This is a genomic window from Verrucomicrobiia bacterium, assembly GCA_026414565.1.
Classification (GTDB): domain Bacteria; phylum Verrucomicrobiota; class Verrucomicrobiia; order Limisphaerales; family Fontisphaeraceae; genus Fontisphaera.
This window is the reverse complement of record JAOAIT010000044.1, coordinates 1-115,343: the sequence shown is the minus strand read 5'-3', so window position 1 is coordinate 115,343 and position 115,343 is coordinate 1. Positions and strand designations below refer to the sequence as shown.

The window sequence follows — 115,343 nt, the reverse complement described above, 5'->3', positions numbered from 1 at the left end:
AGTCGGGCCGCGTCCCACCGGGATGTTGAGCACCACCGCCGGGCCGTTGGCGGCCAGCGGATTGATCACCGTAACGGTGTTCGTTGAGTTATTGGCCACCCAGACGTAACTGGGCGGGGCCACGGTGGGCTTCTGATCAAACGGCGAGCGTTTGGTCACATACGCCCGTTGCGGATCGCGGCCGCCCTGCCACTGCCACACTTCAAACTTGCGCTCCACCAGGATGGAGTACCGTGCCAGCCCCGGAATGTTGGGCAGGGCCAGGGTGATCGTATTGTCGGTAACCGCCGTCAACTGGCTGCCGTCCACGCGATAGAAGTCACCGGGCAGGTAGCCGCCTGCATCGAAGTTGGCCAGCCGGAAAAGCGAGTCGCGGATGAAGATGATCGTCAGATCATTCTTATTGGTGCCGAAGTTCTGACCCTGGATGGTCACCGTGCCCGTGACCACCCCGCCAGCGTTGGGCACCCACGCAATTTGCGCGCCGTTGATATATGGGATCTGCTCGGTGAAATTCGGATCGGGCACGGCCACGTGCGTTACAAACACACCGCCCACCGGAGGCAGCTCGACCACCGCCGTGCCCACCGTCGCGTTGCCCTGGGCGTCGCGCGCCGAGCCGTCGGCGGCAAACCGCCACACCCGGATGGCCACGGCATTGGCCGGCAGCGGATACAACCCGCCATAGAAGGCATTGGGCCGCACAAAATAAGCCCGCTGCCCCTCGGCGCCGCTGGTGATGACTTCAATGTTGGAGTTGTCGTAGTACTCCGTCAGCCGGAACCAGCGAACCTGGTCGTTTCGCGCAAACAAGAACTGGCTGGAGGCCTGCACGCCCGCATACGGCGGCGAGGTGGTTTGGGCACGGCCATCGGCGCCCACGACTGCCGTATCCACCAATTCCCACGCCGTTTGCGTGGTGCCGTCCGCCATCAACATCGTCCCCAGCCGGAAAACGTACAGGCTCTCGCCCGCTGCCAGGCCGGTGGGCACGCTCAGGCCCAGCGCCTGGCCGGGTGCGCCGGTGGGTAGCCCTAAATTCAGGGCCCGGATGAAATTAAACCCGGCCGGCAGGCCCAACCCCAACTGGCTCTGGTTCAAGGTGGTGACCGAGATGGCACCCGCCACATAAGCCCCCGGCGGCACGGCAACGCTGATTTGATCCGCATTCTGGACTATGCCGCCCGCCGAACCCACCACCGAGCCGCTGGGCACCGTGGTGGCCACAGTGAACGCCAGCTCGCGACGCACGCCCTCATGAATCACCGTGACCGTCGTCGTGCCCAAACCGACAGCGGTCACCAGGCCGTCCGCGCTGACGGTCACCACCGCAGTGTTGCCGCTGGTGTAGGTGGTGCCGGTGGATGCCGGCGACCAATCCACCAGGCTGCCGGACGCAGTTCTGGCATTCACCAGGATGGCACGGGTGCCCCCGGCTGGCAGCACATACGCCCCGGGGTAGATCTCCACCTGGGCCGGCATCTCCACCGCCCCCACCATCACCGCCGCAGCGGCGGCGAGCGTGGTTCCGGCCCGGGTGGCGCGAATAGTCGCGGCGCCCTCCGCGCGGCCCCACACCGCGCCGGTTTGATCCACCATGGCCACCGCCGGATTCAAGGATTCCCACTGCACAAAGCCGGGCGGCGCGGACACCACGTTGCCATCCGAGAAACGGGCATACACCGCCAGCCGCCCCGCGCCGTTGCGGGGCAGGTTGAGCACCCCGTCAACGGCGCGGATCACCAGCGCCTCGAGCGTGGCATTTGATAATTGAATGCTAACCCGGCCCGCCGCCGACCGCGCGGCGCCATCGTCCGCCACAAAGTCAAAGCCCGCCCCCGTGCCGGTATAACCGGCGGCGGGAATGAAATAGACCGTTTGCCCGTCGCCCCCCAGGACGGCCGTGCCATGGGTCACATTGGTCAGGCGGTAATACAACCGGTTGCCATCGGCATCGCTAGAGTAACGGCCCAGGTTCACGCTCACCCCAATGCCGGCGTAGGTGGTGGCCGTTGCTGCCTGGGCGGTGGGTGGACGATTGGCGGCAAAGCCAAAGTTGCGCTCCAAATAATAACGGTCCCAGGCGTCCACCCGTCCATCGCGGTCGGCATCCGCCGCCAGGGTGTAATTGGGCTGTCCGCTCTGCGTTCCAAACGCAGCAGCCAACAACACGCTGTCCGCGCCGTTGACCAATCCGTCAGCATTCAGATCGCCCGGCAGGGTGAAGCCCAGCGTATAAGAACCCGCCGCGCCATTGGCGGCACTGATGGCCACAACGACCGGCCCGGGCTGGCGCACGGTGTACAAGGCACGCGCCAGGCTGGACGTCACCTGTGCCGCCTCCGGCAGACCGGCCGCCACCTGCGGCAGGGCCGGAGCCAGCGGGCCTGCGCCCGCCAGGCTGGCACCCAGCAACAAGGTGCCAGTGGCGGAGGAAGCCAGCTCGGTGGGATTGACCAGCAGGGCAAAATAGCGGGTTTGACCGGCGGCCAGGTTGCCGGTGAACGGCGCCGCCAGCGCCTCGCGCAATGAAGTGGCCACGCCGCTCAAGATCACGGCGCGGTTGATCAGGCCACGCTCCCCATACTCAAACATCAGGCTCGCCTGCCCCGTGGGTGCGATCACAACATTAAGCAAACCGCTGGCCGTCTCGTAACCATACCAGCGTCGCTCACCGCCGGCCAGGCTGTTCACCGTGGCCAGCCGGCCGGCCGTGTCGTAGGTGTAAAGCACCTGCGAGCCATCTGGCAGCGTCAGCGCCGTGATGCGGCCGGCGGCGTCGCGCTGGAAGGCCAGCCGCTCGCCGTTGGGCGCGAAAATGCCCGCCTGAGTCACCTCCAACCGCTGATTGCCGACCACCACACCCCGCAACTGGCCCTGGGCGTTGTACTGATACAGCCGGCCGGCCACGTCGGTGAACTGCCACGCCACCGCGCCCAGCAGCGGATTGGCCGGATGATACGGCAGGCCAGTGCCGCGCTGATAAAATACGCCGCCCGCCAACTCGAGCAGTGCTCCGGGCGTGGTCAACTGCCAGTTCACCCCGGCATCCGGCACCCAGGCCGGTTCATACCACACCACCCCGCCCTGCTGCTGCCGGATGGGGGCAAAGGTAAAGCCGCCCATGCGGCCATCGGGCAGCCGCATGACCACCCGGGTGTCCGGCCGCAAGCCGTTAAACAACCCCTGGCTCTCCGCGCCGGTCGAGGCCACATTGAGCATGACAAAAGTCTCCAGCAACGGCGCGCTCCAGCCCACCCCGAACGATCCACTCCACCCGCCGGCCAGGGAGTTGTAATACCGCTGCAAGACAAAGGTCAGCCCGCCGAGAGACACGGTCACATCGTTCTCAGTGCGAGCCAGGATGTCTTCTTTTTCGGAGCGTATCTCGATCCAGCGGCTGGCTTCCGTGCGCGCCCCGGAGATGTCGCGCACCGTCAGCCTCAACTCATACGCACCATTGAGGAAATGGCCCGGATCCAGCCGCGCCAACCAGCCTTCCTCGACGCCCTGGCGGCCACTGGCCAGCAGCACCGGCGGCAGGTTCAGCCCCGGCAGGAGCAGCTCCAGCGTCCAGCGGTCCAGGTTGGCGTCGCGCACCAACCCGAACAAATCAGTGGGTTCACTGATCACCACCGCCCCCAGCGGAAGCAACAGGCGCGCCACCGGCGCGGTGGTGTCCTGGGGATCGCGCACCTTCAAAAAGGCCGTGGCGGAGGCGGTCTGGCCGTCCACATCCCGCGCCGTGGCGGTGATGGTGTATTGCCCCGGCTGGGCGGGCACAAAACGCGCGCGGCCGAAGGCATCCAGCGCCATGGCCTGGCCGTCCACCGCGATGGTCACCGCCGCAAGGTCGGCAATGCCGCCCGCCAGGGCATGGATGAACACCGCCTGGCCGGGTGTCACCGCAAAGCTGGGCGTCATTTCAATCGTCAGGGCCGGCGGGATGGGGGTCTCCGAAACCACCAGGCGCAGGTTGCCGAAGGCCTCCAGCTCGCCGTCACTCACGCGGACGCGCAAATCATACGCGCCAGCCTGACTGGGCCGCGGCGTCCAGGCAAGCAGGCCGGAAGCCGAGAACGTGGCACCCTCCGGCAATCCCTCAATGGTGTAGGCCAGGACGGTGCCCGTATCCGGGTCGCGCGCCGGCACCTGCATCTGGAAGGGTTGATTGACCCGCACCACGTGGCCGCTCATGCGCTCGACCACCGGCGCCTGATTGACGTTGAGCACCTCAATGCGGGCATCCGCAGTGGCGGCCAACCCGCCAGGATCGCGCGCGCTGAAGCGGAGGACATACACGCCGGCCTGGTCAAAGCCCGGCGTCCAGGTGAGCATCCGCGTGGCCGCATCAAACGTGACCCCGCGCGGCGGGTTGACCACCTGGCCGTTCACCACCGCCCCCACCAGCGAATAGGCCAGCGGATCGCCATCCAGATCACCCGCCAGCACGGCGAACTGCAGGAGGTTGTTTTCCAGCGCCAGCGAATCGTTGATCGGTACAAACTGGGGCGCTCGGTTGGTGTTGGTGACGGTAATCACCATCTGCTCAGCACTCGACGCCGAACCGTCAGTGACCGCAAACCGGAGGGAGTAGGCGCCAGCCTGGTCATAGGACGGCGTCCAGGTGAAGACGCCGGTCACCGGGTTGAACTCCGCCCCGCGCGGCAGCCGGCTGACGCTGTAGGTCAGCAGATCGTTGTCCGCGTCCACGGCGCGCAGGGTGAAGTTCAAGGTCTGCATCTCCGTCACCGTGCGCGCACCGATGGGCAGCAACAGCGGAGCCTGGTTGGCGGCCCGCACGACCACCTGCACCGCGCGCTCGTCCGACAAGGCGCGCGCCGCGTCACCGTTGCCGCTGTCGGTCACCCGCAAGGTCACGGTGTGTGTGCCCATGTTGCCGGCGGCGGGCGTCCAGGTCAGCCGGGCCGTGCCGTACACGGTGAGTCCGGCAAACGTGGCGCCCGGCGGCAGATTGGTGGCGCTCCAGGTCAGCGGGTCTTCGTCGAGGTCACTCACCGTAACCTCCAGCGTCAGGGTCTGCCCCACCACCGCCACCACCTGCGTGGGCACATGCGCAAATTGCGGCCGTGCGTTGGGCGCCACCACCGTGACGATGAATGACTTGACGGCCGTCAGCGCAGCCCGGGGATCACCGTTGCCGTTGTCCATTGCCGAGAGGGTGAAGGTGTGGTCGCCGCGCTGTTGCGTGAGGGTCGGCTCCACAGTCAGCGTGCCCCGGCCATTGCCCAAATCCACAAAGGTGGCCCACGCCGGCAGGCCAAAACCTGGCAACCCGCCCATGCTCAGCGTCAGGCCCGCCACGCCGTCGGCATCCGTCACGCTCACCGGAATGACCAGCCGCTCGCCCACCGCCAGGCGCACATTGGCCAGCGCGGGGATTTGCGGCGGAGCGTTGGCGTCGCGCACGCGGATTTGCAGCGTCACCATGGCGCTGGCCGGCTGGCCCGTGCCGTCGCCGTCATCGGTCACGGTGAAGCGCAGGTTGTACGTCCCCGCCTGTTGATAGCCGGGTTTCCAACGGAACAATCCCGTGTTGGGGTTGAACTCGGCACCCGCCGGTAGCGTGTCATAGCTCCAGGTCAAATCCGGCCGCAGGAAATCATTGTCGGCCGACCCGTCCGCCAGCGGGGCGCCCACGCCCATCGGATGATCCGGATCCACCACCGTCAACACCACGGACATTGCCTGGCCCTCCAGGATGTCCCACCGGTCCACCGGCTCAAAATAGACCGGGCCATTAACGTTCAACACCGTGAGCGTGACGGTGCGGTTGGCCGTCGCCACGCCGTCGCTCACCTGGAAGTTCAGCGCATACACGCCGTGTTGATTGTACGCCGGCCGCCATGTGAACACGCCGGTCACCGGGTTCAATTCGCCGCCCAGCGGTGGATTCAACAGCGTGTAGGTGAGGGCGTCGCCGTCCACGTCGCTGCCCGGCACGGCGAAGCTCACGAGCTGCCCCTCGGCGATGGTGCGATCCATCATTGGGGCGATGACCGGCGGCTGATTCAGATTGGCCACCACGACGGTGAAGCTGCGCGAGACCGTGACCCGGCCATCGCTGACATACACCGTCACCCCCTCGTAGCGGCCGGCCGAGTCCCCGCGCGTCTGCCAGCGGAGGATGTTATTCTGCGCGTCAAACACCGCGCCCGGCGGCAGGTTCCCCGCCCAGAAGGAGAGCGCGTCGTTGTCGGCATCCGTGGCGCCCACGGCCAGCTCGAGCAGCGCCCCCTCAGTCAGGGACACATCCGCGATGGGCAGCATGAAAGGAGCCTGGTTGGCGTTGGCCACCGTGACCGTCCAGCGCTGGACGGCCGCCGCTCCGCGGGCGTCAAAGACACGCACCTCGAAAGTTTCGACGGCGGCGGCGCTGGCACCGGGCGTCCAAGCCAGCAGACCGGTGGCAGGGTGGAGCGAGGCGCCCGCCGGCCCGGCAACCAATAAATAAATCAGGTCGCCACCCTCGGCGTCAGTGGCCGCGACCTGGTAGGTGTAGGGCATGCCCCGCGTGGCGGTGGTGGGCGGCGTGCTGGCAATCACCGGCGCCGCATTGGCGGCAGCCGTGATGGACACCCGCGACAACAACTGGAAGCTCAGTCCATCGGGGTTATACACCCGCACCGTCCGGTACTCGGTGGCCTGGCCGGCCGCCAGGGTGGCCGGGCCGGACAGATTGACATAAGGCACGCCTTCATCCGAAACGCCGTCCGCTCCCACGACCACGGCGGTGGTGCCGGCCAGCCCCGTGAAATAGAGCCGGTAGGGAGCCAGGAGTTCATACCCAAAGGGATTCACCACCCGCACATCAAACAAGACCGTCTGCGTCTGCAGATTGAGCCGGACGTTGGTAATTTCCGGCGGCACCATCAAGGTCAGATCCGGCAGCACCGTGAACTCGGCGGTAACCGGCGCGGTCATGGCCACCCCCAGCGCGCTGCGCACCTCGGCGCTGACGCGGACCCGATACGCCCCCTCGGCCAGCGGCTCGAATTGCACCACCGCCGAGCGCGTCGCCGCGTCATACACCACCCGCGTGATCCGCACCGGCTGGCTGTCGCTCAGCCGTTGCACGGAATAATAGGCCGGATTGGTGACCGATCCTGCCACCGCGCCCGCATCGAGCATTTCGGTGTCAAACCGCAAGGTCACCTGGTTCACCACCGGCAGCACCCGCGACTGATTCACCGGGGTCATGGCCACCACCACCGGCGGCGTGCGCGGGAAGAAGGTCAGCACCTGGTCGCCCTGCGTCACAAACAACCGCCCTTGCGGGCTGACCGCCAGGAAATCCCCGCGCACCCCGCCCTGGGCCACGTCAATCGAGCGGCCATTGACCAGGTCCACCATCGTCAGCGCGCCCGTGCCGCCGTGATTGAGGAACAACAAATTGGCCAGCGGCGTGCCCGGCAGGCCAAAAGCCAGACCGTTGGCGGGCTGCGCCGGAATGAGGAAGATTTCCGCGTTGCCGCGTGCATCAAACCGCACCACCTTGCCGTCGTCCGGCCAGGTGGTGCCGTAGAGCCGGCCGTCCGGCGCAAAAGCCAGATCATAAACGCGCGTGGAGGAGAATCCCGCAAATTGCCGCGTGGCCGGATTGAAGATTAACACGCCGCTGGAAGCCGCCGTGTAGATCAAGCCGCTGGTGGGATGCACCGCCAGTCCCAGCGTGATGCCGTCGCCATACCGGCCCAGAATCGCGCCCGACACCGGGTCAATCTCAATCAACGGCCCGCCGCCAGTGGTGGCCCACAGCCGGCCCGCCGCGTCGAATTGCATATCATACACCGGCACCGGCAAGGTGGCCCACGGCGCAACATTCGCACTGCCGCCGCCCGGGCCGAATTTCCAGATTTGATTGCGGCCCGCGCCGCCACTGATGAAGACCGTCTGGCCATCCGGCGCAAAGGCCATCCCCAGCGGGCCAATATTCGCGCCGGAGCTGGCGAAGTCCCAGGCAAACACCCCGAGCACAAACGGCTCGAACACCGTGGCAAATCGGGCCGGACGCGTGGCCGATTGACCGGCGGGGATTTGCTGCAACGCCTGGAGGAACAACGGATTGGTGCTGGGGGTGGTGACCGGCGTGGCCAGGGGCAACGTCACCGTCGCCCCCAAAGTGGAGGCGGTGGGCAGATTGCCCAGGTTCACCCCTGGATTATAAGCCGGCACCACCTGGCCGCCGGGCGGTTCTTCGACGTTGCCCGCGTTGTCGGCCGCCAGCACGATAAACTGCGCCGTCGCGCCGGCGGGGGTGACATAGAGGAATTCGCGCTGGGTCGTCCGCCGCTGCCAGACCTGCCAGGCGCCCCCGTCCAGTGCCAGGTAGATGGTGTAATCCTTCACCCCCGAGCCACCCGCATCATCCGTGGCATTGAAGCTCAAGCGGTAGGAGCGGCGGTCCTGGGTGTCCACGCCCAGGTCGGTTACCGTGAGGCTCGTGACCGGCGCGCGCACATCCAGCGTGGCGGTGTGGGTGTTGGTGTCCAGCGGCGTGCCGTTGTCGAAGACGACCCGCGCCGCCGCGTCAATGCTCAGGCCCGTTTCATGCACCACGCCCTGCGTGTAGGCCGGCCAGTCTTTGATCAAGTAACTCACCACCCCGCGCTGGCTGCCGTCCACGTCCGGCTTGAGCAACCCCACCGACGGATCCGTGGGCGGCAGACCCGTCATCGGATCCAGTGCCACGATATTCCACAAGGCGATGCGGCTGACCACGTCCACCCCGGCAGTCACCCGCACGACAAAGCCCAGCTCTTTGGTAAAGTCAAAGTCGCCGCTGAAGCTGCCACGCTCGGCCGGGATGTGAATCTGGATGTCGCCCAGCAGGATGTCGCCCAACTGGAAGCTGCGCACGTCCAGATCCTCATCCAACTGCTGCCGGATTTGAATTTGCTTGATGGCCTGGGTGCTGTCGGCCGCGTTGCGGAAGGTGATCTGATACGGCAAATAGGTGGCGGTGGGCACAAAGTTCTCCGCGCCGTATCCCGTCGGCCCCACCATGCGCACCAGGTCCGACACCGTCCCTGTGCCGCCAAAGAACGAGCCGAGATTCGGTGTCTGGATGGCCGGGCCGCCGCCCTCGTCAAAGATGCCGCCATGCACCCAGAAGGCTTCAAAGTGCGTTTCGTGGGTCAGCCCCAGGTCAAATTGCTGGCGTGTGGGCAGCACGTTGGGATCGCCCACCCGGGTGGCATCGTGACCGTACCACTTCCGCACCAGGTTGAAGAACTCCACCAGATTGCCCGCCTGAATGATCCGCCCCTGGGTGTCCACGCCCAGGAGGCCGGCGGTGATGATGCTCATCAAACTCGAAGTGGCCGGCAGCAGGTTCACGGCCGGCGGGGTGTCCTCCGGGCGGAGCTGGCCGGCGTCGCGCAGACCAGCCAGGTACAGGGTGGTCCACTGGCTGGCATTGGCCGCGGCCATGAGCAGGGCCTGCGGCGCGTTGGGGTCGGCCAGGATCGCCTGCCGGTACCGCTCGGCCACGCCGGTCTGGTAGGCGATGTACTCGGTGCTGGTCATCGGCGTGGCGGCGGCCGCAATCCAGAACTTGAAGGTGAGATCTTCGTAGAGGCCCAGCGGATCTTCTTTCAACTCTTTCAACGCTTTGGGATTCACCTTGAGCACATCGCGCATCTCCGGCCGCACATCCGCCGTGAACGTCAGCGCCATGAAACCGCGATTCACGAAATCAAACGTGAAGCCGCTGGCCAGCAGTTGGCCGTTCAAGTTCAAGATTGAATCCAGGCTCGCCCACGGCACACCCGCCACATTGGGCGCGCCGGTTAAATTGGTGCGGAAGATCAGCGGATCGCCCACGGGGAAATTCGGATCGCCCAGCTCAGCTCGCACCCATTCGGCCCAACTCATGTAACCGCCCGCGCCATCCACGACGCGCGGCAGGCCAAACTCGAAGTGGACATACGGCGCGTCCACATTCGTCAGGCTATAAACCCCGAAGCCGTACCAGCCCACCTGGCCGAATTCAATCTCGTTGGGGCCGCCCATGCCCACGGTGAGCGACAACGGCTGCGCGGTTTCGACCAGGTAACGGTACGGCATCACCGCCACCTGCCCGCCGGGGTTGATGACCACCACGTCATACAACCCGTGCGGCGCGTTGCGCAGGTCAAACACGCCGATGATGCGCGTGGCATCCACCACCCGGTAGTTCACCGGCTCATATTCGCCAAACTGCGGCCGCACCAGTTTGAGGATGGCGTTCTCGGCAAAGCGCGCCCCGCGCACCTCCAAGGTCACATACCGGCTGTCGCCGCCGGTGTCCGGCGTCACCGTGCGAATGCCAAACGGCAGCAGGCGCGCTGAAACGGTCACTTCAGTCGGGCCGGCGGCGCTGGCGCAACGCACCAGGATGTAATACTTGCCGGCCTTGGTCAGCGGCACCCGCGCCGTCTGATCGCTCCACAAATGCCCCTCGAAGGCGGCATCGTAACGGATGCTGTTGGGCAAACCTTCATAGAGCACATACAGCTCATTGGCGGCCGTCTTGTCCGCCGCCACCAGGTTGATCTCCATGGTTTCCCCGTAAGGAGCCTCGACTTCAAACAACAGCTCCTGGCCGGCGGCAATCGTGCCGGTGGCCGGCCTCCCGAATTGCAGGCGCGGCACGGTCACCGTCATGGTGTCGCTGCTGGCCCGGCGGTTGTTGGCGTTGTTTTGTGCCTCATAAATGTCATCAAAGATGTCCGTGCGCACGATCACCCGGTACTGCCCCGGCAGCACCGCCGGCAACAGCGCGGTCAGAGTGCCGGTGTAGCTCTGGCCCGGGGCCAGATCGCGGTAAATGGGCCGGAATTTGCCGGGTTGGCCGGGCACCGGCTCCAATTCCACGCGCCCAATCAGCTTGTCGCCCAAATCCCACACCGCGTCGTCGGACAGATAAAGCGCATCGGCCCAATAACCCCTGGCGCGCTCGTTGTTGGTGGTCGCATTGCGCACCGTGTAAGTGAGGGTCACAGGCTGGCTGGCCGCACCGGTGGCCGGCACGGTGACCTCATCCACCACCAGGTCTGTGGGCGGCGCCTGATCAATGATCATGGGCGCCACGCTGGCGCTGCTGTTGTTGCCCTCATTGGCGCCTTCATAAACGATGCCGTAGGGCTTGGAGGTGCTCGTGACATCAGTCAATACCATCACGTAATACGGCCCCAACAGGCCCCGCGGCACAAAGAACGTGGCCGTGACGGTGTACGTGCCGTTGCTGTTCAACACGCCGGTGTGATCCACGCTGCCCAGGAAGTGATCGCTGCGCACATCCAGGAATTTGTCGCGGGACAAATACAGGTGATCCGTCCACTGGCCCTGCCGGTCGGGCACCGCGCCGTTGCCCAGGTTGGTGACGGTGTACGTTACCGTAAATTGACGGCCGGTAATCGCATGGCCCGCCCCGGCGTCCGGCCCGCCGTCAAAGCCCACTTGTGTCACCTGCAAGTCCGGCAGATTCACCAACGTGACCTGCACCGGCGTGGCGGTGATGTTGTTGGCCTCCAGGTGAAATTCCTTCACGTTGGCCATCAAGTTCCATTCCGTGGCCGGCGACGGCCCCTCGATGCGCGCGGCGCCCACGGCCGTGGGATATGGCAGCGCCCACGGGAGATTGCGATCCGGCCCGTACGGCGAGTCTATATAAACCAGGAGGTAGAAACGCCCCTGGATGTCATCCGGCAGGCGCACGGTGGTGTTAACGGTGTAGGTGGCGCCAGCTTCAAGCACCTCGCGGCGGCGATATTCGCCAATCATCAGGTCGTAGCGGTCCAGCGAGGCGTCAGTGGAGATATACACCCGGTCCACCCAGTAGTCCGTCCGGGTGACCCGCGTGCCGGCGTTCTCCACCGTCCACCGAATGTCTATCGTCTGGCCGGAATTGGCCGTGGCCGGAATAACCAGCGAGCCCGGCAGCACCCGCAAATCCGGCTCGCGGAAAGTCACGGTGGTCTGGGCCGAGGCGACATTGTTTCGTTTATTCTCCGGCGGGCCTTCCCAGACGCGATCCTGGATGTACGACGGCCAATCCGGGAATTGCAGATCGCCCGACAGCAAGGCGTCAATCGGCACCGGGCCCCACGGGTAATCCGGGGATTCCTTCCGGGGATCGCGGTCACTGAAGACATAGATAAACTGCCGGCCGCTCACCCCCGGCGGCAGGGTGAAGGTGTGGGTCACCGTGTAGCTCTCGCCCGGCCGCAACAGCCCGGTGGCCGTTTGCGTGTGCACCACGTTGCCTAACGCAGTGGCGCGGTTATAAATAAACGAGGCATCCGGACTCAAATAGACATAATCCCGCCAGCGTTCCGTGCCGCGATACACCGGCACGGCGCCCACGTTGGTCACCGTCCAACTGATCGTCAGGCTCTCGCCGGAGAACGCTCCCGCCGGCACCGTGACGTTGGTCACCGCCAGATCGGCCCAGCCGCCCAGCACCGCGCAGGCGGCCGGGCGCGTATTGTTATTGGTGAACGGCCCTTCCCAGACCTTCTCCACTTTCTTGTCCCCCCAAAGGATGTACTTGATGTCGTTGAGGGTCAGGGCGTCCAGGCGCGCGTTGACCTCGGCCATGCTCATGTTGTTGACATCGCCAATGCGCTCGGCGATGCGCCCGCTCAGTTCTGACATTTCCCGAAGCAGCAGCACCTCCTCGGTTAGGATTTTCTTTGGCTCCACGTTGGTCTCGACGATGACATACGCCGCATCCAGCCCCGGCGGCAGGGTGAAGGTGGCCGTCTGGGTGTAGCTCTGGCCGCGATCAAGCCGTCCCTCGTGCAACAGGCCAAACACCATCCATTGCTGGCCCTGGTTGTCATGCAGCACCGGATCGGTGGACAGATAAATGGCGTCGGCCCAACGGTCCAGGTCGGTCGCGTTGGCGCCGTTGTTCTTGACCGTCCAGGTAACCGTAATCCGCTCGCCCCGCACCGCCGTGGCCGGCACCCGCACGTCCACCACTTCCAGATCCGCCGGCGGCGTGTAAATCACCGTCATCGGCCCGGTGGCTGCCGTCTTGAAGTTGTTATTGTCCAGCGCGTTGGGATCATCCGGGTTCAGATTGACATCGAAGGTCAGTTCATAGACGGCGTTGGAGGAGTCGGTATAGACCATCAGCTCATATACGCCGCTGAAGTGCTCAGGCAGTTTCCCGGTAATCGTGCCCACGTAGCTCTCGCCCACCTGCAAGGCCCCCGTGTGCCAGGCCGTGCCAATCAGGATGTCCTCCGGCCCGCCCGGCCGCCGTTTGTCATTGGTGAGCCACAGGGCATCCATCCACGCCGCAGGGTAGGTCACGCCGGCGCCACGGTTGGTGACGCGGTAGGTCACCGTGATGGTCGTGCCATCAAACGCTTCGGTCGGCCCGGCCACGTCCGACACCACCAAATCCGGCGGCGGCACGGGGGTTACATCCACAAACACCGGACGGGCGAGCACATTGTTGCCCTCATTGGGGAACTCATCCACCGCTCCGCCGGCGTCCGCCACTACCAGGATGTACATCGGCCCGCCCACCGCCGCCGGCAGCCGGTACGCGCCGGTGCTGCGATATTGCTCGCCCGGTCCCAGCGCCGAGCCGTTCTGCACCCATGCCAGCAGCCAGTCGCCGCCGTCCCAGGTGTTGTTGAGCGAAAGGTACACGCCGTCAAACCACCGGCTGCCGCCCGTGGGCGTCGCCACCGTGCCCAGGTTGCTCACCACCCATTCGACATCAATCACCGCGCCCGCCGTCACCGTCTCCGGCACCGTCAGCGTGGTCACCTGCAAGTCCGGCCGCGGGCGCAACTGGACCGTCAACGGCTCCAGGATGGTGGCGTTGTTGTTTTCGTTGGTTTCCAGGAGTTCATTGCGCCCGTCCGTGTGGACAAACACCTGATAAACGCCCGAGATGTGCTGCGGCAGCCGGAAGTTTTCCGTGCGCGTGTAACTGCGCCCCGCCCCCACCCCCTGCGTGAGGGTGAACCGGCCGATTTCAATCTTCTGCGACAAATTGCCATTGGGCGCGATGTAGATGATGTCCGTCCATGTCCCCAAAGCATCGTCCACCTGGTTGTTGCGCACCGTCCAGGTCACGTCAATGGCCGATCCATCGGGCACTGGCAGCGTTGGCACGACGACGTTGGTAACCTCCAAATCCACCGCCGGCGGCGGCACGTAGGTCACGGTGAGGGCGGCGGATACCGCCGTGTTGGCCGCGCCGCCGTAGATGAACTCATACACGTTGTTGTTGGAGTTGGTGCGCAGCACCAGGTAGTACGTGCCCGAGGCGTCGGCCGGCAACGTCACCTCCGCCGTGCGCGTGTAACTGGCGCCCACCGCCAGATGCCCCACGCGGCTGAAACTGCGCAAGCTGATGAGCGGCCCGCTGCCGTCCGCGTTGCGCGCGAGCCAAACCTGGTCATACCACTCCGGCACGCTGGTCTGGCCAATGCTGTTGCCGCCGTCGGCGGGCCCGGCGTTGATGACCGACCACGATATGGTCAGCGTGTCGCCGTTGTTCAACGGCCCGCCGCCAGTGTCAGTGGCGCTGGCGGTGACGCTGGTGACGCGCAAATCCGCATACGGCCGCGGCACAATGTCCACCACATGCCCCGGGCTGGCGCTGTTGGGGCCGGTGTTGGTGTGCTCATAGACCACGTCGGTGGCATCGGTCACCACAAACAGCGTGAACCGCCCTTCGGTCGCCGGCGGCAGAGTCATGATCCGGGTCAGCGTGTACGAAGTCCCCGCCGGCATCAGGCCCGTGTGCGTGAACTCGCCAATCACCAGATCGTCGTTGTCGCCCAAGGTGGCGTTGCGCGACAGCACCACGCGATCCACCCACGTGTCCACCGGCCCCACCTGGCTGCTAACGTTGGTGACCGTCCAGGTCACGCTTAAATCCGCCGGATCGCCCACCACCAGCGGCTGGGTCAGCACGCCGCTGACCGCCAGGTCGGTGAACGGCGCCAGGGTCACCGTTACCGCGTTGCTGGCGCGGGTGTTGTTCGTTTCGTAGGCCGCGCCTTCGGCAATCACGCCGGTGGCATCGGTTTGCACGATCAAGAAATAGGCGCCATTGATGCCGTTGGGCAGGGTCACCGGCAGGCTGGCGTTGTACGAGGCGCCCGCCGCCAGCGCGCCCACGCGTTCGCGGCTGCCCAGCAGCACATCCTCGCCTGAAAGCGTGCCGTCCGTGCTCAGATAAATGCGCTCCACCCACTGGCCGCCGGTTACACCGGTGCCGGAATTGCGCGTGGTCCAGTTCACCGTAATCTGCGTGCCGGACTGCGCCGCCGCCACGGTGGACGCCGTGGTGACCTCCAGGTCGGGATGCAAGAGCGTCACCGCGGCGGAAACGCCCTGGTTGTTATTCTCGCCGCCGCGCTCAAACACCTGGCCGGTGGCATCCGTGACCACGAGCCACTGATAGCTGCCATCCGCCAGCAGCGGCACCGTCACCGTGCGCTCAACGCTGTACACCGCACCCGGCGCCAAATCATTGGGCCTGGTAAACTCGCCCAAATAAGCCGCGCCCTGCACCTGGCCGTTACTCGAGAAATACAGCCGATCCACCCATGCGCGGCCGGTGGCAGCCGCCCCGTCGTTGCGCACCGTCCAGGTCACGGTCGCTGTCTGGCCCGCCACCGCGGTGGCCGTGCTCGTGACCGAAGCCACCACCAGATCCGGCACCGGCGCCAGTGCCACCGTCACCGGCCCGAGACTGCGGGTGGTATTGTTATTTTCCGCCCCCGGCTCGTTCAGCCAGTTGGCCGCGTCGGTCACCACAAAGAGCCAGTACGTGCCCGCGGTCAAATCCTCCGGCAGGATCACCGTGACCTGCTGCCCGTAATTGGCCCCGCTGGCCAGCGCGCCGTTCCGCTCAAACGTCCCCAACAGCCGGTCGTTGCCAAACGTGTCATCGGCCGACAAATAAACCTGGTCCTGCCACCGCGCGGCCGTGGTCGCGGCCGTGCCCTGATTCACCACCCGCCAGCTCACCGCAATGGCCGCGCCGGTCAGCGCCGTCTCCGGCCCCACCACCGTCTCCACCACCAAATCCGCCGGCGGCGTGGCATAGACGATCGTCAGTGGGGCGTCATGGCGGTTGTTGTTCTCGTTCACCTCCGGCTGCTCGTTCCACACATCCACCCGGATCACCAGCGTGTAGGCCCCCTCCACCCCCCACGGCAATTGCACACTGACACTGCGGGAAACCGATGCCCCTGCCGCCAGCGGCGTGTTTTGCGTCACGTGCCCCACCAAAATGTCGTCAAAGTTGCCCAGGAACGCGTCCTTGGTCAGCACCACCCGCTCGCCCCAGACGCGGTCGGCGGGGGCGCTGCCCGTGTTGGTGGTCGTCCATTCCACGGTGAGGGTGTTGCCATTGGCAAACACCTGCGGGTTGGCATTGTCCGAACGGAAAGCCACGTTACTCAAAGCCAGATCTGGAGCGCTCAAGCTTACCGCCCGCGCCAGCACATTGTCGTTCTCATTGCTCTCCGGCTGGTTCTGGTAATGGTCCACCACCAGCAGCAGGTGGCGGCTCCCTGTCAGGCCGCCGGGAATCTGCACCGTTCGCGTGTCGGCCAGCGTCGCCCCCGCGTCCAACACTTCCGTCCGGCTGAACGTGCCCAGGATCAAATCGTCCGCGCTGGGGACGGCATCCGTGGAAAGCAGCACCACCGTCACCCAGCCGGTGGTGGCCCGGCCCGTGCCGGTATTCTGCACCGTCCAGTTCAATGTCGCCGGCTTGCCCGACTCCAGCGTGGCCGGCAGCGTCGTGCCCGCTGCAAACACCAGGTTCGGCGCCCGCACCTCCACCGGCACCACCCGCGTGTTGTTGGCGTTGTCACTCTCCAATTGCGTGTTGCCGGTGTCCGTGTGGAAAATCAAGAATCGCGCCCCCGTCCCGATGGCCGCCGGGATGGCCGCCACACCGCCCGTGCCCAGGTTCACCTCATAACTGGCCCCCGGATTCAACGGCGTGCCGCTGCTGCGCCACACCGAAGCCAGGATGGTGTCCCCGCTGTCCAGCACATTGTCCAGCGAGAGATACACCGCATCCCACCACGAAGCCATCGCCTGGCCTGTGCCGCCATTGGTAACCGTCCAGCTCACCGCGATCCGCTCGCCCCAGGCCAACACCGCCGGCGCGCCGGCCGCGCTCACCACCAAGTCCGCCGCGTTGAAGCTCGTCGCGCCCGGGTGCACCCGGACGTTGTTGTTCTCGTTGGACTCGGCCTGCTCCTGCCGCGCGTCGGTGACAAAGATGAACCGGACCTCGCCGGTCAGGCCGCTGGGCATGGTAACCTCGCGCGACACCTCATAGGCAGCGCCCGCCGCCAGCGCCGCGTTGCCCGCCCAATGTTCCAGCACCAGCAGATCCGTGTTCGGGTCCAGCGTGGCATCCGCCGAGAGGTACACCCGGTCCACCCACGTCCCCATCGCCGCGCCCGTGCCCTGGTTGGTCACCGTCCACCCAATCGTCACCCGCTGCCCCCAACTGGCCGTCGCCGGCGCGGTGGAGGCCGTGATGACCAGATCCGGGTCCGTCACGGTGATCGGCCGCACCACGAAGTTATTCGCGGTTTCCTCCGCCTCCACCTGCTGATTATCGGCGTCCACCCGGATGATGAGGAATTTGGCGCCCACGGCGTTCATGGGCAGGCGCACCTGCGCGCTCAACGAATAATTGGCCCCGCCCGCCAGCGGCGTCTGGGCCGCCACAAGCACCGAGCCAAGCAACAAATCATCCTGGCTCCATTGGTTGTCATTCGAGAGATAAACGCGATCCACCCAGTCCGCAAAGGCGGTGGAACTGGACTGGTTGGTCACCGTCCAGGCCACCTCGATCCATTGCCCCACCGCCGCCGTGGCGGGCGAGGTGGCCCCCGTCAGCCGCAAATCCGGCGGGGGCAAAATGGTGATGGAAATGGCAAAATAATTATTGGTTTCATCGGTTTCGCCCTGCTGCTGCTGGGCGTCCACCACCACCAGCAAATATTGATGCAACGCCGAAGCCGCCGCCGGCAGCGTCACCTGCTCGGTGCGGGTGTAACTGCCGTTCACGGCCACGGGCGACTGGCTGGACATGTCGAACGTGGTCACGAGCAAATCATCGCCCGTCAGCCGGTTGTCGTTCGAGAGATAGATGCCATCGCGCCACGTCGCGCTGGCCACACCCGGCCCGGCGTTGGTCACCGTCCAGCTTACGGTAATGGTCTGCTGCGCCGCCGCCTGGGCCGGCCCCAGGCCATTGGTCACGCGCAAATCCGGCGCTTCCACCCGGATCACGGTGGAAGCCCGCGTATTATTGGCCTCGTTGCTTTCGCCCTGATGACCGGCGTCATCCACCCGGATAATGAGGTAGTAATTGCCCACCGGCAGCGCCGGCAACGTCACCTGCGCCTGGGCGGTGTAGGTGGCCCCCGCCGCCAGTGGCGTCAAGGCCGCCATGTCACGCCGCGCCAGCCGGGTATCGCCCTCGTCCCACACGTCATCGGCGCTCAGATAAATCCCGTCCCACCAATCCGCCGGCGCGGCCACGGTGCCGGTGTTGGCCACCGTCCAGGACACCGTGATGGTCTGGTTGGGCGACGCGCTGGCCGGCACGCTCACGGCGGTCACGGTCAAATCCGGCACGGTAATGATCACCGGATCGCTGGCGCGCGCGTTGTTATCTTCATTGGATTCGCCCTGGGTTGCGGTCGCGTCGGTCACCAGAATAAGATAATAAGTCCCCGCCGTCACCCCGGGCAGCCGCACGGTGCGGATGGCGCTGTAATTGGCCCCGGCCGCCAACGGCACCCGCTCCGCCGCGCTCCACTGCTCAATGAGCACATCGGCGCCCGGCTGGAATATGGCATCGGTGGAGAGGTAGAGGGCATCCAGCCAGCCCGCCAGGGCCGGGGCGCCGCCCACGTTGGCGACGCGATAGGACAACTGAAATTCCTGCCCGCTGATGAGCGTGGCGGGCACCGTGGCGCGCTCAGCCGCCAAGTCCGGCGCCACCAGGGTGATGGGCGCCACCGCCATGTTGTTGTTCTCATTGGTCTCGCCCTGGTGCCGCGAGCCATCCGCCACAAAGAGCAAATAGAACGTGCCGCTCGCCGTGGCGGGCAGGGTCACATTGCGGGTCAGGGTATAACTCTGGCCCGCCGCCAGCGGGGTCTGATCGCCGGTCCACACCGTCAACAGCCGGGTGTCCGCCGCATCCAACTGGTTGTTGACGCTGAAATAAATATGATCATACCAGTCAGCCCGCGCCGCCTCGTTGGCGCTGGTCACCGTCCAGCTCACCTCAATGGTCTGCCCCAGCGCCGCCGTAGCCGGCACATTCAGGTTGCCAATCGTCAAATCGGGTGCGGCAATCTCAATCGCCACCGCCGCCACGTTGTTGTTCTCGTCGGTCTCGCCCTGGTGCCGCCCGCCATCCGCTACAAATAACAGGTATTTGCCCGGCCCAAGAAGCGTGGTCTCCGGCAGGAATACATTGCCGCTGCGCGCCATCTTCTGGCCCGCCGCCAGCACCGCCCCCTGCCAGAAGGAGCCGAGCAACACATCCGCCGCGTCCAGTGCGGCATCCGCCGAGAGATATATCTGGTCGTACCACGCCACCTGCGTGGGATAAGCCCCGGTGTTCTGCACCGTCCACGTCAACGTAAGGGTATCGCCCAACACCGCCCGCGCCGGCGTCACCGGAGCATCCGCCCCCGTGGCGGGGATGACCAAATCCGGCGCGTTCAACACAATCGCTACGGATGCCACGTTGTTGGTTTCATTGGTCTCACCCTGGAAATTGTAAAAATCGGTCACCACCAGCAGGTATTGCGCCCCCGCCGCATTGCCCGGCAGGGTGACGTTGGCGTTGACCGTGTAGGCCGCGCCGGCGCCCAAACCGCCCGCGTTATCCCGGTAATGGGTGTACAGCTCCGTGTCATTGGCATCCCATTGGGTGTCGCTGGATAAAAACACCCGGTCATACCAGGACGTGGCGTTGGCCGCGCCGCTGCCGGAGTTGGTCACCCGCCAGCTCAACGGAATGTTCTGCCCACCGGCCGCTGTGGAGGGGGCGGACAGGATTTGAGGCACCAGATCTGCCGACTCAATCGCCAGCGGACGGCTCGCCAGATTGTTGTTCTCGTTGGTCTCCGGCTGCGCGCCATAAGGGTTCGTCACGAACAACAAATGATAAGCCCCGGCCGCCGCCTCGGTCGGCAGCCGCATGGATCTCGTCACACTGTAACCATCGGCCAGCCCCCGCACCCGCGCCGGCGAGTAACCATATTGCACCACCAACGTCCCGTGATTGCCCTGACCGCTGGCATCCTGCGCCACCTGGCCGCCGCTCTCCTCAAATCGCCAGAACCCCACCAGCCCCGCCTCGCCGCTGCCGAACACCGTGTTCCGGTTGGCCGCAATTTGGGCCGCGCTGCGCACGCCATTCCACACCCGCACCTCATCCACCAGCCCCTCAAAAACCTGGTATCCTCCCTGGTTGGCCCCAATCGTCAGCGCCGCGTCGTCGTTGGTGAAATCAATCTGGGTGGAAACAAACGGCTGCGCCACCGCGCTGTGATACAACTTCACCCCGTTGGCCGGGTCAAACACCGCCGCCAGATGCTGCCACTGGCCCACCTGCACCGGCAAGCCCGTGTCAATCTCTTGGATGCCATTGCAGAGCGACCACGTCGGGCCGTTTTGCATCAGCGCCCAAAAATAGGTCCAATTCCCGCTGTTGGTGCTCAGGAGCGCCCCGCTGCGATAGTTGTTGTAGGGGAAAACCCACAACTCAAAGGTAACCCCACCGCCGGCGGTGGTCTGGTTCAAGTTCAAATTCGTGCTCACGTAGCCTCCATAGGACGGCAACAACAACGCATTTTGGCCCTCCCGCCAGCCGCCCGCCCAAATATCCGTCCAGCCCATGGAAATGTCCCCGCCGCCCGCCGTGGTATCAGTCGAGAGATAGACCAGGTCCTGCCATCGGCCCCCCGCGGCCCCGCCCCGATTGGTCACTGTCCAGCCCACTTCAATGACCCCATCGGGCGAGCCGCTGGCCGGGCCGCTGGTTTGCGTGACGACCAGGTCCGGCCCGGGCAAAATAGTCACCGGCACCGCCACCAGATTGTTGCCCGCGTTGGTTTCACCCTGATCATTATAAAGGTCCGCCATGAACAGCAGGTAATAACTGCCACTTACTTTGCGTGAGAAAACGAACTCGAAGACCGCTTCGTAACTACCCCCCGCCGCCAGGGTCTCTCCCCGCCAGTTCGTGGACAGAGTATAATCTGCCGATTCATAAGTGGCATTTTCTGAGAGGATCAGGCCATCATACCACAAGCTCGATGCCGGATGCACCCCCTGGTTGGTCACCTCCATCGTGATTCGCAGAGACTGCCCCCATGCGATAGTGGCCGGCGCCGCCGTGCGAGTCACCGCCAAATCCGGGGCGACCACCGTGACGGGCCGGACGATGAAGTTATCGGTCATATCACTCTCTAAAACTCCGTAGTAACCCGACTGATTGACCTTCAAGATAAAATAACCCTCTCCCAGCGGCAGGGAGGCACTGGCGAGAAAAGTTTGCGTGAAGGTGTAAGTTCCATTCGGAGCCAGGGGAACCCAGTTCTCCGTGGTGGGCGAGGTCAGGAAGTAATCATTGTAATCCCATTGATTGTCCCTGGAGAAGTAAAGGCCATCGCTCCAATAGCTCCACAGCGGCGCAACCCCCTCGTTGATTACCGTCCAACGGGCCTCCACGGTGGCGCCCAAAACCAGCACCGAGGGCATTTGCAGCTCCGTGGGACGCAAATCCGGCGCAATCGCCTGCACCTGAATGGCCACGCCCGCGTTGTTGCCTTCATTCACTTCCCGGACCTGCTGGCTCCGGTCGGTGACTAATATTAAATAGTAGGTGCCCGCCGCCGGAGCGGTAAAGGTCAGTTGCCCCGACCCATTATAACTGGCGTTAGCCCCCAAACCACCGGTGCGGCTAAACGCCTCCAAATAGGTGTCCCCCGTGTCATACACCGGATCGTTGGACAAATACCAGCCATCCGACCAACTGGTGGTGGTGATCGCGTCCGCCGTGGAGTTGGTGACCGTCCAGGTCACCGATAACCGTTCACCCAGAATGACTTGCAGCGGCGACGTGGTACGGCGGGCCGTGGCAAAAGTCACCAACGCCATGCCCCGGCCGGTATATGGATCAGCCACCCAAGTGGAAGGGTCGCTGTCGTGGAGGGTGTACTCCCCGGCCGCCAGGTTGAAGTTCAAGCCGTCCACCCGCCACAGATTGGGGTTGCTGCCATCCTGGGTGGCCGCCCAAGAGCCTACCACCGCGCCGCTCTGGTTGCGCAGGGTGAGGGTCACGTTGGCCGGTGCAGTCCCCCGATGCAAAGTCGTCAAGGTCTGGAGGACCACCGCCTCCCCCACCTTCAGCGAAAATGGTGACTGGGGATTAACCCCATACCAACTGTACCCTTCCACGCTCCCCACCTGACGGACAGCCAGGGACACATTCGCGGCGGTTACCGCCAAATCGCCCGCGCCAATGGTGGCCGTGGTGCTGCCTGCGTTGTTGCTATCACTGGTCTCCGGCTGCCCATTGTTATAATCCGTCACCACAAAGATATAAACCGGGCCGGAAGGTGCACTCGCCGGCAAAGTAAAGGTGCCTTGCTTGCTGTAGGTGCCATTGGCCGCCACGGGCAGGGAGGTATTCCAAGAGGCTATGTAGATGGTGCTCACCAGCAGATCATTCTGCTGGTCCAGGACGTTGTCCGCACTGATATACACCGCGTCATACCAGTAACTGGCGGAGGTGGCGCCCGTCCCTTGATTTCGCACGGTATAATTAACAGTGAAACTGGTGGTGCTGATCACCACCGGCGTCACACTCACCGATTGCACCACGAGATCAGCCGCCGCCAACTGGATGGGGAGGGCATAAACGTTGTTATTTTCGTTGGTCTCGGGCAAATCATTGTTGCGATCGGTTACCACCAGCAGGTAACTCCCCATGGCATTAGCCGGAAGAAAGAGCGAAGTCTCATACGTGCGGCTCTGGTTGGTGGCCAGCGGTTGCGACTGGAAATAATTGGTCAGAAAAGTATCCGTGTTCGCATCGAAGACCGAGTCGTTGGACAGATAAAAGGCATCATTGAACGTGGAGGCAATGTTGCCGCCCGTGTTGCGCAGGGTCCACGATATTTGAATAGTCTGGCCGGGGCCTACGGTGCCGCCGGTGATCTGGGCGTTGGTGATTTCCAGATCCGGCGGGGTGAAGTTGATCTGCAGCGGCACCGCTAGGGTATTGTTGGCTTCGTTGGTTTCCGGCAGCGCCTCCCAGTCATCGGTCCGGAAAATAAGATATTGCCCGCCACGCGTGGGCAGGATCACCTGGATTTGCACCCGGCTGTATTGCTGGCCCGGCCCCAGGATGTCCCGATAACGCATTACCTCCCACGCTCCCTGCACCTGGGTATCGCCCGAGTCGTACTGGTTATCATCGGAAACATAAATGGCGTCCACCCAGTTTTCCTGCCATTCCATGGTACGCGGCACCCCCGCCCCGGCGGTGCCGATGTTGCGCACGGTGTAAGAGACCGTGATCGTCTGGCCCGCTTGAGCCGAGGTCAGTCCGCCCACATCCGCACTAACCACGGTCAAGTCAGCCTGAGCCGCGCCAAAGCGCATAGTGGCGGAAGAAACGATGGTGTTATTGGCCATTTCGGTCTCCGGCTGGCGGGTGCCATAGGACATCGTCCCGGAACCGTTGACCACGACGATGAGATAATAGTCCGTGTTCAATTGGACATTATCCCAACGGCTAACGCCAAACACCAAGGTGCCCTGGCGCGAGCCCCCGGCAGGAATGGGAGCTAAATTATTAATAGGAAAAGCACCCAACGCCAAATCAGGATTGTTACCCCCCAGCTCCAAGGTGTTGTTCAATGACAAATAGACCTGCCCATACAACACTCCACCCACGCCCGTGGCTTCATCACTCCCCAAGTTTTGCACGGAAATGTTAACATTGACTGGAGACCCGATACTGGCCGTGGCCGGCGGTGACAAGCCGGTGGGATTCAAATCAATCAATGCTTTCCGTAATTGAATGGCCTGCCCCGGATGCTGGTTGTTGGTCTCGTTGGATTCGGCAACAAACCCTTCCGAATCAACCACAATATGCACGTACGCCGTCCCGGCCGCGGTATCCCAGCGCCACTCCTCGGGGTTGACCCACGTTTGCACGGTGAAACTGGCACCGGCCGCCAGCGTTCCACCCGGCAGATCATAGCGCACACTCTTCTGCCCCAGGACATCATCCCAACTGTAATTCGCCGGGTCAAAAACGGCGGTTCGAGCCAGGAAAATCCGGCTGAAGATATTGGTCGCAGCCACCGCGGCGTTGCCCTGATTGGTGACGGTGAACTGCACCGGCACGCTGTGAACATAACCGTTGGCCGGCACCGTGGCAGAAGCCACCACCAAATCAGGCTGTCCCCCATTGGCATCCGGCGAAATCAGCGGCTCCCCTTCCGGCAACAGCGATTCTTGAACCACGGAGGGAGCGGATTCGAAGGTGTAAGCAACCTCCTCTTCACCCGCTGGCTGCAGACCATCCACCCCCACCTCTGGAGGCCACAGCTCTGGCACCACCGCTCCCGGCATGTCCGCCGAAAGTAGCACTCGTGGCTCCAGCAATTCCAAACCCCACCGCATGTGCTCGTCTTGTACTGCCAGCCAGCGACGTCGAGCCGGTTTAGAACGAGCACCCACTCGCACCATAACGGCTTCGACGAGACGTTGCGACCGGATGTCCTTGCATCAGCCCCGCTGCGAGGCGGACAAAAAGGGCATCTAATCCTTATGTAGGCGTATTATTTTTCCCCCAAAAAATCAAGCCAATTCTTGTTCACTTCTGGCGATTTATTGGCCGATGAAAAATTGACTACCACGCGTGGCTGGTGGGCCCAGAGGGATTTGAACCCCCGACCAAGCGATTATGAGTCGCCTGCTCTAACCCCTGAGCTATGGGCCCATCCGATGGCGTCAAACTTAAAGCAACCCAGACTGTAATCAAGCCTTGAACGCCGCCCACGCACCACCAGCCCCTGTTGTAGAAAAGATGGAGCCGCCGTCCCGGTAAATTCAACTCGACAACCGTGCGCGGTGTTTGAAGCATGGCGCCGTGGAAGCGCAAAAACCCATTCTCCTGTTGGGCCTGGGCAATGACATTTTGAGCGATGATGCAATTGGCCTCATCGTGGCGCGGGAATTGCAGCAACGCTTCGCCCATCATCCGCTCATCGAAGTGCAGGCCGTTTGTGAGATGGGTCTGGGGCTGCTCGATTACATCGTCGGCCACCGGGTCATGCTGGTGGTGGACTCCGTGCAAACCGGCAAAATTCCCCCCGGCCAGATTCACGAGGTGGGGGAGAAAGAGCTCCCCACCCTCCCCGGGATGTCCCCCCATTTCCTGGGCGTGGGGGAGATTTTGACTTTGGGCCGGCGTATGGACTATGTCATGCCGGAGGTGGTGGGGATTTTCGCCGTGGAAGTGGCCGATGCCTCCACCATCAGCGAACAACTGACGCCGCCGGTGGCCGCCTGCCTGCCCCAGATTATCGAGCGCGCCGCCGCGTGGTTAACCCACCAGGCTCTCCAATATCCCACGCGCCCGGCTCAGTGACGCAAGTTCCAGGCCGGCGAGGCATATTTGGCCAGATAGGGCTGCAACTCCTCCTCACAATGGGGCGGTGGCGCACTTGCCGCCTGCCAGGCATCGCGCAGGGCGGTTTTGATGATTTCGGCCCTCACCTGCAAATTGGCGACAAAATCCGCATGACGCCGGCCGTGACGATAATCGGGCACACGGGAGGGAAAACGCAAATAGCGCTCCATCAACTCCACCCGCGCATCGAGCAGAAAAACGCCGTGAAACAGCAGCACCTCCTTGTAGCGCCGCTGGGCATTGCCAGAGCATTTCCGGCCCGCCAGCGCCAGGTCCGTGATGCCTTTGACCTCCACAGGCCGGCCCAGCACCCGACTCAGGGCCGCGGCATGACGTTGCATGATGAAATGATTGGCGCCGGTGATGGTGGTTAAAGGCCCCTGCTGGGGTACCCGCAGAATCAAGGAATAATTCAGACAGCCCGGCATTTGCAGGACCGTCCCTCCCCCGCTGACGCGGCGGAAAATGGGCACGCCATCGGCGGCACAGGCCTCCCAATGGACCTCCTGCCGGACACAATTGCCGTAACCCACCACCACAAACAGCGTTTGCGGCTCCCAAAACCACAGCACTTCCGGCGCCCCCCCGGCCACCCGGGTGACCAGCCATTCATCCAGCGCCAGGCAGTGTTCCGGCCTGTGCCAGGTCATTTCAAATACCACCATTTTTAGGACAGAGAGCCAGACAGGGTGGCATCCCCATGAATCGCCGCACCCAGAAGAATTCACCCAATGCGCTCAATTTCCTCCTCCAACACTTTGCTGCACTCGGGGCAAACCCCATGGGTGATGCGGGGCGGGATCGCACAATTGAACAAGCGCATTTGCGCAACCGCCACTTCCGGCTCCTGCCATTGAGCGGTCAGGTCATTTCTAACGCGCTTGCACCAACTGCACATCACCACCAGCCGGGAGGGATCAGGCGCCCGGGCGGCCAACAGTTCCAGAGCGGGGCGAACTTCCTCGCGCAAAATCCAGTTGCGGAATTGAATTCGGCCCCCTCCCAAGGGGTGGATTTCCATCCGCATAAAACGGCGCTTGTCCGGAGAATCACAGCGATAAGGCAGCGTGATGGCGCGGGCCGCCATACGAACCCGACGCACAATAATTTGATAAAACTGCCGTATGGTGGCCTCGTGGATGAAGTCCCACAGGGGCCGGCCCAGGACCGTTTCCAAAGTCAAATGCGGGGCCTGGTTGTCTCGGGCGAACTGGAGCCACGCTTCATTGACCCAGGAGAGGGTATCGTCGGCTTCAATTTGATGCACAAACATAAATACGTTGGCGGGCCGGGTTGGCCGACACCCCGACACCCTGCCCCTGCGTCTGGAGCGTCCGTTTAGGCCCGGCGCAGGGAGGCGAGAATCTGATCCGCTTTTTCCGGGGTAACGCCTTCAAAGAAGTCATCATTGACCATCATGGCCGGGGCGGTGCCGCAACTGGCCAGGCATTCAACAAACTCAATGGAAAAACGGCCGTCCGGTGTGGTTTGCAGACCGTGTTTGTGAGGATCCAAGCCCAGTTTTTCGCACAGATGCCGGTAAAGCTCATGCGAGCCGCCCAAGGCGCAACTCAAAGTGCGGCAGACCTTAAAGACATAGCGGCCCACCGGCTCCTGCCGGAACATGGGATAAAAAGTGACCAGCTCGAAGATGGCGATCGGTTCCACCCCCAGTTTGGCCGCAATCCATTCCAGGGCCGGACGCGAGATGTACCCTTCGCGCTCCTGAAAGGCATGCAACAGCATGAGCGCCGCGCTGCGCCGCTGCGGATAACGGGCGATGATCGCCTCCAACTCGCGCTCAAAATCAGGTTCCACCTTGAAACTCATGCGCCCTCCTCAGCGGTCACATTCCCCCATCACAAAGTCAATGGAGCCCAGAATGGCCACCACATCGCTGATCATGTTGCCCGGCAGCAACTTGGGCAGAATGCTCAGATTCACAAACGAGGGCGAACGTATTTTCAACCGGTAGGGCGTGCCCCCGCCGCGGCTGTTGATATAGAAGCCCAGCTCGCCTTTGGGATTTTCGGCGCCAAAATAAACCTCGCCCGGCGGGGCGTTCACCCCTTGCGTCACCAGCATGAACTGGTGAATCAGCTCCTCCATGCTCGTCAACACCTTCTGTTTCGGCGGCAACACGATCTTCCCGTCCGGCACATTGATCGGCTCGCCGCTCCGGTTGTCCGGCCCGCCGGGCAGGCGATCGAGGCACTGCCGGATGATGCGCACACTCTGGCGCATTTCCTCCATGCGCACCAGGTAGCGGTCATAGCAGTCGCCCACACTGCCCACCGGCACCTCAAACTCCAACTCCGCGTAGCAAAGATATGGATGCGCCTTGCGCACGTCATGCTCCACGCCACTGCCGCGCAAATTGGGGCCGCTCAGGGCGTAACTGATGGCATCTTCCCGGGAGATGATGCCAATGTCCCGCGTGCGCTCCACCCAGATGCGGTTGCGGGTCAGGAGCTGGTCCACCTCGTCAATTTCCACCAGCACTTCGTCACAAAACTTGCGGCACTGATCCACCCAGCCCGGCGGCAGGTCCCGGGACAGCCCCCCAATGCGGGTGTAGCTCGTGGTAAAACGGGCGCCGGTGAGCCATTCACACAGGTTGTAAATTTTTTCGCGCTCCGTGAAGGTGTGCAAAAACACCGTCATCGCCCCGCAATCCATCGCGTAGCAACCAATGCCCAACAAATGCGAGGAGATACGGGCCAGCTCGCAACAAATCACGCGGATGTATTGACAGCGCGGCGGGAGCGCGCGGTCTATGCCCAGCAATTTCTCCACCGCCAGCGCATAGGCCACGTTGTTGGCCAGCGGCGCCAGATAGTCCAGCCGGTCGGTGTACGGAATAAACTGGGTATAGGTCATGTTCTCGGCGATCTTCTCATCGCCGCGATGCAAATAACCGATGTCCGGCGTGGCCCTGACGATGACCTCGCCGTCCAGTTCCAACAGCAGCCGCAACACGCCGTGCGTCGAGGGATGAGACGGCCCCATGTTCAGGAGCAGCTTGTCCCCCTGCAATTCACCCAGCTCGCCGGGGGAAACCTCCTGCAACGCCTGTTGGGCACGGGCGGCCGGCTCCCGGAAGGCAATGTCCTGCGTCTGGCTCATGATCAGGACTCCACCTCCCTCACCCGCGGTTCGCGGTGAATGGCATCTGGCGCGCCGGGCTGGGTGACAAACGGCCCGCCTTCGAGCGGCGCCGGCTGCGTGAACGCCACCTCGGGCAATTCCGTGGATTTGCCGGCCAGCGGAAAATCCTTGCGCAAGGGATGGTAAGGATAGCCCTCCCACATGATGATGCGCCGCAAATCCGGATGGCCGGCAAAACGAATCCCCATCATGTCGTAAATCTCGCGCTCATGCCAGTCGGCCGTGCCCCAGAGGTGGCTGACCGTGGGCAGCTCGGATTTTTCCTCGGACACGGAGGTTTTCAAGCGCAGGTGACAACGATGTTTCAGGCCGTAAAGCTCATAAACCACCGTCCAGCGCGGGTCTTCGCCGTAGTTGTCCACGCTGGAAATGTCCAGCAGATAATCAAATCCCAGCTCGTCCCGGGCAAAACGGCAGACCTCCGCCACCTGGGCGGCATCATGGAGAATCAGTGTCACCTCCCCGCGAAACTCCACCGGTTCTCCCAGCACTTGCGGAAAACGTTCGCGGCAACGGCGCACCAGCTCGGTCAGGGTTTCGTTCATGCGGCTTGCGGACGGAAAATGGGTTCTCTGGCCACTTTATTCTGCAAGCGAATCAAGGCGTCGAGCAGCGCTTCGGGGCGCGGCGGACAGCCGGCCACATATACATCCACCGGGATGATATGGTCCACCCCCTGCAGTACGGCATAACTACGGTACATCCCCCCGGTGGAGGCACAGGCACCCATGGCAATGACCCATTTGGGATCGGGCATCTGCTCGTAAATCCGCTTCACCACCAGCGCCATCTTGTAGGTCACTGTGCCGGCCACAATCATCACATCCGACTGCCGCGGGGAAAAGCGCATCACCTCGGCCCCAAAGCGGGAGATGTCAAACCGGCTGGCGCCGGTGGCCATCAATTCAATCGCGCAACAGGCCAGTCCCATGGGCATGGGCCACAGGCTGTTTTTACGGCACCAGTTCAACGCCGCCTCCAGGCGGGTGTGAATTACCCCGCCTTCGATCTTGGAATTGTAGCCGAATTCCGTGGCGTTGCCCGTGCTCATGCCTTCAGTCCGTTGCTGCGGGGCGGATTTTGAGACGCCTTCCGCGAGCAAAACCTAACCGCCACCCTCCACCCGCGCAAGCGCATTTTGGCTGCCCCGCCGCCGGCACGCCCGCAAAAGAAAGGGAGGCGGGCTGAAGTCCCACCCCGTCGTAGACTTGGCCGGAAAACATCGCCCCGAGGGGCTATTCCCATGGACGCAAACGGACCTCGATGCCCAAATCCCGGCCCACCTGCACTTTGAGCGCCGCGGGATTGGCCTGGTTGTAATGGTACGGGTACACCACCTTGGGCCGGATGGCGCGGACAAACTGCGCTGCCGCCGCCGGACCCATGTTATACTGGCCATCACAACAGACAAAGGCCACCTCTATGTTGGTGATGCGGCTGCGGTCAATGGTTTCGCTGGTGTCGCCACTAATATATATACGCATGCCCCCCAGGGTGACGATGTAGCCATTCCCGGCGCCCAAGGGATGATTGCTGTTGGTGGCCGGAACCGCTTCGACGTGCACCCCTTGCTGCTCGGTGGTTTGGCCATTGAGCAGGCGCACCGACCGATTGGTGAGCGGACTCCCGGCGGAAACCAGCGAAGCAAAAACGTTGGAGGAGACAATCAACACGGTGCCGGCATTGGTCAGGGCATTCAACGCATTACGGTTGTAATGATCACTATGATTATGGGTGACCAGGATTAAATCCGCCCGTGGATAACCCTGGCTGACGTAGTTGGTGGCTGTGGGATCCACATAAATGGCCCGGTTATTCCACCACAGCAGAAACGACGCATGGTTGAAATGCCGCATCACAGCCTCCCCCTGGGCGGTGGGCAGGTGATCGCCGGTGAGCGCATTGGTGGCAGCCTGCACGGCGCGATAAAACCGCAGCGGCAGGTAAGGCGCCGCCGTGTCCACATGCTGCACCAGGCCCGTGCTGGCCGTCGTGGCCAATCCCTGCCAGTCCACCAGGTTGGTGGTCCATTGCAACTGATAACGCTGACCATTGGCCGCTTGCAGCTCCAGTTGCAATTCGGCTTCCGCCGTCCAGCGCGGACGGACAAATTGCGGGGTTTGCGCGGAGAGCAGGCCTGCCAAGAGCAGCAGGCCTGCCAATCCCGCACCCCGCCGGTGGTCAAAGCAGATGCGACGCATACCAATAAACTGTTGGAACAACTTGAGTTCAGCAAAAGCAGAGGTTTTTTAAATCTGATTCGTAGCGCTTATTGCCCCCTCCTCAACAAGGAAAGCCGTCGCAACAACCCATCAACAAGAAGCGGCCGATGAAGAAAAAACTGCCCACGGCAGTCTAAACTTGATAAAGTCTTGTTGAGTCAACCTATGAAAACCATGTCTTTTTCGGCTAAATCGCGCGCCCTGGTAGCAGCCCTGCTGGGGGCTTTTGTTCTGGCAACCCTCTCCGCTCAAGCAGCGGGCGACTGGGTCACCCTCTTCAATGGCAAAGATTTGACCGGCTGGCGTGTCCCGGCCAGCAACGTGTTCTGGAAAGTCGTGGACGGCGTGCTGGTGGGGGAAAATGATGAGACCCTCAAAGGCAGCATGCTCTACACGGAAAAGAGCTACCAGGATTTCATTTTTGAAGCCGACGTCCGCTGGCAGGGCGACATTGATTCCGGCTACATGGTGCGCAAGCCGGAGCTGCAAATGCAGATCGGCATCTCCAGCTCCCTCAAACGCGACATGACCTGCAGCTTCTACACCGGCGGCGCCGAGCGCTATCCTGTGGCGGGGCAAGCCAAAGACGTGGATAAATATCTCAAGCCCGGCCAATGGAACACCATCCGCCTCCAGGCCAAAGGCAATACGTTCACCGTTTGGCTCAATGGCCAGCAGGTCACCGAATATACCAATGAGAAATACGCCGGCGCCGCCCCCATCGGCCTGCAAATCCACCCCAAAGTCAAAATGAAGGTGGAATTCCGGAACATCCGCATCAAAGAGTTGTAATCCGGCAGCCGCAACCTCTCCAGCAGCTCACGGATGGGTTTCGCCCGCCCTGCCGCCCGGGGCATCACCCCAGGTCAGGGGCGGGCGTAATTGTTTCGCCTCCGGCCGGCGCCAAAAATCGCGCACCCGCTGAAAGATCTCGTTGAATTCCATGTCCATCAGGCGCTCCCGCGCCGGCCCGCTGGTGAGGCGCTGACGCGGCAGGTACAACGTCATCGCGCCCGAGTTGGCAGGCGGCATGTGCCCTTGAAACTCCAGGCGCAGCCCGTTGGTTTTCACGATGCCCACGGAGGGGATGTCCAGAAACGCCAGGGGATCAATCTGGCTCCGCTCCGGGCTGTATATCCAACCCCCGCGCAATTCCAGGGGCCACCAGTCGCGCCCGACCTGCACCCTCAGACTGGCGCTGGCGTTGGTATATTCCGGCACCAGACTTTCCCCGGCAATTTGGATGGTGAGGACGGCATCTTCACTGAGACCATCCGGCGGCCCCTCGCCGAGGCGGGTCACCAGCACGCGCTGGGTGTAACGCACGCCCAGATGCTCCCATTCCGTCTGTAAAATGGGCAAATCCTCCACTTGGAAACGACGCCGGGGCGGCACCGGGGGCAGCCCAAAATCCAGCCGGAGCACGGCTGCCGCCCCGGCATGGCCTCTTGCAAAGCTGCCTGCCGGGCACACCACCACGCCATTGGAGAAAACCTGCACCGGTGAATAGGACGGGCCCCGGCCATCGGCGGCCGCCAGGTGGGCATGGCCCCACCACATCAGGGCGGCCCACAAAAGGAGCCTGCAGGGAATGCCCGATTTCATGCAGAGGGAGCGGCCCGTTTGCCTTCTAAATAGCGCTTCACGGCCTTGCGCTGGGCGCGGGTTAATCGCACGCCGTGCCGCCGGCCACGCAACCAGGCCTCCGCCTCCTCCACTGTGGCGCAACGGCCCTCCTGCACCAGATAAGCCGCCAAGATGGCGGCGGCTCGTCCATGCCCCAGCGCGCAATGAACATAGATATTTTGGCGCTTTCGATGATCCCGGATGAACGCCAGTGCGCGCTCAAAATCGCGCGGCCGCGGCGGAGTCATATCCAAAATGGGCAGGCGCAGGTATTCCCCCTGCTCCCGCATGAATTCCGGCTCGGCAAACTCGGCGGTCAAATCCAGCACGGCCAGCGGCTCCATGGCTTCAATGCGATGGCGCTCGTCCCGGCACAGGCGGCGCCCCCAATACAGCCCAGGCTCGACTTCCGCAAAGGCCGGTTCCCGCGACAGGAAACGCCAGGCGAGCAACTGCGCGTAATTGTAAAAGAAATAGGGCCAGAACACCACCCAGGAGAAGAAGGGCAGCCGGCCATCGCTGCCTTTCTGGAAGATGTGGGGCTGGCGCGCATAAAAGGCGTAGAGCAGCGCCATGAGCGTGGCCGCGCCATTGAACGCCAGCAGCAGGAGCAACAGCGGAAGTGCCGCCTCCAGCGACTCGCGCGTAATTTCATTGAACTGCAAATTAAACATGCATTTCCCCCAACTGGCGCGTCAAAGCCACCCATTGCTCCAGCGACAATGCCTCACCCCGCACCGTGGGCGGCAGCCCCAGCCCGGCCAGGGCATGATCCACCTCCGCCTCCGGGCGCAGGGCCTTGAGCAGCTTGCGCAGCATCTTCCGCCGCTGGGAAAATCCTTGTTTCACCAATTGAACGAACGCCGGCCGGAGAGACGCCGCCAGCAGCGGAGCCGGCCGCCGGCACAAGGTGAGGCAACCCGAATCCACCTCCGGCACAGGGAAGAAACAGCCGGCCGGAATCTTGAACCAGTCCTGCACCAGGTAATCCAGTTGGATCAACAAGGTCAGCACGCCGTAATCGGCGCTACCGGGGCGCGCCATCAGACGTTGCACCACTTCCCATTGCAAGGTGACGGTCATTTGTTGCGGCCCCAAGGGATGCAAGGCCAGCTCCACCAAGATGGGGGAGGCCACTGAATAGGGCAAATTGGAAACGACTTTCCAGGCGCGCCAGTCCTGGGGGGTCGTGCGCAGATATTCGAGAGCATCCGCCAGAACCAGCGTCAGATTGTCCGCGGCTGCCAGGCGCTGGCGCAGCAACTCGTGCAGCCGGCGATCCACTTCCACAGCCAGCACGCGCACCGGCTCACGCACCAGCCACTCAGTCAAAGCTCCCAGCCCCGGCCCGATTTCCAACACCTGATCTCCGGGTTGCAGCCGGGCCGCGCCTACAATGCGCTGCAGTTGGTTGGCATCATGCAAAAAATTCTGTCCCAGGGATCGGGTCAAACGAATCCCTTCCCGGTCCAGAATCTGCCGCATTTCGCTTAAATTCACTTTTTTCGGCGATTTTTTACCGTCCCGCCATTGCGCAGACACAATTTAGTGCGATATTAGGGCGTAATGCGAAACCAAAAACCCAGCCTGCAACCGCTGCCCGCTGCCGTGGCCGAATCGGTGGCCCGCCGCCTTTTCCAGGCGCGTCGCGAGTCCCGCCATGGGATGGCCGTGACGGCAGGGTTCGCCGGTCATCGCGCACCCTTCCTGTTTTTGACGTGGCTGCGCGCCGCCCGGCAACATAAAAAGGCCGTGGAATAGCAGTCCTGCTCCATGACGCGCCGGGCCTCAGGCCCGGCGGCGGCGTTAAACCCCTGCATTTTGGCTTTCCCCGTCCATTGGGCGCATTATGCTTCCTTCCATGAAGCATCACGTGCGATGGCTGGTTGTTGTGCTGTGGCTGGCGGCGGCCGCCCACGGGTTTGCCGCGTCAGGCAAATTGCTCAAAATTTTGCCGCATTATCTGGACCAAAAGGGCCGGCATTCGCTCAGCCCCAGCCTCTATGACCGCGATGCTTATCAGGCCTACCTGCGGGACAAACCGGAAGAACGCGCCGGCCTGCGTTTTGATATCCAGTACCGGCTGGCTAAAGCCACCCAGCCCAGGGTGCGCGTGGAATTGCGCGCCATGAAGGCCGGACAGCCCCAGGCCAGGGTGCTGGAAGCAGAAGTCAAAAAGACCACCTTCCTAGGACGATGGGTCTCCCTTTCCATCAGCGGAGAGGATTACAAAAACCTCGGAGAAATCTCCGCCTGGCGGGTGACTTTATGGGACGGTCCTCAATTATTGGGCGAGCGCAAATCCTTCCTCTGGCCCCCGGATTCGGCAGCCCCTTCCGCGCCGCCTACGACAGTCAAACCGTGAGCCGGACCTGCCCGGCGCTTCCAGCAGGACAGCGCGCAGGGTTGGGGTATGTGCCTTGAGCCAACATGACACCGGCGGCCTCCAGCAACTTGCCAGCGCGCTCCTGGCCGGCGGCCATCGGCCATCGGTTGCATGAGGCGCTGCATGCCGTGCAGGGCCTGCTGGCCTTTGGTTTGATTACCCTGGGCGTGCTCGTCTCCAAAGGGGCCGTGGCCTGCCCCCTAATCCGGCCGATGATGCGCCAACATCTTTACCGGGCCGGGTTGCGGCTGCTGCCCATGGCCCTGTTTCTGGCCATGACCCTGGGCTTTGTGGTCATCGGCCAGAGTGTCGTCTTATTGAGCCGGGTGGGAGCCCAAGATTTTGCCGGCACCATCATGGTCAGCGTGGTGGTTCGCGAGCTGGGACCGCTGGCGGCGGCGCTGCTCATCCTCCTGCGGGTGGGCACCGCCACCGTCATCGAGCTGGGCACGGCGCGAGCTTTGGGGGAGGTGGAAGTGCTGGAAGCCCTCAGCATTGACCCGGTGCATTATCTGGTGGCCCCGCGCATGGTGGGCATGGTTCTTGGTGCCTTTACCTTGAGCATCTATCTGACGGTAGCCGCCCTGGCCTTTGGCTACGTCTTCGCTTTTCTTCAGGATGTGCCCGTCACGCCCACAGACTACCTGGCCCAACTGGCCGGGGCGCTGCGTGCATTGGACTTTGTGCTGGTGGGGCTGAAGGCGTTGCTCTTTGGCGTGCTCATCGCCATCACCACGTGCTATCAAGGGCTGGCCCGGCCTTTGACGCTGGAGGACGTTTCCCAGGCCACCGTGCGGGCCACTGTCCAGGGCCTGCTCGGCATCGTGGCCCTGGACGCCCTGTTTATGGTGGTTTTCCTGGCCAGTTAAACGCCCACCATGAGCGCACCCCCTTCATCAGCCAAGGAAGTGCTGTGTGAGTTGCGCCGCGCAGACATCGCCTCCCCGCGCGCCCCCTCCGTGGCCCTGCTGCAACAAGTGGACTGGGCCATCACCAGCGGGGAGCGCTGGCTGATCCTCAGCCCGCCGGGGGCCGGCAAATCGGCTTTGCTGCAAACCGCGGCCGGCATTCAACGCCCCCTGCAGGGCGAGGTCTGGCTGTTTGGCCAATGCCTCCATCACCTGCGCGAGCCTGAGCTGTTGCCGCTTCGTCAAAAAGTGGGCCTGGTTTTCGAGGGTGGCGGACGCTTGTTTCCGGAGCTGACGGTGGCCCAAAACGTGGCGTTGCCGCAGGCCTATCACCACTCCAAGCCCTGGGCCGAGGCGATCGCGCAAATTACCCCCCTCTTGGATTGGCTGGAACTTGGGCCTTACGCCAGCGAAGCCCCCGTCCGACTGCCGCGCGCATGGCTGCCCCGGGCCGGTCTGGCCCGGGCCTTGGCCCTGCAACCGCGACTCTTGTTTCTGGACCATCCCTGGCGGGGGGCGGACCCCCAGGAACGCCAATGGTGGCAGAGCAAATTATCCGCCCTGCCATCACACGTCCCTTCCGTCGCCGCGCTCGTGCTGGCGGTGGATGAACCGGAGCCCTGGCTGTCCGGGTGCTCACGCCTGGCCGTGGTCCATCAACGTCAACTGGCAACCTTCCCCTCGGCAGCCGAGGGACACGCCTGGCTGGCCGCGCATCATTTGCTCGCCTCGCCGCCGTAAAACAGGTAAATCAACGCCTGGCATCCAGCCATGCCCTTGCAGGATCTGACACCGCAGTTGCGCACGCGCCTGAGCCGCCTGGAAAGCGCGGTGGGGTGGTTTGTGCTGCTGGCCGGCGCGCTGCTGCTGACGGGCTTTGTGTACTATGTCTGGCACACCGCCCAGCGCAAGGGATGGTTTCAGGAAAAAGTCCTGTTCTCCACCTTCGTGAACACCGCCGCCGGCCTGAAGCCGGGTGACCCGGTGCGGCTCATGGGCTTTCCCATTGGCGAGGTGACCCGCGTCGTGCCCAACGATCCCAATTTCCAGTACGGCAACATCACCATCTTTTTTGTCGTCCGCCGCGATGCCAACCACTATTGCGGTTACCTCTGGAGCGACTCCCGCGCCAAGGTGGTGCCCACGGACTTTCTCGGCAATCGCGGCTTGGAAATCACCAAAGGCCAGCTCGGCATCCCCCTGCTGCGGCTGGCCAATCCCCAAGACCCCCGCAGCCCGATCGTCGGGCGGCTGGATGTGCAGGCCGTAAAAAAATTCACCGCCAAGGTGGTCGCCTGCCTCGGCGCCACCAATGCCCCCGACCAGGAGGCAAAGGAAATCGCGGCCTTCATCCAAAAGGTGTCGGCCAGTCCCTGGGAGTACAGCGCCAAGGGCTTTGTGGAATCGCCCGAAGAAATGGCCGCGCTGGTGGTCCAGGCCATCCACCGGGAGCAGCCCACCCGCTTTTACCTGCCTTATCAGGAGGAAAAGGACATCTTCATCGAACCCGAAGAATCCCCGGCCCTGACGGAGCGTTTGGAACGCATCATCACCCAGGCAGAACGGGCCTTGCCCAGCTTTTTGACCCTCACCAATCAACTGGCCCAAGCCTTGGATAATGCCGTGCGGGCCACCGCGGAACTGGAACGCCTGCTGACCAACGCGCGCCCCGCGGTCACCCACGCCGGAGAATTGACCGCCGAGCTACAACAATCCGTGCGCGACTTGCGGCCCATGTTCACCAACCTGGCCCGCATTTCGGAAACCCTGGCGCAACCCCAAGGCAGCCTGGGAGAATGGCTCCTGCCCACCAATGTGCATCGGGAATTGTTGACCGTCCTGCGCTCCGCCAGCGCCACCCTCGACACCGCCAACACGGCCATCGGCAACACCGACACCAACCTGGACAACCTGATTGACCATGTGAATCTCACCTTGGAAAACCTGGCCCTCATGACCAGCAATTTGAACCGGCAGGTGGAATCCAACACCAATATTTTAAGCGAGATATCGGACTTGATCCGCAACACAGATCAATTCATTCAGGGCCTGCGCCGGCACTGGCTCCTGCGCTCGGCCTTTCGCACCAATCGGCCGCCGCCCCGCAGCACCGCGCCCGCCCCCGCGCCCCCTCCGGCCGCCGTGCCGCCCCGGCTCAAACCTTGATCCCGCCGGCGTTACCGCTGACAGGCCGGACAATAATACGTGCTGCGGCCGCCCTGGATGATGCGGCGAATCCCGGCCCCACAGCGCAGGCAAGGTTGGCCCGCCCGATCATACACCCGCAAACGCTCATGGTAATAGCCCGGCTTCCCTTCCCGCACGCCAAAGTAAAAGAGTTTTTCACCCTTTTCCCGCCCGGCAAAATCCAGGGGTATCGTGCTGCCCCAGGCAATGGCCTCCCGCAGAACCGCCCGCAACGCCCGCCACAACCGCCCGCACGCTTCCCTGCCCAGGCGCCCCGCGGCCCGGCGCGGAGAAATGGCGGCGCGCCACAGGGCTTCGCTGGCGTAGATGTTGCCCACGCCCGCCACCACCCGCTGATCCATCAGCCGCACTTTGATGGCCTGCCGGCTGCCGGCCAGATGCTCCTGCAACCGCCGGGCCGTAAATTGCCGGTCCAGCGGCTCGGGCCCCAAATGCTGCAGCACGGCAGCCTCCAGGGTCATGCGCCCAAAACGCCGGGGATCCACATAAACCAGCCGGGCGTCCTCCAACTGGAAACATATTCCAACATGCGCCGGCCACGGAGCCGACGGTGAAGTTAAATACATGCGGCCCGTCATGCCCAAATGCCCCACCATAAGGAGCGTCCCACCCCCGAGCTGCTCCAGATCAAAAAGGAGATATTTCCCCCGGCGCCGGACTTGATGAAAGCGCGCCCCGCGGACCGCGCGGGCAAACTCGGTGGGACGATGTGGCCGCACCACCTTGGCGTGGAAAACCCGAACCTCGCTGATGCGGCGGCCCGCCAACTGCGGCCCCAGGTGACGCACCAAAACCTCAACTTCCGGCAGCTCGGGCATGGCAGTGAGCCGGCAAGCCCGGCGGGCCTCAACCCGTGACCAGCGTGCCGACCTTCTCGCCCATGACCACCCGGCGCAGATTGTGCGGTTTGAACAAATCGAACACAATGATCGGCATCCGGTTGTCCATGCACAGGGAGAAGGCCGTGGAATCCATCACCTGCAGACGGCGCTGCAAGGCCTCCAAATACGTGATCTGATCGTACCGTTTGGCCTGCGAATTCTTGCGCGGGTCGCTGTCATAGATGCCATCCACCTTGGTGGCTTTGAGCAAAACTTCGGCCCCAATTTCGTTGGCGCGCAAGGCCGCCGCCGTGTCGGTGGAAAAATAGGGGTTGCCCGTGCCGCCGCTGAAGATGACCACCCGGCCCTTCTCCAGGTGACGCACCGCGCGCCGGCGGATGAACGCCTCGGCCACCTGCATGACGTTCAACGCGCTCTGAACCCGCGTCGGGATGCCCTGTTTCTCCAGCGCATCCTGCAGGGCCAGGGCGTTGATGATGGTGGCCAGCATCCCCATGTAATCGCCCGTGGCCCGTTCAATGCCCTGTTCACTCCCCTGCAGCCCGCGAAAAATGTTGCCGCCGCCAATCACGATCACCACCTGCACGCCAAGCTGGCGCACCTCGCCAATTTGGGCGGCCAGGGCCTGGATGGCCTGCGGATTGATCCCATAACCATCCTTGCCGCCCATGGCTTCGCCGGAGAGCTTGAGCAGGATGCGACGATATCGAGGAGCCTGTGCTTTAGCGCGTTTCATGCATCGCTGGGGAGGTTGTAACGAGCCCGGCGCTTCGCGTCAACGGTTATGCCAGCCCTCCTCAACCCCGCGGCGGGGATGGCGCGAAAGGACACGAATATAACCATCGCCTGCGGTTTCAGGCTTTCAGCGCGGCGGTTTTTGCCGTTTAATGGCGCCATGAGCCGCACCTCGTGGGCCGCTGCCATCAAAAAAGCGCCCGTCCCTGAGCGGGCGCAGCAATATTACCAGGCGCTGTCCCAGACCAGCGCCGGCCCGATGTTGGAAAGCGCCCGTCCAGAGGCGCGCCAGGCACTGTGCGCCCTGTTCAGCGGCTCGCAATACCTCAGCGAATGGCTGCAGGCCCACCCGGAATGCCTCGCTGATTTGCTCGACGTGGAGGCGCTGGCGCAACCGCGGGCCCTCGCCGGATTGCGCCAGGAAGTCCAAGGGTGGCTTCAGCCTGCCCTCGAGGCGCAGGATTACGCCGGCGCCCTCCGCCGGCTGCGCCAGTTCAAACAGCGCCAGATGCTGCGCATCGCCGCCCGCGACCTCGCCCGCCTGGCGCCCGCCACCTCCATTATCAAGGAGCTGTCGGATGTGGCTGATGTCTGTCTCTCAGCCGTGGGGCGCGTGGTGTACGAGCAATTCACCCGCCGTTACGGCCAGCCCTGGCATGCCGTCGCCGAAAACCAGTGGGAAATCACCCCCTGGTGCGTCCTGGGTCTGGGCAAACTGGGCGGGCAGGAACTCAACTACAGCTCGGATGTGGACGTCATTTTCGTGTACGCCGCCGAGGGCATCGTCGCCAAAAATCCCCCGCGCCATGTTGGCCCCGCCGCAACCTCCCTCACCAATCACCAGTTCTTTTGCCGCATGGCGGAAGCCTTCGTGGCCGAGGTGGGGCGGGTCACGACGGAGGGCCAGCTTTACCGCATTGATCTCCGGCTGCGGCCCGAAGGCAAGGCCGGCCCGCTGGCGCGCTCGCTGGAAAGTTATGAGAATTATTACGCCCAGTGGGGCCAAACCTGGGAGCGCATGATGCTCATCAAGGCGCGCCCCGTGGCCGGCGATGCGGGTCTGGCGCATGAATTTGCCGAAACCATCCAGGCTTTCCGCTACCCCCGAATGCTCAGTGAGCGGGTGATCGCCGACGTGGCGGCCATGAAGGCGCGCACCGAGGCCGAGGTGGTGCGCAGCGGAGAGCTGGAGCGGAATGTCAAACTGGGACGCGGCGGCATCCGCGAAATCGAATTCATTGTGCAGGTCACCCAACTGCTCCATGCCGGACGCAACCCCTTTCTGCAAATTCCCCAAACCCTCCCCGCCCTTCAGGCCATGGTCAAGTATGGGCTGTTGCAAGCCGAAGAGGCCCAGGCTTTGACGGAGGCTTATTGTTTCCTGCGCAATGTGGAGCATCGCCTTCAGATGGAGAACAACCGCCAGACCCATACCATCCCCGAAAACCCGGCCGCCCAAAAACGCTTGGCGGCCTTGATGGGCTTCCCTTCCTGGACGGCCTTTGCCAGACAATGGCGGGCCTACCAGGAGCGCGTCCGGGCGGCCTATGAAAACCGGTTTCAAACGCCCCCGCCCACCCCGGCCGGGCCATGGCTGCCACCCCGCATCGCGGGACACGAAGAGATCTGGCTCAGCTTGCTGGCCGAGTGCAGCTTCCGTGATCCGCCCGCGGCCTTGAAATGGATGGCGGAGTTTTTGCACGGCCCGGGCTACGGCCATTTATCCGCCCAGTCTGAAACCTCGGCCCGCGAGCTGGCCGGCCGCCTGCTCACCTGGTGTCCACGCAAGGATGCCCAGGGGCGCATCACCAACCTAGGGCCGCGGACCCTCTCCGACCCCGACCGCGTGCTGGCCCGCCTGGACGCTTTCATTGCGGCCTACGGCTCACGCGCCATGCTCTATGAGGCGTGGACCCGCCAGCCCTCGCTCTTTGAGATGTTGGTGCTGTTGTTTGACCGCTCCGAGTACCTGGCCGAAACCGCCATCCGCACGCCCGATCTGGTGGATGATCTGGTGGCCAGCGGCCAGTTGCGCCGCAGCAAAACCGCCGAGCAAACGCTGGCCGATTTGCGCCACGGCCTTCAGGATGCCGACCAGGCCCAATGGCTCCGGCGCTACTTCGCCACGGAATTCATGCGCATCGGCCTGCGCGAGATCATCGGGCTGGCCGATCCAGAACAGAACCTGGCCGAACTTTCCGCCCTGGCGGATGCCTGCCTGCAATATGCCGTCGAGGTGGTCATGCGCAGGCACCGTCTGAAAAAACCCCCTTTTGCCATCATCGGACTGGGCAAGTTGGGTGGCGCGGAGCTGACTTACGGCAGCGATTTGGATCTCTTGTTCGTGGCCGCCAGAGGCAGCCGCCATCTGCACCGTCTGACTCCCCTGGCTGCGGAAATCATGGCCCTGCTTTCCGAAAAAACCGCCGACGGCAGCGTATTTCACACCGACGCCCGGCTGCGGCCCGATGGGGAAAAAGGATTGCTGGTCAATGCCCTGGAGGCTTACGAGGCCTACTACCGTCAGCGCGCCCAGCTTTGGGAAATCCAGGCCCTCAGCCGGGCCCGCGCCGTGGCCGGGGATGCCGCCGTGGGCCGGGAATTCACGGCGCTGGCGCAAAGATTAACCAATTTCGCCCAGCCAGACCTGCCCCTATCCGCGTATCAACCCGGATGGCGGCAGGACATTGTGCGCATGCGCTGGCGCATTGAAAAAGAGCGCACCCCTCCGGGTAAGGAGGCCCTGGCCATAAAAACCGGCGCGGGGGGCATCATGGACGTTGAATTTATTGCCCAAACCCTGGCGCTTGCGCATGGCCTCTATGCCCCCAACACCCTGCAGGCGCTGCAGGCATTGCAGGCCTCCGGCGCCCTGGACCCCATGGCCGCCGCCACGCTCACCGATAACTTCCGGCAACTGCGCCGCGTGGAAATCATCCTGCGCCGCTGGAGCTACGAGGGGGAATCGGAGCTGCCCGCCGACCCCGCCCCCTTCTACCGTGTCTCCGTCCGCTGCGGTTTTGCCACGCCCGAAGATTTTCGACAGGCCGTTGCCCGATGGCGCAAGGCCATTCGCGAGATTTACCAGCAGATTTTTGCCGCCGAACTGGCGGCGCTCAACCCCACTGTGCCCAAAGCAGCCCGCCATGAGCGACAACGTGATTAAACTCTCTTCCCGTCCCACGCGGGAGTACTGGGAAATCCCCGTGCTTTACGAGGATGAACATTTGCTGGCGCTGGCCAAACCGGCCCGGCTGCTCACCTCGCCGGACCGTTATGACCCGGCGCGGCCCAACCTGATGCGCCTTTTGCACGAGGGCATCCGGGAGGGCAAACCGTGGGCCAAAGACCGCAATCTGACCTATCTCATGAACGCCCACCGGCTGGACTTCGAGACCACCGGCATCCTGCTGCTGGCCAAGAGCAAACCGGTCCTCACCGCCCTGGCCAGCTTATTCGGCTCGGAAAAACCCCTGAAAGTCTATGCCGCCCTCGTCCAGGGCACCCCCCCTGAACCCGCCTGGCAGGTGGATGCCCCCATCGCCATGCATCCCGTCAAAGTCGGCTACTGGCGCGTGGACCGGCAAAAAGGCAAACGCGCACTCACCCAGTTTCGCATCCGGGAAAGTTTTCGCGGTTACACCCTCCTGGAGTGCCGCCCGCTCACCGGCCGCACCCATCAAATTCGCGTCCACCTGCGCTACTGCCACCTGCCTATTTGCGGCGATGCCCTTTACGGCGGCCAGCCGCTGCTGCTCTCCTCACTCAAACCCGGCTACCGGCTCAAGCGCGGCCACACGGAGCGGCCTTTAATTCAAACCGTGGCCCTCCACGCCGAGCGGCTTGCCCTGCCCCACCCCGTGACCGGGCAAATGGTGGAAATAACCGCCGAATGGCCCAAAGACCTGCGCGTGGCTGTGAAGTACCTGCGCCAGTTTGCTGCTGACCGTAAATTGCCCCCAACAGACGGCTGAAAACTGGCGGCTAATTCAATGGGCGTACTCGTGCCCGAGGCGGGGGGTGACAAATTTCGGATTGGTGAGCCGGGCCACGCGCTGCGCGGGTGTTTCTGAGAGCAGTTGCTCGATGGTGCTTAGCAACAGGGGCAAGTCCAAGGGTTTTTCCATCAGCGCATCGGCGCCATAGCCGGTGGCCCGCCCTTGTTGATTGGGTTTGGCCGTGATGATGATGACCGGCACCAGCGGGTAAAGCTTTTCCATCTTTTCAAACAAGTCCCACCCGTTCTTGCCAGGCATGGTGATGTCCAGCAGGACCAAATCCGGTGCCTCCTGCCGCAGGATGTCCATCGCCTGGCGGGCGTCGGCGGCCAACAACGGCTCGTAGTTCTCCATGGCCAGCACCTGCGCAAGCGACTCGCGCACGGCCACATCATCATCCACCACCAGAATGCGTTTGCTCATAACTTTCAACCGGCTCTTCACCGGAGCCTTCAAGGCAGGTCTGGTGGCACGCGGCGGCCGGCCTACTGGTTATACCGGCGCACTTGTGGCGTGCTGATGGGGTTGATAATGACCTTGTTGGCCAGGGGACCCTTCACGCCCGTGCGGCGCGGCTCATCACTGTAGTACACCCGCACCCGCTGTCCCTCCCGCACCCCCGAGATCGAGATACGCTTGTCCGCATCCCGAAACTGGGTGTCCCGATTCCACTGCACGCGGAAGGTCTTTTTCTCCGGCCCCCGATCCACCACCAACACCCTGCGCCGTTCATCCACCCGCAGCAACGTGCCCCAGACTTCTTTGTCCTGGTAATATTCACGTGCCAGCAAGGAAGCGGCGCCCAGCCCCACCCAGATAAGGGCAGCCCAACCCCACCTTTTCCACGAATAATGGCTTGCTTGCATACGCATCACGAGTTGTGCTGCAAATCTATCGCAAGGCGCCGCCACTTGCCAGCCCCTTTCCACCTAGCCAATGCCATGCCAAAAGCAGAGGCGCCGGCTGTTTTGCCATAATTAACTGTTGCGCAATAACTTAAGCACCAGACACTCCCCACCCAAGACGGGATTCATCCCGCAGGCGGGCTGTTTTTTTCACCCCGCTGGTAAATGATTGGCCAAGGATTGCCCCTCAGGATAGAATGCAGCTTCGCAGTCTGTGGCAGGATTGAAAATAAACTGGTACTGGCGTCTGGGCGGATTCATCGTCGGCATCACCGCCATGGTGGTGCTAATCGCTTGGGGCGCCCTGTCCGCCTGGCGCATGATTGGGGTGGTGGAGGAACGTTTCGCCACGGTGGGCCAGCAAAGCTTCTACTTCGCCGAGCGCCTGCAGCAAACGCTGATGCGCCTGAACAATCTCATGCTCCGTTACCTCACCCGCCAGCAAACCGAGGACTGGCGGGAATTTGAGCAGAACAACCTGTTCCTCCAGACCTGGATGTACTCCAAACGACACGAACTGCTTTCCGCCAACGAACGCCGCATTCAAACCGATTTGGAACAGGTTTATACGGAGTACCTGGCCGCGGCCCGCCGAGTGCATGAAATCATGCAGAAATCCGGCCCCCAAGGGCCGGAGCTGGCCGAGGCCATGCGCCATTTCGAGTCCCAGTCCCAGCGCATGGCCGCCAAGGCCTCAGAGCTGGCCAATGCCCACCGTCAGGCGCAACAAGCCGTGCTGGCCGAGCTGAACACCACCTTGTCCAAACTCCATGTAATTGTCATTGCGGCCCTGTTGATGCTCCTCAGCGCCGGCTATTTCCTGGCCCGCTCCGTCTATCGGGACTTGATTGCCCCCCTCCGCCAGGAATTGGTGCAAAGCCGCAACCTCCTGGAACGCCAGCAAAAACTCGCCTCGCTGGGGGTGCTCGCCGCCGGGGTGGCGCATGAAATTCGCAATCCCCTCACCGCCATCAAGGCCCGCATTTTCACGCTGCGCAAAGGATTAAAACCCGGCTCCCGCGAGCTGACGGACACCGAGGTCATTGACCAGGAAATCAACCGCCTGGAGCGCATCGTCAAGGATTTCCTGCTCTTCGCGCGCCCCTCCGACCCGGTGCTGGAGCGCGTGCCCGCCGGCCGGCCCCTGGAAGAAATTGAGCGGTTAATGCGCCCGCAGCTCGAAAAAAATGGGGTCCATTTGGAGGTCGAACCGCCCGCCGAGATGTATGTGCAGGTGGACCTGCAGCAAATTAAACAGGTGCTCATGAATCTGGTGCAAAATGCCGCCGAAGCCGCCCCGGGAGGGCGCATCGTGCTGCGCGCCAGACGGTTGCAGGTCTCCTTGAATGGCCGCCCCCAGCCCGCCGTGAGTTTGGAGGTGCAGGACAACGGCCCGGGCATCCCGGAGGAGGTGCAAAAACACCTGTTTGACCCCTTCTATTCCACCAAGGAAGGCGGTACGGGGCTGGGACTTTCCATTGCCGCCCGCTTGATCGAAAAACACGGCGGCGTGCTGCATTTTGACACCCGCCCGCAACAGGGCACAACCTTCAAGATCATTCTACCGGAAAGCAAAACCGCATGAAACCACCTCGGGTGCTCTTGATTGAAGACGATGCCGGCCTGGCCACCGGCCTGCAATCCGTCCTGGGAGATGAAGGTTATGAAGTGGTCTGGGAAATGCGGGGAGACGCCGGCTTCGAGCGCGCCCGGAGCGGCCAGTTTGACACGGTCATCACCGATTTGCGCCTGCCGGGCCTGGGCGGCCTGGAGCTGGTGCGGCGCCTGCATGAAACCAATCCCCGCCTGCCCATCATCCTGATGACGGCTCACGGCACCGCGGAAACCGCCATCGAGGCCACCAAGGGCGGTGCTTTTGATTACCTGCTGAAACCGTTTGAAATGCCGGAGCTCCTGGCCCTCACCGCCCGCGCCGTTTCCAGCGCCCGCCTCGTCAGCGAGCCGATCGCCCTCGGCCCGGAAGCCCCGCCCGACCGCCTGGCCCTCATCGGCCGCAGCCGCGCCATGCAGGAGATCTACAAGGAAATCGGGCGCGTCGCCGCCAAGCCGGTCAGCGTGCTGATTCGCGGCGAAACCGGCACGGGAAAGGAGCTGATCGCCCGCGCCATTTATCAATATAGCGACCGCGCCAAAGGGCCGTTCATTGCCATCAACTGCGCGGCCATCCCGGAAACCCTCCTGGAAAGCGAACTGTTCGGCCACGAACGGGGCGCCTTCACCGGGGCCGAGGCCCGGCGCATTGGCCGTTTTGAGCAGGCCAATGGCGGCACCATCTTCCTAGATGAAATCGGCGACATGACCCCCGGCACGCAGGTCAAACTGCTGCGGGTGTTGCAGGAAAAGGCCATTCAACGCCTCGGCGGCCGCGAAACCATCCCCGTGGATGTGCGGGTGATTGCCGCCACCAATCGCGATTTGGAGGCCGCCATGCGCGAGCGGCTGTTTCGGGAGGATTTGTTTTACCGCCTCAGCGTGGTGGTGATCTCCCTGCCGCCGCTCCGCGAGCGCCGTGAGGACATCCCGGTCCTGGTGGGCTATTTCCTGCGCCGCCTGGGGCCGGAACTGGGTTGCCCCGAACCACTCATTCAACCCGAAGCCCTGGACTTCCTCCAGGCCCAGCCCTGGCCCGGCAACGTGCGCGAGCTGGAAAACGTGATTCGCAAAGCCCTGCTGCTGGCCTCCGGTTATCCGATCAGTCTGGACCACGTCCGCGCCGTGACAGTGGGCCGGCCCCTGGGCGAAACCAAGGATCCCACCTTGCGCGAATTGTCCATGGAGTTGCTGACCGCCGCCCAACGGGGTGAGCTGACGGACGCCTACGAGCGGCTCATTACCGCCGCCGAAAAGGAACTGCTCGGCCAGGCCATCAAACTGGCGCAGGGCAACCAGGCCAAGGCTGCCCGCTGGCTGGGCATCTCGCGCCTGACCCTCCGCGAGAAGCTCACGCAGTTCGGCCTGCATCCCAGCCAGGAGGGCGGCCCCTCCTGAGCCGCAGGACCGGCGGCGGGCCCGGCCCCTCGCCATCCGCGCGCTGCCCCCCTGAAGCTTCAAATCTGCTCCAGCGTCTCGATCCCCAGCACTTCCAGGCCCTGCTGGAGCACCCGCGCCGTCAAATCACATAGTTTCAAGCGGGAAGCCCGAACGCCCTCCTCGCTTTTCAGCACCGGGCATTGCTCAAAAAACCGCGCAAACAACCCCGCCAGCTCATAGAGGTAGTTGCACAAATAATTCGGCCGGTACTCCTCCGCCGCAATCCGCAACACCAGACCAAAATTCAGCAGATGCCGCGCCAGCGCCCGTTCTTCCACCGTCCCCAGTTGCACCGGCCCCGCCCCCGCTCCGCTGATGCCCTGCTCCAAGCCTTTGCGGAAAATGCTGCGAATGCGGGCATAAGCATAGAGCAGATACACCGCCGAATTCCCCTGCAAGGACAGCATCTTGTCCCAACTGAACACGTAATCGCTCTGCCGGTTGGGCAGCAAATCGGCGTATTTAACCGCGCCAATCCCCACCACCCGCGCAATGCGGCGGCGCTCGTCCTCTGGCAGCTCCGGATTTTTCTGGTTCACCACCGCCAGGGCGCGCTCCTCGGCTTCGTCCAGCAGCTCGCTCAGCCGAATGGTCTCACCACTGCGGGTTTTGAAGGGCTTGCCATCTTCACCCAAGATGGAGCCAAACCAGACATGGGCCAGCCGCATGTGCGCGGCCGCCTCCGGCTGCCAGCGGGCAAACACGGCAAACACCTGCCGGAAGTGCAACTGCTGGCGTCCGTCCGTCACGTAAATGATTTCCTCCGGCTTCCACGTGCGCCACCGGTAATCCAAAGTGGCCAAGTCCGTGGTGGCGTAGTTGGCGGCGCCATCGCTCTTGAGAATCAGGCAGGGATTGGGCACCCATTGGCCCTCCCGCTGGATGAGGAATGGGTCCTCCTTGGGCGGCAGTTTCCCGTCGGAAAACACGCACACCGCCCCGTCACTTTCGCGGGCAATCCCCCGCTCCAGCAATTCCTGGACGATTTGTTTGAGGAAAGGGTTGTAGAAACTTTCGCCCAGGGTGTAATCAAATCGCACCCCCAGCCGTTGATAGATGGCATCAAATTCCGCCCGCGAGAGTGCAATCATCCGCTGCCAGATGGCCAGGTTTTCCGGATCCCCCTGTTGCAATTTGACCAGCTCCTGGCGCGCCGCCTCCAACTGGGCGGCGTCCGCCTCACAGGCGGCGTTGACCTCCTTGTAAAGCCGCTCCAAATCATCAATGGTGGCCCGCTCCCGGGCGGCGGGCGTGAGCCGTTGTTTCCACCCCAAAAGCAGCTTGCCAAATTGCGTCCCCCAGTCCCCAAGGTGATTGTCTGTGATGACCCGATGACCGAGCAGCCGCAAAATCCGCGCCAGACTGTCCCCCAAAATGGTGGAACGGATATGCCCCACATGCATGGGCTTGGCCACATTGGGCGAGCTGAAGTCCACCACCACCGTCCGAGGTTGCTCGGCCGGCGTGAAAAACAGGGGCCCGCCGCCGGCCGCCTGCTCCAGCTCCTGGGCCATGGCCTCCGCCCGCAGGCGAAAATTGAGAAAACCGGCCCCGGCCAGCTCCACCGATTCACACCACGCGCCCACCTGCAGGCGGGCCTTCACTTCCTCGGCCAATGGACGGGGGGGGCGCTGGTGTTGTTTGGCCAGCCCCATCAGGTTGCATTGATAATCGCCAAACTTGGGATCGGCACAGGGGCGCACCTGGAGGGCGGTCAAATCGGCCTCCGGCAGCACGGCACGGACGGCCGTGTGCAATTGTTTTTCCAGCGTTAAGTAAAGCATAACGTCGCGATGAGGCTGGGGCGCCGCCCGCGTTCCCGCGGCCCCCGGCGAGGCCCCGGCGGCCGCGCCGACAGCGGCTGCCGCTACTTGCGGCTCTGCTCCTTGATGATCCGCAGCATCGCCTCGGCATCCGGCGCTTCCACCAGCGCGTTGCGGAATTCCTGAATGTGCAGGAGTTTGGCAATGTTGGCCAGGGTGTGCAGATGCTTCTGAAACTGGCCCTGCGGCACCAAAAACAACATGACCAGATGCACCGGCCGGTTGTCCAGCGCATCAAAATCCACCCCTTTTTTCGAGCGGCCCAAGGCACCCACCACTTCAAACAACAAATCCGTCGAAGCATGGGGGATGCCGATGCCAAACCCGATGCCGGTGCTCATGGAGTTTTCCCGCTTGCGCACCGCCGCGATGATGGCCGCCCGGTCTTTGGCCTGGATTTTGCCGGTGGCGATGAGCACATCCACCAGCTCGTCAATGGCTTCCCAGCGATTGGTCGCCTTGAGGTCTGGCACGATCTGCTCGACACCCAGGATGTCGCCTAATTGCATATTTGCTCAATCTAAGCCTGTTGATTTCGCCGCAAGCGTCCGTCAATTTCAAGGATTAGTTTTGAAAAAAAACATCCCTGCCTGCTCCCGTTTTCGATTTGTGCCACCCGCGGCCGCTCCGCATAATTCCGGCCCATAGAACATCCGATGCCGGAGCGCCTCGCACATGCCGCCCGTGAGATCGTCCGCCGCCTGCAAGCCGCCGGCCACGCCGCCTATTGGGTGGGCGGCTGCGTCCGGGATTTGCAGTTGGGACGGGAACCGCAGGATTACGACATTGCCACCAGCGCCAGGCCGGCGGAGGTGGAAGCCCTGTTTCCCCGCTGTCGGCCGGTGGGCCGCCAGTTCGGTGTCGTGGTGGTGGTATTGCAGGGCCATCCATTCCAGGTGGCCACCTTCCGCGCCGAGGCCGGGTACCCGGATGGCCGCCACCCCGCCCGGGTCACTTTCACCTCCGCGGAGGAGGATGCCCGGCGGCGGGACTTTACCATCAACGGTCTGTTTCTTGATCCTCTCACCGGACAGTTGCACGACTGGGTGGGCGGTGGCCGGGATTTGCAGCTCCGCCTGATTCGCACCATCGGGCCGCCCGAACACCGTTTCGCCGAAGATCACCTCCGCCTGCTCCGGGCCGCGCGATTCGCCGCGCAACTCGATTTTGACCTGGCGCCGGCCACCCTGCAGGCCGTGCGCAAACTGGCGCCCGCCCTCCGCAAGGTCAGCGCGGAGCGCGTGCGGGAGGAATTGACAAAACTCTTTCATCCCGCCTGCGCAGCGCGCGGCCTGGACTGGCTCGAGCGCTGCGCACTCCTCGACGTGGTTCTGCCGGAGGTGGCTGCCCTGGCCGGGTGTGTGCAGGATCCAGCCTACCACCCGGAGGGGGATGTGCTGGAACACGTCCGCCGCATGATGCGCCTGCTGCCGCCGGACGCTGACCCGCTCCTGCCCTGGGCGGTCATGTTGCACGACATCGGCAAACCCGCCTGCCAGAGCCTCGATGAGGCAGGCCGGCGCCATTTTTATCAGCACGAAAAAGTTGGCGCAAAAATCGCCGATGCCCTCTGCCGCCGCCTCCGCTTTCCCAACGCCGAGCGCGAAGCGCTGGTGGAGTGTGTCCGCTCCCACATGAAATACCATCAAGCCCGCCAGATGCGCCGCAGCACGCTCCGCCGCCTTCTGCTCCGGCCCACCGCCGCCCTGGAGGTGGAGCTGCACCGGCTGGACTGCGCCTCTTCCGGGCGGGACCTGGCCAACTACGAGTTTCTCCAGCAGGCCAGGCGCGATTTGGCCGCCCAGCCGGCCCTGACCCGACCCCTGTTGACGGGCAAAGACTTGCTGGCCCTGGGCCTGTCTCCCGGCCCCGCCGTGGGGCAGCTCCTCAAGGAAGCCCGGGAAAAACAGTTGCAGGGAGAACTGCAAACCCCGGAAGACGCCCGGAGCTGGGCCTGCCGAAAACTTTCCCGCCCGCCCGATGATAAAGACAAGCCCCCGCCCGCCTGACGGCAAGGCGCTTGAGCTTTTTGTCAGGCAGGATTATCCTCCCGCCATGCGCAACGTGGACACGCAGCCCAGGCTATGAGCACCCAGCTTTGCCTCATGAGCGGGGAGATCATGCCCAACGTGATTGGCGTGTTGCATGCCCGCAGTGAAGCCGTGCTGCCGGTGGTCACCCGCGAGACCCAGGGCCAGCTCGACAGCTTCGAGCGCGCCCTGCGCGCCGCCGGCTCGTCCGCCCGGCTGCTTCCTGAAATTCACGTCCTGCCCTATGACATGGCCGACTGCATGCGCACCCTGCGCCAGGCCATGGGCAGCCATCCGCACCTCCTGGTCAACTGGACCGGCGGCACCAAAATCATGAGTTATGCCGCCCGCCGTGTGGCCGAGGAGTTGCGCCTGCGGGCCCTCTATGTGAATACGGCCTCCCGCGAAATCCTGATGGAGGAATTGGAGCCGCAAAACCGCTACACCGATTTAATTGATTCCTCGCGCCTGAACCTCAACGTGCTGGTGTATCTGAGCGCCGGCGGCCATCGGGTGGAGGGGGCCAATACCTTCGAGGATTTCCGCCAGCGCTGCTCCCCCCACCCGGCCTTGGTGCGGGCCGCCACGTTCATCCTCGATACCAATTCCATGGAGCGTACCGACCTTTACCGCCTGGCCGAGGCCGAAAATCAGCCCTACCGCCCGCGGGCGCTGGACGGCAATTTCCTCCATGCCCTCACCCAGGCGCGGCTGATTCAGCCCGCCGCCCAACCCCGCGAGTTTTTTCTCTCCCCGGAAACCCTGCTCCACCCCTTTTACCTCCAATCTCCCCAAAAACAAAATGCTGCGTTTCTGCGGGGCACATTCATTGAGGTGTTTCTCTGGGACCAAATCAAATCGCGCAGCGCCGTGGATGATGTGGCCTGGCATGTGGTGCTCAACCCCGGCGAAACCGGCCGCATCGTGGAGCTGGACTTGATGATGGCCTCCGACGGCCGCTTCCTGGTTCTGGAATGCAAAACCCATGTGGAATTGAATGATCTGGCCGATCTCATCGAAGAACAATACGCCCGCACCCGCCAGATCGGACGGCTCTTCGGTCAGTGGGTTTTGTATATCCACCGGCATCGGGACGAGTTCAACCGCCCCAACGCGGCCGAGATCATCCGCAGCCAGGAACAAAAAGCCCGCCATTACGGCGGCCGCTTGATGTGGCAGGACGATCTGCCCGAGCTGCCCATTAAAGTCTCGGAAATGCTGGTCAGCGGCGTGGCGGCTCCCTGAAACGGCGCCCGCCCCACGCGGGCGGAGATCCCCCACCTTGGGGCCCTGCCAACGGACGCCTGCATTTTGCTGCTTCTCCCGCTTGACGCCGGGGCGGACGGCTTATACAAGAGGCGGTGATGGATTAGGTAAATTTGCCTTGTCCAATCTATCAATAAATATCACTTATGAAGATGATTAGCGTATTGTGGGCCAGCCTGGCCCTGGCCCTCCTGCCCCTCCATGCCGCCCCCCGCGATAACGTCATCAAAGTGGGCGCCCTCTTCTCCGTCACCGGCCCCGCGGCCTTCCTCGGCGCCCCGGAGGCCAAAACCGCCCAAATGGTGGCGGACAAAATCAACGCCGCAGGCGGGGTGGACGGCCGTAAAATTCAGCTTCTCGTCAAGGACACCGCCGGCAGCCCGGAGAAAGCCGTGGCCCTGGCCCGGCAGCTCATCGAGGAGGAGCGGGTCCTCGCCATCATCGGCCCCTCCACCAGCGGCGAAACCATGCAAATCAAAAACCTGTGCGAGGAGAACCAAACCCTGCTCATCTCCTGCGCCGCCGCGGAGGTCATCGTGAATCCTGTCGCCAAATATGTGTTCAAAACGGCGCAAAATGACAGTGCGGCCATCGCCTGGATTTATCGTCACATGAAGGAAAAGAACCTCAGCCGCATCGCCATCCTGACCGGCAATGACGGCTTCGGCGTGGCCGGCAAAAAGCAACTGGAGGACGCCGCCAAAGCGGCGGGGCTGCAAATCGTTGCCAACGAGGTGTATGACCGCCAGGCCACGGATTTGACGGACATCCTGACCAAGGTCAAGAGCGTGGCAGGCGTGCAGGCGGTGGTCAACTGGAGCATCGTGCCGGCCCAATCCATCGTGGCCAAAAACATGCGCCAGATCGGTCTTAATGTGCCGCTCTACCAGAGCCACGGCTTCGGCAACCGCAAATATGTGGAACAGGCCGGCGCGGCGGCCGAGGGCATCCTCTTTCCCGCCAGCCGCCTGCTCGTGGCGCATGAGCTGCCGGACAACCATCCCCAAAAAGCCGTGCTGCTGGCGTATCTCAAGGAATACGAAGCCCAATTCAAAGAAGAAGCCAGCGCCTTTGGCGGCTATGCCCATGACGCCCTGATGATCGTCGTGGAAGGTGTGCGGCAGGCCAAAAGCACCGAACCGGCCCGGGTCCGCGAGGCGATTGAAAAGCTGAAAAATTTTGTGGGTGTCACCGGCACCTTCAACTTCTCTCCTGCGGATCATGGCGGGCTGGGACTGGATGCCTTCGAGATGCTGACGGTCAAGGACGGCAAGTTTACCATTTACAAACCGTAAGGGGGCCGGGGCATACTCTGAGCGGCATGGACGCGGACAATCTGGCGCTCCAATACCTGCTCTCGGGCATCACCAAGGGCAGCATCTACGCCGTGGTGGCCATCGGGTTCAACCTGATCTACAGCGCCACCGGCGTGCTCAACTTTGCCCAGGGCGAATTCGTCATGTTGGGGGGCATGATCGCCGTAACCCTGGCCCAATTCGTGCCCCTCCCCGTGGCGGTGACCGGCGCCGTGCTGGCTGTCACCCTGCTGGGCTGCCTGTTGGAGCTGGCCTTTTTTCGCCGGTTGCGCCGTCACTCCGTCCTGCATCTCATCATCATTACCATTGGCCTTTCCATCGTCATCCAGGAGGCCGCGTTGCATCTGTGGGATGAAAAGGTCCGTTCACTGCCCTACTTCACCGGCAATGAAGTCACCTCCGTGCGCTGGTGGGGAGCCTCCATTTCGCCCCAGGTGTTCTGGGTGCTGGGCACGGTGGGCGTGGCCGTGCTGGCCTTGCATCTCTTCCTGCGTCATACCCTGACCGGCCAGGCCATGCGCGCCTGCTCGGCCCAGCCGGAGGCCGCCATGCTGGCCGGCATCAACCTGCAAACCATGCGCACCCTCGCCTTCGGGCTGAGCGCCGGTCTGGGGGCGCTGGCTGGCTGTGTCATTTCCCCAATCACCATGACCCATTACGAAATGGGCGCTCCGCTGGCCATCAAAGGCTTCGCCTCCGCCATCCTGGGCGGGCTGGGGAATCCCACCGCCGCCCTGGTGGGCGGCCTGCTGGTGGGCATTCTCGAGGCGGCCAGCGTGAGCGTGCTGCCGGCCGCCTACAACGACGTGGCCGCCTTTGCCGTGCTGCTGCTGGTCCTTTTCCTCCGCCCGCATGGCCTGTGGGGCAAACCCGCCGGCCAGGGGGTGCGTGAACATTAAATGAGCTGGCTCAAAAAAATCCTGCCTTATCTGACCCTGGCCGCCACGCTGGCCGGCTTGCAAATCCTGTTGAAGCTGGCGGGACGCGAATTTTGGCTCACGCAGTTGACCATGGCGTTGTATTGCACCATCGTCGTGCTGGGACTTTGCCTGTTGATGGGATTTGCCGGGCAGGTCTCGCTGGGACATGCGGCCTTTTTTGCCATGGGCGGCTACACGGCCGCCTGGTTCACCACCCACAATTTTGCCCCACTGCAAGACACCCTCTGGGTCAAGACCCTGCAGGCCCTGGGTTTACTGCATCAAAGAATGGATTTGTACAACAACCCCATCCTCACCGGCCAGCCTTGGGCTGGTTGTGTGCTGGCTCTGGGATTGACAGCGCTGGTGGCCCTGATCATTGGTTATCCGGCGCTGCGGCTGCGGGGCCATTACCTGGCCATGGCCACCCTGGGCTTCGGGTTGATCGTCAGCAAAATCATCATCGGCAGCTCCGCCCTGGGCGCCTCCGACGGCCTGACCAATGTGCCCCCCTGGACCATGCCCGGCGGACTTACCCTGGGCCGGCGGCCCGAGCTTCGTGTGCAAAATTACTACCTGGCCGGGGGAGTGCTTTTGCTGGCCCTGCTGGTGCTCCGCAACTGGGTCCATTCCCGTGTGGGCCGCGCCCTGCAGGCCATTCATGACCGGGAAACCGCCGCCAATGCCGCTGGCATTGACACGGCCCAATACAAACTCAAGACCTTCGTCGCCAGTGCGCTGCTGGCGGCCCTGGCCGGGGTGTTCTACACGCATTACACCGGCGGCATCAGCCCCTCCAAGGCGGGGGCGCTGGAGTCCGTGCGTTATGTGGCGCTGGCGGCCGCCGGCGGGATGTCCAGTTTATGGGGCGTCACCACCATGAGCACCGCCTTGAACTTCTGCTCCTTCCGCGGCTGGTTTGGCAGCCTGGACCATGCCGTGTTTGGCGCCGTGCTCATTCTAATCGTGTCGCTGGCTCCGGAAGGGCCGTTGCGCCCGCTGAGCGAGTGGGCCGCCCGCTGGCGCGCCAAAATGCTCCGCCGAAAGGAGGCCCCGGATGCCGCTGCTTGAGACCCATCGCCTGCGGCGCGCCTTCGGCGGCCTGATCGCCGTGAATGACGTCTCGCTCAACGTCGAACGCGGCCAGATCAAAGGCCTGATCGGCCCCAACGGCGCCGGCAAAACCACCTGCTTCAACCTCATTTCCGGCCTGCTGCGCCCGGACGCCGGCCAGGTGGTCTTTGACGGTCACGACATCACCGGCTGGCCCCCGTTTCGCATTGCCCGGCTGGGCATGGCGCGCACCTTTCAGAATCCCAGTCTGTTTCCCCGCCTGAATGTTCTGGAAAACGTCATGGTGGGCTGCCATGCCCGCACGCATCACGATTTCCTGAGCTGCGCCCTGCGCTGGCCGGGCATGCGCCGTGAAGAACGGGCCATCCGGGAGCAGGCCCTCGAACAACTGCGCTGGCTGGGATTGGAATCATGGGCCACCCGCCCGGCCCATGCGCTGGCCTTTGGCCAGCGCCGCATGGTGGAGCTGGCCCGGGCTTTGGCCGCGCAGCCCTCCCTGTTGTTGCTGGACGAGCCGGCCAGCGGCCTCAATCCCTCCGAGAAAGTCGCCCTGGCTGAAACCATCCGCCAGATTCGCGCCCGCGGAGTCACCATTCTCCTGGTGGAACACGACATGCCCCTGGTGATGAGCCTGGCGGATGATCTCCTGGTGTTGCATTTTGGCTCCGCCATCGCTGAAGGCCCTCCCGAGGTCATCCGCCGCAATCCCAAAGTCATTGATATTTATCTGGGTCAGGAAGCCACCCATGCTTTTGCAAGTTAAAAACCTCCGCTGCGGCCACGGCAGTCTGGAAGTCATTCACGGCGCCAGTTTGCACGTGTGCGCCGGGGAAATTGTCGGGCTGCTCGGGGCCAACGGCGCGGGCAAAACCTCCCTGTTGCGCGCCCTGGCCGGTCTCCTGCCCATCTGGGATGGCGAGGTGCGAGTGGATGGCCGCTCGCTCCGCGGCCAGCCGGCCTGGCGCGGTGTCAGCAACGGCGTGGTCATGGTGCCCGAAGGCAAGATGATCTTTGCCGACATGACCGTGCAGGAAAACCTGCTGCTCGGCGGCTACCACAACCCGGACCGCCACCTGCAGCTCGAACTCATCCTCGAGCGTTTTCCCCGCCTGCGTGAACGCCTCCGCCAGACCGCAGGCACCCTTTCCGGCGGCGAGCAGCAAATGCTGGCCATTGGCCGCGCCCTCATGGCCCGCCCCCGCTTGTTGCTTCTGGATGAACCCTCGATGGGCCTGGCCCCCCTGATGGTGCGCGAGGTTTTTCAAGAAATCGTCAAATTGCGCGAGGCCGGCCTGACGGTCCTGCTGGTGGAGCAAAATGCCCGCGCCACCCTGGAGATCGCCGATCGCGCCTACATCATGGAAAACGGCGAAATCCTCCTGGAAGGGCGCGCGGCCGACCTGGCCCACCACCCGGAAGTGCAGCGCGCCTATCTGGGCAAAAGCCGCGAGGAGACCCTGCCATGAAACCCTTTGAACCTCGTTACGAAACCATGCCCCGGCCCGAGCTGGAGCAGCTCCAACTTGAGCGCCTGCAAGCCCTTCTGGCCCGCCTCCGCCGCAATGTGCGCCGCTACCGCGAGAAACTGGGCGACCTCCGCGTGCCCGATCTGGCGGCTTTGGCGCGCCTGCCCCTGACCACGCCCGAGGAGCTGGCCGACAGCTTTCCCTACGGCATGTTTGCCTTCCCGCTGCGGGAGGTCATCCGGCTCCACACCACCGTGGGCCCCCAGGGCCGGCCGGTGGTGATTGGCCATACGCAGGGGGATTTGCAGCAATGGGGCCGGCTGGTGGCCCGCCAACTGGCGGCCTGCGGGGTGACGGCCAACGACGTGGTGCAAATTGCCCTGGGCAGCGGCCTGTTCACGCACGCCTCCGGTTACGTGTTGGGGGCGGAAATGTTGGGGGCCTCGGTCATTGCGGAGGATCCGGCCCATACCGATTACCAGGTGGCCATGCTCCAAAATTACCGCCCCACCGTGCTCATTACCACCCCCACCCACGCCCTGGACTTGATTCAACGCCTGGACCGCAACCGCACCGACGCCCAAAGTTTGCACCTGCGGGCGGTGCTGCTCTCCCGCCCCGTGCCCCCGCCCCTGCGCGAGCAGATTGCCGCCGGCCTCTTTGCCGTGGCCCATTGCAATTTTGGTCTGGGAGAAATCCTCGATCCCGGCCTGTGCGTCGAATGTGATGCCGGCCATTTTCACGTGCATGAAGACCAGTTTCTGGTGGAAGTCTGCGAGGGTGAGCTGGTGGTCACCACCCTCTGCCGCGAAGCCCTACCGCTCCTGCGGTATCGCACCCGCGTGGCCGCGCGCCTCCGTCAGGAGCGCTGCTCTTGTGGACGCACCGGCGTGATACTGGAACCGGGCGAGCGGCTGGACGGGCGCCTTTCGGTCAACGAGGAACCGCTTTACGAAAACCAAATTGCCGAGGTGCTCAAACACACCCGCCTGGCCGGACATCCCTTCTCCCTGGAAATCACCGCCGGACGGATTATCGTCAAAGTGGCGCTCACCCCGGATTTGTTTGCCGACACCATCTGGTTCCTGCAAAAACTGCAGTACGAAGTGGAGGCCGAATTCGCCGCCCGCCTGGGCATACCCACCGAGGTGCGTTTCACGCATCCCCCCCGGCCCGAGGTGTAGCCCGCCGGCCGGCGGGGCCTACTTGCCGCCAGTGTGTTGCCGCACCACTTTGGCGGCGCGACTGAATCCCCCCAGGTTGAAAACCTGTTGATATCCCATCTGGCGCAGTTTCCGGGCGGCGATGCCGCTGCGTCCCCCGCTCAGGCAGTGCAGCAGCAAGGGCTGGTTTTTATCCGGAGCCACCCGGGCAATCCGCTCCTCCAATTCATGCAGCGGCACATTGACGGCTCCCGGCAGGTGATCCCGCTGGTACTCCTCCGGCGTGCGCACATCAATGACTTTGGCCCCCTGCCTCAAATGCTCCAACGCCGCGCGCACGCTCACCAGGCCCACGCTTTTCCACAAGACCAGCGCGGCAACAGCCGCCAGCACAATCACGATTGTTTGCCATTCCATGCTCTCAGGGTACTCGCCCCCTGCCTGCCAGGCAAGCTGCTCAACCCGCGTCGCTGGCGCCCGCCGCGGCGGTGGTAGGTTGCCGCAGCCAGCCATCCAATTCCATGGCTGCTCTCATCCCCTCGGCCACCGCCTGGACCACTGTCGTCCCGCCATTGACCGCGTCGCCCGCTGCAAACACCCCCGGGCGTGAGGTCTGCAGGCTGCCCGGCCGCGTCCAGATCAACCCCTGCTCGGTGAGACGCACATCCTGCAGTGCCTGCCGCAGGTTGCTGTCCAGTCGCTGCCCAAAAGCCTCCACCACCCAGTTGCCGGGAATCACATGCTCGGTGCCGGCAATGGGCAGGGGCGCCCGCCGCCCGGAGGCATCCTGCGGCCCCAGGCGGGTACGCACCACCTTGACCCCGCACACGTGACCGCTCTCGTCCACAACATACTCCAGCGGCAGCGTCAAGGACAACATGGCCACGCCACAATGAATGGCATGCTCCCGCTCCTGCGGCCAGGCCGGCATCTCCTGCAAACTGCGCCGGTAAATCACCAGCACATCGTCCGCCCCCGCCTTGAGCGCGGAGACTGCCGCATCCATGGCGGTGTTGCCGCCACCCAGCACCAGCACCGTGCCGCTCACCTTGGCCCCTTGTTTGAGCCGGGCCAGAAACTCCAAGGCACCCTCAACGCCCGATTTGGGCCGCGGCCCTTTCAGCCCGGGCGCCGACTGTCCCAACCCCGGGGCCAGCACCACGCCGTGGTAACCTTGGGCCAGCCAGTAATCCAGGGAATGCTCCGGGTCCAGCGAGCCTTGCACCCGTTCAATCGCCCCGGCGCACGAAGCCAGGGCCGCTTCAATTTCCTGGCGCATCACCTCCCCCGGCAGCCGTTCTTCCGGCAGCACCGTCCGCAAGGCCCCCCCCGTTTGCGGATCCTTTTCCAACAACGTCACCCGATGCCCCAGCCCGGCCAGCCGCACCGCGGCCGCGATGCCGGCCGGCCCGCCCCCCACCACCAGCACTTTGTAACCGGTGGCCGCCGGCAGCAGCCGCGCCTCCTCGGCCCATCCTTCCTCCAGGGCTTTACGGCTGACCCACCGCTGCAGATGCTGAATGGGCACCGTCTCGGTGTAATGCTGGTTGATGCAGTGGCTCTGGCACAGGACCTCCGCCGGGCAAACATAACCGCAAACTGCGGCCAGGACATTTGCCTCGCGCAGCACCTCGTAAGCCTCCCGAAACTGCCGCCGGGCCATCAACGCCACAAACCGCGGTATGTTCACCCGCGCCGGGCAACCCGACAGGCAGGTGGGATCGTTGCACTGCCGGCAGCTCTCGGCCATCCGCAAAATCGTGTCCAGCGCCTCCAGCCGCCCCGCCTTGTAGATGGGCTCATAAATCTCGGCGTCCCGCGGCACACAGCCGGTGCGCCCGCCGTCGCGCATGATTTGCGTGCAGGCTGAGCAGGCCACGCACACTTTCTCCGGATCCAGGCGCCCCCTTTCCGCCAGCTCCCGCACAGCGTGGGGATAGGCAAAGGCCATGCGCCCCATGCCCACCAGCGCCACCCAGCCTTTGCGCACATTGGCGGCGGCCAGATGCGGGAAAAACTGGCGCAACCACGAATAGCCGCCCCCAATCATCGGCAGTTGGGGCACCGCCCGCTGCAGCTCCGCCACAATCTGCACAAAACGCGCCACCCCACGCAGGGGAGACTCCGGCGACATGGGCGCCCCCATCACAGGCAAATCAAAGGGACGATTCACATGCGGGTTGTGGTAGGGATTGCCCACCGTGATGTTCAACACCGGCGCCTGCTGCTCCGCAAAAAACTGCGCCAGTTGCTTGGGCTCCGCCAGATCCGGCTTTTGCGGATTCTCCCGATCCACCCCAAAACCGTAGGGATACGCCATGGCGTCAAAGGCGTTCATCCGCGACGTCACCATCAGCCCCGGCACCGCGGCGCGAACTTTCAGCACCACCTCGCGCAAAAGGCGGCTGCGATTCTCCAGTGCCTCCCCCCCGTACCGGCTGTTTTCCCGGGTAAAGGACGCCAGCAGCTCGGAAATGAGGTAGCGATGACACGCCTTGATGTCCACGGCATCAAAACCCGCCTGCCGTGCCAGCCGGGCTGCCTGCACATAGGCCTCCTGCAGCCGGTCCAATTCGTCATCGCTGATTAACGGATAATCCGGCGGCAACTGATGCGCCGGGTCCAAATACTTGGAATGATGGGCAATGATCGGTTGCGGCTTGCGCCCCGGCCGGCTGTAGCGTCCCGAGTGGGTGAGTTGAAGAACCAAAAAAGGCCGGTGCGCCGGGCCCATGGACTCCTGCGCCGCCCGATGTGTCATTTCCACCAGCCGCGCAAAGGCATCCACCGTGCCCTGGTGCAGCCACAACTGGCGCGGGTTGGCCCGACCTTCCGGAACCACCGCCGTGGCCTCAAACCACAACAAGGCCGCCCCCCCCGCCGCAAAACGGCGATAACGGCGGAACGTCAACTCGTCCGGCGCGCCCTCGGCGGTCCCGTCGCACCCTTCCATGGGCAGCACCACGAAGCGGTTGGCCAGCCGCAAACCTCCCACCTCCAGCGGGGTGAACAAGGCAGACACATCCTCGCTCAGCTCCAGCGTGGGGCCCAGTCCCAGCGCGGCAATACGCTCCCGCAACTCATTCAGGGAATGATAATGAAAAATCTCATGCTCTGCGGCTTGCATATCTGGCCTCGCAGTACACCAACCCCGCCGCCGAAACTCAACCCTTTTCGCCCCGGCGTGACGATTGCGGCGGGCCGGTCCTGGGCGCACAGGTCGCACCTCGCATTGCACCAGCGTGGTCATGGCTTCAAATTAGTCACTCGATTGTGACAGCCACGTGACCGCCTGCATAAAAATTTGCGAAAGAAGAAGTTGAAATCCGGCGCGCCTCTGCCTTAAATTGCCCCTGCGTTTGGTTTTCGCAAGAAAACCGGAACGTGTCGGGGCGTAGCGTAGCTTGGTAGCGCGTCTGAATGGGGTTCAGAAGGTCGTGCGTTCAAATCGCACCGCCCCGACCATTTTCTCCGCCTCCCTCTCCCTGCAGAGGCACCTTCTCACCTCGCCATCCGTGGTTGCCCAAGGATTACTCCACCTCCTGCACCAACGATATGCATCACGGTTTGGGACAAACCTCTAGGGATAAACAGTGAACTTCTAACGGGCGCTTGTTGCAAAAATGGTGCCAGAGGAGGGAATTGAACCCCCGACCAAGGGCTTATGAGTCCCCTGCTCTACCCCTGAGCTACTCTGGCACCCGGGCCTTGCAGCGCAGCAAAATTTCCACAATCCCACCGGCCTTGTCAAACTGGAATCATGCAGATCCGGGCCGCGGCGGGGCTGCTTTGCCTGCCTGCCGCAGCCGCCGACCCCACCAAAACAAAATCCCCACCAGCGCCCCGCCCAGGTGAGCCGTGCCGGAGACGTTGCCAAAGCCACGGATTTGTTGGTAGGCAACCCAGCACTGCAGCAGCATCCACACGATAAACAGGGAGAGCGCCGAAAACTTGAGCCAGTAAAACCGCCACCCCAGCCGGGCCAGCAAACTGATCCTGGCCCGGGGAAATTGCAATGCGTAAAACGCCAGCACCCCCGAAATCCCGCCACTGGCCCCAATGGCCGGCACCGCCGAGTGAGGCTCAAACAGGATATGCAGCAGTTGCCCCCCCAGCGTGGCCAGCAATAGCAGGAGCAGATACCGCCCCCGGCCCAATTCGTCTTCCACATTGTCCCCGAAGATCAGCAGAAAATATACATTGCCGACCAGGTGCAGAATGCCCCCATGGAGGAAGAAGGCCGTTAAGAGTGTCAAGCCCCCATGTCGCCACCAGGCCGACGGCACCATGCCCCACTGCGCCACCACCGTTTCCAAATTAAAAAATGCCGCCACGCTTACCACGCTTATCAAGATCGCCAGCCCCCACGTCACCCACGGCCGCCGTCGCAGCGCCGTGGTCTCCGCCTCCACCGGCAGTCCCAACAAGGCCGGCAAGGTTTTCCACTCCGCGTCAGGTTCTTGCTCCAGCTCCCGTCTCTGTTGGATTTTTTCTTTCGCCACCTCCTCGGCGGCACGGTAATGGAGCTCCTCAAGCGAGGGCGGAGGCGCGGCCGGCACGCTCTCCAGCTCGTGCGTGTCAAACCAGATGATGCCGCACGAACGGCAACCATCCAGCTCCAGCCCCGCCTGCGGGGGGGATAATACCGTCATCTTTTGCTCGCAAAACGGGCAGGGACGCTCCCCCACCGTCTGGCGCCGGTTCAACTGGCGCAACAAGGCATTCACCAGCGGATCGCCGCCCCTGGCCCGCACCTGGGCCAGGGTCAGCGAGCGGCCCGTGCAACTGCCGCAGGCATAATACATGCCTTCGGGCACCCGCTGCACCCGCAACGGTTCATGACATGCTGGACAAATGGGCATAATACAAGCCGACACCCGGGCGCCAGGCCCCGCCAGGCGCACCCTCACGGCCCCGGTTGCACCGGCTCCGCCGTGTGAAATTGGAGCCAGGAGATGTCCCGGTCCATGCTCGATGTCCGCCGGAAACCCGTCACCCCCAGCGGCCCCAGCGTCGTGCGCTCCTGCCAGCGGTGTGTCTCCACATGGCCGTCGGCAAAGGACAAATTCACCCCTTGATTATGGTAGGCCGCCGGCGTGTCCAGCCACCAATAAGGCGTGGGCACGCCGTGCCCGTCGTAGGTGCCGGTATTGCTCAGATCCACCGCAAAATTGCCCTCGTTGATGCTGTCGTAACGCTCGTCCAACAGCACGAAAATCCGTGACGGGTCACGGATGTCGCTGGCCCGCCGATACACCATGAAATTGGTGCCGTATCCGCCAATAACCAGCACCGGCTTGAGAAAGCGCACCGGGTTGAGCCGGTTGTTCATGCTCACGCTGCGCGCCAAAGGGGAAGGATCGGCGGGGCATTTATACAGGGCAGCATGCGTAACGAACGGCGCCAACAACGAACGTTTGGAATCCACCAGCAGCGCGGTGTTGGTGGCTTCCACCGGATTGCGCAAATGGCCTGCCACCCAGTTGGTAAAGGGCAGGCCGTCGCCGTCGTCCACCGTCCACGGCAGCCGCTGCTGGTGGTCATCGCCATACAGGCGCCACGCCAGCGCCAGGGCGCGGTGATTATTGGCGCATTGGACAGTCCGCGTCCGCTGTTTGGCTGCCGCCAGCGCCGGCATCAACAACGCCGCCAGCAGCGCTAGAATTAAAATCACCACCAGCAGCTCGATCAGGGTGAAAGCCTGCGCCTTCTCCCACCTGTTCGCCATGCGCTTCATTTAAGGCCGTGCGTGCCGCGAGTGTAACCCAACCACCACCACTGCCAATCCAGAAACCATCGTGACCGCCCACCCCGCCCATTCCACCGGCGACCACTTCAACTCCACCCGCAGCGTGTGACGGCCGGCGGGCAGCTCCACCTGCATTAAACCGCTCAGCGGCGCTGGCCAAAGTTTCACGGGAGAAACGCCACGCCAAGCCCGCCAACCCTCGAAATAAAACCGGCTGAGCTGCAGCTTGACCGGGGCCGGCGCCTCCACTACCACTTGCACACGCCGCGGCCGCCACTCCTTGATCGTCACGCTGCCGCGCCCCTCCACAAACAGCGCTGCCAGCCGCGCCTGATCATTCACCACCGCCGCCCGCGGCAGCAGCGGCAGGATGCCGTCGGTGTAATGGTTCACACGCTCCGGGTGCCGGTTAACTTCCAACTCCTCCAGGACCAGGCCCAGCGGCACCCTCACCCCCGCCGGCAGGTACTCCGCGGCGTCTTCCTGCCGTCCCAGCCAGTCTGCCGGGGGCGGTTGATTGTGCTGCGCGAAGTGCCGGATGGCCTGAATATCCAGCCACACCCACCCCGCCAGCAGCGCGGCCAACACACCCCCCATTACCCTCCTCCACCAACCCCCGCCCTGCTGCCATGAATGCAAACCCACCGCCAGCAGCCAGCACGCCGTCAGCGTCAAAATCGCGGTGGCCCGCCAGGGAAATTGCACCAGTTTCAACTTCGGCACATGCTTCCACACCGGCTCGCCCAGCGGCAACATCAGGAACAACATCGCATACAAAACCACCACGCCCCACGCCACCCGCCGCCGCAGCCCTGCGTCTTCCTTCGGCCCCGCCATCATAAATCCCCACGCCCCCACCGCAAACGTCCCCACGATCTGCCAAAACAACCCCGCCCGAAACGCCTCCCCCTGCGGATGCAGCGCCGTCAACAGAAAATTCCGGTCATACTGCAAATTTGGCGCGTTGGTGAGCGCACTCATGGACACCAGCTCCTGCAGGGTCATGGCCGGCAGCACATATACCGCCGCCAGCCCCGCACCCCACGCCATCCCGGCCACTGTCCATCCTGCCAACCGCCAGCGCGCCTCCCGTCCCCCCAGCCACCAGGCATAAACCAACGGCACCGGTGAGAACAGCAGCGTCGCGGGCAGATGCGTCGCCGCCAGCAAACCAAACCCGCAGGCCAGCCGGAGCAGACCCCGCGCAGGCCCTCGTTCTTCCGCCAGGCCATCCACCCCGCTCAACACCAATGGCAACCATGCGAACGCCCAGAGCTCCGCATACGCCCCCCGTGCATACAGATCGGCAGCCAGATGATACGGTGCAAACAGGTAGGCTCCAGCCCCCGCCAGTGCCGCCCACCCCTTCACCCACCGCTGCATCCACCCCCAGGCTGTCAACCCGCTTAAAAACAACGCCAGCGCCGCCCCCGCCCCCAGCATCCGCCCGCTCGCCCCCTCCTCCCCAAGCACCGGACGCAAAAAGCTCGTCGCGTAATAGGGTGCCGGGGGATAAAAATAAAACGCCGGACTCCCCAACCCGCCGTTCATATCCATCAACCAGCGGGGATACACCTCGCCTTCCCATAATTGCCGGGAAAAATTCGCGCTCCAGTTTACATGAAAGCGCGCGTCATGCTGCGCCGTCCCAAAACCCCGAGCCAACATCACCCCGCCTCCTGCCATTGCCAGGCCCAGCAGCGCCGCCGCCACCAGCCAGGGCTGTCCGCGGCTCAACAAACTATGTGGGTATTCATGCACTTAATCCACCGCCCAAATACAATCTTCCCTGCGCGAGAGGCCTGAAACGGATGGATCGCACTGTCGCAAGTTTATCAGATTTCAGCTTTGTTTGTTCAAACATCTATTGCAAGAAATCAGCACCTCGATCGCCCACCACTTCCCAACGACTTACCTAGGCTTTGCAACCAGTGCAGTTATGAGGCCCGGGCCGGCAGTTTCGTATTCTAACTCAGTGGCATATTGCCAATGGCTGGGCTTTTTCGCAATCTTCAAAACCGAGACTTTTTCATAAACTGGCATCCCTCGTCTGTAATGACATTTTTCTCCGATTCTTAGGTTTTTGTATGTTCTTTGTTTGCCGTCTTCCGTTTCCAGTAATTGCCGGCCATCCAAAACAGCGGAATAACAAGCACAATAATTAACATCGCCACTGCAAGCATCCGTCCCCGGCTGGAAACAACGGCTCGTTCCGCAGAAGGACGGGTCCTCTTTTCCACCATTTTCTTTAACCCAGGATCATCACGTGCCAACCATAAACCATTTGTTATCTGGTACTGAACCACCCGGCGCGTATTAGGATGGCGATAATCAATAACATCAATTACTCCCTCATATTGTGGAGGAGTGACCAGTATGTCGTCCGACACCACTATTTGCGTGCTCCAACCTCGAACATCGGTGATGACCGACAAGTCATTCGTGTCCCTCCCATTATATTTGGGCGCGTACCTGACAGCATGGAATTCACCGGGCAGTTCAACTCCCTGCCGTGAAACCCATTTATCTGAATAATAAATAAAGTTGCTGAATCCAAGATCATAGGGCGGGTTGTATCTAAATACACTTCTTTCCCTGTCGGGCCCCACCGTTCTTACCCACCCATCGTTGAAATAGGTAACGCACTTGGGCAGGCCAGGGGGCTTTTCATTAATCGCGCTGCGAGCCAATACCGTAAAGCCCTCATTGTGGAGGCGCATATCGTCCAATGCCCATACCGGATGCAAACGGTTTGAGTTTCTCATGTGGCTAAAATAGTTTCCTGAACAGTAGGCCAGCCATATAAAGCTGCACGTACTTACATCGGATTCCGGAATCGGGTTTGTCGAGATCGTGGCGATCGCAACGTTGGTCGTGATTTCATTCTCTTCCCGGTGAAATATGCTTAATGTGATCATCTGTGTTTTATCCCAATACCGCTCATTCCGGCAAAGATCGCGATTCCCCACGGGCTTCACATCCACAGTTATTTTCCAAACACCGTTGCTTGCTTGAACCATGAAGGTATTGGTAAAGGCACGCCTTAGGCTGTTCATGTAATATTGCCCGATGATTGTCGTCCCGCTCACCGAGTATTGCTGGGAGTGCACGGCGACCCCGCTTAAAATCACTAGCAGCAACAGCCATCTCGTCAGAGCATACTTGTTCTTCAATGTTGGTTTGCCGGTCAGCACATTGCTTGCCATACGATCGTCCAGCTTTTCCACCAGTTTGCGCAGTTTCATATTCAGCACGTCACCTCCTCCGTCAGCCACAGCCCCGTGCGCAGGTTGAACAGGAGGATTGACGCCTTATTGCCGAGGTTATGCCGCAACGGCCACCCCACGCCCCCCATCCGCGCACCAGCAGCCACAAACCAAATCGGCCCGGCCTTAAAACCAGGTCGAGTTCAGGATCCACTTTGGGTGTTTCGAATTCCTATTCGCAATATTCGAAATCCAGTACCATTCGGGTACAATCTTTTTCCATCCGGATGCTCAGTTGTTCACATTCGCATCTCTGACGGACAGTGTTGTAAACTGGTTCCCCAACTTGATAGAAACATTTGGCTCTTGCCCCGCCTGAAGGAACACAACGAACACCCATGTCGTCGTATGTGATAACACTCACGTCATCTCCCGGAACACGCACTCCTTTTTCACACGGAGGAGGCGGGTTGCCGAAGGCAACACACACCTCATAGTTGGTCTCATCAGGCGTCCGAATATCATAGTTGCAGAACTCAGCAACCGCGGTGATCGCAACCGCGGCTACCAACCCAACCACCATGGATTTTCTCCTGTTCATGAGGCACTCCTTTCTTTTACTTTTAGGTTTATGTATGTTCTTTGTTTGCCGTCCTCCGTTTCCAGTAATTGCCGGCCATCCAAAACAGTGTCAGCCATTCTTTTCAGTGGTTTATTAGCCTGTTAAAATCTGGTCATTTGCGATAACTTTGGATTTTCCTCCCGTCAGCGTCGGATTTTTTTCTTTGCGTGTCTCCATGATACTTTCCATTTCTTTAATCCCGTTCGGCTCTGCACTTTGTTCCTTGTCAACCCATTAATCCGGCGCTTTTGGACATTGCTCCAGGCACCCCTTAAACGTGCGCCCTTCAGTCCCCGTTCCCTCTGTGGGCTGCCACCGGCGGTACTTCACCAGGCACCACACCGCCTCCAGCCCATGCCGCAGCCGAATCTTCTTTCCCTCCGCCCGGCTTCGCCCGTGATACGATATCGGCACCTCCATCACCCGCACCCCCAATCGGCTCACCTTGGCCGTAAATTCCGGGCAAAATCCAAACCCTTGCTCCCGCAATTCCAGCCGCTCCAGCAAGTCCCGCCGGAACATCTTATAACAGGTCGCCTCGTCCGTAAGCCACTGACCCGTGCACAGGTTGGAAATGAGCGTTAACGCCTTGTTGCCCAAGGTATGCCACAAAGGCCCTACCCCCCGCCGCCCATCGGCGTACCGGCTCCCGTAAACCACGTCAGCTTTGCCGCATAGGATCAGCTCGAGCATCGGCCCCAGGTCTGTAGGGTCATATTCCAAATCACCGTCCTGCACCACCACCACCGGCGCACGGGCCAGCCCCAGGCCCGTCCCCAACGCCGCCCCTTTCCCGCGGTTGCGCTCGTGCCGCGCCAGGCGAATGCGGGAATCCCGCGCCTCCTAGGAGCGCATCACCTCCCAGCTCCCATCCGTGGACCCATCGTCCACCACCACCACTTCGGCTACAAACCGCTTCTCCAAGACGCGCTCCAACACCAAACCCAGGTTCCGTGCCTCGTTGTACACAGGAATGACCACTGCGAGGCATGGGGGAACAGGCTCATTATCCAAGCACACCTTGCCCCACTCAGGCGGTTTATGCGTATGCCCTTCCACAAAGTTTATGCAATAGGCTGGCATTCATCCACTTGCTTCGATCCGTCCTTGCCCAACGACTTCCAGATAAAGACGGCCGAACCAATGCCCAGATAGGCCAGAATAAGCTTCATTACCAGGTCCACCGTCCCCGCAGAAACCGGCAGCCACTGCGTAACCGTGCCCAGACAGGAACAGCCTTTGTATTGCATCAACCATAAGCCAACGCGATAGGCAATAAACAATCCGCATAGCCAAAGCAGCAGATAATTCCTTGCCCTAATGTTTCTACCATTAAACAAGTACCACGCAACGCCCAGTTCAAGAAGTGCTGTCCATAGCAGCAACTGCCGCAGGCTGACGAAACGGATTATCGGGTCCGCCAGCGCCATGACCCTGGCCTCCCCCGTAACGCTTATGAGCTTGCACACGGCGGTGAGACACAGGATGGTTGCAGCACTGGTATGAAACAATGACTCACTTCTGATGTTAATACTTCTCATGGTCAATGCGAGTTACCTGGCAGGCAGCAGAAAAAGGCCCGGCGGAGCCACGCCGTGCGCAGGTTAAGCCGATGCGCAGGTGTTCCCTGGGGATTCGTGCAATCCGACCTATGGGACGAAGCCTTACCGGACATAAATCTTATTTTTGCGGGCCAAAATACTGCTTGAGTGGTTTAGACGATGCATTCATCTAATGATCTACATTGTACATTCATCACCATCCAGATACCCTTGTGCACATCTTTCTCCGGTTGGGATTTCTATCTGATTTACAACCTCCAAGCTGCAATAACCGTCTAAGATGCGATACCACGTTACTGTCTTTATCACATTTAGTGATATAACAGTGCAATTTTCTTTTCCAGTTACAGCATAGAGTTCTGAACCGTGAGAAGATTCACGCGGGAGGTATTCGACAGCAACACAGGCATTCTCAACTCTGGCCAACTGGCTTGTTCCAGTGGTACAGCTAGCTCCTCCCTGCAACTGGAAACAAGCATACCCGGCTGTAGTTGCCATATATAGTCCGGTTATAAAAAGTATCTTTGCGGTTTTGAACCCGGTCTGATTTGGCATTGTTTTCATCTTTTTATTTAACTTCAGGGTTAATGTCTTGTTCCAGCCTTTCGCCAACAAAAAACCAGTGGCCAAAATAATAATAATACCAACAACAATGCAGCAATAACTCTTGCTTGCCGTGGAGGCGCCTCATTTTTCGCGTCCAGTTGCATTTGCAGTTGATACAGCTCCCGGATTAGCTGTGTATTTCCAAATGGCCAGTTTGTGGACGCATGATACACTATTGGCCTGCTAATCTTGGAAAATCGTTTGTCATATACCAAAACATCCCCTGGAGATTTCAGTATATTGGCCGCAGTATCAGGGGCCTCGACATGGATGGATTGCGCCTGTCCATAATATCTGACCACCATGTACAATTCGTTGCTGCCTTTGCCACTCACAGCAGGTGTGTATATGTTCAAAGCAAAAACAATTGGCATGTGCATCCCTGATACATTGGTTGTTCTAATAACTTCATACTCTCCCTGCAAGAATCCGTTATGATAGGGCGGCGGGTGCCGGCGCTGTTGAAGTTGTTTATTCGATGAAAGAACATAATATGTACCATCAGAATACCATTTCAGGCTCTTCAAAAGTCCTGGATAACCCGTGTTAAACTCCCATTCAGCGCCCACCTGGTAGTGCGCGTTGGTGAACAGCCGGTCATCCAGCAATCCAAAGGGTTTAATGCGGCCTCGCCCGCTGCTATTCAAGTAACACGTCGCCCCATAAGCCAGGTATATAATATTGGCTCGCGTAGCATTTCCCCGCGGAACCAACGACGCATACACCTCAGCAAAGCAATTTACTTTTTTGGCACGAGCTTCTTTCGCCTGGCGTTCTGGTTGTATTAAGTCAGGGTTGGTCTTGCGAATTTCGTATATATTAGTACCATCGTGTTGGACCTCGTATTCGATAATATGGTCAAAACCCGGGCTTTGATCCTTGACTTTGGTCTCTATTCGCCATGTGCATTTGTGCCGGTGCATCACAAATGTATAATTTTGCACTTCGACAAGTTTGCCACCTGGATCGCCCGTTGATGGAATATAACTATGCTGCACCAGCGTTCCGGTTACAGTAAAGGTCTGACCTTGCAGACAAGCCAAACCGGCTGCAGCGATAATTAGTGCCAAACCGGCTTTGCCATGGGTCAGCCTGGTCTTTGCCATCCTGTGCGCAATAGTTTTCTTGCCTTCAGACCTGGGCATTTTTGTCTGTCATTTTTTTCTCCAGCCCGTTTTCCACATGCCGACCTTTCACCGCCCACGACCCGGCAGAAGGAAAACCATTGAATTCGCCCACCGGGTAACGTGCAGATTATCCCTGGATGCACCTGCGCTGAGTTACAATCTTTGGGAGCGTCCGGCGAAAGGGTATCATGGTGCACCGCATAAATATTTGTTCCATCACAACCAATATCATAATAAGTGGCCCACTGATTGCTTCCCAGGCGACTTTCATGCGCCATTGACTTCCCCGCCGTTGCAACGTAAAGGGGTGGCAATAGCTAAAATTGGTCATTCGATTGCTGATAACCAATGAAGCGGTCATCTGCCAGGTGACGGAAAAATGCGTCTGCCAATCCAGCTCACTTGCCGCCCCCAATACATCACCCAACCCTGCCGCCAACATCGCAACCACGCTGGCGACCCTTTTCCATCGGGCGAACATCTTCGTAAGAATCATTGCGCCCGCCTTTTGCCACTCCTTCACCCTACTCCCAAGACTCTGGCGTCTCTTTCCGGCCTCTCCTTCACGCGTCCGTGTCTCAACCGTTCTCCTCCAGCACACCTTGCACCAGCCACCAGACAGCAGACGGTGAACCTTAAACTGGATTACAGCAATCAAGTTAGCAAAAAAAATACTTGTCAACACCTTTTGTATAAAATTATTTTTTCAATGTAACATGTTAATCCGCGATTACTTACGCATACGTATTCTACTCATTTAAAAAAATTCGGGGTGTCACTAATTCTATTTGTTATTCTGCCCCCGCCATTCGGCTCTAAGCAGGCACCATGATGTATGGCGTGCGGACAGATGTGTATTCGGCACACAAACTACAAATGCCGTCTGCAGCCCTTGTTGATAACGCTGCTGCTGCGGCCCGCGAAACCGCACCACCCAGACATCCCCGCTCTTAATCACGCTTTCCCGCACCAGAAATTCCAGCCCGACCTTTGCGCGCACGTGCTCCGGCGGCTCTTTCTCCCAATCCTGCCGGTCGGGCCGCACGGTCAGCTCCAAGTACTCCGGATTTTCCACAAACAAGATGACCAACGGCATCACCGCGCCGCTCCCCGTTGTCCAGCCCGCTCCGTTATAGGGTATCAAGTAATCGTCAAACCGGGTGGCCGCGTCGTAATATGACGGCAGCGCCGGGCGCGGTTGAGCGGCCTTGGCCTGTTGCTTTTCCATCTGCCGTTGCACCTCAGTCCATGTCCAGAGGCGAGGCCGGCCGTAGGCACTGCGCAGGCCCTTGACTTGCCAGACCGTCCACCCGCTTAACACCAACAGAGACAGTGGCAGCAGCACTTTGGACCCCCGCCCCGTCCCCGCCCACGCGCACCACCCCAGCCAGCCTGCCGCCATCAACGCCCCAAACGCCGGCATGAAATCCAAAAGGTAGCGGGAAGAAATGACGCTGTTCCGCAGATAAAAGCCAAACAATGTGACGCCGGCCAGCGCGCCCCACAGGCCCAGCGCCACGATAAGCCGCGCGTGCGCCGGAACATCGGCGCCCCGCCGGTGCCGCCGCCACCACACCGCCCCTGCGCACGCCGTCGCCACCCCTCCCCCCGCCAGCCAGGGCCAGTACCAGGGGTTATACGTCGTCAGGTACACCTCCCGCCAGCGCAAGGTGGGCGACTGGCCGGGAAAGAAGTTCTGCTGGTAAAAATCGCCGCCATTGAACTCGCGGGTGAAAAATAACAGCCCCAGCAGCTCCCGGCTGGCGGACCACACCGGTTCCAGTTGGTACGGATGATCAAACCGCGTGGCGTACATCGAACCATAGAGATTCTGCAAATTCAGCCGGTGCCCAAACTCAAACCCGCTGCCAAACCGGGCCAGGTTCGTGTAAAACAGCAGGGCCCCGCCGAGGCCAAACAACACCAGCCCCAACCCGAGCGCGCGCCAGCCGCCGCACCGTTTAGCGCAAGGCCTCCCCTTGGTTGCCGCAGGCCCATCCGCCATACTTGCCTCGGATGCCGTCGCAGACTCTGCTGCAATCTCTTGTGCGCGAAACGGGCGCCCCCACCACCAAACCCCCGCGCCCACCACCACCGCCGCCATGCCGTAGAAGATCAGTGGCGGGCGTATGAAACCACCCAGGCCCGCCAACAGGCACAACACCCACCACCACCGGCTGCTCGTCCGTTGCGCCAGCCGCGCCAGCACCCTCAGCAAAACCAGCGCGTAGAAATACTCATACGCCACCGCCTCCTCGTAGATGCCAAACCGCGTCGCCAGCAGTCCGAAAAGCGGCGGAAACATGAGCAATATGAGCATCGCGCCGCTGACGCCGACGGCGAAAGCCCAGAACTGGCCGGGGGCCTCCACTTGCTCCGGTTCCTGCCAGCCCCACAGCGCGCACAACAAACCAAAGGCCGCCACTGCCGCAAACAAGCCGAAAGCCCACACATCCGGAAACGCCGGGAACCCCGCCGCCCGCGCCGCCAACTCCCAGGGCAGACGCCACACCGGGACGCCCAGACCCCACACTTGATGCACGCCGCCCTCCGACCACGTTAAATCATGCGTCGCGCATACCGGCGACCGGCTGATGGCCAGCTCCCCCTTCAACAGAGCATCAACCTGGGAGCGGTAGTGCGGATTCTGCGAGAAGAGTTTGCCATCTGCTCCCGCCAACCCGGCCAGCCAAAGAATGGCTACCGCATATCCCAGGCTTTGCCGGGCTATCCACAGGGGGCGCATAAGGCGTGACCTTATTGGACACCACCGCCGGGTGCGGTCAATCCTTTTGTCATGCCTGAGCGCAGCGCGGGGCTGTTTTGGGGCGCGATGGGGGCCTGTTGGCCCGTAAAGACGCGCCATTTACCTTTCAGACCAGCCACCCTTCCCGTCCACCCATGGTCAAACCCATTCCCATGATCTTGATTGAGGCATCCCGGGCGTTGAATAATTTTGGCTTGGAAGGCGGTCTAATTTGTGGAAACTGCTGGCTTTCCAATGGTGGAAAAAGCAAAGCAAACCAAAATGAAATTGATGGTCATGAGAAAGGTAATCGCCCTGATGATGGCTGGCGCGCTGTGGGCGCTGGCCTGGACGTTCAACGTCGTCGCCGCGGATTTGGCGCCACTGCCGCTCAAAATTCCTCAACCCACGCTGAAAGGCACGCCGGAAGATTTGCCCAGCGGCCCCAATGTGGAGCCGGTGCCGGAGAAGGAACCCCCGCCGTTCATGGCGCCGCCCGGCGTGAAAAATGTGGCCCTCAAAAAGCCCGTGACCGCCAGCGACAAGAATCCCATCACCGGCTCGCTGGAACAAATCACCGACGGCGACAAGGAAGCCTTTGACGACCAGGTGGTGGAGATGCGCAAGGGCATCCAATGGGTGCAGGTGGATTTGCAGGACATGTACAAGATTTATGCCATCGCCATCTGGCATGACCATCGTTACATCCAGACCTATCAACGGGTGATCATCCAGATTGCCGATGATGCCGAGTTCACCAAGAACGTCCGCACGCTGTTCAACAATGACTTCGAAAACAAGGCCGGCCTGGGCATCGGCAAGGACCGCCAGTATTTCGAGACGCGCTGGGGCCGCGTGATCGACGGCAAGGGCGAGGTGGCCCGTTATGTGCGTTGGTATTCCAACGGCAGTCACTTGAGCGCGCTCAACAACCGGACGGAAATCGAAGTGTACGCCCTGCCGGCCAAATGAACGGCTGGCTGATCCGGGTGCTGTTACTCCTGCTGGCCGCCGGGGCCATGGGGCTGCGCTGGCCCCAACTGGACCGGCGGCCTTTGCATAATGATGAGGGGGTCAACGCCTGGATCCTCCGCGACCTGGTGGAGAAGGGGCACTATCGTTACAACCCCGAGGAATTCCACGGCCCCACTCTCCACTATCTCTCCCTGCCCTTCGTGCGTCTGGCCGCGCCCGAGGCCCGGATGTCCGACGCCAATTTGCGCGTGGCGCCGGTGGTGTTTGGGGCCTTGATGATCCTGCTGCTGGCGTGGCTGGCCGACGGCCTCGGCCGCGTGGCCACCGTGACCGCCGGCCTGCTGCTGGCCATTAGTCCGGCTTTTGTTTTTTACAGCCGTTATTTCATTCACGAGATCTTTCTCATTTTCTTCACCTTCATGGCCCTGGGGGCCGGCTGGCGATACGTGCAGACCGGCCGCTGGCCCTGGGCGGCGGCGAGCGGCGCGGCCGTGGGCCTGATGTATGCCACCAAGGAAACCTTCGTGTTTCAAGTGGCCGCCGCCGCGGCCGGCGTGGCGGCAGTGTGGTGGCGCCAGTGCCGGGAAGGCGGGGCAATGCTTGCCAAACGCCCTTGGTGGAACCCCCGGCATTGGGCGCTGGCCGGGGCGGCGGCCGTGGCCGCGGCAACGCTCTTTTTTACGTCCTTTTTCACCCACCCGCGGGGCATCTTGGATGCGGTGCTGACGTACGAACACTGGATTTCCCGCGCCGGCGGCGCCTCCCCGCTGGTCAAACCGTGGACTTATTATTTTGAGCATTTGTTCTGGTTTCATCCCCCCAAAAGCCATGTGTGGACGGAAGGCGGCATCCTGGCGCTGGCGCTGGTGGGCGCGGTCGCCGTGCTGGCCCGGCGGCTGCCCGCCGCCGTGAATCCGGTGTTGGGCGGATTTCTGCTGGTGTACACCCTGGTGCTGCTCGTGATTTACACGGTGATCCCCTACAAAACACCCTGGTGCATGCTGGTGTTTCATCAGGGGTTGATTCTGCTGGCGGGAATGGGCGTGGCTTGTTTGTGGGAATGGGCGCGCCCCCGCTGGGCCCGGGGCGTGCTGCTGTTGGCGCTGGCTGGCGTGGCCGGTCATCTGCTCTGGCAAGCCTGGCGGGCGGCCGTGCCGGTGGCCTATGACCGCACCAACCCGTATGTCCACAGCCAGACGATCCCCAACATTTTCGAGCTGGTGCAGAAGGTCAAAGCCGTGGCCGCCGTGCATCCCGACGGCACCAATGTGCTCATCAAAGTGGTCTCGCCCGTGAGTGTGTGGCCGTTGCCATGGTATTTGCGCGAGTTCCAGCGGGTGGGCTGGTGGGAGGAAATGCCCGCCGATCCTTATGCGCCCATCATGCTCATCAACGCCTCCCTGCACGCCGAGCTGGACGAAAAAAGCAACAAACAATACCTCATGGTGGGCTTGTTTGGCCTGCGCCCGCCCGCCCGGCGCAATCCGCCTGACACGTTTCTGGAGATGTACGTGGAGTACAAACTCTGGGAGCGGTATGTGATGTCCCTGCCGCGCCAGCGCGGGCAGGACGAGTGAGCCGGGGGACGAAGGGGGCCCGTTGCGCCACCTTCAGGAGGAATTCACCGCTTCGCCACTTGACGGGCCGGCGCCGCCATGTTACTTAACATGGTTAGAAATTTTAACGTGGTTAAGTCCTCTCCACAACGGGAACAAAGGAAGGCGGCCTTGCGCGAGCAGATTCTGGCAGCCGCCCGCGCCTTGTTCGTCAGCCGGGGCTATGAAGCGGTGACGATGCGGCAAATTGCCGAGCGCATCGGCTACACCGCCACCGCGCTGTACTACCATTTTCCAGACAAGGCGGCGTTGCTGCATGAATTGTGCCGCCGGGATTTTCTCGCGCTGCAATCGTTTTTCCAGCGGCTGGCCCAGGTGCGCGATCCGGTGGAGCGCCTGCGGCAGGCGGGGCAGGCGTATGTCCGCTTTGGCCTGGAGCATCCCCAGCATTATCAATTCATGTTCATCATCCCTTACCCGGAGCCCGCCCCGCATGAGGTGGGCATCACTCAGGGGGATCCATCGCAGGACAGTTATGCGTTCCTGCGGCAGGCGGTGGAGGAGGCCATCCGGGCGGGACGCTTTCTGCCGGCCTACCGTGACGCGGAACAGGTGGCCCAGATGTTATGGGCCGCCATGCACGGACTGGTCGCCTTGCATTTGAACTGCAGCCGCAGCCGTTGGCTGGCCTGGCGGCCCACCAAACAGACCGCCGCCTTGATGGCTGAAACCATGTTGCGCGGCATGCTGCGCAAGCCGCCCGCGAGCCGGAGCACACCCCCGCACGCCGCGACCCCGTCGCACCGGCGGCGCACCGCCGGAAGGAAAGCCCATGAAAAAACGTAATCTTGTCCTATCCCTGTTGCTGCTGCTTCTCATTGCGGGGGCGCTGGGTGGCATCAAGGCCCTGCAAATTGGACGGCTCATTGCCGCCGGCCAGGCCTTTACACCGCCGCCCATCGCCGTGGCCACGGCCGTGGCCCACGAAGAAACCTGGCCGGTGCAACTGGAGGCGGTGGGCACCGTGGCCGCCGTGCAAGGCGTGGCCATCAGCCCGGAGATTCCCGGAACGGTCCGCGAAATTTTCTTCACAGACGGCGCCATGGTCAAAGCGGGCGACCTGCTCGTGTGCCTGGACACCTCCAGCGAAGAAGCCCAACTGCGCGCCGTCGAGGCGCAGGTGGAGCTGGCCCGGCTGCAAGTCGAGCGCCTGCGCAACCTCCGCCAGGGCGACACTGTGTCCCAGTCGGAGCTGGACACGGCAGAGGCCACCCTGAAGGCCAACCTCGCCAACGCCGATGCCATCCGCGCCGTCATGGCCAAGAAAAACCTTCGCGCGCCCTTCGCCGGCCAGTTGGGTCTGCGCCAGGTGCACCTGGGCCAATATGTGGAGGCGGGGCGGCCGCTGGTGACCCTGCAGGCGCTGCAGCCCGTGTATGTGGACTTCTCCCTGCCCCAGCAAACGGTGGGCCTGCTGCGCACCGGCCTGGTGGTGGAGGTGCAAAGTGACGCCTTTCCGCAGCGCCGCTTCCAGGGGCGGCTCATCGCGCTGTCGCCCGAGGTGCAGGCCGATACGCGCAGCCTGGCCCTGCGCGCCGTGCTGCCCAACGAAGACCTGGCCCTGCGGCCGGGCATGTTTGTGCGCGTGTGGGTCATCTTGCAGGGGGAACAGCGCGTGCTGGTGATCCCGGCCACCAGCGTGCTCAGCGCGCCTTACGGGGCCTCGGTGTTCGTGGTGGAGCCGCGCTCCGGCACCAACGGCACCGCCGGTTTGACCGTGCGCCAGCAGTTTGTGCGTTTGGGCCGCAACCAGGGCGATTGGGTGGTGGTGGAGGCCGGCCTGAAACCCGGTGAAAAAGTCGTCAACGGCGGCCTGTTCAAACTCCGCAACGGCGAGGCGGTGGTGGAAAAAAATGATCTGGTGCCCCAACCGCAAAAGTCGCCCCAACCGGCGGATAGTTAACCTCTTCGCTTCCCTGGCTCATGCGCACGCTGACCGATCTGTTTATCCGGCGCCCGGTGCTGGCCGCGGTGGTGAATTTGGTGATCTTGATCGCCGGCCTCCAGGCCATCAAAACGCTGAGCGTGCGGCAGTACCCGCGCAGCGAGAACGCGGCCGTGACCGTCACCACCGTGTACGTGGGCGCCAGCGCCGACCTGGTGCGCGGCTTCATCACCACCCCCCTCGAGCGCGCCATTGCCGCGGCCGATGGCATTGACTACATCGAATCCAGCAGCCGCCTCGGCCTCTCCACCATCACCGTGCGCCTCAAGTTGAATTATGATCCCACCAAGGCGCTGGCCGAAATCAGCTCCAAGGTGGACCAGGTGCGCAACAACCTCCCCCCCGAGGCCGAGGTGCCCATCATCAACATCGAGCCCGCCGATTCCCAGATCGCCTCCGCCTACCTGAGCTTCACCTCGGAGCTGCTCGACGCCAATCAAATCACCGATTACCTCGTGCGCGTGGTGCAGCCGCGGCTGTCCGCCATCAGCGGCGTCCAACGGGCCGACATCCTGGGCGGGCGCACCTTCGCCATGCGCATCTGGCTCAAACCCGAGCGGCTGGCGGCGCATGGCCTGACGCCGGCCCAGGTGCGCGACGCCCTCGCCGCCAACAACTTCCTCTCCGCCATAGGCCGCACCAAGGGCGCCCTGGTGCAGGTCAATTTAACGGCCAACACCGATTTGCGCTCGGTGGAGGAGTTCAAAAACCTGGTGGTCAAGCAAAGCGGCGACCGCCTGGTGCGGTTGCGGGACGTGGCTGACGTGGTGTTGGGCGCCGAGGACTACGAAGCCGAGGTGCGCTTCACCGGCCAGCAGGCGGTGTTCATCGGCGTGTGGGTGCTGCCCAACGCCAATTCCCTGGAAGTTATCCGCCGCGTGCGCGCCGAGATGGCCTCCATTCAAAAGGATTTGCCCACCGGCCTGCAGGGGCACATCGCGTATGACGCCACCGAGTACATCGAGCAGGCCATCAAGGAAGTGCTGAAAACACTGACCGAAACCCTGGCCATCGTCGCCGTGGTGATCTTCCTGTTTCTTGGCTCGGTGCGCTCGGTGCTGGTGCCGCTGGTGGCAATTCCCATCTCGCTGATCGGCGCCGCCTTCCTCATGCAGGTGATGGGCTTCACGTTGAACCTGCTCACCCTGCTGGCCATTGTGCTTTCAGTGGGATTGGTGGTGGACGACGCCATCGTGGTGGTGGAAAACGTCGAGCGCCACGTGCGCGAGGGCCGCCGCGGCATCGAGGCCGCCCTGCTGGGCGCGCGCGAGCTGGTCAGCCCCATCATCGCCATGACCATCACCCTGGCCGCGGTGTACGCCCCCATCGGGTTGCAGGGCGGTCTGACGGGATCGCTGTTCCGCGAGTTCGCCTTCACCCTCGCCGGCGCCGTTTTCATCTCCGGCGTCGTGGCGCTGACGCTCTCGCCGGTCATGTCCGCCAAACTGCTCCGGCCCGACCGCGAGGAGCGCGGGCTGTGCGGGCGGGTCAATCACTTCTTTGACCGCCTGCGCCAGGCCTACGGCCGGGTGCTCGACGCCACGCTGGCCAACCGGATGGCCGTGTATGTGCTCTGGGCCGGCTTGAGCCTCCTGGCCATCCCCATGTTTCAAATGTCCCCCAAGGAGCTGGCCCCTATGGAGGATCAAAGCGTGATTTTCGGCATCATCGAGGCTCCGGCCAACGCCACCATCGAGCAGACCGTGTTCTTCACCGAGGCCTTGAACCGCCAGATGATGAAAATCCCCGAGGCCGCGCAGTCCTTCCAGGTCACCTTTCCGGACAACGGTTTTGCCGGACTGGTGCTCAAACCCTGGGAGCAGCGCCAGCGCACCGTCTTTGAAGTGCTGCCGGAGGTGCAGTCCGGTTTTGACCAGTTGACCGGCATCCGCGCCATGGCCGTCACCCCGCCCGCCCTGCCCGGCGGCGGCACGTTTCCCGTGGAAATGGTGATCGCCTCCACCGCCGAGCCGGAGGTCATCCTGGCTTTTGCCGAGCAGTTGCGCGACAAGGCGGCGCAAAGTGGCCTGTTTGCATTTCCGCCAATTATTGACACCAAGTTTGATCAGCCCGAGGTGGAGATCCAGTTGGACCGCGAAAAGGTGGCCGCCCTGGGCTTGAGCCTGGCGCAGGTGGGCGCGGACTTGGGCACCCTGCTGGGCGGCAATTACGTCAACCGCTTCAGTCTCGACGGCCGCAGCTATAAAGTCATCCCCCAAGTGCGGCGCATCGAGCGGCTGACCGCCGAACAATTGCAAAATGCCTATGTGCGCGGCCCGCATGGGCAACTGGTGCAACTCAGCACCCTGGCCGAGTTGAAAACCAAAAATGGCCCGCGCTCGCTCAACCGCTTCCAGCAGTTCAACGCCGTCAAACTCAGCGGCGTCGCCATCCGGCCGCTCGAAGAGGCCCTGGCTTATCTTGAAAAAGAAGCCGCGCAAATCCTGCCCCAGGGCTACAAACTGGACTACACGGGCGAGTCCCGCCAGTTGCGGGTGGAGGGCAGCAAATTCCTGCCCGCCTTCAGCCTGGCAGTGGTGATGATCTTTCTGGTGCTGGCCGCGCAATTCAACAGTTTCCGCGATCCGCTGGTCATTCTCCTGGGCTCGGTGCCCCTGGCCATGTTTGGCGCGCTGACGTTCACCTTCCTGATGATGCCGGACCCCAACACCCCCTTCTGGACCAAAGGCTGGACCACCACGCTGAACATTTACTCCCAAATCGGTCTTGTCACGCTGGTGGGCCTGGTCTCCAAGAATGGCATCCTCATTGTGGAGTTTGCCAATGAATTGCAACGCCGCGGCCGCACCAAGGCCCAGGCCGTCCGCGAAGCCGCCATGGTGCGCCTCCGCCCCGTGCTGATGACTTCGGCGGCCACGGTCTGCGGCCATTTCCCCCTGACCCTGGTCAGCGGCGCCGGCGCGGCGGCGCGCAACTCCATCGGTATCGTGATTGTGGCCGGCATGTTTCTGGGCACCTTCTTCACGCTGCTGGTGATCCCCTCCCTTTACATGCTCCTGGCCAAAGACCATAAAGCGGAGGCCCCGCGTCCCGTGGAGGCGGAGCTGCCTGTACCCGCCAAGGCCGCCGTGGAAAAAGTCTGACGCCCGGAAAAGCCGGCCGCCATTTTTCCCCTTTTCGCCGGCAGGGTCCTGCCGCAAGATGCCTCCATGCAAACGGTGCCGGAACCAGTCTGGCGCGAAGCCGTGCGCCGGGCCTTGCGGGAAGACGTAGGCCCGGGCGATGTCACCTCGCTGGCCGTTGTGCCGCGCGGCCTGCAGGCGCGCGCCCTGATGGTGGCGCGCCAGCCCCTGGTGGTGTGCGGCTTGGAAGCGGCCCGCCTAGCTTTTCAAATGCAGCACCGCTCCGTGCGCCTCTGCTGTTGCGTCCATGACGGCGAGGCTGTCCGCCGCGGCACGGTGCTCATGGAAATCACCGGGCCGGCCTGCGCCCTCCTCACCGCCGAGCGCGTGGCCCTGAACTTTGTCCAGCGCCTGAGCGGCATCGCCACGCTTACCGCCGCGTTTGTCCGCGCGGTACGCGGCACCCAGGCCCGCATTCTCGACACCCGCAAAACCACCCCCGGCTTGCGCCTTCTGGAAAAATACGCGGTGGCCTGTGGCGGCGGCGTCAATCACCGCCTGGGACTGCATGACCTGGTGCTCATCAAAGACAATCACCTGGCCGCCCTGCAGAGCGAAGGGCCTCACCCCATTATTCGCGCCGTGCAGCGCGCCCGCGCCCGCTACCCCCATCTCAAGGTGGAGGTCGAGGCGGATACCCTGGCCCAGGTGGAGGAAGCCGTGCGGGCTGGCGCCGATTTCATCCTGCTGGACAACATGACCCCGCGCCAGTTGCGGGAAGCCGTGCGCCGCGTGGCCGGCCGCGCCCGCACCGAGGCCAGCGGCGGGGTCACCCTGCGCACCGTCCGCGCCATCGCCCGGACTGGCGTGGACTTTATCAGTGTGGGCGCGCTGACCCATTCCGCGCCTGCCGTGGATGTGGCCCTGGACTTTGTGATCAAGCCGGAGCTTGACCCGCCCACCCGCCGGAGACGCGCTCCGGCCTCCCGCCTATGAGCCGCAGTGATTCCGTCCTGGATACCGCCATTCTCACCGCCCTGCGTCAGGCCCGCGAAGGCTCGGTGTCCGGTGCCGATCTGGCGCAACGCCTCCAGGTCACCCGCGCCGCCATCTGGGCGCGCATTGAAGCCCTGCGCGAACTGGGCTTCGACATCGAGGCCAGCCCCCACCACGGCTACCGCCTGTTAAGCGCGCCGGACAAATTATACGGCGACGACTTAAAATCGCGGCTGGGGCAAACACTCGTGGTGGGGCGCGAAATCCGCGTCTTTCAGGAGACCAGCTCCACCAATGACCTGGCCGACCGCCTCGCCCGTGACGGCGTCGAAGAGGGCCTGGTGGTGTTTGCCGAGAAACAAAGCCGCGGCCGCGGCCGCATGGGGCGCATCTGGGCCTCTCCGCCGGGGCTGGGCTTGTGGTTTTCCGTGGTCTTGCGGCCGCGGCTCGCCCCCCAGGCGGCTACCCAGCTCACCATCGCCGCCGCCACGGCAGCCCGCCGGGCCATTCATCGCGTCACCGGCCTGGAGCCGGACATCAAATGGCCCAATGACCTCCTCCTGGACGGTCGCAAAACCGCCGGCATCCTCACGGAAATGGGGGCTGAACTGGACAAAATCAAATACCTCATCATCGGCATCGGCGTGAACGTGAACCTGGCAGCCGCCGATTTTCCCCCGGAGCTGCGGCGCATCGCCACCTCCCTGCGGCAGGCCCTGGGCCGGGCCATTCCCCGGCCGGAACTGGCCGCGCAGTTGCTGCGCGAGCTGGACGTGGATTATGCGCGAGTCACCGCCGGGCAGTTTGAGGCGGTGGCCGAGGAATGGAGCCGCCATTGCCGCACGCTCGGCCAGCGCGTGGCCATCATCCAGGGCGAGCGCCGCCTTGAAGGCCGCGCCGAAGGCCTGGACCACGATGGCGCGCTTTTGCTGCGCAACGCCCGGGGCCGGCTGGAGCGCGTCATCGGCGGCGATGTGATGCTCGATTCGTGAAACGCATGAAACCCCTGCTGCTGCTGGCCGACATCGGCAACACTCACACCCACCTGGGACTGGCCAATGACCGGCGGGTTTTGCGCGCCCAGGATGTGCCCACCCGCGCCTTGGGCGAGCCTCTCGCCCGCCAAACCCTCCAACAACTCATCGGCAAACACCCCGTGGCGGGCGTCTGCGTGTGCAGCGTCGTCCCTGCGGCCACGCCCCGGTTGCGCGCGTTGGCGGCCGCTGCCGGCTTGCAGCAGGTGCTCGAGCTGAATCACCAAACTCTGCGCGGCGTGGGCATTCGCTACCCGCGCCCGCAAACCATCGGCGCTGATCGCCTCGCCAATGCGCTGGCCGCCAAAATCCTGGTGGGCGCCCCCGTGGTGGTGGTGGACTTTGGCACCGCCGTCACGTTTGATGTGGTGGACCGGCAGGGCGACTACATCGGCGGCATCATCGCTCCCGGCCTGGCGGCCATGACCGATTATCTACACGAAAAAACCGCGCTGCTCCCGCGCATCACCATCCGCGATGTCCGCCGGGTGGTGGGCAAAAACACCGAAGAAGCCATGCGGATTGGCGCGGTGCATGGTTACCGGGGATTGGTGCGCGAATTGATTGGTGAACTCAAAAACGAGCTGGCCTGCCGCCGCCTGCCGGTGGTGGCCACGGGCGGTTATGCCGCGCTCATCGCGCGCGGGCTGCCAGCCATCCAGTGCGTCATTCCCCACCTTACGCTCGAAGGTCTCCGGCTCGCCTGGCTGGCGCACCACCCTTCAATGGCGGGCCGCCCCTAAAGGCTCCAGAGGCTCGTGGACATGGCCGTTGCCGTTGCCGTGTTCACGGCAGGGCCCGCCGTGGCTGCATTGGCGCAACTGGGTATCCACCTTCAGGATGTGGCTGACCAGCCACTGATCGGTAATTTCCCCCAACTGGTTGAGCACCGCCAGGCTGGCGCCCTGGGTTTCATACTGCTGCACCAGCCGCTGGAATTGTTCCAGAAAGCGGCGGTGGGCCGCCTTGTTGACTTGATGGGCCGGGCAGCGCCGCTGCGCCATGATCGCCTCCTCCTCGCCAAAATGTTTCCGGGCATACTCGCCCAGGAACTGCAACATGGGCTTGACCTCCGCCGGGCCGGCGCCGCGGCGGATGGCCTCCTGCAGGCCATTCAAACGCGCAATCAATTCCTGATGCTGCGCATCCACCTCCGGCACGCCCGTGGCCATGGTTTTGGCGTCCCACACCAGCAAGGTTGCCCCATCGCCTGCCGCAGCAACCGGCTCGCTCGTCGTCACCGCCCCCGCCGTGGCCAGGTCGAGCTTGAACCGCTGCACCACCTGCTGCAACTGGCTGGCCAGACGGGCCAGCTCCATGGTGGCGGCGGCCGCCCCGGTCACCGCCTGGGAGGTGTCGCGCGCCGCCTGGGAAACACCGGCGATGTTGCGGGCAATCTCCTGGCTGCCGCGCGCCGCCTCGCTGGCATTGCGCGTAATCTCATTGGTGGTGGCCGCCTGCTGCTCCACCGCGCTGGCGATCACGGTTTGAATCTGGTCAATCTTCCGGATCACCTCGCTGATGCCCTGAATGGCCTGCACCGACGCGCTGGCATCGTTTTGAATCGCCGCGATTTTGCGGCCGATCTGCTCGGTGGCCTGCGCCGTCTGCCGCGCCAGCTCCTTGACCTCGTGGGCCACCACCGCAAAGCCCTTGCCCGCCTCGCCGGCGCGGGCCGCTTCAATCGTGGCATTGAGCGCCAGCAAATTGGTCTGCGCGGCAATGGTGTTGATCACCTGCACCACCTCGGCAATGTCCGTGCTGCTGGCCCCCAGCCGGGCAATGGTCTGGTTGGTGGCCTCCGCCATCCGCGCGGCCTCGCCTGCCACCTTGGCGGCGTCCACCGCCTGCCGGGCAATTTCCTTGATGCTGGCGCTCATCTCCTCGGCTGCCGTGGCCACGGTGGACACGCTCTTGCTGATTTGCTCTGACGCGCTGGCCACCACCTGCGCCTGGGAGGAAGTCTCCTCCGCGTTGGCGCTGACCTGCTGGTTGGTGGTGCTCAGCTCCCGGGCGGTGCCGGCCACGGCCGCCGAGTTCTCGGCCACCTGTTTCAGACTCTTGCGCAGCCCGATCACCATCGAATTCATCGCCTGCGCCCAGGCCCCCAATTCATCCGAGCGCTGCACCGCCAGCGTCTGGGTCAAATCCCCTGTAGCCATGCGCGTGGCCAGTTGCATGCCCTGCCGCAACGGCTGCGTCACCATCCGCGTGATGCCCCACGCCAGCAATGCCCCCACCACCAGGGCCAGGAGCGGCGCCGCCACCGCCACCGTCCGGGCCACGCCGGCCTGGGCGATGGCCTTCTCCGCCGCCGCGCGGCTGAGCTGATGATTGAGCGTTTGCAGTTGCTGCAAGGAGGCCAGCGCCGCGGATTGCGCCGGCTGGCAGCGCGTATGGAAGGTTTCCGCCAGTTGCCGCTGCAGCGCCACCGCCCGCTCGGCCATCTGCTGCAACCGGGTAAGTTGTTCGAAGGTGCTGGAGACCGCCTTCTCCAAATCATAGGCCCGCGCACTCAGGGCATTGGCCTCATCTTTGGCTTCCACAAGGGAAAGAATCCGGCGCACGCTTGCATGAAATTGTTGATGCGGTTGCCCCACCGCGGCCAGGATTTGTTGCGCCTCGGCATTGGAAGTCTTGAACTGGGCCAGCCAGCGGCCAAAATTGCAGGTGGTATGATCCGTAACGTTGGTGAACGCATGCTCTTCATACATGCGCTCCATGAGCCGCATTTCCACGCTGTAGTGATCCCCAATGAAGCGGTTGATGTTGGCCATCAAAAGATGCGGATTCCCCAAATCCAGGGCCACCCATTGCTCCGCCAGTTGCAAACACTCCTGCAGGTGTTGCTCGTACACCTTGTCCTGCGCCTGCCATTGCCGCCACAGTGCCTCCTCCTCGGCCGTGCGTGGCAGGGCGGCAAAACGTTCCACCTCTTCCCGCAGTTGCTTGCGGCTGGCCAAAATCTGCTCCATGGCCGCCTTGGCTGCTGCAGTCGGAATGTCCGGGTTCAACAATTCGGACAGCCTGGCCTCCAACACATCGGCATGGTGGGCCAGATTGCCCAGGGCCTGCACCCCGGCCATGCGCTCCTGGGCCACCTGCTCCAGCGCGGCAGAGGTCCGCGACAAATTATAATAACCCAACCCCCCCACGATTAATCCAAGGAGGACCACCCCGGCGAAGCCGGCGGCTATTTTGGCGCCTAAACTTAATTTCATAGCAAATTGGCATCGCCGCCAACGTTCTGCGGATGCGCTGGTCATCGGCCCCATGGATGGGCCATGGGCACAAGTCAACCTGCAGTGTCAGCTCAATGACGACACCCAAGGGGATATATCGGCACGGAAGAACCGGACTTGAGAAAAGATAATATGCCGGCGCCACAGCCCCAACTCACGGCTGCGTGGTCACCAGCAACAGCCAGTCCCCCGGCTCCGGGGTGGGCACCTGGCACGTCGTGGCGCCCAACACAGCCACCGCGGCCCGCCGCTCGCCATTCCGCGGATTGACCCACGTGAGCACAGGCGAGCCTCGCATGCCGGTCAGGGCGGAGAGCTGCAGCTCCACGATGCGATCTTCCGGAATGTAAATCAGCAGCAAATCGTTGCGCTCGGAACGCGCTGCGGCAATAAAACGCCGGGCCGCCGTCAAACCGGGCTGTACCGCCAGGATTTCCGGTGCCGGCCGCAGCCGCCAAAAATCAATGCTCTGGAAAAAATCCGCCAGCACGGTCATCTGCTGCGCGCCAGGCATCCGCAACGCCTCGCGCCACGGCAGCGGCGTGCCCGAATTGGGATGATCCACCGGCGGCCGGGTGCCGTCGTCCCATCCCCAAATGCCATGGCCGCCATAAGTGATGCCGGCGGTGGGGGCATTCAAAAGCGACCAATAATGTGCCCGGCGCACCACGTCCGCGCTCATGGCACCCGCCGCGCCGCCACCGTGATTCTCGTACGGGGCCTCCAGGCTGATGAACGGCTTGAACGGCGGCAGACGCCACTCCTGCGCCGCCGGCCCGCTGGTGATCCAGCGCAGATTGTCATCGCGGTCATTATGCCCGCTTTGATAACCCACGATGTCGTACCAGGGCTCCTGAATGAATTCCTGCCGCACCCATATCCGCCCGCCCGGATGACACGTCACCGGCGCATGGGCAATGTCGCCAAACACCTGCCGGCCAATCCGCTGCCACCGCGCCGCCTTCTCCCCCCGGTAATCGCCGTCGCCATTGAGAATCCACACTACCGCATCCGCCTGCCACCGGGCCACCATGTAACGGGCCAGCAGCACCGCCTGATCTTCCGGCAGGGACACCCCCGGATTGATTTGCGGGTTGGAGCCGCCTTGGATGGCCCACAACAGCACGGGCACGCTCAGCAGGCCGGCCTTGTTCATAGCCTCGACACGCCGGTCCAATTTCTGAAAAAAGCCCGGGTTGATGGCAATGCGCTCCCGCCCAGTGTAGGCCAGCTCGCCCTCACGGTTGCCGTCCGGCGCCGCCCGCCATTGCGTGGTCATCCACTGGACGGCGGTGAATTTCTGTTGGGCACGCGTCTGCAAGTAATAAGCCCATTCCGCATCAGTGGCTTTCAAGGGTCCATTCCACGCCGTATCCGCCAGCCAGAAAAACGGCGTCATGTCGTCATGCACCAGGTAACGGCCATCCGGTGAAACCCGGATGGGACCGTGCTGGCTGAAACGATTCCCAACGCCACTTCGTGCCGCGGTGCAAACAAAACCGCCGGCCACCCCGTGTAATCCGCGGTTGGCCGTATCAGTGCACTCGGTTTGCCACGTCCAGACCCCGGGGATGCGCGGCATGAAACGCACCCGCCAAGTCCGGCCGCCATCCCAAAAGCCGGGCACGCGCATCCGCTCCCCCTTCGGCGATACCAAGATGGCCATCAGGGCAGCCTCCTGCACGGGGTTGGTGTAAACCTTGCTGCTGGTAAAACTTAGCTCCAACTTGCCCCATTGCGGCACCAGCGGCTGCCGCGGGGCGGCCGTTAGCCAGCTCAGCACCCCGGCCAAAAGCCACACCCCCAACCCGCTTCGCCATCCGGCAGGGGCGCTCCTTGTCCACTTTGAATGCGGTCTCATAACACTCACATCTTAGGTAATCCACCCGGCCGTTGCACGGAAAATGTAACGGGGCAGCCGGGCCCACACCTCGCTTGGGTTACCCCTCTTGCCGGAGGTGCCGCCCCCTGCCAGGGCTCCCCCCTGCCGTACCGTCCTTACCGGCCTCCCGGGAAATTTCCGACATCCCCCCCTTGCGGTTTGCGCGGACGTGCTCTTCTTTTGGGACATGGTGCATGCGCCCGCAACGCCCGTCCACACGACCGGGCTGAATCGGTTTGCCTGGGTGACCGCTCTGGCCACCCTGGGCTTGATTGGCATGGGAGGACTGGTGACCAGCCACGGCGTGGGCATGGCGGTTCCTGACTGGCCCACCACCTATGGCTATAACATGTTCCTTTTCCCCATCTCCCAATGGGTGGGCGGGATTTTTTACGAGCATACCCATCGGTTATGGGCCTCCGGGGTGGGGTTGCTGACAACGATCCTGGCGGTGTGGATGTGGGTGCATCGCACCCAACATCTCTCCCGCAAACTTCTGCGCGGCTTGGGCGTGCTGGCCTTTGTTGGCGTCTCGGTGCAAGGCGTCCTCGGCGGCTTGCGGGTGACGCTGATCAAGGATGAACTTGGCATTGTCCACGGCACGCTGGCCCAGCTCTTCCTCGTGTTGGTTTTCGCCATCGCCCTCTACACCTCGCGCTGGTGGCCGCGCATCGTGCAAACCCGCGACCGGCAGCCCTGGGAGGCGCATCGCTGGTGGCTGACCCTGCTGGCCGCCATGACGCTGCTGCAGTTGGTGCTGGGCGCCACCATGCGCCATCAGCACGCAGGGCTGGCGGTGCCCGACTTTCCGCTGGCCTATGGCAAACTTTGGCCACCCACCGATCCTCAATTCCTGGAGACCATCAATCAAACCCGGCTGGATACGCGCGATTACAACCCCATCACGGCCGCCCACATTTATCTGCACATGGCTCATCGCGGCCTGGCCCTGGCTCTGTTCGCGGGAGTGTGTGCGCTAGCCTGGCGCCTGCGGCAACGGGTGGGTTCAGGACACCTTTTGACCGTCTGGGCCTATGGCTGGGTGGCCCTCGTTTTTGCGCAGGCTCTTCTGGGAGCCGGCACCGTCTGGAGCAACAAGGCGGCGGACATCGCCACCCTCCATGTGGTGATGGGCGCCGTGCTGCTGGTGTACGCCAGCCTGCTTGCCCTCGTTTCCTGGCGGTTGGCCCGGGCGCCGGTGACGCAAGTCGTACCTGTCCGGCAGCCAGATGCAGTCAAGGTGGCCATGGCATGAATTCAGAAATTGTAATCTCTTCCCCTTCTCGCAGCCGCTGGTGGGATGCGGCCTCGCTTTCCACCTTGGCTGAATTAACCAAAGCGCGGTTGAACAGTCTGGTGCTGCTGACCACCGCCGCCGGTTATTACCTGGGCAGCGAAGGCGCTCTGGATGCCTGGGGATTGGCCCGGGCCTTGGGTGGCACGGGCCTGCTGGCCGGCGGCGCGGCGGTATTAAATCAATACCTCGAGCGCGAATTTGACGCCCGGATGACCCGCACCGCCCACCGCCCCTTACCGGCAGGCCGCGTAAAACCCGAAACCGCCCTTCTTCTTGGCGGGCTGTTGTCCTTGGCGGGGCTCGTCTATCTGGCCGCCGAAGTGAATTTGCTGACCGCCTTTTTAGGGGCGGTGACGCTGATTACCTATTTGTTCATCTACACCCCCCTTAAACGCCGCACCATCTGGAACACCGTGGTGGGCGCGGTGCCGGGCGCACTGCCGCCCGTGATGGGATGGGTGGCCGCCCAGGGACGGCTCGACTGGGGCGCGCTCGCCGTGTTTGCCATTTTGTTTTTCTGGCAGGTGCCGCACTTCCTGGCCATCGCCTGGTTGTACCGCGACGATTATGCGCGGGGGGGGTACGTTATGTTGCCGGTGGTGGACCCGCAGGGGGCCCGCACGGCCCGCCATGCCTTGCACTACACCGTCGCCATGACGACGGCCAGCATTTTCCCCTCCCTCCTCGGATTGACAGGCGGGCTGTATCTGGCCGGCGCCCTGTTCTTGGGCGCCTTGTTTCTGTCCGCCACGTTGTGGTTTGCGCGGCGGATGCATCGGACCTCGGCGCGCGCCTTGTTTCTGGCCAGCATTCTTTACCATCCGGTGCTAGTGGGGCTTATGGTGTGGGACAAGATTTAACAGATTGCTTAATAGCTGTCCGGCCCCATTTGACACCGCGCTCGCACAAGACACTTTTAACCGGCCTGCCTTTCGCGGAAAAGGCGGCTTAAGGCATTGGGGATTCTACGGATATGCAGTCGGACACAGCCACGGTCGAACACGCGCACACTGCGCCGCACGGGTCTGAGGCTCATGCGGCGCACCATCCGCCGCTGAGTTTCTGGCGGCGCTACATCTTCTCGGTGGACCACAAGGTGGTGGGCATCCAGTACGGCATCACCGCGCTGGTCTTTATGCTCATCGGCTTTTTCCTGATGTTGCTCATGCGCTGGCAACTGGCCTATCCCGGCCAGCCCATCCCGGTGTTCGGCCCCATCCTCGAGGCCGTGCTCGGCGACGTGGCCCGGGGCGGGCGGATGACCCCCGATTTGTACAACTCCTTTGGGGCCATGCACGGCACCATCATGGTGTTTCTGGCCGTGGTGCCCATGATTGTCGGCGCGCTGGGCAACTACCTCGTCCCCCTTCAGGTGGGCGCGCCCGACATGGCCTTCCCCCGCCTGAACATGATGAGCTACCACATCTACTTTTGGGGCGGGGTGGTCATGCTGGTCAGCTTCTTCATCCCCGGCGGCGCCGCCCAATCGGGGTGGACCAGCTACTCCCCGCTCGCGGTGGTGGTCCCCACCATGGGCCAGACCTTCTGGCTCATCGGCATGGTCCTGCTCATCACGTCCTCCCTGCTGGGCTCCATCAACATTATCACCACCATCATTCAACTGCGCGCGCCCGGCCTGACCTGGATGCGCCTGCCTTTTTTTGTGTGGGCCCAACTGGTCACCAACTTCCTGCTGCTTCTGGCCTTTCCGCCCCTGGAAGCCGCCGGCATCATGCAGTTGATGGACAAGGTGCTCGGCACCAGTTTCTTCATGCCCAGCGGCCTGGTGGTCGGCGGCCAGCCGATGGACATCTCCGGCGGCGGCAGCCCCCTGCTCTATCAACATCTCTTCTGGTTTCTGGCGCACCCCGAGGTCTATGTGCTCATCCTGCCGGCGCTGGGCACGCTGGCGGAGGTCATCTCCACCAATACGCGCAAGGCCATCTGGGGCTACCGCTTGATGGTGTACAGCTCCCTGGCGCTGGGATTCCTCTCCATGATCGTCTGGGCGCATCACATGTACCTCACCGGCATGGGAACCCGCCTGAGCACCTTCTTCCAAACCACCACGATGATCATTTCCATCCCCTCGGTCATCATTATCACCTGTTTCTTTGTCTCGCTGTGGGGCGGCTCCATCCGCTTCAACACCCCCATGCTCTTCGCGCTGGCCTTCCTGCCCATGTTCGGCATCGGCGGCCTGACCGGCCTGCCGCTGGGATTCAGTTTCAGCGACATTCATCTGCACGACAGTTACTACGTCATCGGGCACTTCCATTACGTTGTGGCCCCCGGCACCATCTTTGCCATCTTTGCCGCCATTTACCACTGGTATCCCAAGGCCACAGGCCGCTTCATGAATGAATTCTGGGGACGCGTGCACTTTGTGCTCTCCTTCATCTTCATGAACCTGGTGTTCTTCCCCATGTTCCTCCAGGGCATCTATGGCATGAGCCGCCGCATGTCGGACGGCGGAGCCACCTATGCGCAGGCCGATAATCTGGCGGTGGTGGGCCTGCCACAGTGGGTGGTGGACCTGAACATCAACATCACCCACGCCGCCATCGGCCTGATGCTGGCCCAAATCCCCTTCATCATTAATTTCTTCTGGAGCCTGCGCCATGGCGAGCCGGTGAAATCTGACAACCCCTGGCAATCCACCACCCTGGAATGGCAGACGCCCACGCCGCCCGGCCACGGCAATTTCCTCGAACCGGTGCGCGTCTATCGCAGCGCGTATGAGTATTCCATCCCCGGCCGCAGCGCCGACTTCACCCCGCAAAACCAGCCTCAACCCGCTCAGTAAATCCGGCCTATGTCTTCGGCAGCGATGGAAATCCCCTACACGGTGACGCCCCGGCGCGAAACCGGTTTGTACAACGGCAAGCTGGGCATCTGGATGTTTATCGCCTCGGAGGTGATGCTCTTCGGCGCCCTGTTTTCCTCCTACGCCGCCCTGCGCACCGGCGCGGACTACTGGCCCACGCGCATGATGAGCCTGGCCATGGGCACTATGAACACCGCCATCCTCATCTCCTCCAGCATCCTGGTGGTCATGGGGTGGACGGCCCTCAAGCTCAAGCAATTTGACAAGTTCAAATTGTACCAGGGGCTGACCCTCCTATGTGCCGTGGTGTTTCTCTGCATCAAGGGCCTGGAGTACCGCCAGAAATTCATCCACTATGAAGTCTGGCTCACCGACCAGGCGGTGGCCAAACTCACCGCCGCCCACCCCCACCACGAGCAATGGCTCAAGGAGCCGGGCGTCTTCCCCGGCCGCCGCAGCATCACCGGCCACCTCGAGGGAAATCCCTGGCTGCTCACCCACAAGCAGCTCAAAGCCAAGGGCATCCAGGAAATCGCGATTTACCCCGACGTCGCCGCCGGCGGACACGCCGAGCCGATTAAAATTGCGGTCAGCGACATTTTCCGCATGACGGCCTATGCCCCGGCCCACAGCAGTTATTTTGCCATCTACTACGCCCTGACCGGCCTGCATGCCCTCCACGTCATTGGCGGCATCATCGTCATGTTCTACCTCTGGGGACCGGGCCGCCGCATGTGGTTCTCTGAACCGGAGCGCTTCACCAACCGCATCGAGTGCTCGGTGGTGTACTGGCATTTTGTGGACTTCGTCTGGCTGATTGTCTTTCCGTTGTTTTACCTCTTTTAGCGCCCTATGCCCCTCAAAGCCCTCCACATTTTTTTCATCACCGCGGCCTTTTTGCTGACCCTCGGCCTTGCGGCCTGGGCCTTCAATATCTACCTTAAAACGGGCGAAACCGCCTTCGCCGTGTACGGCGGCGGCTCGGCCCTCTCGGGCATCGTCCTGTTTGGGTACGTGATTTATTTCTGGCGTAAAATGAAAGGCATCCAATGAAAACGCCCTTGATGTGGACGCGGCTGGCGCTGGCCGCACTGCTCTTGTTCTGGTTGAGCTGGACCCCGCAGGCGGCCGCCTGTGCCACCTGTTTTGGCAAGTCCGACTCGAAACTGGCCGAAGGCCTGAACATGGGCATCTTTGCCCTGCTGGGGCTGGTGTTGTTGGTGCTGGGCTGGCTGGCCGGCTTCTTTATTTACCTCTCCCGCCGGGCTGCCGCCGAGGCCAAAGCTGCCGAGACGATGCTTCCCGCTTCCTCTTCCTCCAAGCCATGAATCTGCTTCTTTTCGCCAATCTGGTGCCCATGCCGCCGCTGGCCTCGCAACATGGCCAGGACGTGGATCGCCTGATCAATTACCTCCACTGGCTCATGCTCGTGCTGTTCATCGGGTGGGGGGCTTATTTCATTTACGTGCTCTTCCGTTTCCGCCAGACCAAGACCCCCAAGGCCAATCATCTGGGGGCCCAGACCAACGCCCCCAAATACCTCGAACTGGTGGTCGCCGGCATTGAAACGCTCATCCTGCTGGCTTTCGCCCTGCCCATGTGGGCCAAGCTCACCGATCCCAAAAATCTGCCGGTCGGCCAGGAGGTTACCCAGGTGCGCGTCACCGCCGAGCAATTCCAATGGAATTTCCGCTACCCCGGCCCCGACGGCGTCTTTGGCCGTCAGGACATCAGCCTCGTGTCCCCCAGCAACCCGCTGGGCTACGATGACAAGGATCCCGCCGGCAAGGACGATGTCACCCCCCCGATGGGCGAAATGCATGTGCCGGTGGGCAAACCGGTGGTCATCCGCCTGACCAGCAAGGATGTGATTCACAGCTTCAAGGTCGTGGCCTTTCGCACCACCCAGGACGCCATCCCCGGCGTGCCCACCACCACCCAGTTCACCCCCACCCGCGTGGGCCGCTACATGATCACCTGCGCCCAACTCTGCGGCAATGGCCACGCCAAAATGGCCGGCTATGTGGTGGTGGACACTGAGGAAGACTACAAGAAATGGCTGGCCGAACGCAGCAAAACCGGCGTAGCCACCAGTTTTGAGTAAGTGCAGCAGCCCGGCGATTCTCGCTCTCTGCCCCCTCCCAGCGTGCGGGAGTCGTCTTAAAGCTCGTAATCCTCGTAGTGCTTGAAGTGGGCGGCCAGACGTTGTTGAACGCTCTCGCTGACCAGATCGCACAATTCGTTGACGCTGGGATCAATCAGCGAATACCACACGGTATTCCCCTCTTTGCGCCGGCCCAGCACACCGGCGCTGGTCAATGCCCGCAGGTGCTTCATCAGCATGGCCTGGCTCATGCGCAGGCGCGCCCTCAACTCGGGCAGTGAGCGTTCTTTCACCCCGTCATCCAGCAACTCAATGATCTTGAGGCGGTTGACATCTCCCAAAAGGCGGAAACGGGCTGCAATAACATGCAACCCCTGATCCGCAGGCACCCGGCTGACTGGTTTCTTCCCCATATCTGGCCCGCTGCTAACAGTTTGCGTCGCTGCGCCTAACCTACGGGCAGGCGGGCGGGATGTCAAATGCCGGTAAATTACAGAGAGAATAAGCCGCTCCGGAGCGCCCAGATTTTGCTTGAATGCAGGCCGTCTTTGGCGCGTCATACCTTTGTTAACAATAACCAATCCTTATGAGCAAGCACTGGTCAGTCAATCGGCGCAGCTTTCTGCGGTCGGCCGCCCTGGCGGCGTCCACTCCGTTCATCCTGCCTTCGCATATCTGGTCCGCGGAGGTCAGCCCCAACAACCGCATCACCATGGGATGCATCGGCATGGGCACCCAGGGGCGCGGTCTGCTGGGTGGCTGGCTCGGCAGCGCCGATGTTCAGGTGGTGGCCGTCAACGATTGCGACGGCTTCCGGCTCCAATACCACAAGAAAATCGTGGAAGATCGCTACGCCAAAAATACCGGTCAGGGCACCTACAAAGGGTGCGATGCCTACAAGGATTTTCGCGAGCTGCTTCAGCGCAAAGACATTGACGCCGTGTGCATTGCCACACCAGACCACTGGCATGCCATCCAAAGCATCATGGCGGCCAATGCCAAAAAGGACATCTACTGCGAAAAACCGCTCTCCCTGACCATCGCCGAGGCCCGCGCCATGGTGAACGCCGTGCGCAAAAACCAGCGTGTCTTCCAAACCGGCAGCATGCAGCGCTCCTCCCGCGAATTCCTCAAGGCCTGCGAGCTGGTGCGCAACGGCGTCATCGGCAAAATCCAGGAAATCTATGTGTCCGTCGGCGGGCCCTCCAAGTGGTGCGATCTGCCGGAGGAACCCATGGAACCCGATCTCGACTGGGATATGTGGCTGGGGCCGGCCCCCATGCGCCCCTACAACTCGGTCCTCAGTCCGCGCCGCGTCGTCAAGGAGGAGAACGGCGTGAAAAAGGAATCCCCGCACAGCCATTTCCCCAACTGGCGCAATTACCGCGAGTACTCCGGCGGCATGATGACCGACTGGGGCGCCCATCACTTCGACATTGCCCAATGGGGCCTGGGCATGGACGAAAGCGGACCGGTGGAAATCATCCCGCCCGACGGCAAGGACGTCAAACGCCTCACCTACAAATATGCCAACGGCACCCTGATGTATCATGGCGGTCTGCAGGGCTACGGGTTCGGCGTGGTTTTCGTGGGCGAGAAAGGCAAGATTTGTGTGGACCGCGGCAGATTCAAAGCCGAGCCGGAGGGCATTGATGCGGAGTACAAACCAGGCGGCCTGCCCATCAAGTTGTACAACAGCTCCAATCACCAGCGGGACTTCCTGGCCTGCATGCGCTCCCGGCAAAAACCCATTTGTGATGTCGAGGTGGGCTGCCGCTCGGTCACCGTCTGCCATCTGGGCAACCTCGCCTACTGGAACAAGCGCGCCCTGAAGTGGGACCCCGTGAAGGAGCGCTTCATTGGCGACGCCGAAGCCAACTCGTGGCTTGACCGGCCCAAACGCGCCCCGTGGGACAAAGCGGTGTAATCCGTGATTGGTCGTCGTCCCTTGCCCAATCCCCTGCCCCCTGGCAGGGGATTGCTTTTGCCAGTTTATGTGGCGGGAGCCCTGGATTGAACTCGGGCGCGGCCGCAGCCGCGTCTGCATCCCGATAGTCCATGAAGACCGGCAGTGCCTGGTGATGGACAAACCCGCCGGCTGGCTGCTGGCGCCCGCGCATTGGAATCGCACCTCGCGCAACCTCACCGCCGCCTTGATGGCGGCCATCCAGGCGGGCGCGCCCTGGGCCCGGGCGCGGCAGCTCAAGTTTCTACGATTCGTGCATCGTCTGGACGCAGAAACCACGGGCCTGGTGTTGATGGTCAAACAACGGGCGCTGGTGGATGCCTACACTCATCTGTTTGAACATCGCCTCGTGCATAAGGTGTATCTGGCGGTGGTGAACCGGCCTCCCCCGCAACCGGAATGGGTTGCCACCCAGAAAATCGCTCCCGTGCCGGGGCGCCCGGGCCTCATGCGCGTGGACGAAAAGCGGGGCAAACCGGCCGAGACCCATTTTCGCGTGCTGGCCGGCCATCCCCACCTCACCCTGGTGGAAGCGCGGCCCCTTACCGGCCGCACCCACCAAATCCGCCTGCATCTGGCCGCGGCTGGCTGTCCCGTCACCGGCGATGAACTCTATGGCGGCCAGCCGCCCACGCCGGCGGCACGGGAGCGCTTTCCCCTGGCCTTGCGCGCAACCCACCTGGCCTTCGAGCAGCCCCATACCCGGCAGCCGGTGCGGGTGACCGCTGATACCAAGGCTTTTCTTGCGGCCTTTGGATTTGCGTCCTTCGCGTGGCAGCCGCCGCCACCGCCATAAGGCCGGGCCTATTCGGCCAGCAATTTGCGCACCTTTTCGGCCAGGTTGGCGCGGGCATTCATGTCCACCAGCACCCCTCGCTTGTCCACCAGCCACATGGTGGGAATGGCCGTAATGCCATATTCCTGGCCCCATTTGTTGCCCCAGGCCTTGCCGTCAAAGTACTGTGGCCAGGGCATCTTCTTCTCCTTGATAAACTTGAGCAGGGCATCCTTGTCGCTGTCAAAGCTGATGCCTACAATCTCGAATCCCTTGGGATGCAATTCCTCGTAGGCCTTGAGCACATTGGGCAGCTCGGCCACGCACGGCCCGCACCACGTGGCCCAGAAATCCACCAACACCACCTTCCCTTTGTAGTTGGCGAGGTTGACCTCCCGGCCGTCCACCGCGGTGAAGGACAGCTCCAGCGGCTTGCCCAGGATCTCCAGCCGTTTGAGCAGGCCGCTGCAACGCTCCTTCACGGTCTGGGGCGCCCGCGCGTCTTTCAACAATTCCTGCGCCAGCTCGCGGCTTTTGGCTGCCTCGGCGTTGGCGGCCACGGAGTAGAGCATCTCATAGACCTCCGGCTGTTGGGGAAATTCCTTCTGCAGCTCCCGCGCCCCTTTTTCCAGCTCGGCCAGCGTGGCCTGCATGCCCTCGCTTTGCGCGGCTTGCACGCGGCGCTCCACCTGTTTGTTTCGAATCTCGAAACGATCTTCCTCGGATAAGTCCTTCTCGGCCAGCCGTGCCTTTTCCAGCTCAATGATCCGGTTCTCCAGCTCTTTGCGGCCCATGCTGTAAAGCCGGTTCAAAAACTCATATTCCTTTCGCCGCGCCCGGGGGGCATTCGGATCCTGCGGGAAACGGGTGTAAAAGTCCCGCGCCTTCTCCGCCGCCTTGAGGAGAGTCTCCTTGACCGTCTCCAGATACTTCTCGTATTCCTCGCGGGAGGGCCGCTGGGCACGCCATTCCTTGGGCGTCGGGGGCGTGCGGCTGGCCAGTTGAAACTCCTCCCAGGCCTTTTCTGCCTCGCTGAGTTCTGCGCCTTGCAGTTGCCCCACGCACAATCCCCCCACCATCGCCAGTGCCAGGCAACCCTGACGGAAAGCAGTCCACATGGTCTTCATCATTTCAATCCCCCGCCCAGACTGGCCCATCCAGCGGCGGTGTATCTAAACTAGCCCCGAGCCCTGCCCCCGTGCAAGCGCCGTTTCGGCCTCGTCAAAAGGCCCCTTCTCTGGCAGGATAGAAGGCCATGAAAGCACCACCGCTGGTTTGCCTGTCCCTGTCCATGGCTCTCTGTGCTCAGGCGGCGGCCACCTTCCAACCGAATTATGATGAAGCCAAAGTGCCGGAGTACCGCCTGCCGGATCCGCTGGTCCTGCCCAATGGCAAAATCATTGATGACGCCAAAACCTGGGAAAAGAAAGGCCGGCCGGCCATTCTGAAATGGTTCACCGACCACGTGTATGGCCGGGCGCCGGGCCGCCCGGCGGGGATGAAATTTCACACCTGGTCTTATGACCGCCAGGCCCTGGGCGGCAAAGCCACCCGCAAAGAAATCATCATCTACCTGACCGGCAAAACCAACGGCCCGTCCCTGGAGCTGCTGATCTACGTGCCCAACCAGGCCCTGAAACCGGTGCCGGTGTTTCTGGGCATGAATTACTTCGGCAACCAGTCCGTGCATCCCGATCCGGCCATCAAAATCACCGAACGCTGGCTGCGCCAGGGCCGGGAGGAGGTCGTGGTGAAGAATCGCGCCACCGAGAAATCCCGCGGTTTTCAGGCTTCCCGTTGGGCCATCGAAGAGGCCCTCCAACGCGGCTTTGCAGTGGCCACGTTTTATTATGGCGACATCGAACCCGATCATGAAAACGGCTGGAAAACCGGCGTGCGCGCCGCCTTGAGCAGGCAGGGGACCAACACGGTTTTTGGCCCCTCGGACTGGGGCGCGCTGGCCGCATGGGCCTGGGGACTCAGCCGGGCGATGGACTACCTTGAAAAAGACCGCGATCTGGACGCGCGCCGCGTGGTGGTATTTGGCCATTCCCGGCACGGCAAGGCGGCGCTCTGGGCTGGTGCGGTGGACACCCGCTTCGCCATTGTCATTTCCAACGACTCCGGCTGCGGCGGGGCCGCCCTGAGCCGGCGGCGTTTTGGGGAGACGGTGGAGCGCATCAACACCGCTTTCCCGCACTGGTTCTGCGGCCTGTTCAAACAATACAACCAAAACGAAGACGCCCTGCCGGTGGATCAACACGAATTGATTGCCCTCATCGCGCCCCGCCCTGTCTATGTCGCCAGTGCCGACCAGGATTTATGGGCTGATCCCAAGGGGGAATTCCTGGCCGCCAAACATGCCGAGCCGGTGTACCGTCTCTATGGCCTGCCCGGCTTGGGTGTGGCGGAAATGCCGCCCACCAACACCCCCGTGGGCGGGCACATCGGCTACCACTTGCGGGCGGGCGCGCACGACATCACCGCCTACGACTGGGAGCAATACCTCCGCTTTGCCGCCCGGCACTTCGGCATGCCCTGAGCCCCCAGATCACCAGAAAGCCCCAAAATGCTTGCGGCTCAGGGGATCCATCGCCTCATGCTCGCGCATTCGCGACATCGGCACCCAACGCACCGACCCATCCAGATAAGCCACGTTGCCCCCGCGGCTCCCCGCCTGCGCCGGAGGCACGCCGCCCACACTGTATAGGCGCACCGTCTCCACCTCCTTGTAAGGATCCAGCTCCGTGCGTCCCCCCGTGGCGGTATGCTGTGCCGTGCTGAATTTTTCCGTCATCGAATACTGGTTCAAATCACAAAACAGCTCCAGCACCGGCTGCCCGTTGGTCGGACGTTCATTAATGCTTTGCGGCGATTGCCAGTTGAATTTGGCTGGCGGCAAATCATCATAATACCCACGACCGCCCAGGTAATTGTACCCCAGCTCCACCCCGCGCACCTCCTTCCTCGGCTCGCTGCCATAACAGGCGTACACATTCGGACAAATCATCACCCGGTAGTTGAGCTGATATTCCAGCCAGACTTTGTACGTCTCGTCCGACAGCCAGGAGATGTGCTGAAACAAATTAAAGCCCCCGATTTTATTGTTCATCCCCGAGGGCAGCCGCTGCCGGTTGTCATCCGCATACGCATGCATGGCCAGCGCCAACTGGCGCAGGTTGCTGACGCATTGGGTGCGCCGGGCCCGCTCCTTGGCCAGCGCCAGGGCCGGCAGCAACAGCGCCGCCAGAATGGCAATAATGGCCACCACTACCAGCAGCTCAATGAGCGTAAAGCCCCCCCGCTCCTCCCGCCGGCCAGGCATCCCTGCGCGGTTCTGGCATGGCTGTCGCAACGTGGGATTGACTACCCCTCGCGTGGCCTTCACGGCTTTAACATGCGCCATGCCCACCCCTTTTGCAACGGCGAATCCGCCCACCCGCCTGCCCCCAACCCCGGACCCGCCCGGCGACGCCCATTTTAACATTGCCAGCCGCGGCGTTTCAGTTTTGAGTGCGCTGCCGGTGCAGTGAGTGATTTCGCGGCACAACTCAACGAGGATCTGGCCCGCTGGCGCGCGCGCGGCCTGGGCCGGGTATTGAACAACCTGGAATCTCCCCAGGGGCCGCGCATCCGGCTGGCCGGCCGCGATTGCCTCAATTTCTCCGCCAATGACTACCTCGGCCTGGCCAACCATCCGGCCTTGAAAAAAGCAGCCGCGGCCGCCCTGGAACAATACGGCGCCGGCGCCGGTGCTGCGCGCTTGTTGAGCGGCTCTCTGCCCCCCCAGCAAGCCCTGGAGAGGGCGCTGGCCCAATACAAGGGCGCCGCGGCGGCCCTGAGTTTTTCCAGCGGTTATGCCACTGCCCTGGGCGTCATTCCGGCCGTGGTGGATAGAAACGACGTGGTGTTGCTGGACAAACTTGCCCATGCCTGTCTGGTGGACGGCGCCCGGCTCAGCGGCGCGCGGCTCCGGGTTTTCGCGCACAACGACCTGAACGACCTGCAGGCCAAGTTGTCCTGGGCCGCTGCCCAACGCGCCGCCGGCGCCGCCCAGCGGATTTTAATCATCTGTGAATCCATCTATTCCATGGACGGTGACGCCGCGCCCCTGGCCGAAATCGTCGCCCTGAAGGAGCACCATCAAGCCTGGCTCATGGTGGACGAAGCCCATGCCACCGGCGTGCTGGGGCCTCACGGCGCCGGGCTGGTCCAGCAGTTGGGCCTGAGTGCCCGCGTCGAAATCCAAATGGGCACCCTGGGCAAAGCCTTGGGCGCAGCCGGCGGATTTATTGCCGGCCCTGCCGTATTGCGCGACTGGCTGATCCACCGGGCACGCAGCTTTGTCTTTTCCACCGCACCCCCGCCCGCCGTGGCGGCAGCCGCTCTGGCGGGGCTTCAAGTGGCGCAGTCCGAGGAGGGTGAACAGCGCCGACAGGCCCTGCGCCTCCGTCGCGCGCAACTGGTGGAGGGCCTGCGTCGCAACGGCTGGCCGGTCCCCGACCCCGCCGCCGCCATTGTCCCCCTGCTGTTGGGCGCAGAGGAGCGGGCCCTGGAGTGGGCTGGGCGGCTGCGCGAAGCCGGCTTTTTCCTGCCGGCCATCCGCTATCCCACCGTCCCGCGCGGGCGGGCGCGCCTGCGCATCAGCCTCAGCGCCGCGCACACCGCGGAGGAGGTAGAGGCGCTCTTGCGTGCTTTAGGCAAACGACCATGAACCGCCTGGCCCAACTGGACGTGCGTTATGTGTGGCATCCCTTCACGCAAATGCGGGAGTGGATGCGCCAGGAACCCATCGTCATTGTCCGGGGCCGCGGCCCCCGCCTATGGGACGTGCACGGCCGCGCCTATCTGGATGCCAACGCCTCCATTTGGACCAACCTCCACGGCCACTGCCATCCGGTGTTGAATCGGGCCGTGCGCGCACAGCTCAATAAAATCGCTCACAGCTCCGCCTTGGGCCTCGCCAATGAGCCGGCCTCCCTGCTGGCCGCCCAACTGGTGCGGCTGGCACGGCTCCGCGGGAAGCAATCCCTCACCCCCCCGCTGACCAACCCCACGCTGGAAAAGGTGTTCTTTTCAGACGACGGCTCCACCGCGCTGGAAGTCGCCCTCAAACTGGCTTACGAGGCCAGCCGCCGCCTGGGCCGGGCCGGCAAAACCCCGCGTTTCCTTGGCCTGCAGGGTGCCTACCATGGCGACACCGTAGGGGCCGTCAGCCTGGGGCACATTGATTTGTTTCATCGCACCTACGCCGGGCTGCTGTTCAAAAGTGATGCCGTCATGGCCCCCTACTGTTACCGCTGCCCTTTTAATCAGGCCAAACCTGAACGCGCCGATGCCCGCACCTGGCGCCGCTGCCGCTGGGAATGCCTGGACCAGTTGGAAAACAAACTGGCCCGCGCCCGCCGCCAGGGCCGGCCCTACGCCGCCTTTGTTTTTGAACCGCTCCTGCAAGGCGCGGCGGGCATGATCCCTCAGCCCCACGGCTGGCTGCGCCAGGCCGCCGCCCTGGCCCGCGCCCACGGCGCCTTCCTGATTGCCGATGAGGTCATGACCGGTTTCGGCCGCACCGGCACGCTCTTTGCCTGTCATCGCGAGGGTGTGCAGCCGGATTTCCTCGCCCTGGCCAAGGGACTGACCGGCGGTTACCTACCCATGGCCGCCACCCTCACCACCCTCGAGGTCTTTAACGCCTTCCTGGGTGAATATGCCGAGTTCAAGACCTTCTTCCACGGGCACAGTTACACCGCCAATCAACTGGGCGCCGCCGCCGCCCTGGCCAGTTTACAACTATTGCAACAGCCCGGCGCCGCCGCCACCCGCCAGCGGCTGGCACGTCATCTCGCCGCGGCGCTGCAAACGCTGTGGACCCTGCCCACGGTGGGCGACATCCGCCAGGAGGGACTGGTGGCCGGCATCGAACTGGTCAAGGACTGGCGCACCCGCGAATCATTCCCCCTGGCCGCACGCGTGGGCTTTCGGGTCTGCGAAGCCATGGCCCGGCGCGGCGTGCTCACCCGGCCCATCGGCAATGTCATCGTGCTCATGCCCCCCTATTGTGTCACTCCCACACAAATCGAGCGGATGGTGGAAGTCCTGGCGGCCGCAGTGCGGGAAGTTCTCGGCCCAGACTGAGCTGTCAACCGGTAACGCCAGCCCCGCCGGGCCTCCCTGCCAGCCTCCAGGCCCAAGCCCTATGGCTTGGTGACAATGGCAAAAAAACCGTTCGCCTGGGTTGCAGCCACAAACACCGTCTTGGTGGTGCCATCCCCATTGAGCACCGTCAAATTCGGCGTGGCCCCCTGCGTGGTGGCAAACGGCACCACCGTCGAGGCACCGCCAAGCTGGCTCATGAACTGCACCTCATATTTCCAGCCGGAGGTCGTGGGAAACACCAGACGAAACTGGTTGCCGCCGGTCACCGGCGTGAGGGCCCCGGCAATCCGGTAACCCAGATTGGGTATTTGCACACGCAAAATGCCGGGGACTGGCGTGGCCTGGAATTGCGTCGTGTAGTTCGTCAACGGCGTCACCGCCGGCCCTGCAAGAACTGAACCGCTGGCACTGAAGCGGGAGCCGTGCGCGGGGCAAAGCAAAAAAGATCCATTGTAAGGATTCACCGGCTGGCCCTCGTGGGTGCAGCGGGATGTGACCGCATGAAACACATTGTTGGCCAGGCGCGTGATGATGATCTCCGCAAAACTCGCCGGCGTCCCCGTCACCCGCACCCGAATGGAGCCGTTGGTGTTCTGCAACGTCGTGAAGGGCGCCACCGACAAATCGCACACAAACGTGCCCGTCCCCCCCTGGCTCTGGGCCTGCGCCTCCACCACAAACCATTGGCGCCACGGCCCGCAAAATCCCATGCCCAACGCCCCCAGGGCAAAGAGGCGGACAAATTCCCGACGCTGAAAGGAACACGGATCGCTCATAGCTGGATTAATAAATTGGGTTAAGCTAACTAATGGTTATCATGGGTTGGATTTTCTGCAAATTTTTTAGCGCACCCAACGGCCCTCCCTTCCGGCTCCGGCGGGCTCCCCTGACCCATCCGGCCGCCGACACCGGCCCCCGTCATTCCGTTTGCGAATCATCACTATTGTGCTAACTAATACCCTATGCACCCACGGCTTTTCCACGCCCTGGCATGGTTGGGTTTGTTGCCCGCTTTCTGGGCCACGGCGGCCTTGTCTCCGGAGCAGCAACAGCAACTCCCACCTCCCGCAGCACGGACAGTGGATTTCGTTAAAGACATCCAGCCCATTCTCCAAGTTTCCTGCGCCCATTGCCACGGCCGCGGCAAGGACAAGGGCGGCTTCAAAATAGACACCCGCACGGACTTGCTCCGGGGCGGCGACTCCGGACCGGCTGTCCGGGTGGGGGACAGCCGCGGCAGTCTGCTCATTGAAATGGTCAGCGGCCTGGATCCCGACAATCTCATGCCCAAAAAAGGCAAGCGCCTGACCGCGCAGCAGGTGGGGCTGTTGCGGGCGTGGATTGACCAGGGACTGGCCTGGCCCGCGGATATTACATTTGCCCGCCAGCCCCTGCACAATTTGCACCCCCGCCGCTTGGAACCCCCTCCCCCCACCGCCACCAGCGGCCCGCATCCGGTGGACCGCTGGCTGGAAGGGTATTACCGGAAACACGGCGTGCCCCCCGCCGCTCCGGCACCGGACGGCGTGTGGGTCAGGCGGGTTTATCTGGACGTGCTGGGCGTGCTGCCCACGCTGGCAGAGCAGGAGGCCTTTGCCGCAGACCGCCGGGCGGACAAACGCGCCCTTCTGGTTCACCGCCTCTTGCAAGATCAACATCGCTACGCCGAGCACTGGCTCTCTTTCTGGAATGACCTGCTCCGCAACGACTACAAAGGCACGGGTTACATTGACGGCGGCCGCAAGCAGATCACCGCCTGGCTCTACAGCGCCCTGGCCACCAACATGCCCTACCATCAAATGGTGCGCGAACTGCTCAACCCCTCCCCTGAGTCCGAGGGTTTCCTCAAGGGCATTGTCTGGCGCGGGGCGGTCAACTCCAGCCAAACCCCCGCCATGCAGGCGGCCCAAAACGTTTCCCACGTCTTCATGGGCGTCAACCTCAAGTGCGCCTCCTGCCACGACAGTTTCATCAACGACTACACCCTGGCGGGCACCTATGCCCTGGCCAATGTCTTCAGCGAAGAGCCCCTGGAAATTTTTGAGTGCGACAAGCCCACCGGCCGCAAGGCGGGCTATGCTTTCTTGTATCCTGAGCTGGGCACCCTCACCCCCTCCACCAATCGCCAGGAGCGCTTCCGTCAAATCGCCTCCCTCATGACCAGTGAACGCAACGGCCGCCTTCCCCGCACCCTGGTCAACCGCCTTTGGGCCCGCTTCTTCGGCCATGGTCTGGTGGAACCAGTGGACGATATGGATGCTCCGGCCTGGCATCCGGAATTACTGGACTGGCTGGCGGAGGACTTTGTGGCCCACGGCTATGATATCAAGCATCTGATGGCCACGCTGCTCACCTCCCGCGCCTATCAGCGGCCCGCGGTGCCCGGCTCGGAGGCGCCCTCTTCCACTTATGTTTTCCGCGGCCCCCTGGTGCGACGGCTCACCGCCGAGCAATTCCGCGATGTGCTCGCCGACATCACCGGCGCGGGCTACCCTTCGCCCCAGCCCACCGTGGACTGGCTGCTTACCGAGCCGCCGCACATCCAGACCCAGCGCCTACAACAAATCACCGTGTTGCAAACCACCTCCTCCGCGGAAACCGCCACCAACCACTGGATGACCTGGTTTGTCCGGGAATGGGTGCTCCCCGGCCGGCCTGCCGCAGCCCAGGCTGTGCTGGCCGCCAACCTGGAATGGAAACTTTTTGTCAATGGCCAGGCCGTGGGGGACACCCGTTCTGCCGCCACCCCCGCCGTCATGGACCTGGCCCCCCATCTCCGCGCCGGCTTCAACCGGCTCGCGGTGCGGGTTGGCAAAAAACCGGAAAAAACACCCCTGCCCACCACCCGTAGCCTCGCCGCCTTCCTGCGCCTGCGCGTGGACGGCCAGGACTGGACGCCGGATTTGGCCCAACAGTGGCGCTGGACCACCGCCAGCACCAATGATTGGGAATCCCTCCCGCCGTTGGCTGAATGGGAAATGCTGCCCGCGGACGCAGCCCGCCAGGAAGCTGACTGGCTCAACGAACGCGCATTTGCCGCCGCCATCCATTCCTGCGAACGCTGGGGACGCTATCGCGCCGTCTGGGTAGCCGCCGATCCCCTGGCCGTGGCCCTCGACCGGCCCAACCGCGAGCAGGTCTGCACCGTCCGCCCCACCCAGGCCACCACCCTCCAGATGCTGGAGCTGGCCAACGGCAAAACCCTGGCTGCCCTGCTCCAGGAAGGCGCCGCCCGCTTGAACGAGCGCTCCCCCCAGCCGCCGGAGGCATTAATCCGCCAGGTTTACCGGCAGGCGTTGGGACGCCCCCCCACGCCCCGCGAAGAGGCGCTGATTCGCCGCTACTTGAAAGAACATGGCCGCCGCGAAGGCTGGGAAGATTTCCTCTGGAGCCTGGCCATGCTGCCGGAATTTCAAATGATTTACTAATCCGCTCTGGTTATGTGGCACCGTCCTATTCCTCCCTCGCGCCGTGACTTTCTGAAAACCGCCTCCGCCGCCATGCTCGGCGCCCTGGCGGCCGGTTTCCCGCGCCGTTTGGCGGCCGAAAGCGCCCCCAAAATCGAACCCGCAGCCGACCGCCTCATCATTCTCTGGATGGCCGGCGGCATGGCCCACACCGAAACCTTCGATCCCAAGCGTTACACGCCGTTTTCCAGTGGCCTCAAACCCTCCGACGTCCTCAGCACCTTTCCCAGCATCCCCACGGTGGTGGACGGCATCCGCTTCTCGGCAGGGCTGGAAAACCTGGCCAAAGTCATGGACCGCGGCACGTTGATCCGCTCCTACACCGCGGGGGACCTCGGCTTCATCTTGCACTCCCGCCATCAATACCAGTGGCACACCGGTTATGCGCCCCCCCAGACGGTGGCGGCGCCCCACCTTGGCGCGGTCATCGCCCGCACCCTGGGGCCCCTCAATCCCGCCGTCCCCGCCTTCATCAACATTGGCCAGCGTTTCGACGTCGGCGAAGGTGAGGAGCTTAAGGCCTTCACCACCGCCGGCTTTCTGGGAAGCGAATACGGCCCCTTTAACATCCCGTTTCCCGAGCAGGCCGCGCGGGCCATCCAGCCCCCGGAAGGCATGACGCCGGGACGCTTTCAAAACCGCGAGCGTTTTTACCGCCAGCTCCTGGCCCACAGCCCCATCATGCGCCACGGCAGCGAGTACCAGCGCGAATCCTTGCTGCGGGCGATGGACAACGCCCACCGCCTGCTCAACTCGCCCGCCGCCAAGGCTTTCGATTTAAGCCTGGAACCTGAAGCCTCGCTGCGCCAATACACCGGCGGAGTGACCAACCTCGCCAAAATCTCCGAAGCGCGGCAAACCCGCGACGGCACCTACGAAAAAAGCACTGTGGGCCGCTTTGGCCTGGGTTGCCTGCTGGCCCGCCGGCTGGCCGAGGCCGGGGCGCGTTTCATCGAGGTCACCACCGAGTACATCCCCTTTCTCAACTGGGACACCCACGAGAACGGCCACGAAAAACTGGTGCACATGAAGCAGGCCATTGACGCGCCCATTGCCCGCCTGATTTTGGACCTCGAAGAGCGCGGCCTCCTGGATCGCACCCTCGTCGTGCTGGCCAGCGAGTTCAGCCGCGACTCCCTCGTCGAAGGCAAACCCGATAAAAAAGTCAAAGACCAGGTGGATGTCCCCGACACCATTCAGGACCCCAAACACTACGGCATGCACCGCCACTTCACCGATGCCGGCTGCGTCCTGATGTGGGGCGGCGGCGTGAAAAAAGGCTACCTGCACGGCCTGACCGCCGATGAACGGCCCTGCAAGACCTTGCGGGACCGCGTGGTCATCGAAGACCTCCACGCCACAATTTATTATTTGATGGGCATCTCCCCCCAGCTCGCCTACGAAGTTGAAAAACGGCCCTTCTATGTCACCCGCGACGGCCAGGGCCAGCCCATCAAGGCCCTCATGGCCAGGGGATGAGCCGTCGCCGCCCGCCGCGGATTCAGGCCATCCCTCAGCCCCTTTGCGGAGTCTGTGGGATTTGCTTTGAAATCCATCGCATTCCGCGTTAAGGAAATGAAGGCGCGGGGCCTACACCCCCCCGCGGGCCGGATACCATGTTTCAAAACATTGGCGAGATGCTGATTCTGTTCTGGCGCACGCTGCAGGCGCTGCCCTTGCTCCTGCGCCATCGCCAGAAGGTCATGGATCAGATGTTTGAAATCGGCAACGCCAGTTTGTTGATGGCGTGCATCCTCTCCTTTTTCATTGGCGGCGTGCTGGCCCTGCAGACCGGCCCCGTGCTGGCCGAGCGCGGCCTGGCCAGCCTCTTGGGCGGCGTGGTGGGCATCAGCATCTGCAAGGAGCTGGCGCCGGTCATGATGTCCATCCTGATCGCCGGCCGCATCGGCTCCGCCATGGCGGCCGAAATTGGCTCCATGAAAGTCTATCAGGAACTGGACGCCCTCCGCACCCTCAACATCAATCCCGTCCATTATCTGGTCCTGCCCCGCATGACCGCCATCGCCGTGGCGCTGCCCACCCTGGTGTTGTTTGCCGTGTTGACCGGCTGGCTGGGCGGCGCGGTGGTGGCCCATTACAACCAGTCCATCGCCATTTCCTTTCCCACCTATTTCAACAACCTGCAGGAAATCGTGGAATTGGGCGACCTGGCGCATGGCCTGTTCAAAACCTTCTGCTTCGCCCTCGTGGTCGGGCTGGTCTCCTGCCATCAGGGACTGGTCACCATCGGCGGCCCGCGCGGCATCGGCCGCTCCGTCACCAAGGCCGTCGTCAACTCCATCGTGCTCATCCTGATTTTGGACTATTTTGTCACCCGGCTGCTGCTCTACTTCGAGGAATGAATCCGGCGGAATCCCATCCCAAGGGCGTCAAGGTGGCCGTGCGCGGCCTCAACAAGGCCTACGGCCAGCAAACCGTGCTGCACGACTTGAGCTTCGAGGTGGCCCCCGGCGAGCTGTTCGTCATCATGGGGCCCAGCGGCAGCGGCAAAAGTGTCCTGCTCCGCCACATCATCGGATTGGAAAACCCGGACGCCGGCGAAATCTTAATTGATGGCCAGCCGGTGGACGGCGGCCAGATCATGGACCGCTACCGCATGGCCATGGTCTTCCAAAGCGGCGCGCTCCTCAATTCCCTCACCGTGGGCGAAAATGTGGGGCTTTACCTCAGCGAGCACCGCCTCAAGCCCCCCGAGGAAATTCAGCGCATCGTCCGGGAAAAACTGGAGCTCGTGGGCATGGCCGGCACCGAACACAAACTGCCCGGCGAACTTTCCGGCGGCATGAAAAAGCGCGTCGCCATCGCCCGGGCCTTGGTGGTGGAACCCCAGCTCATCCTCTACGATGAACCCACCAGCGAGCTGGACCCCTTGATTGCCGTGACCATTGCCGAGGAAATCGTGCGTCTGAACGACCGCACCGGCGCCACCTCCCTCGTGGTGACCCATGACCGCGACCTGGCCTTCGGCATTGCCGATCGCATGGCCATCCTCCTGGGCGGCCGGCTCCGGGCCCTCGGCACCCCCGCCCAAATCCGGCAATGCCCCGATCCCGAAGTGCAAAAGTTTTTATCCGCAGACTTTAAATTCAAACCTCAAACCTGACGCTTATGCGCAACACTCTCGAAACCCGGTTGGGCATCTTTGCTGCGCTGGCCGTGATTGTGGCCGTCATCATTCTCGAGCTGGCCGGCAGCAAGGACCTGTTCCTTAAAACCTACCCCGTCCACGCCCTCTTCAAAAACGTGCACGAACTCAAAGTGGGCGACCCCGTGAAAATGGCCGGCGTGCCCGTCGGCCGCGTGGACAGCGTAACCCTCACCAACAACCTCGTCCAGGTCACCCTCCGCCTCCGCAAGGACGTCGTCGTGCGTACCGACTCCAAGGCCCGCATCAAGTTCACCGGCCTCATGGGCCAGAACTTTGTAGCGCTCGATTTCGGCTCCGAAAAAGGCCTCCCCCTCGAGCCCGGCAAATTCATCGAAACCGTGGAGGGGGCGGACCTCAGCGAGATGCTGGCCAAGGTGGACAATGTGGCCAGCGGCATCGAAAACATCACCCGCAGCTTCAGCGGCGACCGCATTGACAACCTCCTGGGGCCCCTGACCGATTTCCTCAAGCAAAACCGCGAGCCCCTCACCCTCACCATTGGCAACCTCCGCAGCATCTCCGATCAAATCGCCCAGGGCCGTGGCACCGTGGGCCGCCTCATCCGCGAAGACACCCTCCACACCACCGCCGTGAACACCCTTTCCAACTTTGAAGCCACCGCCCTCGAAGTCCGCAGCGCCATTGACGAAGGCCGGGCCGTCATCGCCAACGCCAAGACCATCACCACCAACCTCAACCTCGCCCTCTCCCGCGTCAACGAAATGTTGGATGGCGTCCAGGCCGGCAAGGGCACCGTCGGCCTCCTCCTCAAGGACGACAAGCTCTACACCGAAACCTCCACCGCCATGACCAACCTGCGGGAAATCATGCAGAAGATCAACCGCGGCCAGGGCTCCGTGGGCCGCCTGGTCAACGATGAAAGCCTCTTCAAAAACGCCAAACTGACCCTCCAAAAACTCGACAAAGCCACCGAAAGCCTCGAAGACCAGGGACCTTTGAGCGTCCTGGGCATGGCCGTGGGCACCTTGTTCTAACCCTCCCCGCCAGCCTCTCACCGGTAAAACACCAGGCCTTGGGGATAACCGCCTCGCCCCGGGATGGCCTTGCCTGCCCGCCTGCCCCGGAAAACCAAAACCTTTACCCAGGTCAAACCAGCCCCGCCGGTTTAAGCTAGAATAAGGACAACGGCCCGGGGCGGCACCCGCCCCGCTGCCCCACAACGTATGCCGGCAAACCAACCCACCAGCCTGCGCTGGCAGCGCGCCGGCCGGGCACCCCTCGTGGTCCTGGCCATGGCCTGCCTGGTGGCCGCCGTCTGGGGCGGTCTCCTTCGGCTGGGCGTGCAACTGCCCACCCCAGAACATGGCGCCAACTGGATCACCCTCCACGGCCCCTTGATGATTTGCGGTTTCCTGGGCACCGTCATCGGCCTCGAACGCGCCGTGGGCCTGCGCACCTGGTGGACCTACCTCCCGCCCATCCTGACCGCCGCCGGCTCCCTCGCCATGGTGGCCGGCGTTACCGCACCGCATCCCGTCTGGCTGGTCACCGCTGGCAGCGCGGTGTTTGCCGCCGTCGCCTGGCGCGTGGTGGCGTTGCAAAAGGCCCTCTTCACCCTCCTGATGGCCATCGCCGCAATGTGCTGGCTGGTGGGCAATGTGCTGTGGACCCAGGGCTGGCCCTTCAACCGCATCGTGCCCTGGTGGATCGCCTTCCTGGGCCTCACCATCGTGGGCGAGCGCCTCGACTTGAATCGCTTCACCCGCCCATCACCCTGGGCCCGCCCTCTGTTTTTTGCCGCCCTCGCCCCTTGCCTAACCGGCGTGATTGCCAGCGCCTGGCATCCCCTCTGGGGCGAGCGCCTGACCGGCGCCGGTCTGCTCGCCCTGGCGCTTTGGCTGGGATGGTTTGACCTGGCCCGCCGCACCCTCAGACACCCGGGCCTGCCTCGCTTCATGGCCGTGTGCCTCCTCACCGGTTATGTCTGGATGTCCCTCAGCGGCATCTTGATGATGCGCTTCAGCCCGCTGGAAAGCGGTCCCTTCCCCTATGACGCCGTGCTCCACACCTTCTTCGTGGGCTTTGTGTTCTCCATGATTTTTGGCCATGCCCCCGTCATCTTCCCGGCCATCCTCAATTTCACCGCCACCTGGCGCCCGGTGCTCTATGCGCACGTAACCATGTTGCACGGCGCGCTGGCCCTCCGGGTGATGGGCGACTTGCTGGATATATTCTGGGCGCGGCAATGGGGTGCCATCTTCAACGCCGTGGCGGTGGCCCTCTTCCTGCTCAACACCGTGGCCTCGGTGGTGATCCCCCCAAAATCTCAACTAAAGCGGCCACCCATCTCCTAGCCCGGCAAGCCAGTAACTCTACTCCCCTCTCCGGCAACTTAAGCACCGCTCGCGCCCACGCCGCCAGCGCCTTGCAGGGTGCCGCTCAGATCCGCCCCAATCGCGTTGTTAACCCTCGCAGCCTTAACCCTTGGTCTCGGGGGGCGCGCGCGTCTCGCGTGCCGGCTCCGGCCCCCGCCGAAGCCTCCCTCCCCGCCACGGCCTGAGCGGTGCTAAATTCCTTACACCGTTTGTGCGGGACACTGGGCGCTTTCAGGTGAAGAACACTTTTGCGAAGGAGACTTTCCCGTTGCGCAGTCGGACTTCAAGCATCCAGCGGTCGCGGTTGGCAAACAATCGAGGAAACCAAATTGACCTGGCCGGGTAAGCCCTTTGGTCTCCAAGCACGTAAACAAACTGTTTCTCACCTTGCTGGTCGCTGACAATGTCAGCTTTGCCCAGAAGGTTCTCAACCTGATTAGCGTCGAGGTTGAACAGCGTGTCCGCCTTCAATAGGTCGTCCACCATTTCAAAACGTCTGCCAGAGGTTGGTGCGGCTTGCTTCCAAGTTTCTGAATCGAACTTGAGTTTTCCGCGAGGACGGCAACGCTCCTCAAGTTTTGTGACACCAATCAGGTTAGGAGTCACAAAGTAATTCGCTGCGTAAAGAGTTGGTAACAAAACCAAACCCCCGAGAAGCAACTTCAATTTCTTGGGAAGCGCCATAACGCTATCTCCTCGGTGGTGATGACGCTGGTGCTCCGTTACGAATGGTGTAGAGCAAGCCACGATTCAAGGCAGCGAGACACGCAGCGGTGCAGGTTTGCCCCTGCCTCTGTGAGCTGATTCCAACTCCAAAGCCTACTTCGTTGTTGAGCCGGTCAATTTGCGTCGCAGCGTCGTTGCCGGTTTCTCGTTCTTGCATGAAGTCCAGCGCCCTGTCAGGACTGCCACAAGGCCCTGGATGTCGTGCCAGATCGCACGAGGTGATGCAGTGTGTCAGCATATCAGCGTCATTGCCCGGAGTAGCACCTGCACCGCGATGAGTCGAACCGTCTGGAGCGTTTGCGTTGGCTTGGGCTTCACCAAGTCCAAGAGTCAGGTCGCGATACCGCCGACAGGCCCATCGGTTGATGCAGAGGCCAACGTAAGCACCACCACCACCCACAACGATTATCCCGCCACCGATAATGATTGGATTGCGTCCGTCTGGATCAACCTTCAAGATAGGATTGTTCCTCACGAACTCGTAGAGATTAATGCCACCCTTCTCCCCCAACGGGTCTCTGCTTGGCCACCGGCCGGTGGTGGGATTGTAGTAGCGGTGGCCGTAGTAGAGGAGGCCGATTTCCCAGTCGAGGGGTTTGGTGGAGAAGAGGTAGTTGAAGGTCTGGGAGAGGGGGCCAGTGGCGCGGAGGAGTTCGCCAAAAGGGCCATACTCATATTGCACCACCAACAAACCATCCGCCCCCCGCACATACCCCATCACGTTCCCATTCCCATCATAAACCGGAAAATACACCCCTGCATTCGGGCCATTAATGATGAACGTCATCAATAACCCGCCCACGCCGCCCGCGCCTTGCAGGGAGCCGCTCAAGTCCGCCCCCCACACGTGCATTCGCACCTCGCCCGTCACTTCTTCCACTTCGGCGATCATGCCCCATCTATGATACTGGTATTTTCACCATCCTTGCAACCGCCCCAACCTGTTCACATTGTTAACCCCCGCGGCCATAACCATCGGCCTCGGGGAGCGCACGCGTCCCGCGTGCCGGCTCCGGCCCCCGCCCAAGCCTCCCTTCCCGCCGCGGCCTGAGCGCGGCTAGATTCCTTTACACCTTTTGGCGGGACAGCCGGTTGGGTCACTTCGGCTGCTGGAGGTCAGTCAAACTCCACTTGGCAATTTCGATTCCTCCTTCCAGCCCATCTTTCTTTGAGTAGGCCATGCCTTGAAGCTTGTTTGTGAACATCCCGGTTTGGGTGTCGTATTCCGCAACCCTCTTGTCGCCGTCGTTCACGATGACGAGAGTGCCCTCA

Annotated in this window: 81 protein-coding genes, 3 tRNA genes and 1 pseudogene (1 of these 85 running past the window's edge); 46 read left to right on the top strand and 39 right to left on the bottom strand. The window is 62.7% G+C overall.

What is annotated here, in order from left to right; all coding sequences use genetic code 11:
• Together N3J91_10240 and N3J91_10235 are read right to left on the bottom strand one after the other, a co-directional pair.
• A protein-coding gene (locus N3J91_10240; protein ID MCX8156807.1) for a putative Ig domain-containing protein crosses the window boundary here: on the bottom strand, positions 1 to 24,738 show its 5' portion. It extends 5,289 nt beyond the left edge of the window; only the first 24,738 of its 30,027 coding nucleotides appear in the window; its start codon is at positions 24,736 to 24,738; the stop codon falls past the left edge of the window.
• A 243-nt stretch (positions 24,739 to 24,981) separates the two neighbouring features.
• Positions 24,982 to 25,057 (bottom strand) — tRNA-Ile (locus N3J91_10235).
• Positions 25,058 to 25,207: 150 nt separating this feature from the next.
• Here N3J91_10235 and N3J91_10230 point away from each other — a divergent pair.
• On the top strand, positions 25,208 to 25,708 hold the full coding sequence (locus N3J91_10230) for a hydrogenase maturation protease (protein ID MCX8156806.1): 501 nt from the start codon (positions 25,208 to 25,210) through the stop codon (positions 25,706 to 25,708).
• On the opposite strand, the gene N3J91_10225 is transcribed toward N3J91_10230, so the two are convergent.
• The 7 genes from N3J91_10225 to N3J91_10195 all read right to left on the bottom strand — a co-directional run bounded on the left by N3J91_10225 (position 25,702) and on the right by N3J91_10195 (position 31,119).
• On the bottom strand, positions 25,702 to 26,400 hold the full coding sequence (locus N3J91_10225; GenBank protein MCX8156805.1) for a lipoate--protein ligase family protein: 699 nt from the start codon (positions 26,398 to 26,400) through the stop codon (positions 25,702 to 25,704). The two genes, N3J91_10230 and N3J91_10225, sit on opposite strands and share 7 nt — an antisense overlap.
• Positions 26,401 to 26,474: 74 nt before the next feature.
• Complete coding sequence (locus N3J91_10220) at positions 26,475 to 27,023, bottom strand: hypothetical protein (GenBank protein MCX8156804.1); 549 nt, start codon at positions 27,021 to 27,023, stop codon at positions 26,475 to 26,477.
• A 65-nt stretch (positions 27,024 to 27,088) separates the two neighbouring features.
• Complete coding sequence (locus tag N3J91_10215; protein MCX8156803.1) at positions 27,089 to 27,580, bottom strand: NAD(P)H-dependent oxidoreductase subunit E; 492 nt, start codon at positions 27,578 to 27,580, stop codon at positions 27,089 to 27,091.
• 9 nt (positions 27,581 to 27,589) lie between these two features.
• Positions 27,590 to 28,876: an NADH dehydrogenase (quinone) subunit D gene (gene nuoD / locus N3J91_10210; protein ID MCX8156802.1), complete on the bottom strand. Its 1,287-nt coding sequence runs from the start codon at positions 28,874 to 28,876 to the stop codon at positions 27,590 to 27,592.
• Between the two features lie 2 nt (positions 28,877 to 28,878).
• Positions 28,879 to 29,463 carry an NADH-quinone oxidoreductase subunit C gene (locus tag N3J91_10205; protein ID MCX8156801.1) on the bottom strand — a complete coding sequence of 195 codons (585 nt, stop codon included), beginning with the start codon at positions 29,461 to 29,463 and terminating at the stop codon, positions 28,879 to 28,881.
• The gene (gene nuoB / locus N3J91_10200; protein MCX8156800.1) at positions 29,460 to 29,969 is read right to left on the bottom strand and encodes an NADH-quinone oxidoreductase subunit NuoB; all 510 of its coding nucleotides are present in this window, start codon (positions 29,967 to 29,969) and stop codon (positions 29,460 to 29,462) included. Before nuoB ends, N3J91_10205 begins: the two co-directional genes overlap by 4 nt.
• Before the next feature lie 184 nt (positions 29,970 to 30,153).
• Complete coding sequence (locus N3J91_10195; GenBank protein MCX8156799.1) at positions 30,154 to 31,119, bottom strand: MBL fold metallo-hydrolase; 966 nt, start codon at positions 31,117 to 31,119, stop codon at positions 30,154 to 30,156.
• Between the two features lie 186 nt (positions 31,120 to 31,305).
• Between N3J91_10195 and N3J91_10190 the strand changes: the two genes are divergently transcribed.
• Positions 31,306 to 31,932, top strand: coding sequence for a DUF1080 domain-containing protein (locus N3J91_10190; protein MCX8156798.1), 627 nt, complete (start codon positions 31,306 to 31,308; stop codon positions 31,930 to 31,932).
• A 27-nt stretch (positions 31,933 to 31,959) separates the two neighbouring features.
• Here the strand turns inward: N3J91_10190 and N3J91_10185 are convergent, their stop codons facing one another.
• From N3J91_10185 to rsmA, 3 genes are read right to left on the bottom strand one after another with little or no spacing between them, the layout of a single operon-like run.
• A complete protein-coding gene (locus N3J91_10185; GenBank protein MCX8156797.1) occupies positions 31,960 to 32,745 on the bottom strand; it encodes a hypothetical protein in 786 nt (261 codons plus the stop codon).
• Complete coding sequence (locus N3J91_10180; protein MCX8156796.1) at positions 32,742 to 33,440, bottom strand: dual specificity protein phosphatase family protein; 699 nt, start codon at positions 33,438 to 33,440, stop codon at positions 32,742 to 32,744. The genes N3J91_10185 and N3J91_10180 overlap by 4 nt, the downstream gene beginning before the upstream one ends.
• Positions 33,433 to 34,266 carry a 16S rRNA (adenine(1518)-N(6)/adenine(1519)-N(6))-dimethyltransferase RsmA gene (rsmA, locus tag N3J91_10175; GenBank protein MCX8156795.1) on the bottom strand — a complete coding sequence of 278 codons (834 nt, stop codon included), beginning with the start codon at positions 34,264 to 34,266 and terminating at the stop codon, positions 33,433 to 33,435. The genes N3J91_10180 and rsmA overlap by 8 nt, the downstream gene beginning before the upstream one ends.
• 66 nt (positions 34,267 to 34,332) lie before the next feature.
• Between rsmA and N3J91_10170 the strand changes: the two genes are divergently transcribed.
• The 5 genes from N3J91_10170 (at position 34,333) to N3J91_10150 (ending at position 38,226) form a co-directional block, all read left to right on the top strand.
• Entirely contained in the window at positions 34,333 to 34,527 is a 195-nt protein-coding gene (locus N3J91_10170; protein ID MCX8156794.1) for a hypothetical protein, read from the top strand.
• A 100-nt stretch (positions 34,528 to 34,627) separates the two neighbouring features.
• On the top strand, positions 34,628 to 35,131 hold the full coding sequence (locus N3J91_10165; GenBank protein MCX8156793.1) for a hypothetical protein: 504 nt from the start codon (positions 34,628 to 34,630) through the stop codon (positions 35,129 to 35,131).
• A 65-nt stretch (positions 35,132 to 35,196) separates the two neighbouring features.
• On the top strand, positions 35,197 to 36,021 hold the full coding sequence (locus tag N3J91_10160) for an ABC transporter permease (protein MCX8156792.1): 825 nt from the start codon (positions 35,197 to 35,199) through the stop codon (positions 36,019 to 36,021).
• Positions 36,022 to 36,030: 9 nt separating this feature from the next.
• Entirely contained in the window at positions 36,031 to 36,801 is a 771-nt protein-coding gene (locus tag N3J91_10155; protein ID MCX8156791.1) for an ATP-binding cassette domain-containing protein, read from the top strand.
• Between the two features lie 30 nt (positions 36,802 to 36,831).
• Positions 36,832 to 38,226 carry an MlaD family protein gene (locus tag N3J91_10150; GenBank protein MCX8156790.1) on the top strand — a complete coding sequence of 465 codons (1,395 nt, stop codon included), beginning with the start codon at positions 36,832 to 36,834 and terminating at the stop codon, positions 38,224 to 38,226.
• 11 nt (positions 38,227 to 38,237) lie between these two features.
• On the opposite strand, the gene mutM is transcribed toward N3J91_10150, so the two are convergent.
• The gene (gene mutM / locus N3J91_10145; protein ID MCX8156789.1) at positions 38,238 to 39,086 is read right to left on the bottom strand and encodes a bifunctional DNA-formamidopyrimidine glycosylase/DNA-(apurinic or apyrimidinic site) lyase; all 849 of its coding nucleotides are present in this window, start codon (positions 39,084 to 39,086) and stop codon (positions 38,238 to 38,240) included.
• Between the two features lie 28 nt (positions 39,087 to 39,114).
• Complete coding sequence (gene pyrH, locus N3J91_10140; protein ID MCX8156788.1) at positions 39,115 to 39,846, bottom strand: UMP kinase; 732 nt, start codon at positions 39,844 to 39,846, stop codon at positions 39,115 to 39,117.
• 159 nt (positions 39,847 to 40,005) lie between these two features.
• Here pyrH and glnE point away from each other — a divergent pair, with 159 nt between their 5' ends.
• Complete coding sequence (gene glnE / locus N3J91_10135) at positions 40,006 to 43,011, top strand: bifunctional [glutamate--ammonia ligase]-adenylyl-L-tyrosine phosphorylase/[glutamate--ammonia-ligase] adenylyltransferase (GenBank protein MCX8156787.1); 3,006 nt, start codon at positions 40,006 to 40,008, stop codon at positions 43,009 to 43,011.
• Positions 42,992 to 43,819, top strand: a complete 828-nt coding sequence (locus tag N3J91_10130; GenBank protein MCX8156786.1) for an RluA family pseudouridine synthase — start codon at positions 42,992 to 42,994, stop codon at positions 43,817 to 43,819. Before glnE ends, N3J91_10130 begins: the two co-directional genes overlap by 20 nt.
• A gap of 15 nt (positions 43,820 to 43,834) precedes the next feature.
• On the opposite strand, the gene N3J91_10125 is transcribed toward N3J91_10130, so the two are convergent.
• Together N3J91_10125 and N3J91_10120 are read right to left on the bottom strand one after the other, a co-directional pair.
• Positions 43,835 to 44,266, bottom strand: a complete 432-nt coding sequence (locus N3J91_10125) for a response regulator (protein MCX8156785.1) — start codon at positions 44,264 to 44,266, stop codon at positions 43,835 to 43,837.
• A gap of 62 nt (positions 44,267 to 44,328) precedes the next feature.
• Complete coding sequence (locus N3J91_10120; GenBank protein ID MCX8156784.1) at positions 44,329 to 44,709, bottom strand: hypothetical protein; 381 nt, start codon at positions 44,707 to 44,709, stop codon at positions 44,329 to 44,331.
• A gap of 262 nt (positions 44,710 to 44,971) precedes the next feature.
• Between N3J91_10120 and N3J91_10115 the strand changes: the two genes are divergently transcribed.
• Both N3J91_10115 and N3J91_10110 read left to right on the top strand, forming a co-directional pair.
• The gene (locus N3J91_10115) at positions 44,972 to 46,333 is read left to right on the top strand and encodes an ATP-binding protein (protein MCX8156783.1); all 1,362 of its coding nucleotides are present in this window, start codon (positions 44,972 to 44,974) and stop codon (positions 46,331 to 46,333) included.
• Positions 46,330 to 47,757, top strand: a complete 1,428-nt coding sequence (locus N3J91_10110) for a sigma-54 dependent transcriptional regulator (GenBank protein ID MCX8156782.1) — start codon at positions 46,330 to 46,332, stop codon at positions 47,755 to 47,757. The genes N3J91_10115 and N3J91_10110 overlap by 4 nt, the downstream gene beginning before the upstream one ends.
• A gap of 59 nt (positions 47,758 to 47,816) precedes the next feature.
• On the opposite strand, the gene argS is transcribed toward N3J91_10110, so the two are convergent.
• Positions 47,817 to 49,583, bottom strand: coding sequence for an arginine--tRNA ligase (argS, locus tag N3J91_10105; protein ID MCX8156781.1), 1,767 nt, complete (start codon positions 49,581 to 49,583; stop codon positions 47,817 to 47,819).
• A gap of 83 nt (positions 49,584 to 49,666) precedes the next feature.
• Complete coding sequence (locus tag N3J91_10100; protein ID MCX8156780.1) at positions 49,667 to 50,131, bottom strand: PTS sugar transporter subunit IIA; 465 nt, start codon at positions 50,129 to 50,131, stop codon at positions 49,667 to 49,669.
• Positions 50,132 to 50,278: 147 nt separating this feature from the next.
• Between N3J91_10100 and N3J91_10095 the strand changes: the two genes are divergently transcribed.
• The 8 genes from N3J91_10095 to N3J91_10060 all read left to right on the top strand — a co-directional run bounded on the left by N3J91_10095 (position 50,279) and on the right by N3J91_10060 (position 58,878).
• On the top strand, positions 50,279 to 51,631 hold the full coding sequence (locus tag N3J91_10095; GenBank protein ID MCX8156779.1) for a CCA tRNA nucleotidyltransferase: 1,353 nt from the start codon (positions 50,279 to 50,281) through the stop codon (positions 51,629 to 51,631).
• A 75-nt stretch (positions 51,632 to 51,706) separates the two neighbouring features.
• Positions 51,707 to 52,897 carry a hypothetical protein gene (locus N3J91_10090; protein MCX8156778.1) on the top strand — a complete coding sequence of 397 codons (1,191 nt, stop codon included), beginning with the start codon at positions 51,707 to 51,709 and terminating at the stop codon, positions 52,895 to 52,897.
• A gap of 167 nt (positions 52,898 to 53,064) precedes the next feature.
• Positions 53,065 to 54,213 (top strand): ABC transporter substrate-binding protein, encoded by a 1,149-nt coding sequence (locus N3J91_10085; protein MCX8156777.1) that lies wholly within the window; start codon positions 53,065 to 53,067, stop codon positions 54,211 to 54,213.
• A 26-nt stretch (positions 54,214 to 54,239) separates the two neighbouring features.
• Positions 54,240 to 55,133 (top strand): branched-chain amino acid ABC transporter permease, encoded by an 894-nt coding sequence (locus N3J91_10080; GenBank protein ID MCX8156776.1) that lies wholly within the window; start codon positions 54,240 to 54,242, stop codon positions 55,131 to 55,133.
• Positions 55,134 to 56,225 (top strand): branched-chain amino acid ABC transporter permease, encoded by a 1,092-nt coding sequence (locus tag N3J91_10075; GenBank protein MCX8156775.1) that lies wholly within the window; start codon positions 55,134 to 55,136, stop codon positions 56,223 to 56,225.
• On the top strand, positions 56,212 to 56,991 hold the full coding sequence (locus N3J91_10070; GenBank protein MCX8156774.1) for an ABC transporter ATP-binding protein: 780 nt from the start codon (positions 56,212 to 56,214) through the stop codon (positions 56,989 to 56,991). The genes N3J91_10075 and N3J91_10070 overlap by 14 nt, the downstream gene beginning before the upstream one ends.
• Positions 56,975 to 57,694, top strand: a complete 720-nt coding sequence (locus N3J91_10065) for an ABC transporter ATP-binding protein (protein ID MCX8156773.1) — start codon at positions 56,975 to 56,977, stop codon at positions 57,692 to 57,694. The genes N3J91_10070 and N3J91_10065 overlap by 17 nt, the downstream gene beginning before the upstream one ends.
• The gene (locus tag N3J91_10060; protein MCX8156772.1) at positions 57,691 to 58,878 is read left to right on the top strand and encodes a hypothetical protein; all 1,188 of its coding nucleotides are present in this window, start codon (positions 57,691 to 57,693) and stop codon (positions 58,876 to 58,878) included. The genes N3J91_10065 and N3J91_10060 overlap by 4 nt, the downstream gene beginning before the upstream one ends.
• Positions 58,879 to 58,896: 18 nt before the next feature.
• On the opposite strand, the gene N3J91_10055 is transcribed toward N3J91_10060, so the two are convergent.
• Positions 58,897 to 59,274 (bottom strand): rhodanese-like domain-containing protein, encoded by a 378-nt coding sequence (locus N3J91_10055; protein ID MCX8156771.1) that lies wholly within the window; start codon positions 59,272 to 59,274, stop codon positions 58,897 to 58,899.
• Between the two features lie 40 nt (positions 59,275 to 59,314).
• Positions 59,315 to 61,984, bottom strand: coding sequence for an FAD-dependent oxidoreductase (locus tag N3J91_10050; protein MCX8156770.1), 2,670 nt, complete (start codon positions 61,982 to 61,984; stop codon positions 59,315 to 59,317).
• Positions 61,985 to 62,245: 261 nt separating this feature from the next.
• On the opposite strand from N3J91_10050, the gene N3J91_10045 reads away from it, so the two are divergent.
• Positions 62,246 to 62,322 (top strand) — tRNA-Pro (locus N3J91_10045).
• 159 nt (positions 62,323 to 62,481) lie between these two features.
• Here N3J91_10045 and N3J91_10040 read toward each other — a convergent pair.
• The 11 genes and pseudogenes from N3J91_10040 to N3J91_09990 form a co-directional block, all read right to left on the bottom strand.
• Positions 62,482 to 62,556: transfer RNA gene (locus N3J91_10040), tRNA-Met, on the bottom strand.
• A gap of 59 nt (positions 62,557 to 62,615) precedes the next feature.
• The gene (locus N3J91_10035; protein MCX8156769.1) at positions 62,616 to 63,719 is read right to left on the bottom strand and encodes a rhomboid family intramembrane serine protease; all 1,104 of its coding nucleotides are present in this window, start codon (positions 63,717 to 63,719) and stop codon (positions 62,616 to 62,618) included.
• A gap of 44 nt (positions 63,720 to 63,763) precedes the next feature.
• Positions 63,764 to 64,585, bottom strand: coding sequence for a prepilin-type N-terminal cleavage/methylation domain-containing protein (locus N3J91_10030; GenBank protein MCX8156768.1), 822 nt, complete (start codon positions 64,583 to 64,585; stop codon positions 63,764 to 63,766).
• Positions 64,586 to 64,594: 9 nt separating this feature from the next.
• Positions 64,595 to 66,346 (bottom strand): hypothetical protein, encoded by a 1,752-nt coding sequence (locus N3J91_10025; protein ID MCX8156767.1) that lies wholly within the window; start codon positions 66,344 to 66,346, stop codon positions 64,595 to 64,597.
• Between the two features lie 335 nt (positions 66,347 to 66,681).
• Positions 66,682 to 67,851: a hypothetical protein gene (locus N3J91_10020; GenBank protein ID MCX8156766.1), complete on the bottom strand. Its 1,170-nt coding sequence runs from the start codon at positions 67,849 to 67,851 to the stop codon at positions 66,682 to 66,684.
• Between the two features lie 817 nt (positions 67,852 to 68,668).
• Positions 68,669 to 69,517, bottom strand: a pseudogene (locus N3J91_10015) (glycosyltransferase family 2 protein).
• On the bottom strand, positions 69,499 to 69,975 hold the full coding sequence (locus N3J91_10010; protein MCX8156765.1) for a hypothetical protein: 477 nt from the start codon (positions 69,973 to 69,975) through the stop codon (positions 69,499 to 69,501). The pseudogene N3J91_10015 and the gene N3J91_10010 overlap by 19 nt, the downstream one beginning before the upstream one ends.
• A 198-nt stretch (positions 69,976 to 70,173) precedes the next feature.
• On the bottom strand, positions 70,174 to 70,560 hold the full coding sequence (locus N3J91_10005) for a hypothetical protein (protein ID MCX8156764.1): 387 nt from the start codon (positions 70,558 to 70,560) through the stop codon (positions 70,174 to 70,176).
• Positions 70,561 to 70,580: 20 nt separating this feature from the next.
• On the bottom strand, positions 70,581 to 71,747 hold the full coding sequence (locus N3J91_10000) for a hypothetical protein (protein MCX8156763.1): 1,167 nt from the start codon (positions 71,745 to 71,747) through the stop codon (positions 70,581 to 70,583).
• 109 nt (positions 71,748 to 71,856) lie between these two features.
• Positions 71,857 to 72,252, bottom strand: a complete 396-nt coding sequence (locus N3J91_09995) for a hypothetical protein (protein MCX8156762.1) — start codon at positions 72,250 to 72,252, stop codon at positions 71,857 to 71,859.
• A 261-nt stretch (positions 72,253 to 72,513) separates the two neighbouring features.
• Complete coding sequence (locus tag N3J91_09990) at positions 72,514 to 74,475, bottom strand: hypothetical protein (protein MCX8156761.1); 1,962 nt, start codon at positions 74,473 to 74,475, stop codon at positions 72,514 to 72,516.
• Between the two features lie 297 nt (positions 74,476 to 74,772).
• Here N3J91_09990 and N3J91_09985 point away from each other — a divergent pair, with 297 nt between their 5' ends.
• The 8 genes from N3J91_09985 to N3J91_09950 all read left to right on the top strand — a co-directional run bounded on the left by N3J91_09985 (position 74,773) and on the right by N3J91_09950 (position 84,867).
• Positions 74,773 to 75,447, top strand: a complete 675-nt coding sequence (locus N3J91_09985; GenBank protein MCX8156760.1) for a hypothetical protein — start codon at positions 74,773 to 74,775, stop codon at positions 75,445 to 75,447.
• A complete protein-coding gene (locus N3J91_09980) occupies positions 75,444 to 77,027 on the top strand; it encodes a TIGR03663 family protein (protein MCX8156759.1) in 1,584 nt (527 codons plus the stop codon). Before N3J91_09985 ends, N3J91_09980 begins: the two co-directional genes overlap by 4 nt.
• 90 nt (positions 77,028 to 77,117) lie before the next feature.
• The gene (locus N3J91_09975) at positions 77,118 to 77,852 is read left to right on the top strand and encodes a TetR/AcrR family transcriptional regulator (GenBank protein MCX8156758.1); all 735 of its coding nucleotides are present in this window, start codon (positions 77,118 to 77,120) and stop codon (positions 77,850 to 77,852) included.
• The gene (locus tag N3J91_09970) at positions 77,839 to 78,969 is read left to right on the top strand and encodes an efflux RND transporter periplasmic adaptor subunit (protein ID MCX8156757.1); all 1,131 of its coding nucleotides are present in this window, start codon (positions 77,839 to 77,841) and stop codon (positions 78,967 to 78,969) included. The genes N3J91_09975 and N3J91_09970 overlap by 14 nt, the downstream gene beginning before the upstream one ends.
• A 20-nt stretch (positions 78,970 to 78,989) precedes the next feature.
• Positions 78,990 to 82,115 (top strand): efflux RND transporter permease subunit, encoded by a 3,126-nt coding sequence (locus N3J91_09965; GenBank protein ID MCX8156756.1) that lies wholly within the window; start codon positions 78,990 to 78,992, stop codon positions 82,113 to 82,115.
• Positions 82,116 to 82,181: 66 nt separating this feature from the next.
• Positions 82,182 to 83,090 (top strand): carboxylating nicotinate-nucleotide diphosphorylase, encoded by a 909-nt coding sequence (nadC, locus tag N3J91_09960; protein ID MCX8156755.1) that lies wholly within the window; start codon positions 82,182 to 82,184, stop codon positions 83,088 to 83,090.
• The gene (locus N3J91_09955) at positions 83,087 to 84,082 is read left to right on the top strand and encodes a biotin--[acetyl-CoA-carboxylase] ligase (GenBank protein ID MCX8156754.1); all 996 of its coding nucleotides are present in this window, start codon (positions 83,087 to 83,089) and stop codon (positions 84,080 to 84,082) included. Before nadC ends, N3J91_09955 begins: the two co-directional genes overlap by 4 nt.
• 5 nt (positions 84,083 to 84,087) lie before the next feature.
• Positions 84,088 to 84,867 (top strand): type III pantothenate kinase, encoded by a 780-nt coding sequence (locus N3J91_09950; protein ID MCX8156753.1) that lies wholly within the window; start codon positions 84,088 to 84,090, stop codon positions 84,865 to 84,867.
• On the opposite strand, the gene N3J91_09945 is transcribed toward N3J91_09950, so the two are convergent.
• The gene (locus tag N3J91_09945) at positions 84,847 to 87,345 is read right to left on the bottom strand and encodes a bacteriohemerythrin (protein ID MCX8156752.1); all 2,499 of its coding nucleotides are present in this window, start codon (positions 87,343 to 87,345) and stop codon (positions 84,847 to 84,849) included. The genes N3J91_09950 and N3J91_09945 overlap by 21 nt on opposite strands.
• 175 nt (positions 87,346 to 87,520) lie before the next feature.
• Entirely contained in the window at positions 87,521 to 89,227 is a 1,707-nt protein-coding gene (locus N3J91_09940; GenBank protein ID MCX8156751.1) for a DUF4038 domain-containing protein, read from the bottom strand.
• Positions 89,228 to 89,435: 208 nt separating this feature from the next.
• On the opposite strand from N3J91_09940, the gene N3J91_09935 reads away from it, so the two are divergent.
• The 7 genes from N3J91_09935 to N3J91_09905 all read left to right on the top strand — a co-directional run bounded on the left by N3J91_09935 (position 89,436) and on the right by N3J91_09905 (position 95,476).
• Entirely contained in the window at positions 89,436 to 90,503 is a 1,068-nt protein-coding gene (locus tag N3J91_09935; protein MCX8156750.1) for a COX15/CtaA family protein, read from the top strand.
• Complete coding sequence (gene cyoE / locus N3J91_09930) at positions 90,500 to 91,405, top strand: heme o synthase (GenBank protein ID MCX8156749.1); 906 nt, start codon at positions 90,500 to 90,502, stop codon at positions 91,403 to 91,405. Before N3J91_09935 ends, cyoE begins: the two co-directional genes overlap by 4 nt.
• 113 nt (positions 91,406 to 91,518) lie before the next feature.
• Positions 91,519 to 93,351: a cbb3-type cytochrome c oxidase subunit I gene (locus N3J91_09925; protein ID MCX8156748.1), complete on the top strand. Its 1,833-nt coding sequence runs from the start codon at positions 91,519 to 91,521 to the stop codon at positions 93,349 to 93,351.
• Between the two features lie 9 nt (positions 93,352 to 93,360).
• Entirely contained in the window at positions 93,361 to 94,218 is an 858-nt protein-coding gene (locus N3J91_09920) for a heme-copper oxidase subunit III (protein MCX8156747.1), read from the top strand.
• 6 nt (positions 94,219 to 94,224) lie between these two features.
• Positions 94,225 to 94,425: a hypothetical protein gene (locus N3J91_09915; protein MCX8156746.1), complete on the top strand. Its 201-nt coding sequence runs from the start codon at positions 94,225 to 94,227 to the stop codon at positions 94,423 to 94,425.
• Positions 94,422 to 94,700: a hypothetical protein gene (locus tag N3J91_09910; GenBank protein MCX8156745.1), complete on the top strand. Its 279-nt coding sequence runs from the start codon at positions 94,422 to 94,424 to the stop codon at positions 94,698 to 94,700. Before N3J91_09915 ends, N3J91_09910 begins: the two co-directional genes overlap by 4 nt.
• Positions 94,697 to 95,476, top strand: a complete 780-nt coding sequence (locus tag N3J91_09905; protein MCX8156744.1) for a cytochrome c oxidase subunit II — start codon at positions 94,697 to 94,699, stop codon at positions 95,474 to 95,476. The genes N3J91_09910 and N3J91_09905 overlap by 4 nt, the downstream gene beginning before the upstream one ends.
• Positions 95,477 to 95,532: 56 nt before the next feature.
• On the opposite strand, the gene N3J91_09900 is transcribed toward N3J91_09905, so the two are convergent.
• Positions 95,533 to 95,889 (bottom strand): metalloregulator ArsR/SmtB family transcription factor, encoded by a 357-nt coding sequence (locus tag N3J91_09900; protein ID MCX8156743.1) that lies wholly within the window; start codon positions 95,887 to 95,889, stop codon positions 95,533 to 95,535.
• Positions 95,890 to 96,062: 173 nt separating this feature from the next.
• Between N3J91_09900 and N3J91_09895 the strand changes: the two genes are divergently transcribed.
• Positions 96,063 to 97,403 (top strand): Gfo/Idh/MocA family oxidoreductase, encoded by a 1,341-nt coding sequence (locus N3J91_09895; GenBank protein MCX8156742.1) that lies wholly within the window; start codon positions 96,063 to 96,065, stop codon positions 97,401 to 97,403.
• A gap of 67 nt (positions 97,404 to 97,470) precedes the next feature.
• Complete coding sequence (locus tag N3J91_09890; protein ID MCX8156741.1) at positions 97,471 to 98,238, top strand: RluA family pseudouridine synthase; 768 nt, start codon at positions 97,471 to 97,473, stop codon at positions 98,236 to 98,238.
• An 8-nt stretch (positions 98,239 to 98,246) separates the two neighbouring features.
• Here N3J91_09890 and N3J91_09885 read toward each other — a convergent pair whose 3' ends face one another.
• The gene (locus N3J91_09885; protein MCX8156740.1) at positions 98,247 to 99,335 is read right to left on the bottom strand and encodes a redoxin family protein; all 1,089 of its coding nucleotides are present in this window, start codon (positions 99,333 to 99,335) and stop codon (positions 98,247 to 98,249) included.
• A gap of 137 nt (positions 99,336 to 99,472) precedes the next feature.
• Here N3J91_09885 and N3J91_09880 point away from each other — a divergent pair, with 137 nt between their 5' ends.
• Positions 99,473 to 100,759, top strand: a complete 1,287-nt coding sequence (locus tag N3J91_09880; protein MCX8156739.1) for an acetylxylan esterase — start codon at positions 99,473 to 99,475, stop codon at positions 100,757 to 100,759.
• A gap of 9 nt (positions 100,760 to 100,768) precedes the next feature.
• Here N3J91_09880 and N3J91_09875 read toward each other — a convergent pair whose 3' ends face one another.
• Positions 100,769 to 101,542: a DUF1559 domain-containing protein gene (locus N3J91_09875; protein ID MCX8156738.1), complete on the bottom strand. Its 774-nt coding sequence runs from the start codon at positions 101,540 to 101,542 to the stop codon at positions 100,769 to 100,771.
• 204 nt (positions 101,543 to 101,746) lie between these two features.
• Between N3J91_09875 and bioF the strand changes: the two genes are divergently transcribed.
• Both bioF and bioA read left to right on the top strand, forming a co-directional pair.
• Positions 101,747 to 102,931: an 8-amino-7-oxononanoate synthase gene (bioF, locus tag N3J91_09870; GenBank protein MCX8156737.1), complete on the top strand. Its 1,185-nt coding sequence runs from the start codon at positions 101,747 to 101,749 to the stop codon at positions 102,929 to 102,931.
• Entirely contained in the window at positions 102,928 to 104,352 is a 1,425-nt protein-coding gene (gene bioA / locus N3J91_09865; GenBank protein MCX8156736.1) for an adenosylmethionine--8-amino-7-oxononanoate transaminase, read from the top strand. The genes bioF and bioA overlap by 4 nt, the downstream gene beginning before the upstream one ends.
• Before the next feature lie 59 nt (positions 104,353 to 104,411).
• Here bioA and N3J91_09860 read toward each other — a convergent pair whose 3' ends face one another.
• Positions 104,412 to 105,149 carry a Rieske (2Fe-2S) protein gene (locus tag N3J91_09860; GenBank protein MCX8156735.1) on the bottom strand — a complete coding sequence of 246 codons (738 nt, stop codon included), beginning with the start codon at positions 105,147 to 105,149 and terminating at the stop codon, positions 104,412 to 104,414.
• A 186-nt stretch (positions 105,150 to 105,335) separates the two neighbouring features.
• Here N3J91_09860 and N3J91_09855 point away from each other — a divergent pair, with 186 nt between their 5' ends.
• The 6 genes from N3J91_09855 (at position 105,336) to N3J91_09830 (ending at position 113,324) form a co-directional block, all read left to right on the top strand.
• Positions 105,336 to 107,801 carry a DUF1553 domain-containing protein gene (locus N3J91_09855; protein ID MCX8156734.1) on the top strand — a complete coding sequence of 822 codons (2,466 nt, stop codon included), beginning with the start codon at positions 105,336 to 105,338 and terminating at the stop codon, positions 107,799 to 107,801.
• Between the two features lie 12 nt (positions 107,802 to 107,813).
• Positions 107,814 to 109,319: a DUF1501 domain-containing protein gene (locus tag N3J91_09850; protein ID MCX8156733.1), complete on the top strand. Its 1,506-nt coding sequence runs from the start codon at positions 107,814 to 107,816 to the stop codon at positions 109,317 to 109,319.
• Positions 109,320 to 109,456: 137 nt separating this feature from the next.
• Positions 109,457 to 110,203: an ABC transporter permease gene (locus N3J91_09845; protein ID MCX8156732.1), complete on the top strand. Its 747-nt coding sequence runs from the start codon at positions 109,457 to 109,459 to the stop codon at positions 110,201 to 110,203.
• Positions 110,200 to 110,964, top strand: coding sequence for an ATP-binding cassette domain-containing protein (locus tag N3J91_09840; GenBank protein ID MCX8156731.1), 765 nt, complete (start codon positions 110,200 to 110,202; stop codon positions 110,962 to 110,964). Before N3J91_09845 ends, N3J91_09840 begins: the two co-directional genes overlap by 4 nt.
• A 5-nt stretch (positions 110,965 to 110,969) precedes the next feature.
• A complete protein-coding gene (locus tag N3J91_09835; GenBank protein ID MCX8156730.1) occupies positions 110,970 to 112,004 on the top strand; it encodes an MlaD family protein in 1,035 nt (344 codons plus the stop codon).
• Positions 112,005 to 112,193: 189 nt separating this feature from the next.
• Positions 112,194 to 113,324 (top strand): hypothetical protein, encoded by a 1,131-nt coding sequence (locus N3J91_09830; GenBank protein ID MCX8156729.1) that lies wholly within the window; start codon positions 112,194 to 112,196, stop codon positions 113,322 to 113,324.
• Between the two features lie 252 nt (positions 113,325 to 113,576).
• Here the strand turns inward: N3J91_09830 and N3J91_09825 are convergent, their stop codons facing one another.
• The gene (locus N3J91_09825; GenBank protein ID MCX8156728.1) at positions 113,577 to 114,029 is read right to left on the bottom strand and encodes a hypothetical protein; all 453 of its coding nucleotides are present in this window, start codon (positions 114,027 to 114,029) and stop codon (positions 113,577 to 113,579) included.
• A 4-nt stretch (positions 114,030 to 114,033) separates the two neighbouring features.
• Positions 114,034 to 114,963: an RHS repeat-associated core domain-containing protein gene (locus N3J91_09820; protein MCX8156727.1), complete on the bottom strand. Its 930-nt coding sequence runs from the start codon at positions 114,961 to 114,963 to the stop codon at positions 114,034 to 114,036.
• Between the last annotated feature and the right edge of the window lie 380 nt (positions 114,964 to 115,343).

Excerpts from the sequence above, each read along its gene's own strand:
- nuoB (MCX8156800.1), bottom strand. The coding sequence starts at position 29,969 with ATGAGCACGGGCAACGCCACGGAATTCGGCTACAATTCCAAGATCGAA.
- N3J91_09965 (MCX8156756.1), top strand. The coding sequence starts at position 78,990 with ATGCGCACGCTGACCGATCTGTTTATCCGGCGCCCGGTGCTGGCCGCG.
- N3J91_10020 (MCX8156766.1), bottom strand. The coding sequence starts at position 67,851 with ATGAAACTGCGCAAACTGGTGGAAAAGCTGGACGATCGTATGGCAAGC.
- N3J91_09935 (MCX8156750.1), top strand. The coding sequence starts at position 89,436 with ATGGTGCATGCGCCCGCAACGCCCGTCCACACGACCGGGCTGAATCGG.
- N3J91_10030 (MCX8156768.1), bottom strand. The coding sequence starts at position 64,585 with ATGGCGAACAGGTGGGAGAAGGCGCAGGCTTTCACCCTGATCGAGCTG.
- N3J91_09920 (MCX8156747.1), top strand. The coding sequence starts at position 93,361 with ATGTCTTCGGCAGCGATGGAAATCCCCTACACGGTGACGCCCCGGCGC.
- N3J91_10170 (MCX8156794.1), top strand. The coding sequence starts at position 34,333 with ATGCGAAACCAAAAACCCAGCCTGCAACCGCTGCCCGCTGCCGTGGCC.
- N3J91_09880 (MCX8156739.1), top strand. The coding sequence starts at position 99,473 with ATGAAAGCACCACCGCTGGTTTGCCTGTCCCTGTCCATGGCTCTCTGT.
- N3J91_09835 (MCX8156730.1), top strand. The coding sequence starts at position 110,970 with ATGCGCAACACTCTCGAAACCCGGTTGGGCATCTTTGCTGCGCTGGCC.
- N3J91_09980 (MCX8156759.1), top strand. The coding sequence starts at position 75,444 with ATGAACGGCTGGCTGATCCGGGTGCTGTTACTCCTGCTGGCCGCCGGG.
- N3J91_10160 (MCX8156792.1), top strand. The coding sequence starts at position 35,197 with ATGACACCGGCGGCCTCCAGCAACTTGCCAGCGCGCTCCTGGCCGGCG.
- N3J91_10180 (MCX8156796.1), bottom strand. The coding sequence starts at position 33,440 with ATGTTTAATTTGCAGTTCAATGAAATTACGCGCGAGTCGCTGGAGGCG.
- N3J91_09855 (MCX8156734.1), top strand. The coding sequence starts at position 105,336 with ATGCACCCACGGCTTTTCCACGCCCTGGCATGGTTGGGTTTGTTGCCC.
- mutM (MCX8156789.1), bottom strand. The coding sequence starts at position 39,086 with ATGCCCGAGCTGCCGGAAGTTGAGGTTTTGGTGCGTCACCTGGGGCCG.
- N3J91_10130 (MCX8156786.1), top strand. The coding sequence starts at position 42,992 with ATGAGCGACAACGTGATTAAACTCTCTTCCCGTCCCACGCGGGAGTAC.
- pyrH (MCX8156788.1), bottom strand. The coding sequence starts at position 39,846 with ATGAAACGCGCTAAAGCACAGGCTCCTCGATATCGTCGCATCCTGCTC.
- N3J91_10120 (MCX8156784.1), bottom strand. The coding sequence starts at position 44,709 with ATGCAAGCAAGCCATTATTCGTGGAAAAGGTGGGGTTGGGCTGCCCTT.
- N3J91_09820 (MCX8156727.1), bottom strand. The coding sequence starts at position 114,963 with ATGATCGCCGAAGTGGAAGAAGTGACGGGCGAGGTGCGAATGCACGTG.
- N3J91_10165 (MCX8156793.1), top strand. The coding sequence starts at position 34,628 with ATGAAGCATCACGTGCGATGGCTGGTTGTTGTGCTGTGGCTGGCGGCG.
- N3J91_09940 (MCX8156751.1), bottom strand. The coding sequence starts at position 89,227 with ATGAGACCGCATTCAAAGTGGACAAGGAGCGCCCCTGCCGGATGGCGA.
- N3J91_09900 (MCX8156743.1), bottom strand. The coding sequence starts at position 95,889 with ATGGGGAAGAAACCAGTCAGCCGGGTGCCTGCGGATCAGGGGTTGCAT.
- N3J91_10060 (MCX8156772.1), top strand. The coding sequence starts at position 57,691 with ATGAAACCCTTTGAACCTCGTTACGAAACCATGCCCCGGCCCGAGCTG.
- N3J91_09985 (MCX8156760.1), top strand. The coding sequence starts at position 74,773 with ATGAGAAAGGTAATCGCCCTGATGATGGCTGGCGCGCTGTGGGCGCTG.
- N3J91_10220 (MCX8156804.1), bottom strand. The coding sequence starts at position 27,023 with ATGTTTGTGCATCAAATTGAAGCCGACGATACCCTCTCCTGGGTCAAT.
- argS (MCX8156781.1), bottom strand. The coding sequence starts at position 49,583 with ATGCTTTACTTAACGCTGGAAAAACAATTGCACACGGCCGTCCGTGCC.
- N3J91_10065 (MCX8156773.1), top strand. The coding sequence starts at position 56,975 with ATGCTTTTGCAAGTTAAAAACCTCCGCTGCGGCCACGGCAGTCTGGAA.
- N3J91_09945 (MCX8156752.1), bottom strand. The coding sequence starts at position 87,345 with ATGAAATTAAGTTTAGGCGCCAAAATAGCCGCCGGCTTCGCCGGGGTG.
- N3J91_10100 (MCX8156780.1), bottom strand. The coding sequence starts at position 50,131 with ATGCAATTAGGCGACATCCTGGGTGTCGAGCAGATCGTGCCAGACCTC.
- N3J91_10085 (MCX8156777.1), top strand. The coding sequence starts at position 53,065 with ATGAAGATGATTAGCGTATTGTGGGCCAGCCTGGCCCTGGCCCTCCTG.
- bioA (MCX8156736.1), top strand. The coding sequence starts at position 102,928 with ATGAACCGCCTGGCCCAACTGGACGTGCGTTATGTGTGGCATCCCTTC.
- N3J91_10125 (MCX8156785.1), bottom strand. The coding sequence starts at position 44,266 with ATGAGCAAACGCATTCTGGTGGTGGATGATGATGTGGCCGTGCGCGAG.
- N3J91_10005 (MCX8156764.1), bottom strand. The coding sequence starts at position 70,560 with ATGAAAACAATGCCAAATCAGACCGGGTTCAAAACCGCAAAGATACTT.
- nadC (MCX8156755.1), top strand. The coding sequence starts at position 82,182 with ATGCAAACGGTGCCGGAACCAGTCTGGCGCGAAGCCGTGCGCCGGGCC.
- glnE (MCX8156787.1), top strand. The coding sequence starts at position 40,006 with ATGAGCCGCACCTCGTGGGCCGCTGCCATCAAAAAAGCGCCCGTCCCT.
- N3J91_09850 (MCX8156733.1), top strand. The coding sequence starts at position 107,814 with ATGTGGCACCGTCCTATTCCTCCCTCGCGCCGTGACTTTCTGAAAACC.
- N3J91_09895 (MCX8156742.1), top strand. The coding sequence starts at position 96,063 with ATGAGCAAGCACTGGTCAGTCAATCGGCGCAGCTTTCTGCGGTCGGCC.
- N3J91_09885 (MCX8156740.1), bottom strand. The coding sequence starts at position 99,335 with ATGTGGACTGCTTTCCGTCAGGGTTGCCTGGCACTGGCGATGGTGGGG.
- N3J91_09915 (MCX8156746.1), top strand. The coding sequence starts at position 94,225 with ATGCCCCTCAAAGCCCTCCACATTTTTTTCATCACCGCGGCCTTTTTG.
- N3J91_10205 (MCX8156801.1), bottom strand. The coding sequence starts at position 29,463 with ATGAACGAAACCCTGACCGAGCTGGTGCGCCGTTGCCGCGAACGTTTT.
- N3J91_09955 (MCX8156754.1), top strand. The coding sequence starts at position 83,087 with ATGAGCCGCAGTGATTCCGTCCTGGATACCGCCATTCTCACCGCCCTG.
- N3J91_09970 (MCX8156757.1), top strand. The coding sequence starts at position 77,839 with ATGAAAAAACGTAATCTTGTCCTATCCCTGTTGCTGCTGCTTCTCATT.
- N3J91_10080 (MCX8156776.1), top strand. The coding sequence starts at position 54,240 with ATGGACGCGGACAATCTGGCGCTCCAATACCTGCTCTCGGGCATCACC.
- N3J91_10070 (MCX8156774.1), top strand. The coding sequence starts at position 56,212 with ATGCCGCTGCTTGAGACCCATCGCCTGCGGCGCGCCTTCGGCGGCCTG.
- N3J91_09860 (MCX8156735.1), bottom strand. The coding sequence starts at position 105,149 with ATGAGCGATCCGTGTTCCTTTCAGCGTCGGGAATTTGTCCGCCTCTTT.
- N3J91_10035 (MCX8156769.1), bottom strand. The coding sequence starts at position 63,719 with ATGCCCATTTGTCCAGCATGTCATGAACCGTTGCGGGTGCAGCGGGTG.
- N3J91_10075 (MCX8156775.1), top strand. The coding sequence starts at position 55,134 with ATGAGCTGGCTCAAAAAAATCCTGCCTTATCTGACCCTGGCCGCCACG.
- N3J91_09910 (MCX8156745.1), top strand. The coding sequence starts at position 94,422 with ATGAAAACGCCCTTGATGTGGACGCGGCTGGCGCTGGCCGCACTGCTC.
- N3J91_10110 (MCX8156782.1), top strand. The coding sequence starts at position 46,330 with ATGAAACCACCTCGGGTGCTCTTGATTGAAGACGATGCCGGCCTGGCC.
- N3J91_09950 (MCX8156753.1), top strand. The coding sequence starts at position 84,088 with ATGAAACCCCTGCTGCTGCTGGCCGACATCGGCAACACTCACACCCAC.
- N3J91_10055 (MCX8156771.1), bottom strand. The coding sequence starts at position 59,274 with ATGGAATGGCAAACAATCGTGATTGTGCTGGCGGCTGTTGCCGCGCTG.
- nuoD (MCX8156802.1), bottom strand. The coding sequence starts at position 28,876 with ATGAGCCAGACGCAGGACATTGCCTTCCGGGAGCCGGCCGCCCGTGCC.
- N3J91_10010 (MCX8156765.1), bottom strand. The coding sequence starts at position 69,975 with ATGAGAAGTATTAACATCAGAAGTGAGTCATTGTTTCATACCAGTGCT.
- N3J91_10195 (MCX8156799.1), bottom strand. The coding sequence starts at position 31,119 with ATGCGTCGCATCTGCTTTGACCACCGGCGGGGTGCGGGATTGGCAGGC.
- N3J91_09840 (MCX8156731.1), top strand. The coding sequence starts at position 110,200 with ATGAATCCGGCGGAATCCCATCCCAAGGGCGTCAAGGTGGCCGTGCGC.
- N3J91_09925 (MCX8156748.1), top strand. The coding sequence starts at position 91,519 with ATGCAGTCGGACACAGCCACGGTCGAACACGCGCACACTGCGCCGCAC.
- N3J91_10000 (MCX8156763.1), bottom strand. The coding sequence starts at position 71,747 with ATGCCCAGGTCTGAAGGCAAGAAAACTATTGCGCACAGGATGGCAAAG.
- N3J91_10095 (MCX8156779.1), top strand. The coding sequence starts at position 50,279 with ATGCCGGAGCGCCTCGCACATGCCGCCCGTGAGATCGTCCGCCGCCTG.
- N3J91_09830 (MCX8156729.1), top strand. The coding sequence starts at position 112,194 with ATGCCGGCAAACCAACCCACCAGCCTGCGCTGGCAGCGCGCCGGCCGG.
- N3J91_09905 (MCX8156744.1), top strand. The coding sequence starts at position 94,697 with ATGAATCTGCTTCTTTTCGCCAATCTGGTGCCCATGCCGCCGCTGGCC.
- N3J91_10190 (MCX8156798.1), top strand. The coding sequence starts at position 31,306 with ATGAAAACCATGTCTTTTTCGGCTAAATCGCGCGCCCTGGTAGCAGCC.
- N3J91_10155 (MCX8156791.1), top strand. The coding sequence starts at position 36,031 with ATGAGCGCACCCCCTTCATCAGCCAAGGAAGTGCTGTGTGAGTTGCGC.
- N3J91_09975 (MCX8156758.1), top strand. The coding sequence starts at position 77,118 with ATGGTTAGAAATTTTAACGTGGTTAAGTCCTCTCCACAACGGGAACAA.
- N3J91_10215 (MCX8156803.1), bottom strand. The coding sequence starts at position 27,580 with ATGAGTTTCAAGGTGGAACCTGATTTTGAGCGCGAGTTGGAGGCGATC.
- N3J91_09990 (MCX8156761.1), bottom strand. The coding sequence starts at position 74,475 with ATGCGCCCCCTGTGGATAGCCCGGCAAAGCCTGGGATATGCGGTAGCC.
- N3J91_09825 (MCX8156728.1), bottom strand. The coding sequence starts at position 114,029 with ATGGCGCTTCCCAAGAAATTGAAGTTGCTTCTCGGGGGTTTGGTTTTG.
- N3J91_10225 (MCX8156805.1), bottom strand. The coding sequence starts at position 26,400 with ATGACCTGGCACAGGCCGGAACACTGCCTGGCGCTGGATGAATGGCTG.
- N3J91_10185 (MCX8156797.1), bottom strand. The coding sequence starts at position 32,745 with ATGAAATCGGGCATTCCCTGCAGGCTCCTTTTGTGGGCCGCCCTGATG.
- N3J91_09875 (MCX8156738.1), bottom strand. The coding sequence starts at position 101,542 with ATGCCTGGCCGGCGGGAGGAGCGGGGGGGCTTTACGCTCATTGAGCTG.
- N3J91_10150 (MCX8156790.1), top strand. The coding sequence starts at position 36,832 with ATGCCCTTGCAGGATCTGACACCGCAGTTGCGCACGCGCCTGAGCCGC.
- cyoE (MCX8156749.1), top strand. The coding sequence starts at position 90,500 with ATGAATTCAGAAATTGTAATCTCTTCCCCTTCTCGCAGCCGCTGGTGG.
- N3J91_09845 (MCX8156732.1), top strand. The coding sequence starts at position 109,457 with ATGTTTCAAAACATTGGCGAGATGCTGATTCTGTTCTGGCGCACGCTG.
- N3J91_10090 (MCX8156778.1), top strand. The coding sequence starts at position 51,707 with ATGAGCACCCAGCTTTGCCTCATGAGCGGGGAGATCATGCCCAACGTG.
- N3J91_10050 (MCX8156770.1), bottom strand. The coding sequence starts at position 61,984 with ATGCAAGCCGCAGAGCATGAGATTTTTCATTATCATTCCCTGAATGAG.
- N3J91_09890 (MCX8156741.1), top strand. The coding sequence starts at position 97,471 with ATGTGGCGGGAGCCCTGGATTGAACTCGGGCGCGGCCGCAGCCGCGTC.